This window comes from Paraliobacillus sp. JSM ZJ581, assembly GCF_044383835.1.
In the GTDB taxonomy this organism is placed as follows: Bacteria; Bacillota; Bacilli; order Bacillales; family Amphibacillaceae; genus Paraliobacillus.
In genome coordinates, this window is sequence record NZ_JBISEP010000001.1 from 1 (window position 1) to 115,343 (window position 115,343).

General features: G+C 34.1%; 124 protein-coding genes, 1 other RNA gene, 3 pseudogenes, 2 riboswitches and 1 other annotated feature. Of the genes and pseudogenes, 81 read left to right on the forward strand and 47 right to left on the reverse strand.

Annotation, left to right across the window (positions count from 1 at the left end):
• The first annotated feature begins 225 nt into the window (after positions 1–225).
• The 5 genes from ACH6CY_RS00005 to ACH6CY_RS00025 all read left to right on the forward strand — a co-directional run bounded on the left by ACH6CY_RS00005 (position 226) and on the right by ACH6CY_RS00025 (position 4,359).
• The gene (locus tag ACH6CY_RS00005; protein WP_374065139.1) at positions 226–1,497 is read left to right on the forward strand and encodes a tetratricopeptide repeat protein; all 1,272 of its coding nucleotides are present in this window, start codon (positions 226–228) and stop codon (positions 1,495–1,497) included.
• Between the two features lie 76 nt (positions 1,498–1,573).
• Positions 1,574–2,128, forward strand: a complete 555-nt coding sequence (locus ACH6CY_RS00010; RefSeq protein WP_374065140.1) for a ReoY family proteolytic degradation factor — start codon at positions 1,574–1,576, stop codon at positions 2,126–2,128.
• A 67-nt stretch (positions 2,129–2,195) separates the two neighbouring features.
• Positions 2,196–2,786, forward strand: a complete 591-nt coding sequence (gene lhaT, locus ACH6CY_RS00015; RefSeq protein WP_374065483.1) for a lipoprotein heptaprenylglyceryl N-acetyltransferase LhaT — start codon at positions 2,196–2,198, stop codon at positions 2,784–2,786.
• Positions 2,787–2,847: 61 nt separating this feature from the next.
• Positions 2,848–3,606, forward strand: a complete 759-nt coding sequence (locus ACH6CY_RS00020; RefSeq protein ID WP_374065141.1) for a sporulation protein YpjB — start codon at positions 2,848–2,850, stop codon at positions 3,604–3,606.
• 72 nt (positions 3,607–3,678) lie between these two features.
• A complete protein-coding gene (locus tag ACH6CY_RS00025) occupies positions 3,679–4,359 on the forward strand; it encodes a zinc metallopeptidase (RefSeq protein ID WP_374065142.1) in 681 nt (226 codons plus the stop codon).
• Positions 4,360–4,588: 229 nt separating this feature from the next.
• Here the strand turns inward: ACH6CY_RS00025 and ACH6CY_RS00030 are convergent, their stop codons facing one another.
• Complete coding sequence (locus tag ACH6CY_RS00030) at positions 4,589–5,464, reverse strand: YitT family protein (protein ID WP_374065143.1); 876 nt, start codon at positions 5,462–5,464, stop codon at positions 4,589–4,591.
• 190 nt (positions 5,465–5,654) lie between these two features.
• On the opposite strand from ACH6CY_RS00030, the gene ACH6CY_RS00035 reads away from it, so the two are divergent.
• The 18 genes from ACH6CY_RS00035 (at position 5,655) to ACH6CY_RS00120 (ending at position 21,888) form a co-directional block, all read left to right on the forward strand.
• A complete protein-coding gene (locus tag ACH6CY_RS00035; RefSeq protein WP_374065144.1) occupies positions 5,655–6,020 on the forward strand; it encodes a nucleotide pyrophosphohydrolase in 366 nt (121 codons plus the stop codon).
• A complete protein-coding gene (gene dapB / locus ACH6CY_RS00040; RefSeq protein ID WP_374065145.1) occupies positions 6,013–6,813 on the forward strand; it encodes a 4-hydroxy-tetrahydrodipicolinate reductase in 801 nt (266 codons plus the stop codon). Before ACH6CY_RS00035 ends, dapB begins: the two co-directional genes overlap by 8 nt.
• Before the next feature lie 42 nt (positions 6,814–6,855).
• On the forward strand, positions 6,856–7,275 hold the full coding sequence (gene mgsA, locus ACH6CY_RS00045) for a methylglyoxal synthase (RefSeq protein ID WP_374065146.1): 420 nt from the start codon (positions 6,856–6,858) through the stop codon (positions 7,273–7,275).
• Between the two features lies 1 nt (position 7,276).
• Positions 7,277–8,395 carry an N-acetyl-alpha-D-glucosaminyl L-malate synthase BshA gene (gene bshA / locus ACH6CY_RS00050; protein WP_374065147.1) on the forward strand — a complete coding sequence of 373 codons (1,119 nt, stop codon included), beginning with the start codon at positions 7,277–7,279 and terminating at the stop codon, positions 8,393–8,395.
• Positions 8,396–8,405: 10 nt separating this feature from the next.
• Positions 8,406–9,608, forward strand: a complete 1,203-nt coding sequence (locus tag ACH6CY_RS00055) for a CCA tRNA nucleotidyltransferase (RefSeq protein WP_374065148.1) — start codon at positions 8,406–8,408, stop codon at positions 9,606–9,608.
• The gene (locus ACH6CY_RS00060) at positions 9,584–10,558 is read left to right on the forward strand and encodes a biotin--[acetyl-CoA-carboxylase] ligase (protein ID WP_374065149.1); all 975 of its coding nucleotides are present in this window, start codon (positions 9,584–9,586) and stop codon (positions 10,556–10,558) included. The genes ACH6CY_RS00055 and ACH6CY_RS00060 overlap by 25 nt, the downstream gene beginning before the upstream one ends.
• A 16-nt stretch (positions 10,559–10,574) precedes the next feature.
• Complete coding sequence (gene panB / locus ACH6CY_RS00065; protein ID WP_374065150.1) at positions 10,575–11,414, forward strand: 3-methyl-2-oxobutanoate hydroxymethyltransferase; 840 nt, start codon at positions 10,575–10,577, stop codon at positions 11,412–11,414.
• The gene (panC, locus tag ACH6CY_RS00070) at positions 11,414–12,286 is read left to right on the forward strand and encodes a pantoate--beta-alanine ligase (protein ID WP_374065151.1); all 873 of its coding nucleotides are present in this window, start codon (positions 11,414–11,416) and stop codon (positions 12,284–12,286) included. The genes panB and panC overlap by 1 nt, the downstream gene beginning before the upstream one ends.
• A gap of 11 nt (positions 12,287–12,297) precedes the next feature.
• A complete protein-coding gene (gene panD / locus ACH6CY_RS00075) occupies positions 12,298–12,681 on the forward strand; it encodes an aspartate 1-decarboxylase (protein ID WP_374065152.1) in 384 nt (127 codons plus the stop codon).
• Between the two features lie 249 nt (positions 12,682–12,930).
• A complete protein-coding gene (dinG, locus tag ACH6CY_RS00080) occupies positions 12,931–15,729 on the forward strand; it encodes an ATP-dependent DNA helicase DinG (protein ID WP_374065153.1) in 2,799 nt (932 codons plus the stop codon).
• Between the two features lie 60 nt (positions 15,730–15,789).
• Positions 15,790–16,587, forward strand: a complete 798-nt coding sequence (locus ACH6CY_RS00085; protein WP_374065154.1) for a ComEC/Rec2 family competence protein — start codon at positions 15,790–15,792, stop codon at positions 16,585–16,587.
• Positions 16,588–16,820: 233 nt separating this feature from the next.
• The gene (locus ACH6CY_RS00090) at positions 16,821–16,991 is read left to right on the forward strand and encodes a YpmA family protein (RefSeq protein WP_374065155.1); all 171 of its coding nucleotides are present in this window, start codon (positions 16,821–16,823) and stop codon (positions 16,989–16,991) included.
• On the forward strand, positions 16,957–17,490 hold the full coding sequence (locus ACH6CY_RS00095; protein WP_374065156.1) for a cell wall elongation regulator TseB-like domain-containing protein: 534 nt from the start codon (positions 16,957–16,959) through the stop codon (positions 17,488–17,490). The genes ACH6CY_RS00090 and ACH6CY_RS00095 overlap by 35 nt, the downstream gene beginning before the upstream one ends.
• A 12-nt stretch (positions 17,491–17,502) precedes the next feature.
• On the forward strand, positions 17,503–18,684 hold the full coding sequence (locus ACH6CY_RS00100; RefSeq protein ID WP_374065157.1) for a pyridoxal phosphate-dependent aminotransferase: 1,182 nt from the start codon (positions 17,503–17,505) through the stop codon (positions 18,682–18,684).
• A gap of 27 nt (positions 18,685–18,711) precedes the next feature.
• Positions 18,712–20,004, forward strand: a complete 1,293-nt coding sequence (gene asnS, locus ACH6CY_RS00105) for an asparagine--tRNA ligase (protein ID WP_374065158.1) — start codon at positions 18,712–18,714, stop codon at positions 20,002–20,004.
• Between the two features lie 152 nt (positions 20,005–20,156).
• The gene (locus ACH6CY_RS00110; RefSeq protein ID WP_374065160.1) at positions 20,157–20,849 is read left to right on the forward strand and encodes a DnaD domain-containing protein; all 693 of its coding nucleotides are present in this window, start codon (positions 20,157–20,159) and stop codon (positions 20,847–20,849) included.
• An 18-nt stretch (positions 20,850–20,867) separates the two neighbouring features.
• Positions 20,868–21,539: an endonuclease III gene (nth, locus tag ACH6CY_RS00115; protein ID WP_374065161.1), complete on the forward strand. Its 672-nt coding sequence runs from the start codon at positions 20,868–20,870 to the stop codon at positions 21,537–21,539.
• Positions 21,526–21,888 (forward strand): YpoC family protein, encoded by a 363-nt coding sequence (locus tag ACH6CY_RS00120; RefSeq protein ID WP_374065162.1) that lies wholly within the window; start codon positions 21,526–21,528, stop codon positions 21,886–21,888. The genes nth and ACH6CY_RS00120 overlap by 14 nt, the downstream gene beginning before the upstream one ends.
• Before the next feature lie 37 nt (positions 21,889–21,925).
• Here ACH6CY_RS00120 and ACH6CY_RS00125 read toward each other — a convergent pair whose 3' ends face one another.
• Together ACH6CY_RS00125 and recU are read right to left on the reverse strand one after the other, a co-directional pair.
• The gene (locus ACH6CY_RS00125) at positions 21,926–24,460 is read right to left on the reverse strand and encodes a PBP1A family penicillin-binding protein (RefSeq protein WP_374065163.1); all 2,535 of its coding nucleotides are present in this window, start codon (positions 24,458–24,460) and stop codon (positions 21,926–21,928) included.
• 18 nt (positions 24,461–24,478) lie between these two features.
• On the reverse strand, positions 24,479–25,069 hold the full coding sequence (recU, locus tag ACH6CY_RS00130) for a Holliday junction resolvase RecU (RefSeq protein WP_374065164.1): 591 nt from the start codon (positions 25,067–25,069) through the stop codon (positions 24,479–24,481).
• A 341-nt stretch (positions 25,070–25,410) separates the two neighbouring features.
• On the opposite strand from recU, the gene ACH6CY_RS00135 reads away from it, so the two are divergent.
• From ACH6CY_RS00135 to ACH6CY_RS00175, 9 genes are all read left to right on the forward strand, one after another.
• On the forward strand, positions 25,411–25,701 hold the full coding sequence (locus ACH6CY_RS00135; protein WP_374065166.1) for a hypothetical protein: 291 nt from the start codon (positions 25,411–25,413) through the stop codon (positions 25,699–25,701).
• A gap of 29 nt (positions 25,702–25,730) precedes the next feature.
• The gene (locus tag ACH6CY_RS00140; protein WP_374065167.1) at positions 25,731–26,081 is read left to right on the forward strand and encodes a DUF1798 family protein; all 351 of its coding nucleotides are present in this window, start codon (positions 25,731–25,733) and stop codon (positions 26,079–26,081) included.
• A gap of 124 nt (positions 26,082–26,205) precedes the next feature.
• On the forward strand, positions 26,206–26,466 hold the full coding sequence (locus tag ACH6CY_RS00145) for a CotD family spore coat protein (protein WP_374065168.1): 261 nt from the start codon (positions 26,206–26,208) through the stop codon (positions 26,464–26,466).
• Between the two features lie 72 nt (positions 26,467–26,538).
• Positions 26,539–27,105 carry an SLOG family protein gene (locus ACH6CY_RS00150; RefSeq protein ID WP_374065169.1) on the forward strand — a complete coding sequence of 189 codons (567 nt, stop codon included), beginning with the start codon at positions 26,539–26,541 and terminating at the stop codon, positions 27,103–27,105.
• A 58-nt stretch (positions 27,106–27,163) separates the two neighbouring features.
• Positions 27,164–27,463 (forward strand): cell division regulator GpsB, encoded by a 300-nt coding sequence (gene gpsB / locus ACH6CY_RS00155; protein ID WP_374065170.1) that lies wholly within the window; start codon positions 27,164–27,166, stop codon positions 27,461–27,463.
• Positions 27,464–27,563: 100 nt separating this feature from the next.
• An RNA gene (gene rnpB / locus ACH6CY_RS00160) (RNase P RNA component class B) lies at positions 27,564–27,946 on the forward strand.
• A 92-nt stretch (positions 27,947–28,038) separates the two neighbouring features.
• Positions 28,039–29,172, forward strand: a complete 1,134-nt coding sequence (locus ACH6CY_RS00165) for a THUMP domain-containing class I SAM-dependent RNA methyltransferase (protein WP_374065171.1) — start codon at positions 28,039–28,041, stop codon at positions 29,170–29,172.
• Between the two features lie 33 nt (positions 29,173–29,205).
• Entirely contained in the window at positions 29,206–30,687 is a 1,482-nt protein-coding gene (locus ACH6CY_RS00170; protein WP_374065484.1) for a carboxypeptidase M32, read from the forward strand.
• A gap of 32 nt (positions 30,688–30,719) precedes the next feature.
• Positions 30,720–30,941: a DUF4318 domain-containing protein gene (locus ACH6CY_RS00175; protein WP_374065172.1), complete on the forward strand. Its 222-nt coding sequence runs from the start codon at positions 30,720–30,722 to the stop codon at positions 30,939–30,941.
• A gap of 53 nt (positions 30,942–30,994) precedes the next feature.
• Here ACH6CY_RS00175 and ACH6CY_RS00180 read toward each other — a convergent pair whose 3' ends face one another.
• Positions 30,995–31,528 (reverse strand): hypothetical protein, encoded by a 534-nt coding sequence (locus tag ACH6CY_RS00180; protein ID WP_374065173.1) that lies wholly within the window; start codon positions 31,526–31,528, stop codon positions 30,995–30,997.
• A 227-nt stretch (positions 31,529–31,755) separates the two neighbouring features.
• Here ACH6CY_RS00180 and ACH6CY_RS00185 point away from each other — a divergent pair, with 227 nt between their 5' ends.
• Complete coding sequence (locus ACH6CY_RS00185; protein ID WP_374065174.1) at positions 31,756–32,028, forward strand: DUF6123 family protein; 273 nt, start codon at positions 31,756–31,758, stop codon at positions 32,026–32,028.
• Between the two features lie 7 nt (positions 32,029–32,035).
• Here ACH6CY_RS00185 and ACH6CY_RS00190 read toward each other — a convergent pair whose 3' ends face one another.
• Positions 32,036–32,428, reverse strand: a complete 393-nt coding sequence (locus ACH6CY_RS00190) for a ribonuclease HI family protein (RefSeq protein ID WP_374065175.1) — start codon at positions 32,426–32,428, stop codon at positions 32,036–32,038.
• A gap of 116 nt (positions 32,429–32,544) precedes the next feature.
• Positions 32,545–32,667 (reverse strand): annotated as a pseudogene (locus ACH6CY_RS00195) (cold-shock protein); the annotation flags it as partial.
• A gap of 287 nt (positions 32,668–32,954) precedes the next feature.
• On the opposite strand from ACH6CY_RS00195, the gene ACH6CY_RS00200 reads away from it, so the two are divergent.
• Entirely contained in the window at positions 32,955–33,809 is an 855-nt protein-coding gene (locus tag ACH6CY_RS00200) for a DUF72 domain-containing protein (RefSeq protein WP_374065176.1), read from the forward strand.
• 50 nt (positions 33,810–33,859) lie between these two features.
• Positions 33,860–34,474: an HD domain-containing protein gene (locus ACH6CY_RS00205; RefSeq protein ID WP_374065177.1), complete on the forward strand. Its 615-nt coding sequence runs from the start codon at positions 33,860–33,862 to the stop codon at positions 34,472–34,474.
• A gap of 106 nt (positions 34,475–34,580) precedes the next feature.
• Here the strand turns inward: ACH6CY_RS00205 and ACH6CY_RS00210 are convergent, their stop codons facing one another.
• Positions 34,581–35,603: a C40 family peptidase gene (locus ACH6CY_RS00210; RefSeq protein ID WP_374065178.1), complete on the reverse strand. Its 1,023-nt coding sequence runs from the start codon at positions 35,601–35,603 to the stop codon at positions 34,581–34,583.
• A 142-nt stretch (positions 35,604–35,745) separates the two neighbouring features.
• Here ACH6CY_RS00210 and ACH6CY_RS00215 point away from each other — a divergent pair, with 142 nt between their 5' ends.
• The 12 genes from ACH6CY_RS00215 (at position 35,746) to ACH6CY_RS00270 (ending at position 45,966) form a co-directional block, all read left to right on the forward strand.
• Positions 35,746–36,702 (forward strand): thymidylate synthase, encoded by a 957-nt coding sequence (locus tag ACH6CY_RS00215; protein WP_374065179.1) that lies wholly within the window; start codon positions 35,746–35,748, stop codon positions 36,700–36,702.
• Between the two features lie 18 nt (positions 36,703–36,720).
• A complete protein-coding gene (locus ACH6CY_RS00220) occupies positions 36,721–37,215 on the forward strand; it encodes a dihydrofolate reductase (RefSeq protein WP_374065180.1) in 495 nt (164 codons plus the stop codon).
• 18 nt (positions 37,216–37,233) lie between these two features.
• Entirely contained in the window at positions 37,234–37,452 is a 219-nt protein-coding gene (locus tag ACH6CY_RS00225) for a YozE family protein (RefSeq protein WP_374065181.1), read from the forward strand.
• Positions 37,453–37,550: 98 nt separating this feature from the next.
• The gene (locus tag ACH6CY_RS00230) at positions 37,551–38,702 is read left to right on the forward strand and encodes an exonuclease SbcCD subunit D (protein ID WP_374065182.1); all 1,152 of its coding nucleotides are present in this window, start codon (positions 37,551–37,553) and stop codon (positions 38,700–38,702) included.
• A gap of 2 nt (positions 38,703–38,704) precedes the next feature.
• Positions 38,705–41,812, forward strand: coding sequence for an SbcC/MukB-like Walker B domain-containing protein (locus ACH6CY_RS00235; RefSeq protein WP_374065184.1), 3,108 nt, complete (start codon positions 38,705–38,707; stop codon positions 41,810–41,812).
• A gap of 35 nt (positions 41,813–41,847) precedes the next feature.
• Positions 41,848–42,096, forward strand: a complete 249-nt coding sequence (locus tag ACH6CY_RS00240; RefSeq protein WP_374065185.1) for a DUF2584 family protein — start codon at positions 41,848–41,850, stop codon at positions 42,094–42,096.
• Positions 42,097–42,365: 269 nt separating this feature from the next.
• Positions 42,366–42,902, forward strand: coding sequence for a VrrA/YqfQ family protein (gene vrrA / locus ACH6CY_RS00245; protein WP_374065186.1), 537 nt, complete (start codon positions 42,366–42,368; stop codon positions 42,900–42,902).
• Positions 42,903–42,971: 69 nt separating this feature from the next.
• Entirely contained in the window at positions 42,972–43,931 is a 960-nt protein-coding gene (gene msrA / locus ACH6CY_RS00250; protein ID WP_374065187.1) for a peptide-methionine (S)-S-oxide reductase MsrA, read from the forward strand.
• A gap of 192 nt (positions 43,932–44,123) precedes the next feature.
• Positions 44,124–44,327, forward strand: a complete 204-nt coding sequence (locus tag ACH6CY_RS00255; RefSeq protein WP_374065485.1) for a DUF6501 family protein — start codon at positions 44,124–44,126, stop codon at positions 44,325–44,327.
• 64 nt (positions 44,328–44,391) lie between these two features.
• Complete coding sequence (locus tag ACH6CY_RS00260; RefSeq protein ID WP_374065189.1) at positions 44,392–44,937, forward strand: histidine phosphatase family protein; 546 nt, start codon at positions 44,392–44,394, stop codon at positions 44,935–44,937.
• A 92-nt stretch (positions 44,938–45,029) separates the two neighbouring features.
• Positions 45,030–45,269, forward strand: a complete 240-nt coding sequence (locus ACH6CY_RS00265; protein WP_374065190.1) for a ferredoxin family protein — start codon at positions 45,030–45,032, stop codon at positions 45,267–45,269.
• A gap of 88 nt (positions 45,270–45,357) precedes the next feature.
• Positions 45,358–45,966 carry a transglutaminase-like domain-containing protein gene (locus ACH6CY_RS00270; RefSeq protein WP_374065191.1) on the forward strand — a complete coding sequence of 203 codons (609 nt, stop codon included), beginning with the start codon at positions 45,358–45,360 and terminating at the stop codon, positions 45,964–45,966.
• A gap of 114 nt (positions 45,967–46,080) precedes the next feature.
• On the opposite strand, the gene ACH6CY_RS00275 is transcribed toward ACH6CY_RS00270, so the two are convergent.
• Positions 46,081–46,359, reverse strand: a complete 279-nt coding sequence (locus ACH6CY_RS00275) for an acylphosphatase (protein ID WP_374065192.1) — start codon at positions 46,357–46,359, stop codon at positions 46,081–46,083.
• Between the two features lie 141 nt (positions 46,360–46,500).
• Here ACH6CY_RS00275 and ACH6CY_RS00280 point away from each other — a divergent pair, with 141 nt between their 5' ends.
• The 11 genes from ACH6CY_RS00280 to ACH6CY_RS00330 all read left to right on the forward strand — a co-directional run bounded on the left by ACH6CY_RS00280 (position 46,501) and on the right by ACH6CY_RS00330 (position 54,919).
• The gene (locus tag ACH6CY_RS00280; protein ID WP_374065194.1) at positions 46,501–47,478 is read left to right on the forward strand and encodes a P1 family peptidase; all 978 of its coding nucleotides are present in this window, start codon (positions 46,501–46,503) and stop codon (positions 47,476–47,478) included.
• Between the two features lie 88 nt (positions 47,479–47,566).
• The gene (locus ACH6CY_RS00285; RefSeq protein WP_374065195.1) at positions 47,567–48,493 is read left to right on the forward strand and encodes a peptidase U32 family protein; all 927 of its coding nucleotides are present in this window, start codon (positions 47,567–47,569) and stop codon (positions 48,491–48,493) included.
• A 16-nt stretch (positions 48,494–48,509) separates the two neighbouring features.
• Complete coding sequence (locus ACH6CY_RS00290) at positions 48,510–49,742, forward strand: peptidase U32 family protein (protein ID WP_374065196.1); 1,233 nt, start codon at positions 48,510–48,512, stop codon at positions 49,740–49,742.
• Positions 49,743–49,846: 104 nt separating this feature from the next.
• On the forward strand, positions 49,847–51,382 hold the full coding sequence (locus ACH6CY_RS00295) for an FAD-dependent oxidoreductase (RefSeq protein WP_374065197.1): 1,536 nt from the start codon (positions 49,847–49,849) through the stop codon (positions 51,380–51,382).
• A 1-nt stretch (position 51,383) separates the two neighbouring features.
• Positions 51,384–52,148, forward strand: a complete 765-nt coding sequence (locus ACH6CY_RS00300) for an alpha/beta fold hydrolase (RefSeq protein WP_374065198.1) — start codon at positions 51,384–51,386, stop codon at positions 52,146–52,148.
• A 97-nt stretch (positions 52,149–52,245) separates the two neighbouring features.
• Positions 52,246–52,596, forward strand: a complete 351-nt coding sequence (locus tag ACH6CY_RS00305; RefSeq protein WP_374065199.1) for a DUF2200 domain-containing protein — start codon at positions 52,246–52,248, stop codon at positions 52,594–52,596.
• Between the two features lie 155 nt (positions 52,597–52,751).
• Complete coding sequence (locus ACH6CY_RS00310) at positions 52,752–52,988, forward strand: DUF2316 family protein (RefSeq protein WP_374065200.1); 237 nt, start codon at positions 52,752–52,754, stop codon at positions 52,986–52,988.
• 237 nt (positions 52,989–53,225) lie between these two features.
• Positions 53,226–53,399, forward strand: a complete 174-nt coding sequence (locus ACH6CY_RS00315) for a hypothetical protein (RefSeq protein ID WP_374065201.1) — start codon at positions 53,226–53,228, stop codon at positions 53,397–53,399.
• A 185-nt stretch (positions 53,400–53,584) separates the two neighbouring features.
• Positions 53,585–54,217, forward strand: a complete 633-nt coding sequence (locus ACH6CY_RS00320; RefSeq protein WP_374065202.1) for an HAD family hydrolase — start codon at positions 53,585–53,587, stop codon at positions 54,215–54,217.
• Positions 54,218–54,345: 128 nt separating this feature from the next.
• Positions 54,346–54,555 (forward strand): hypothetical protein, encoded by a 210-nt coding sequence (locus ACH6CY_RS00325; protein WP_374065203.1) that lies wholly within the window; start codon positions 54,346–54,348, stop codon positions 54,553–54,555.
• Between the two features lie 220 nt (positions 54,556–54,775).
• Positions 54,776–54,919 carry a hypothetical protein gene (locus ACH6CY_RS00330; protein ID WP_374065204.1) on the forward strand — a complete coding sequence of 48 codons (144 nt, stop codon included), beginning with the start codon at positions 54,776–54,778 and terminating at the stop codon, positions 54,917–54,919.
• Between the two features lie 181 nt (positions 54,920–55,100).
• On the opposite strand, the pseudogene ACH6CY_RS00335 reads toward ACH6CY_RS00330, so the two are convergent.
• A pseudogene (locus ACH6CY_RS00335) lies at positions 55,101–56,677 on the reverse strand (DUF4158 domain-containing protein); the annotation flags it as partial.
• A gap of 145 nt (positions 56,678–56,822) precedes the next feature.
• On the opposite strand from ACH6CY_RS00335, the gene ACH6CY_RS00340 reads away from it, so the two are divergent.
• Positions 56,823–57,398: a recombinase family protein gene (locus tag ACH6CY_RS00340; protein WP_374065205.1), complete on the forward strand. Its 576-nt coding sequence runs from the start codon at positions 56,823–56,825 to the stop codon at positions 57,396–57,398.
• 484 nt (positions 57,399–57,882) lie between these two features.
• Here the strand turns inward: ACH6CY_RS00340 and ACH6CY_RS00345 are convergent, their stop codons facing one another.
• The 3 genes from ACH6CY_RS00345 to ACH6CY_RS00355 are packed head-to-tail and all read right to left on the reverse strand — an operon-like array spanning position 57,883 to position 59,763.
• Positions 57,883–58,524: an ABC-2 transporter permease gene (locus tag ACH6CY_RS00345; protein ID WP_374065206.1), complete on the reverse strand. Its 642-nt coding sequence runs from the start codon at positions 58,522–58,524 to the stop codon at positions 57,883–57,885.
• Positions 58,505–59,386 (reverse strand): ABC transporter ATP-binding protein, encoded by an 882-nt coding sequence (locus ACH6CY_RS00350; protein ID WP_374065207.1) that lies wholly within the window; start codon positions 59,384–59,386, stop codon positions 58,505–58,507. Before ACH6CY_RS00350 ends, ACH6CY_RS00345 begins: the two co-directional genes overlap by 20 nt.
• Entirely contained in the window at positions 59,383–59,763 is a 381-nt protein-coding gene (locus ACH6CY_RS00355) for a GntR family transcriptional regulator (protein ID WP_374065208.1), read from the reverse strand. The genes ACH6CY_RS00350 and ACH6CY_RS00355 overlap by 4 nt, the downstream gene beginning before the upstream one ends.
• Positions 59,764–60,333: 570 nt before the next feature.
• Here ACH6CY_RS00355 and ACH6CY_RS00360 point away from each other — a divergent pair.
• The 5 genes from ACH6CY_RS00360 to ACH6CY_RS00380 all read left to right on the forward strand — a co-directional run bounded on the left by ACH6CY_RS00360 (position 60,334) and on the right by ACH6CY_RS00380 (position 63,156).
• Positions 60,334–60,792 (forward strand): hypothetical protein, encoded by a 459-nt coding sequence (locus ACH6CY_RS00360; protein ID WP_374065209.1) that lies wholly within the window; start codon positions 60,334–60,336, stop codon positions 60,790–60,792.
• Positions 60,793–60,798: 6 nt separating this feature from the next.
• Positions 60,799–61,485 carry an AAA family ATPase gene (locus ACH6CY_RS00365; protein ID WP_374065486.1) on the forward strand — a complete coding sequence of 229 codons (687 nt, stop codon included), beginning with the start codon at positions 60,799–60,801 and terminating at the stop codon, positions 61,483–61,485.
• A 25-nt stretch (positions 61,486–61,510) separates the two neighbouring features.
• A complete protein-coding gene (locus tag ACH6CY_RS00370; protein ID WP_374065487.1) occupies positions 61,511–61,795 on the forward strand; it encodes a 5-methylcytosine restriction system specificity protein McrC in 285 nt (94 codons plus the stop codon).
• 62 nt (positions 61,796–61,857) lie between these two features.
• Positions 61,858–62,010 carry a PH domain-containing protein gene (locus tag ACH6CY_RS00375; RefSeq protein WP_374065488.1) on the forward strand — a complete coding sequence of 51 codons (153 nt, stop codon included), beginning with the start codon at positions 61,858–61,860 and terminating at the stop codon, positions 62,008–62,010.
• Between the two features lie 150 nt (positions 62,011–62,160).
• The gene (locus tag ACH6CY_RS00380) at positions 62,161–63,156 is read left to right on the forward strand and encodes a tetratricopeptide repeat protein (protein WP_374065210.1); all 996 of its coding nucleotides are present in this window, start codon (positions 62,161–62,163) and stop codon (positions 63,154–63,156) included.
• Between the two features lie 460 nt (positions 63,157–63,616).
• Here ACH6CY_RS00380 and ACH6CY_RS00385 read toward each other — a convergent pair whose 3' ends face one another.
• Complete coding sequence (locus tag ACH6CY_RS00385) at positions 63,617–63,772, reverse strand: hypothetical protein (protein ID WP_374065211.1); 156 nt, start codon at positions 63,770–63,772, stop codon at positions 63,617–63,619.
• 158 nt (positions 63,773–63,930) lie between these two features.
• On the opposite strand from ACH6CY_RS00385, the gene ACH6CY_RS00390 reads away from it, so the two are divergent.
• Both ACH6CY_RS00390 and ACH6CY_RS00395 read left to right on the forward strand, forming a co-directional pair.
• Positions 63,931–64,155: a hypothetical protein gene (locus ACH6CY_RS00390; RefSeq protein WP_374065212.1), complete on the forward strand. Its 225-nt coding sequence runs from the start codon at positions 63,931–63,933 to the stop codon at positions 64,153–64,155.
• Positions 64,152–65,060 (forward strand): glycosyltransferase, encoded by a 909-nt coding sequence (locus ACH6CY_RS00395; RefSeq protein WP_374065213.1) that lies wholly within the window; start codon positions 64,152–64,154, stop codon positions 65,058–65,060. The genes ACH6CY_RS00390 and ACH6CY_RS00395 overlap by 4 nt, the downstream gene beginning before the upstream one ends.
• Before the next feature lie 347 nt (positions 65,061–65,407).
• Here the strand turns inward: ACH6CY_RS00395 and ACH6CY_RS00400 are convergent, their stop codons facing one another.
• The 4 genes from ACH6CY_RS00400 to ACH6CY_RS00415 all read right to left on the reverse strand — a co-directional run bounded on the left by ACH6CY_RS00400 (position 65,408) and on the right by ACH6CY_RS00415 (position 68,890).
• Positions 65,408–66,601: an MFS transporter gene (locus tag ACH6CY_RS00400; protein WP_374065214.1), complete on the reverse strand. Its 1,194-nt coding sequence runs from the start codon at positions 66,599–66,601 to the stop codon at positions 65,408–65,410.
• On the reverse strand, positions 66,602–66,982 hold the full coding sequence (locus ACH6CY_RS00405) for a MerR family transcriptional regulator (protein ID WP_374065215.1): 381 nt from the start codon (positions 66,980–66,982) through the stop codon (positions 66,602–66,604).
• 236 nt (positions 66,983–67,218) lie between these two features.
• On the reverse strand, positions 67,219–67,677 hold the full coding sequence (locus ACH6CY_RS00410; protein WP_374065216.1) for a helix-hairpin-helix domain-containing protein: 459 nt from the start codon (positions 67,675–67,677) through the stop codon (positions 67,219–67,221).
• 637 nt (positions 67,678–68,314) lie between these two features.
• Positions 68,315–68,890 carry a biotin transporter BioY gene (locus ACH6CY_RS00415; protein ID WP_374065217.1) on the reverse strand — a complete coding sequence of 192 codons (576 nt, stop codon included), beginning with the start codon at positions 68,888–68,890 and terminating at the stop codon, positions 68,315–68,317.
• A 381-nt stretch (positions 68,891–69,271) separates the two neighbouring features.
• Here ACH6CY_RS00415 and ACH6CY_RS00420 point away from each other — a divergent pair, with 381 nt between their 5' ends.
• Both ACH6CY_RS00420 and ACH6CY_RS00425 read left to right on the forward strand, forming a co-directional pair.
• Entirely contained in the window at positions 69,272–69,829 is a 558-nt protein-coding gene (locus ACH6CY_RS00420; protein WP_374065218.1) for a PadR family transcriptional regulator, read from the forward strand.
• Positions 69,813–70,967 (forward strand): MFS transporter, encoded by a 1,155-nt coding sequence (locus ACH6CY_RS00425; RefSeq protein ID WP_374065219.1) that lies wholly within the window; start codon positions 69,813–69,815, stop codon positions 70,965–70,967. Before ACH6CY_RS00420 ends, ACH6CY_RS00425 begins: the two co-directional genes overlap by 17 nt.
• A gap of 216 nt (positions 70,968–71,183) precedes the next feature.
• Here ACH6CY_RS00425 and ACH6CY_RS00430 read toward each other — a convergent pair whose 3' ends face one another.
• The 7 genes and pseudogenes from ACH6CY_RS00430 to ACH6CY_RS00460 form a co-directional block, all read right to left on the reverse strand.
• Entirely contained in the window at positions 71,184–72,179 is a 996-nt protein-coding gene (locus ACH6CY_RS00430) for an alpha/beta fold hydrolase (protein ID WP_374065220.1), read from the reverse strand.
• 46 nt (positions 72,180–72,225) lie between these two features.
• Positions 72,226–72,691 (reverse strand): annotated as a pseudogene (locus tag ACH6CY_RS00435) (histidine phosphatase family protein).
• 9 nt (positions 72,692–72,700) lie between these two features.
• A complete protein-coding gene (locus tag ACH6CY_RS00440) occupies positions 72,701–73,219 on the reverse strand; it encodes a GrpB family protein (RefSeq protein ID WP_374065221.1) in 519 nt (172 codons plus the stop codon).
• An 86-nt stretch (positions 73,220–73,305) separates the two neighbouring features.
• A complete protein-coding gene (locus ACH6CY_RS00445) occupies positions 73,306–73,758 on the reverse strand; it encodes a GNAT family N-acetyltransferase (protein ID WP_374065222.1) in 453 nt (150 codons plus the stop codon).
• Between the two features lie 55 nt (positions 73,759–73,813).
• A complete protein-coding gene (locus ACH6CY_RS00450) occupies positions 73,814–74,131 on the reverse strand; it encodes a hypothetical protein (RefSeq protein WP_374065223.1) in 318 nt (105 codons plus the stop codon).
• 102 nt (positions 74,132–74,233) lie between these two features.
• Entirely contained in the window at positions 74,234–74,677 is a 444-nt protein-coding gene (locus tag ACH6CY_RS00455; protein ID WP_374065224.1) for a PH domain-containing protein, read from the reverse strand.
• A gap of 1,042 nt (positions 74,678–75,719) precedes the next feature.
• A complete protein-coding gene (locus ACH6CY_RS00460) occupies positions 75,720–77,816 on the reverse strand; it encodes a copper-translocating P-type ATPase (RefSeq protein WP_374065225.1) in 2,097 nt (698 codons plus the stop codon).
• A gap of 167 nt (positions 77,817–77,983) precedes the next feature.
• On the opposite strand from ACH6CY_RS00460, the gene brnQ reads away from it, so the two are divergent.
• Positions 77,984–79,336: a branched-chain amino acid transport system II carrier protein gene (brnQ, locus tag ACH6CY_RS00465; RefSeq protein WP_374065226.1), complete on the forward strand. Its 1,353-nt coding sequence runs from the start codon at positions 77,984–77,986 to the stop codon at positions 79,334–79,336.
• A 60-nt stretch (positions 79,337–79,396) separates the two neighbouring features.
• Here brnQ and ACH6CY_RS00470 read toward each other — a convergent pair whose 3' ends face one another.
• Positions 79,397–79,729 carry a hypothetical protein gene (locus ACH6CY_RS00470; protein ID WP_374065227.1) on the reverse strand — a complete coding sequence of 111 codons (333 nt, stop codon included), beginning with the start codon at positions 79,727–79,729 and terminating at the stop codon, positions 79,397–79,399.
• 194 nt (positions 79,730–79,923) lie between these two features.
• On the opposite strand from ACH6CY_RS00470, the gene ACH6CY_RS00475 reads away from it, so the two are divergent.
• Positions 79,924–81,213, forward strand: a complete 1,290-nt coding sequence (locus ACH6CY_RS00475; protein ID WP_374065228.1) for a hydroxymethylglutaryl-CoA reductase, degradative — start codon at positions 79,924–79,926, stop codon at positions 81,211–81,213.
• A 492-nt stretch (positions 81,214–81,705) separates the two neighbouring features.
• On the opposite strand, the gene ACH6CY_RS00480 is transcribed toward ACH6CY_RS00475, so the two are convergent.
• Positions 81,706–82,878 (reverse strand): hydroxymethylglutaryl-CoA synthase, encoded by a 1,173-nt coding sequence (locus ACH6CY_RS00480; RefSeq protein WP_374065229.1) that lies wholly within the window; start codon positions 82,876–82,878, stop codon positions 81,706–81,708.
• 216 nt (positions 82,879–83,094) lie between these two features.
• On the opposite strand from ACH6CY_RS00480, the gene ACH6CY_RS00485 reads away from it, so the two are divergent.
• A complete protein-coding gene (locus ACH6CY_RS00485) occupies positions 83,095–84,273 on the forward strand; it encodes an acetyl-CoA C-acetyltransferase (protein WP_374065230.1) in 1,179 nt (392 codons plus the stop codon).
• Positions 84,274–84,342: 69 nt separating this feature from the next.
• Here the strand turns inward: ACH6CY_RS00485 and ACH6CY_RS00490 are convergent, their stop codons facing one another.
• The 3 genes from ACH6CY_RS00490 to ACH6CY_RS00500 form a co-directional block, all read right to left on the reverse strand.
• Positions 84,343–84,480 carry a YpzI family protein gene (locus ACH6CY_RS00490; RefSeq protein WP_374065231.1) on the reverse strand — a complete coding sequence of 46 codons (138 nt, stop codon included), beginning with the start codon at positions 84,478–84,480 and terminating at the stop codon, positions 84,343–84,345.
• 85 nt (positions 84,481–84,565) lie between these two features.
• Positions 84,566–85,939: a Na+/H+ antiporter NhaC gene (gene nhaC, locus ACH6CY_RS00495; RefSeq protein ID WP_374065232.1), complete on the reverse strand. Its 1,374-nt coding sequence runs from the start codon at positions 85,937–85,939 to the stop codon at positions 84,566–84,568.
• Between the two features lie 39 nt (positions 85,940–85,978).
• The gene (locus ACH6CY_RS00500) at positions 85,979–86,785 is read right to left on the reverse strand and encodes a YitT family protein (RefSeq protein ID WP_374065234.1); all 807 of its coding nucleotides are present in this window, start codon (positions 86,783–86,785) and stop codon (positions 85,979–85,981) included.
• A 628-nt stretch (positions 86,786–87,413) separates the two neighbouring features.
• Here ACH6CY_RS00500 and ACH6CY_RS00505 point away from each other — a divergent pair.
• A complete protein-coding gene (locus tag ACH6CY_RS00505) occupies positions 87,414–87,956 on the forward strand; it encodes a site-specific integrase (protein WP_374065489.1) in 543 nt (180 codons plus the stop codon).
• 57 nt (positions 87,957–88,013) lie between these two features.
• On the opposite strand, the gene tenA is transcribed toward ACH6CY_RS00505, so the two are convergent.
• The 7 genes from tenA to ACH6CY_RS00540 form a co-directional block, all read right to left on the reverse strand.
• Positions 88,014–88,685 (reverse strand): thiaminase II, encoded by a 672-nt coding sequence (tenA, locus tag ACH6CY_RS00510; protein WP_374065237.1) that lies wholly within the window; start codon positions 88,683–88,685, stop codon positions 88,014–88,016.
• Positions 88,686–88,753: 68 nt separating this feature from the next.
• A riboswitch (TPP riboswitch) is annotated at positions 88,754–88,863 on the reverse strand.
• A gap of 56 nt (positions 88,864–88,919) precedes the next feature.
• Positions 88,920–90,635: a thiol reductant ABC exporter subunit CydC gene (gene cydC, locus ACH6CY_RS00515; RefSeq protein ID WP_374065238.1), complete on the reverse strand. Its 1,716-nt coding sequence runs from the start codon at positions 90,633–90,635 to the stop codon at positions 88,920–88,922.
• Positions 90,622–92,364 (reverse strand): thiol reductant ABC exporter subunit CydD, encoded by a 1,743-nt coding sequence (gene cydD, locus ACH6CY_RS00520; RefSeq protein ID WP_374065239.1) that lies wholly within the window; start codon positions 92,362–92,364, stop codon positions 90,622–90,624. Before cydD ends, cydC begins: the two co-directional genes overlap by 14 nt.
• Before the next feature lie 24 nt (positions 92,365–92,388).
• The gene (locus tag ACH6CY_RS00525; protein ID WP_374065241.1) at positions 92,389–93,402 is read right to left on the reverse strand and encodes a cytochrome d ubiquinol oxidase subunit II; all 1,014 of its coding nucleotides are present in this window, start codon (positions 93,400–93,402) and stop codon (positions 92,389–92,391) included.
• Positions 93,402–94,733, reverse strand: coding sequence for a cytochrome ubiquinol oxidase subunit I (locus tag ACH6CY_RS00530; RefSeq protein ID WP_374065490.1), 1,332 nt, complete (start codon positions 94,731–94,733; stop codon positions 93,402–93,404). Before ACH6CY_RS00530 ends, ACH6CY_RS00525 begins: the two co-directional genes overlap by 1 nt.
• Positions 94,734–95,000: 267 nt before the next feature.
• Positions 95,001–96,881 carry a molecular chaperone HtpG gene (gene htpG / locus ACH6CY_RS00535; protein WP_374065242.1) on the reverse strand — a complete coding sequence of 627 codons (1,881 nt, stop codon included), beginning with the start codon at positions 96,879–96,881 and terminating at the stop codon, positions 95,001–95,003.
• 112 nt (positions 96,882–96,993) lie between these two features.
• Complete coding sequence (locus ACH6CY_RS00540; RefSeq protein ID WP_374065243.1) at positions 96,994–97,377, reverse strand: IDEAL domain-containing protein; 384 nt, start codon at positions 97,375–97,377, stop codon at positions 96,994–96,996.
• 257 nt (positions 97,378–97,634) lie between these two features.
• Positions 97,635–97,820: riboswitch (Lysine riboswitch) on the forward strand.
• 121 nt (positions 97,821–97,941) lie between these two features.
• Here ACH6CY_RS00540 and dapA point away from each other — a divergent pair.
• Positions 97,942–98,829: a 4-hydroxy-tetrahydrodipicolinate synthase gene (gene dapA, locus ACH6CY_RS00545; RefSeq protein ID WP_374065491.1), complete on the forward strand. Its 888-nt coding sequence runs from the start codon at positions 97,942–97,944 to the stop codon at positions 98,827–98,829.
• A 54-nt stretch (positions 98,830–98,883) separates the two neighbouring features.
• Here the strand turns inward: dapA and ACH6CY_RS00550 are convergent, their stop codons facing one another.
• Positions 98,884–99,741: a CvfB family protein gene (locus tag ACH6CY_RS00550; RefSeq protein ID WP_374065244.1), complete on the reverse strand. Its 858-nt coding sequence runs from the start codon at positions 99,739–99,741 to the stop codon at positions 98,884–98,886.
• A 100-nt stretch (positions 99,742–99,841) separates the two neighbouring features.
• Here ACH6CY_RS00550 and ACH6CY_RS00555 point away from each other — a divergent pair, with 100 nt between their 5' ends.
• The 4 genes from ACH6CY_RS00555 to ACH6CY_RS00570 all read left to right on the forward strand — a co-directional run bounded on the left by ACH6CY_RS00555 (position 99,842) and on the right by ACH6CY_RS00570 (position 102,949).
• Complete coding sequence (locus ACH6CY_RS00555; RefSeq protein ID WP_374065245.1) at positions 99,842–100,288, forward strand: YaiI/YqxD family protein; 447 nt, start codon at positions 99,842–99,844, stop codon at positions 100,286–100,288.
• 110 nt (positions 100,289–100,398) lie between these two features.
• Entirely contained in the window at positions 100,399–101,169 is a 771-nt protein-coding gene (locus ACH6CY_RS00560) for an ABC transporter ATP-binding protein (protein ID WP_374065246.1), read from the forward strand.
• A 1-nt stretch (position 101,170) separates the two neighbouring features.
• Positions 101,171–101,923, forward strand: a complete 753-nt coding sequence (locus ACH6CY_RS00565; protein WP_374065247.1) for an ABC transporter permease — start codon at positions 101,171–101,173, stop codon at positions 101,921–101,923.
• A 27-nt stretch (positions 101,924–101,950) separates the two neighbouring features.
• Positions 101,951–102,949, forward strand: coding sequence for an aliphatic sulfonate ABC transporter substrate-binding protein (locus tag ACH6CY_RS00570; RefSeq protein WP_374065248.1), 999 nt, complete (start codon positions 101,951–101,953; stop codon positions 102,947–102,949).
• Positions 102,950–102,965: 16 nt separating this feature from the next.
• On the opposite strand, the gene ACH6CY_RS00575 is transcribed toward ACH6CY_RS00570, so the two are convergent.
• The 5 genes from ACH6CY_RS00575 to ilvA all read right to left on the reverse strand — a co-directional run bounded on the left by ACH6CY_RS00575 (position 102,966) and on the right by ilvA (position 106,517).
• Positions 102,966–103,124, reverse strand: a complete 159-nt coding sequence (locus ACH6CY_RS00575; RefSeq protein ID WP_374065249.1) for a hypothetical protein — start codon at positions 103,122–103,124, stop codon at positions 102,966–102,968.
• Positions 103,125–103,220: 96 nt separating this feature from the next.
• Complete coding sequence (locus ACH6CY_RS00580) at positions 103,221–103,757, reverse strand: hypothetical protein (protein WP_374065250.1); 537 nt, start codon at positions 103,755–103,757, stop codon at positions 103,221–103,223.
• Positions 103,750–104,067: a hypothetical protein gene (locus tag ACH6CY_RS00585; protein WP_374065251.1), complete on the reverse strand. Its 318-nt coding sequence runs from the start codon at positions 104,065–104,067 to the stop codon at positions 103,750–103,752. Before ACH6CY_RS00585 ends, ACH6CY_RS00580 begins: the two co-directional genes overlap by 8 nt.
• A gap of 143 nt (positions 104,068–104,210) precedes the next feature.
• Positions 104,211–105,131, reverse strand: a complete 921-nt coding sequence (cysK, locus tag ACH6CY_RS00590; protein WP_374065252.1) for a cysteine synthase A — start codon at positions 105,129–105,131, stop codon at positions 104,211–104,213.
• Positions 105,132–105,257: 126 nt separating this feature from the next.
• Positions 105,258–106,517 carry a threonine ammonia-lyase IlvA gene (gene ilvA / locus ACH6CY_RS00595; protein WP_374065254.1) on the reverse strand — a complete coding sequence of 420 codons (1,260 nt, stop codon included), beginning with the start codon at positions 106,515–106,517 and terminating at the stop codon, positions 105,258–105,260.
• 229 nt (positions 106,518–106,746) lie between these two features.
• Between ilvA and ACH6CY_RS00600 the strand changes: the two genes are divergently transcribed.
• From ACH6CY_RS00600 to ACH6CY_RS00610, 3 genes are all read left to right on the forward strand, one after another.
• The gene (locus tag ACH6CY_RS00600) at positions 106,747–107,208 is read left to right on the forward strand and encodes a GNAT family N-acetyltransferase (RefSeq protein ID WP_374065255.1); all 462 of its coding nucleotides are present in this window, start codon (positions 106,747–106,749) and stop codon (positions 107,206–107,208) included.
• A 360-nt stretch (positions 107,209–107,568) separates the two neighbouring features.
• Positions 107,569–108,531: a helix-turn-helix transcriptional regulator gene (locus tag ACH6CY_RS00605; protein WP_374065256.1), complete on the forward strand. Its 963-nt coding sequence runs from the start codon at positions 107,569–107,571 to the stop codon at positions 108,529–108,531.
• A 75-nt stretch (positions 108,532–108,606) separates the two neighbouring features.
• Complete coding sequence (locus ACH6CY_RS00610; protein ID WP_374065257.1) at positions 108,607–109,239, forward strand: type 1 glutamine amidotransferase family protein; 633 nt, start codon at positions 108,607–108,609, stop codon at positions 109,237–109,239.
• Between the two features lie 239 nt (positions 109,240–109,478).
• Here ACH6CY_RS00610 and ACH6CY_RS00615 read toward each other — a convergent pair whose 3' ends face one another.
• The 5 genes from ACH6CY_RS00615 to ACH6CY_RS00635 all read right to left on the reverse strand — a co-directional run bounded on the left by ACH6CY_RS00615 (position 109,479) and on the right by ACH6CY_RS00635 (position 114,632).
• The gene (locus ACH6CY_RS00615) at positions 109,479–110,405 is read right to left on the reverse strand and encodes a manganese-dependent inorganic pyrophosphatase (RefSeq protein WP_374065258.1); all 927 of its coding nucleotides are present in this window, start codon (positions 110,403–110,405) and stop codon (positions 109,479–109,481) included.
• Between the two features lie 89 nt (positions 110,406–110,494).
• Entirely contained in the window at positions 110,495–111,739 is a 1,245-nt protein-coding gene (locus ACH6CY_RS00620; protein WP_374065259.1) for a glutamate-5-semialdehyde dehydrogenase, read from the reverse strand.
• 3 nt (positions 111,740–111,742) lie between these two features.
• Positions 111,743–112,858, reverse strand: coding sequence for a glutamate 5-kinase (gene proB, locus ACH6CY_RS00625; RefSeq protein WP_374065261.1), 1,116 nt, complete (start codon positions 112,856–112,858; stop codon positions 111,743–111,745).
• Positions 112,859–112,929: 71 nt separating this feature from the next.
• Positions 112,930–113,144: a binding site (T-box leader), on the reverse strand.
• An 81-nt stretch (positions 113,145–113,225) separates the two neighbouring features.
• Positions 113,226–114,296 carry a branched-chain amino acid aminotransferase gene (locus ACH6CY_RS00630; RefSeq protein ID WP_374065262.1) on the reverse strand — a complete coding sequence of 357 codons (1,071 nt, stop codon included), beginning with the start codon at positions 114,294–114,296 and terminating at the stop codon, positions 113,226–113,228.
• A gap of 195 nt (positions 114,297–114,491) precedes the next feature.
• On the reverse strand, positions 114,492–114,632 hold the full coding sequence (locus ACH6CY_RS00635; RefSeq protein ID WP_374065263.1) for a small, acid-soluble spore protein L: 141 nt from the start codon (positions 114,630–114,632) through the stop codon (positions 114,492–114,494).
• A 119-nt stretch (positions 114,633–114,751) separates the two neighbouring features.
• Here ACH6CY_RS00635 and msrA (ACH6CY_RS00640) point away from each other — a divergent pair, with 119 nt between their 5' ends.
• Positions 114,752–115,318, forward strand: coding sequence for a peptide-methionine (S)-S-oxide reductase MsrA (msrA, locus tag ACH6CY_RS00640; protein ID WP_374065264.1), 567 nt, complete (start codon positions 114,752–114,754; stop codon positions 115,316–115,318).
• The last annotated feature ends 25 nt before the right edge of the window (positions 115,319–115,343 follow it).

The window sequence follows — 115,343 nt, forward strand, 5'->3', positions numbered from 1 at the left end:
ACATTATTCCTCGTCTTTGATAGATATTCAAATAAAAACTATATCATCACTTAGAACATGAATTTAAAAATGACGTTTGTGAGTTTTTTTACTCACAAACGTCATTTATTGTACAACCGTTTTTTCATTAAATCATTTATTAAAATTGAAGTATGAAAAAAAGTTAGATATGATAGAAATATTATATTAATTAGTGGAATGTATCTGGAAAGGATGTTTGAGTAGATGGAAGAAATATCTGTTGCTGTTACATTGATGGAACAAAAGAAAACAGAAGAAGCAATTGCCGTATTAGAGAATTACTTACCACTTGCTAACGAAGAAGAAAAGTATACAATTGCAGCATTATATCAACAATGGGGAATGTTAGAAGAAGCAAAAATGATACTGTTAGGATTGGTACAGCAATATCCAGAAGAATCAGAATTAAAATTAATGCTTGCTGATATCCATATTGATTTAGAAGAAGATCAAGAAGCGATTGAATTATTAAATCGTTTTAATTCCACGGATGAAGATTATTTAGCGGTACTTGTTCAACTTGCTGACTTATATCAAACACAGGGATTATTTGAAGTAGCAGAACAGAAATTATTAGAAGCCAAGCAATTAGATCCATCTGAAGTATTAATTGATTTTGCTTTAGGTGAATTGTCTTTATCAAACGGTGAATATCAAAAAGCTATACCGTATTATGAAAAAGTCTACCTACAACAAGAAGTGTATGCAGATGTTGAAATTCCTGTTCGGTTAGGTGAATGCTTAGCGGCAGTTGGTGAATTTGAACAAGCATTAGCATACTATGAAAAAGTTGAAACAGACAATGTGGAAGTATTGTTCCGCTATGGATTTATAGCTAAAAAAGCTGACCGCTCTGATATTGCAATTCAATCATGGGAACGAGTAATCGACATTGATCCCGATTATCAATCCGTTTACTTCTATTTAGCTGAAACATATAATGAAGAAGGAAGATTAAAGCAAGCTTATGAAACAGCTAAAAACGGTTTAGTAGTCGACGAACTAAATAAAGAATTGTTTTTGTTAGCTGGTTCATTAGCTAGAAAAGTTGGTCATACAGAAGAAGGCTATCAATTAGCCAAAGAAGCAGTTAGTATCGATCCGGGTTATAAAGAAGCAGTTCTATTCTTAGTTGAAAATTACAAACAAGATCAAAAATTTGAGTCAATAATTGATTTGCTAACACATATTATAGAACTAGGTGAGGAAGATGGTTATTACCGTTGGGAACTAGCTAAAGCGTATGAAGAAGAAGAATCATATGAACAAGCATTAGCATCTTATCAAGAAGCATATACTACATTTAAAGACGATCAAGACTTTTTGAAAGCGTATGGTTATTTCCTTGTAGAAGAAGGGAGGCAACGTGAAGCAATTGATGTATTAGATAGATATCTAATGATAGACCCTAGTGATATTGAATTAGAAGAATATGTTGGACGATTAAAAGAAACTGTCGACGATAAAATTATTTAGTGGAATACATTTATCGTGGGTTTACATGCTACCTCTTGTGTATTGCTTTCCTGTCGTTCGTTTAGGAGGGAACAATTTGAATACGTCTGTTTCGGTGCAAGATAAAAAAACATTTATTAAATGGTTTTTGCAACATTATCAATTAAAAAAGAGAGAAAGTGTTTGGATTTTAAATTATTTAACGAATCATGAAGCACTACTTGCTCAAGTTCATTTCATTCGTGAGGCTAGATATTGCCCACGAGGCATTGTCATATCTACACATTGCTCTAATGATGTTCCTTTTCGCTTTTATAAAAATCATATCGTCACAACCGACGCAGAAAAGTCTTTTCATGATATACGATTAAATCGAAGTGACCCAATCTATATTCAATTATGTTTTGAAAATGCACACCAAAACGTAAATTATGTCGCCGTTTTAGAAGATAATCCATATTTACCAGATGATTTTTTTATTACAAAGCAAGAAAAAAAATTAGCAAAAGATGTCTTGGAATACACTTTGTATGAAGCACAAAAAAAGTATTTGCGTAAAAAAATCAATCAGGCTTTAGACATGAAGGATGAGGATTTATTTAAGCAATATGCTCACCAATTAGAGAAACTAACATATCCTACAGAGGATTAAATACAGGCGATAGAGGATCCCTGCGATGTCAATATAGGGGATCCTTATTGTGAGTGGAGAGAATGAAATGATTGTAAACATTAAACAACTACTGCAAGATAGAACTTTTTTAATTTTATTATTTATTGTGAATTTGGCTGGAACGATATATGGTTATATATGGTACGAAAGTCAATTATCTGTTACACCGACCAAGTTTTTACTTTTTGTTCCCGATAGTCCTACCGCTAGCTTGTTTTTTACTGTTTTTTTAGCTTTCTATATTTTTGGTCGTCATGTCCCATATATTGAGTCACTCGCAATGGTAACGTTGTTTAAATATGGGACATGGGCAGTAGTGATGAACGTTTTACTATGGTTAATTGATGGAACGCTTTCTTGGCAGGGGTATATGTTGATTGCTTCACATGGAGCGATGGCGATTCAAGGCTTATTGTACGCTCCTTTTTATCGAATTAAAATGAGACACTTAGTTATAGCTTCTATTTGGACGTTACATAATGATGTAATTGATTATGTGTTTGAGATGATGCCGCATTATGGATCATTAAACATGTATATGGATCAGATTGGTTATTTCACTTTTTGGTTAAGCATCACTGCAATAGGTCTGACCTATTTTTTAAGTGTAAGAAAAAACACTTCTTTAAATTACTAGTTATAAGCTTGTCCTCTTTCTCATACATTTATTAGAGAACTGATGAGAGAAGGGGAGCTCTATGGATAGGAACGTAATTAGTAAACTGTATCATTTAATTATTATTACCATAATTATTGTGATTGGATTTGGATTTGTTCATTTTAATGTATTAAATGCAGTGGAGAGTTCTTCAGTTTCTTATTCCTATGAACGATATGTATCTGAAAAAAGATATGATCATGCAAAGCGTCGGTTGCAAAACCATGCTAGTGAGATACAAGAGCTTATGCAATCAATGGATTCAGAGAAACAGACAGCATTAAACGAATTGATTCGCCATAATTTGGAAATTGTAAGTCGTGATGATATTACACATCAATATAAATTAAATCATGCAAGATCATTAGTTATTGCTGTAGACGCAATAAAGCAGTCTGAACAACCACTATGGTTAAAAAGTAAACAAGCTTTAGACAAAAGCCTTGAAGCTGTTTTAGAATCAGGTGATTTTTCACAACAAAAGATAAATCATTTACTTACACATTGGGAGATGATAAGACCAGCTCTTCAGATTAGTTTAGATACTAATGATTTTTTGGAGCTAGATCGTTTATTTTCAAACTTAGGTAAAGAAACATTAAATATAAAAGAAGATACGGAAAGTGTATTTAAGTATTCACAATTAATTGGTATTGATTCTCCAACTGTGCAAAGCGACCCCCTCTCCTTTTATTGGATAATTTTGATGGTAGGTGGAATAATAATTGTTACATTGTCATACGTTGCTTGGAAAAAATATAAAGGGGAAAAAAAACGTAAGCAAAAACAACCATATTAGTTGACGAAAGCGTTGTTTTTGACTAAAATTGACCTTAAGTAAAGAAAGTAAGTTATTTATGGAGGTATGGAGATGGGGTTAGGTTCTTACCTAATTTATATTGCGTTATTAATGATTATTCCATTATGGGCGCAATCTAAAGTGAAAAGCACGTATAAAAAGTTTGCAAAAAAAGCAACATCATCATTGATGACTGGTGCACAAGTTGCTAGACAAATTTTAGATGATAATGGGTTATATCACGTAACAATTGAAGAAACTAGAGGGACATTGTCTGACCATTATGATCCTCGTAAGAAAGTGGTTCGACTTTCTCGTGATAATTACTATGGTCATTCAATGGCAGCATCAGCAATTGCAGCACACGAAGTTGGACATGCTATTCAAGATGAACAGGCCTATTCATTTTTGCGTTTTCGACACGCTTTGTTTCCAGTTGCAAGCTTAGGAGATAAAATGTCAATTTTCTTGATCATAGCTGGATTTATTCTTGATCAAAGTGGTTTAATTTTGGGAGGTATCGCATTTATGGGATTTGCAGTGTTATTCCAATTAGTTACCTTACCTGTAGAATTCGATGCTTCTAACCGAGCTATGGCGCAATTAGTATCATCTGGTGTGATTAAAAACAATGAAGAACGTGATACGAAGAAAGTTCTAAATGCAGCAGCACTAACTTATGTGGCAGCAGCAATGGTAGCTGTAGCTGAATTAATTCGATTTATTTTGATGTTTGTTCTAAGCGATGATTAATTACCTTACTACGGAGCTCACTCTAAATGAGCTCCGTTTCTAATTGCTTTAGCTAGCTTAAATGATGCTTCTTTAAGTGAGAACTAAAATTTACTGCATTTAGATCTAACGACTAACGATTAGTACGATTTTCTTTCTTTATATATGATACAACCTTTACTCTTTTTGGCCTTTTGTTTCCTTCATTTCCTCTGGTTCTCGTTCAACTGGTGCCTTGGGTTTTTGTTCTTTAATCAGAATAAGGTTTTTTATTTTCATCTAATGTAAAGCCTTCGCCAAGTACGTCATGCACTGCTGTTACAGCTACAAATGCATGCGGATCAATTTGATGAATAATCGCTTTCAAGCGAACAATTTCATTTCGCCCTACCACACAAAATAGCACTTCCTTATTCTCTCCAGAAAAACGTCCTTTTCCCTGTAATACGGTAACACCACGATCCATTTCTTTTAAAATTTTCTCAGATATCTCGTGACTTGCGTTTGATATGATTGTTGTCCCTTTTGCGGAATATGCGCCCTCTTGCATAAAATCAATCACACGAGCTGCTAAATATACTGCAACTAATGTGTACATCCCTTCAACTAATTCAAGATACGTTAGTATGGAAGTAGCAATAACAACCGCATCAAATAAAAACATTGTTTTTCCCATACTCCAACCAGCATATTTGAAAACAATACGTGCAATAATATCAACACCGCCAGTTGTGCCACCGTATCGAAAAATTATTCCTAATCCAACGCCAATAGTAACCCCTGCATATAAAGCTACTAATGTCATGTCTGATTCTAAATGTAGTTGATACGGATTTATCTGAAATAAATATAAAAATATCGAAACAGAGACTGTTCCTATAATGGTATAAAGAAATGTATTTCTCCCCAAAAGTTTCCACCCCAAAAGAAAGGTAGGGATGTTCAATATAATATTTAATATTGCTGGATCCCATTCCCATAGGAAATAAAACAGAAGTGTGATTCCAGTAAAACCACCTTCCCCTAAATTGTGTTGCATATTAAAATGAACAATACCGAAAGAAAAAATAGCTGCTCCTAATAAAATAAAAAAAATATTTTTGATTTTAAGTCCAAATACATTCATTGATACTACCACCCTCCAATAAACAAACGTCGATACTATTATAGTCAATCTATTGTTTAGAAACAATGCAATCGGAGGTTAAAAATAGTTCTTAAAAATAAATAGCTTAAAAATTTGTCAAATGCAGTAGTTTTCGCTAACATAAAAGTACGTTAATTATCCATTACTGTTTGATAAAAGGAGTAAATACATGCACGACAATGATAAGAATACGCACAATGATGTACAAGCAATGCAACAAAGAGTAGATAATTATATTTCTCAATTTAAAGAAGGATACTTTAACCCGCTTAGTATGCTTGCTCGGTTTACTGAAGAGATTGGGGAATTAGCTAGAGAAATTAACCATACATACGGTGAGAAACCAAAGAAATCAAATGAAGAAGAGAATACAATTGAAGCAGAGCTTGGAGATTTGTTCTTTGTCATGCTATCTTTCGCAAATTCATTAGACATTGATTTAGCTGAAGCATTTAATCAGTCAATGACAAAAATTGAAACGAGAGATAAAGACAGATGGACAAAAAAAGAACAGGAGTGTGGAAAGAATGACTAATATTAAAGTGATTGTGGCTGGACCAAGAGGGAAGATGGGTAGCGAAGCACTAAGAATGATTGACAAGCATGATGATCTTACATTGGTTGCTTGTTTAGATATGGAGAATGATGGGCTAAAGGTAAATCAGATTCCTGGACTACCTGACTTTGATGCTACAATATATACAGATATTGATACATGCTTTCAAGCAGTTGAAGCAGACGTCTTAATTGATTTAACGACACCAGAAGTTGGCTATCACCATACAAAGGCAGCAATTGAATATGGTATTCGGCCAGTTGTTGGTACAACAGGTTTTACAAAAAAACAATTGAATGAATTGACAGATCTCGCTGAAGAAAAACAGATTGGTGCAGTGATTGCACCGAACTTTGCAATTGGCGCAGTATTGATGATGGAATTTTCGAAATGGGCAGCAAAGTATTTCCCCGATGTCGAGATTATTGAAAAACACCATGATCAAAAGCTTGATGCTCCTTCAGGTACAGCTGTTAAAACAGCAGAATTAATTCAGCAAGAAAGAATTAGTAAAGTACAAGGACATCCAAATGAAAAAGAAACGATTGAAGGGGCAAGAGGCGCAGATATTGATGGCATGCGTATACATAGTGTTCGTTTGCCTGGTTTAGTAGCACACCAGGAAGTGATTTTTGGTGGGCCAGGAGAAAACCTCACAATAAAGCATGATTCATTTCATAGAGAATCATTTATGTCAGGAATTAAGTTCTCCATTGATCATGTAATGAAGTTAGATGTTTTAGTATATGGACTTGAAAATCTGTTAGAATAATATATTTTATCCAAAAATTAGTAGTGGAGGAGGCGAATTGTTTTGAATATCGCACTTATTGCTCATGATAAGAAGAAAGAAGCTATTATCGAATTTGCGTTATCATATAAACATATTTTGAACAAACACCAACTGTTTGCTACAGGAACAACAGGTGAAAAGATAAGTGGCGCAACAGGTTTAGATATTTTTCGATTTCAATCTGGTCCATTAGGTGGAGATCAGCAAATTGGTGCGAAAATTGCTGAGAATAAAATGGATTTAGTTATCTTTTTTAGAGATCCATTAACCGCTCAACCACATGAACCAGATATAAGTGCTTTAATGCGTTTATGTGATGTGTATAAAATTCCATTAGTAACGAATCTAGCAGGTGCCGAAATTTTAATTAGAGGGCTGGATGCAGGATTTTTTGAATGGAGAACGTTAATCAACCGTGATAATAATGAAGGATGTACTTGAAATGAAAAAAATTGGTATTACTTGCTACCCCTCTGTTGGAGGATCAGGTATTGTTGCTACTGAATTGGGTAAATTCTTAGCTAAGCAAGGACATCAAATATATTTCATTACATCAAGTATGCCTTTTCGCTTAAACAGCATCTATCCAAACATCAATTTTCATGAAGTGGAAGTAAATCATTATCCTGTTTTTCAATACCCACCGTATGATTTAGCGCTAGCTAATAAAATGGCTGAAGTAATTGATACAGAAGAATTAGATATCTTACATGTACATTATGCAATCCCACATGCGATTTGTGCTATATTAGCGAAAGAAATGGCCAGTAGAGAAGTGAAGATTGTTACTACATTACATGGTACAGATATAACAGTATTAGGTATCGATAATAGCTTGAAAAAAATGATAAAATACGGGATAGAAAAATCGGATGCAGTAACAGCAGTATCGAATAGTCTTGTTAACCAAACAAATGAAATGTTAGCAGTTGAAAAAGAAATGCATGTTGTCTATAATTTTGTTGATACAGAAGAATACTATCGACGATCAAACCGTGATTTACGAGAGCACTATGGTATTCACCCGAATGAAAAAGTGATTATTCACATTTCTAACTTTAGAAAGGTGAAACGTATTCAAGATGTTATTTATGCCTTTCAGATCATCAATAGCCAAGTTCCTAGTAAGCTCTTGTTAATTGGTGATGGTCCTGAGTATTCGGAAATGTACCAACTCGTTAAAAAACTAGGATTAGAAGATTCGATATTGTTCCTGGGTAAACAAAACAATATTGCAGATTTATTGTCCATTTCAGATTTGAAATTGTTATTATCTGAAAAAGAAAGTTTTGGACTTGTGATGATTGAGGCAATGGCTTGTGGTGTGCCTTGTATTGGTACAAATGTTGGTGGGATACCGGAAGTGATTGAAGATGGAAAGAACGGTTATATTATAGAGATTGGTGAAATAGAAACGCTTGCAAATAAAGCAATATCTCTATTAACTAACGATGAAAAATGGAACAGCTTTTCTAAATATGCTGTAACGTATGTACAGCAACATTTTAGTGCAGAAGAAATTGTCAAACAGTATGAAACCATTTATCAAGAGCTATTGTAGGTGGAAATGAATGTGGGATTCTAAATTTAAAGAAGCACTCCCGATATTAGAAAGAATTGAATCATTTGGCTATCAAGCTTTTTTTGTTGGGGGGGCTGTTCGAAATCAACTATTAGCTATACCAATCACTGATGTTGATATAGCTACATCAGCGCCACCAACGGCTATACAGGAAATCTTTCCTAAAGTAATTCCGGTTGGGATAGAACATGGTACAGTCATTGTTAGACATAACCATGAATCTTTTGAAGTTACTACTTTTCGATTAGAAGGTACGTATTCAGATAAACGTCATCCAGATCGGGTAACATTCATAGCAGATTTAGATCTTGACTTGAGTAGAAGAGATTTTACAATGAATGCATTAGCAATGGATCGATTGGGAAGTGTGTACGACCCTTTTAATGGACAGAATGATATTCGTAACAAGATGATACGAACAGTCGGTAATCCAAATGATCGCTTTATGGAAGATCCATTACGGATCATTCGAGCGTTTCGTTTTGTTAGTCAATTGGGTTTTTTTATTGAAGAAGAGACTTTATCCGCCGTGCTATCATCTATTGAATGGATTGATTCGCTTGCGGTAGAGCGACTAGCAAATGAATTAGAAAAATTATTTAGAGGTGATTATTGTAGGGTTGCAATTCGTTTATGTTCGGAACTAAATTTGTGGAGACGTCTTCCGGTTTTTAATAAAATAGACGATGTTTCTTCGCTTTTAGCAAATATTAATTCTCCATTGGTTGGTTTGTATGAAGTATTTGCATACATAAAACTTAACAATCCTGCTGTCCAAATAAAAGAAATAGTTAGAGAATGGAAGCAGTCAAATCATACGTTTCATACAACAAAACAATTAGTTGAAAGTGTTGAATTATACATGAAAAGTGGGCTTACACCATGGCTTGTTTATCAATTACCGAGCGAACTGTATCATTCCTTTATACGTTTAGTGGAAGTCACTTTAGGTGAACAAATAAACGAGAATCAGCTACAACAAACAGAAAAAGAACTACCAATTAAAAATAAAAAGATGATTGATTTCTCCGGACATGATTTGATTAAGCTGTACCCAAATCGAGTAAAAGGTCCTTGGGTGCAAAGGTATCTAAATGAAATAGAGTCTGCTATTGTGACAAAAAAGTTAACCAATAATTATATTGAAATAAAGGAGTGGGTTCATACATGTCATCCACCCGAGAACGCATAATAGCATTGTTAGCAGCTAACAATGAGTCTTATGTATCAGGACAGGCTATCTCTGATCAGTTAAAGATATCAAGGACGGCCGTTTGGAAGCAAATGAAGGTGCTAAAACAAGACGGGTATCTGATAGAAGCTATACCTAATAAAGGTTATCGTATTATATCTACGCCAAATAAATTGAGTGAAAACACGTTACAGTGGGGTTTACAAACAAAATGGTTAGGGAAATCAATTAATTTTTATGATGAAATTGACTCGACACAGACAAAGGCTAATCACTTAGCTCAACAAGGTTGTAAACATGGCACAGTTGTTATAGCTAATAGTCAACAAGCAGGAAGAGGGCGCATGAACAGGGCTTGGCATTCAAACAATGAGGATGGTATATGGATGAGTATGGTCTTACGTCCTACCATTTTACCTGCACATGCACCACAGTTTACTTTGCTAACTGGCACAGTTTTAGTTGATATTCTTTCTGAAAAAACAGGTATACCTATAAAAATAAAATGGCCAAATGACCTTTTCGTTGGTGACAAAAAAGTAGCTGGCATTTTAACAGAGATGCAAGCGGAGCAAGATCAAATTCATTATCTTGTTATAGGGATTGGAATTAATGTGAATCAGTACACTAAACAATTACCTGCTGAGATCAGGACTAAAGCGACCTCTTTAAGAGAGGCGACTGGGAATTGGTTTTCTAAAATAGAATTAATTCAATCTATCTTGTATGCCTTTGAAACTGCGTATGAACGACATCAAGAGATAGGTTTTTCAGAAATAAAAAGAAACTGGGAAAAACGTGGATATAAAATGAATCAAAACGTTACTTATCACAGTGGAAATATACAAAGTGAAGGAATAATAAAAGGTATTAACGAAAATGGTGCCTTATTGATCGAGAGTAATGACAATGAAATAATTACTTTGTATTCTGCTGAAATCGATTGGTAGCTGGGAGGATATACAAATGAAAAACAGAATAACTTTACAAGAAATGAAAGAAAATAATGACAAAATCACCATGATTACAGCTTATGATTATCCTTCAGCTAAAGCGGCTGAAGAAGCTGACATAGATATGATTTTAGTTGGTGATTCTTTAGGGATGGTTGTACTCGGATATGATTCTACAGTTCAAGTTACGATGGATGATATGATTCATCACGGAAGAGCGGTAACTAGAGGGGCTTCGAATACTTTTGTAGTGGTAGATATGCCTTTTATGTCTTATCATATCTCAATAGAAGAATCGATGAAAAATGCAAGAAATCTTTTTCAATCAACAAACGCACAAGCATTGAAAGTAGAAGGGGCAACTCCAGAAATATTAACATTAATTTCTAAGTTAACTCAGGCTGGAATACCAGTTGTCGGACATATTGGTTTAACGCCTCAATCTGTTAATGTATTAGGTGGATTTCGTGTACAAGGAAAAGACAAGCAAAGTGTTGAGAGGCTAATTAAAGATGCAAAAGCATTAGAAGCTAGTGGAGCAATTAGTGTTGTATTAGAGTGTATACCAGAAGAAGTGGCAAGCCATATTACACATCAATTAAAAATACCGACGATTGGTATTGGTGCTGGATCAATCTGTGATGGGCAAGTACTTGTGTATCATGATATTTTACAATACGGCGTGCAACGTCTACCAAAATTCGTTAAAACATATAACGATTTGAACACTACAATTCCAAAGGCCATTCGTCAATATATCTCAGATGTGAAGCAAGTATCATTTCCTAATGAAACACAAAGCTACTTTCTATCAGAAGATCTGAAGCAATCATTACGGATGGGGGATTTCTAATGAAAGTGATTAGAACCATTCAAGAAATGCAAGAAATAGTTAAACAACTAAAACAGAATCAAAAAAAGGTTGGTTTTGTACCAACGATGGGTTATTTGCATGAAGGACATACAGCATTAATCGATCAAGCTAGAAACAACAATGATATTGTGATTATGAGTATTTTTGTTAATCCATTACAATTTGGTCCAAATGAAGATTTTGACAAGTACCCTAGAGATGAAATGCATGATAAACAAATAGCAGAAGACCATGGTGTTGATTATTTGTTTTTACCAACAGTAGATGAGATGTATCCAGACCAAATGGGGATAAGCATGACGGCAACAGATCGCGTCAATGTACTTTGTGGTAAATCAAGACCAGGACACTTTTCAGGTGTTATCACTGTATTAACTAAGCTATTTCATATTACTCAAGCGGATGATGTTTATTTTGGTAACAAAGATGCCCAACAAGTTGCTGTAGTAGACCAGCTGATTAGTAATTTGAATTTCCCAGTAACGCTACATATGATCCCTACTGTGCGAGAAAGCGATGGGTTAGCTAAGAGTAGTAGAAATGTTTATTTAAATGGAAAAGAGAGAAGTGAAGCAGTTTACCTTTATCACAGTTTATGTTTAGCACAACAGAAAATATTTGACGGTGAAAAAAATCCTGCTATTATAGTGAATGAAGTAAAAAAATACATTCAATCGAATACAAGTGGTACAATAGATTATGTAGAAATCCTTACTTTTCCAACCTTGCAGCCAATAGAAGAAATAAATCAACAATTTATTATTGCAGTTGCTGTTCAGTTTGATAAAGCAAGGTTAATTGATAATTTTATGATGTCTGCTGATGGTAAGATTGATCATATAGCATTATAGGAGGGGTTATTATGTACCGTACCATGATGCATGCAAAAATACATCGTGCCAAGGTAACAGAAGCGAATCTAAATTATGTAGGTAGCATTACAATTGATCAAGATATTATTGATCAAGTAGGTATTTTACCACATGAAAAAGTACAAATTGTGAATAACAATAACGGAGCCAGGTTGGAAACATATGTGATCCCTGGTGAACGGGGTAGTAAGGTAGTGTGCTTAAATGGTGCTGCTGCGAGACTCGTTCAGCTTAATGATATCATTATCATTGTTGCGTATGCTTCGCTATCTGACGAAGAATTAAAAAATTTCAAACCGAAAGTCGCTATTATGAATGAAGATAATGAAGTCGTACAAATGATAGAACAGGAAGCTCCATCAACAGTGATGTGATTGTAAAACTCTTATCAATAATTTATTTGGTAGGAGTTTTATTTATTCCGCACTTACGGATCATGCCCCACTACTTCAAACTGGGGAGTGATCTAATGAATTTAGGGACGGGATAAGCGGATTACAGACTAAGAGCTCCACATCGTGTGGATATAAAATCCGATTCGTTCAACTAACAATTAGTGGGAGAAGAGCAAACCATCTCCATTGCATAGAAGTTTCACTTTATAGGATAGCTAGATATTAAGGATGAGAAGATTGAACAAATATATAATTGTTGATTTAGAAACAACTGGACATAAACCAAGAAATGGTGACAGAATCATTGAAATTGGTATAGCTGTACTAGAGGAAGGAAGCATTGTAAATCAATATACCACGCTAATCAATCCAAACATAGAAATTACACCATTTATTGAGAATTTAACAGGGATCACTAATTCAGATGTCCAACATGCTCCCATATTTGAGGAGGTAGCTTCAGACATTCAAGCTTATTTTCAAGAGGGATATTTCGTAGCACATAATGTTCCTTTTGATTTAGGTTTTTTAAATGATGAGCTTGATCGCGTGGGAATGAATACGATAGAACTTCCCATTTTGGATACAGTAGAATTATCCCGTATTTTATTGCCTCAAGCTTCAAGTTATAAATTAGAGCATTTGGGGAAACAATTAGCCCTTGCACACGACGCACCTCATCGTGCTTTATCTGATGCACTAGTTACTGCACAGTTACTAAATTTCTTATTAGACAAATTAGCTCAAAAGCCCTATGAATTGATTAATCAATTAAAAAAATTAGAACCAAAACTAAAAAGCGATCTATCTTCCATACTTGAACAATTAACCTTTCACTCAGTTATGTCAACAATTGATGAAGAACAAATAGAAATATTTCGTGGATTCGCATTAAAAAAACAATCACGCACCAAGGTAGATCAACAACAAGAACTTCCTTCATTTGGAGACATGATTGATCAATTATTTGACGCTCCATCGGGTTTTGAGAAACGAATCAATCACTATGAAAAACGCGCGGGGCAATATGAAATGGCAACGTTTGTCTATGATGCATTTCAATCAAAACAGCATGCAATGATTGAAGCAGCGACTGGAACAGGTAAAACGTTAGCTTATTTGATCCCAGCAATTTATCAAGCAGTGAAGAATCATGAAAGAGTTGTCATTAGTACACATTTAACACAACTTCAAACACAATTAGTAGAAAAAGAAATCCCATTATTGGAGCAATCGTTGCCTTTTCTATTTCATACTACTGTCATGAAAGGTAAACAACATTATGTAAGTTTAGTTAAATTTGAACAGTCCATGCAATCAAATGATTTAGATAACTATGATATTACATTAACTAAAGCGATTATTTTAGTTTGGCTTACAGAAACAGATACAGGAGATTTTGATGAACTTAGTTTACCTTCAAGTGGAGCACACTTTGCAAAATCAGTTTCTTCTGAAGCTGAAGGCACACTCGATTCAAACTCACCATGGTCTACTCGTTCATTTTTACTAAGAGCGAAGGATAAAGCTAAACGAGCAAATCTAATCATTACTAATCATGCTTTTGTCTGTACGAATTTAGCCAGCGATACAGATTTATTACCAGACTTCAGTAAATTAATTGTTGATGAAGCACATCACTTTGAAGCTATTGCCTCAAAGCAATTCGGTTTTCGATTGAACTATTTATCGATACAACAACTATTAAAAACTGTCGGATCGATTAATGATGGATTTATACATAGCTTGGCTAGTAAACATGATAGGATCAACAATCTACTATCTGACCTACAGTGGGAAGATGCTTGCCAAGCTACAAAAGAAGAATTAGATCTGTTATTTAGAAGCCTATTCCAATATGTTAATACTAAGAAGGTAAATCAAGTTGGAGTAAGCGATATTGGAAGGTATCAATATATACTTAAGGATGAGAGTGGCGAACAGTGGCAAGTTATCTTAAATATCACTGAACGATTACGTTTTTATTTTATAGATTTAATTCATATATTAGTAAAAATAAAAATGTTTCTTTCTCAACAAAATTATCCAATCGACGTAATGGAAACATTACAGCATCACGCTGCACAAATGCAAAAAGTCATCGATCAATTAACTTCATATTTTATACAGCCTGTAAAGAATTCAGAAGTGAAGTGGATAGAGATAGAAAGTAATGGTGCAAGAAATGCGGTCTATTTATATCAAGAACCAATAGATGTTGGAAGCATATTACAATCTAAGCTATTTAGCCATTTAGAAAGTGTTGTATTAACTAGCGCAACAATAACAATGAAAAGCTCTTTTGATATTTTTAAAAAACGTTTAGGATTTGATAGTGATACACTACTGGAAAAACAAATTGAGTCCCCATATGTTTACCAAGATCAAGTTCAATTATTGGTTCCAAATGATTTTCCTATCATGGAATACAACCAAACAGATGACTTTATTTACGCAATGTGTGAAGCAATTTTATCTCTTGCGCAAATAACTAAAGGTAGAATGCTGGTATTATTTACATCCTATGACATGTTGAGAAAATCATATCAATTATTATATGAGTGGATGGATCAAAAAGATTATATCCTTATTGCACAAGGTATTTCTAGTGGTAGTCGTACGCGATTGAAAAAAAACTTTCAATCATTTAGTCAAGCAATCCTGCTAGGCACAAATTCATTTTGGGAAGGGATTGATATTCCCGGAAGTGATCTATCATGTGTTGTAATTGCTCGATTACCATTTCAACCACCAAAACATCCTGCTTATCAAGCAAAGGCATTATTCTCAGAAAAAAAAGGAGATAATTCATTTATGTCTGTAGCATTACCAAATGCAGTACTGCGATTTAAACAAGGGTTCGGCCGATTAATTCGTTCTAGTACTGACCGAGGTATTGTATTTGTTTGCGATGAACGACTGCTTACAGCAAAATACGGAAAATATTTCATTGATTCCATTCCAACAATTGATGTACATTACGCGTCAACGAAAGAATTATTGGAAACCGCCGAAGAATGGTTATGAACAGGACAATCTGACGCATGCTAACATTATGTATTAATGTAAAGTAGGTGTCGTTAAGTGTTGGATAGGATTAAAAAAGCAACTGCTCGTTTTGTTTGTGTTATTTTATTTATCCCAATATTATTAACTCCTGAGAATCATCCATTTGCTTCAGATAAGGAGCAGTTAGTTATTTCATTTTTGAATATACCTGATGGAGAAGCAACATTAATTCAAACGTCTGAAGGAGATAACATCTTAATCAATACAGGATCTACCTATAGTCTAGACAATTTGATAAATCAGTTAAACCAATTACACGTCAAAAAAATTAACAGTATTATTCTTACAAACCAAACAGATGCCTACCAAGGGAATTTAAACCATTTATTAAATAATTATAATGTAGAAACTGTAATCACTGCTGTAAAAACCGAACATTTAATAGACTTAATTGATAAACAGATAGTGAAAGAATGGAAAAAAAGTAATGATTATTCATTATCGAAGCATTTAAATTGTTATGTACATGACACGACTGAGCAAGGTGAAATGACAATTTCAATTATGTACGGAAAGAATAGTATTTTATATATGGGTTTTTCGGAGAATCCAACATTGCAATCCATCATAGAGCAAACAGATCGAAAACCAGATATTATTAAAATCCCTAATTTTGCTCAAGGTGATTCTCCTAGTGAGCAACTCTTAAAAGATATAGATCCACATATCAGTATTATATTTCATATAAAGTCTGGGAAATTAAACCGATCATTAATTGAGAGACTAAATGAGTCATGGATTGATGTGTATCAATTAAAACGAGTAGGTACAACAATTATCCAGATGAACTTACAGGATTATCAGATTATTTCATAATAGTATGTCTATAATAAAAAGCTGTGTACACGTTCGTACACAGCGAAAAATGGGTAAGGATTAAATTTTGTTGAAAAAAATTCAAATGTCCATCAAAATTAATCATAAAAACTGTTATAATGGAAACATATTTGTTTTTCAACTCAATAGTAGTATATATTAATGCAACAAAATTATAATTAGTAATTAATGCAATCTAAAGTAAAAAAACAATTTGTAGGGGTATGAGTAAAATGGAAAATAAAATAGAAACACTTTCTACCGTTCGACTGGCTTATACGAATGATTTATATAAAATTGTAGATAGTTTAAATCGCACATTGAAAGAGGATGATTTAATGTTTGGTTTAGCACTAGATGAGGATGACGATGAAACGGCAATCTTTACTATCTATCGTACCTAGTTGGTTTAAGTGGGCGCTTGCAATTGTTTTCGTATGCTTGGTAGCAGTAGTTGTATATGCGGCTAATGTGTATCAAGATATTCAGGGCAATAAGCGGGAAGGTTTTGTGAAGTCAGAAGAGCGTGTTTTAAGTGAAACAAAGATAGTCGAGGTAGATAAAGTTTCACGTTTCCATGGACAAAAATATTATCATGTAGTAAGTGGAAGGACCAAAACGGATGAACAAATGCTTGCTTATGTTCATCAATCTAATGCAGAAAAAAAAATTGTTTCTTTTTCATTAAAAGACTTTGTTGATAAGGAACAAATTGAAAGCAAGTGGCAATCGGAATGTGGGAATTGTAGACTATTACAATCAAACTATGGCATTAGGGATAATATTCCTTTGTTGGAATTATCTTATTTTGATCATGATGATCGTTTAAGCTATCGCTATTATCGTTTAGATAATGGTGAGTTTGAAAGTGGTGTTTCTTTTTCTAATAATTATAAACAATAGAAAGGTGATTATATGGAGTTAGCAACCCGGGTACAAACATTGACGCCATCATCAACATTAGCAATTACAGCAAAAGCAAAAGCATTAAGAAATTCGGGGCATGATGTAATTGGACTAGGAGCAGGGGAACCTGATTTTAATACTCCGTCATACATATTAGATGCAGCAGCGGACGCAATGCGAGAAGGATTTACCAAATATACACCTTCTGGCGGTATTGTTGAATTAAAAGATGCTATTATTAATAAAATGAAAAAAGATCAAGGCTTAGATTATGAAAGAGAAGAAGTAATCGTTACAACTGGGGCAAAACATGCGCTATACACATTGTTTCAAGTGCTATTAAATCCAGGTGATGAAGTTGTAATTCCTACACCATACTGGGTAAGTTATCCAGAGCAAATAAAACTCGCTAAAGGTCAACCGGTTTTTGTCACAGCAAGTGAAGCGAATCATTTTAAATTAACACCAGAGCAACTGGAAAATAAGATTACTTCAAAAACGAAAGCTGTTATTATTAATTCACCTAGTAATCCAACTGGTATTATGTATTCAAAACAAGAATTACAAGCCTTAGGAGAAGTATGCTTAAAACATAATTTACTTATCATTTCTGATGAGATATACGAGAAGTTAATTTATACAGATGATCAGCATGTATCTATTGCAGAAATTTCACCAGAATTAAAACAACATACGATTATTATTAATGGTGTGTCAAAGTCACATGCGATGACAGGGTGGAGAATTGGATATGCGTTAGGTGATAATAAAATTATTCAAGCAATGACAAACTTAGCGTCTCATTCTACTTCTAACCCAACATCCATTGCACAAGTTGCTGCAATGCATGCATATAGTAAAACAGATGACAAACTAGAAGAAATGAAACAAGCTTTTTCAGAAAGATTAGAAAAAACATATCAATGGTTAATAAAAATACCAGGTGTCACTTGTGTTAAACCTGAAGGTGCATTTTATTTATTTCCTAATGTAAAAAAAGCAGTTGAAATGAATGGTTTTGTTTCAGTTGATGCGTGGGTAGAAGCAATTTTGGAAGAAGAAAAAGTAGCATTAGTTCCGGGCAGTGGTTTTGGTGCTCCAGAAAATGTAAGACTTTCTTATGCAACTAGTTTAGAAAATTTAGAAGAAGCAATGAAAAGACTTCAACGTTTTGTAAAGAATCATCAATGATATTTATAGTTTTTGGAGGAATTTAAATTGAAAACAACAATCGATCAAGTAAAACATTATGTAGGGAAAGAAGTTACAATAGGCAGTTGGTTAGCTAACAAACGTTCAAGTGGAAAAATAGCCTTTTTACAGTTAAGAGACGGTACAGGGTTTATACAAGGTGTTGTTGTAAAAGCTGAAGTAAGTGAAGATACATTTCAATTGGCAAAGAATATGACGCAAGAAACCTCTTTATATGTAACCGGAACAGTTGTTGAGGATAGTCGTTCTCCGTTTGGTTATGAATTACAAGTTTCCTCATTAGAAATTATCCATGAGGCGGTAGATTACCCGATCACACCAAAAGAACACGGAACAGAATTTTTAATGGATCACCGTCATTTATGGTTACGCTCAAAAAAACAACATGCGATCATGAAAATTCGAAATGAAATCATTCGAGCGACATATATGTTTTTTAATGAAAATGGATACATAAAAGTAGATCCACCGATTTTGACTGGATCAGCAGCAGAAGGAACAACAGAATTGTTTCATACACAATACTTTGATGAAGAAGCTTACTTGTCACAAAGTGGTCAATTGTATATGGAAGCAGCTGCAATGGCACTAGGTAAAGTATTTTCTTTTGGTCCCACTTTCCGTGCAGAAAAATCAAAAACAAGAAGACATTTAATTGAATTTTGGATGATTGAACCAGAGATGGCATTTATGGATCATGAAGATAGCCTACAAGTTCAAGAACAATATGTGTCATTCTTAGCCCAATCAGTTATTGATAACTGTTCACTTGAGCTAAAGACGCTTGAACGAGATGTTGCTAAGTTGCAAAAAATACAAGCACCATTTCCACGTATCACTTATGACGATGCAATTGAATTGTTGAAAGAAAAAGGATTCAACGATATAGAATGGGGAGAAGACTTTGGTGCTCCACATGAGACAGCAATAGCTGAAAATTTTGACAAACCAGTATTTATTACCAATTATCCGACTGAAATTAAAGCTTTTTATATGAAAACTGATCCGAATCGTCCTGAAGTAGTGCTTTGTGCGGATTTAATTGCTCCAGAAGGGTATGGAGAAATTATTGGAGGCTCCCAACGAATTGATGATCTAGATGTAATGAAAAAGCGCTATGAAGAGCATGGATTATCCGGTGACGCTTATCAATGGTATTTAGAATTACGCCAATATGGAAGTGTCCCGCATGCAGGATTTGGACTTGGTTTAGAAAGAACGGTTGCATGGCTTGCTGGTGTGGAACATGTAAGAGAAACAATTCCATTCCCGCGTCTCTTGAATCGTCTATATCCGTAATATAAGAAACCTTTGACAAAGCTGTCAAGGGTTTTTCTTACACTACTCGAATAGAGAAGTACGATCAAACAATCTGTGTTTGACAAGTTCAATCAAGTTAATCTATTTGTTTAAATATACGTATTATGTCACAATAAATCTGAGGTGTAACGATGAAGAGAAACTATACGATACAAACTATTTTGCAGGATCAACTAAGCATACCATCAAAATTATTGACTCAGTACCATCGTATTGGTTTAGAAGAAAAAGAACTAATTATTATTTTAAAAATATTTCATTATCAATCTGTTGGTGTGTTTTTTCCTACACCGGAGGAACTTGCGTTGGAAACAACATTTGACCAGCAAGAATGCTCAGGATTATTAAGAAAACTAATTCAAAAAGGTTTACTTTTAATCGAAGAATCTGTTGATGATGGATCACCTAGAAATGAACAATATTCCATCGAACCTTTGTGGGATATGCTATACAATCAAATTAACTACGAAAATGAACAAAAATTAAGCCAAGATCAAATGAACATTTTTGTTTTATTTGAACAAGAATTCGGTAGAGCGTTATCCCCAATTGAAATTGAGACAATAAACATTTGGATTGATGATGACAATCAGCAACCAGCCTTAATTAAAGCAGCATTGAGAGAAGCTGTTTTAATGAGTAAACTTAATTTTAAATATATTGATCGGATATTAAGAGAGTGGAAACGTAAAGGCATTCAATCTGTCGATGAAGCAAGAGCGCATAGTAAAGCATTTCACAGTCAACAGTCACAGCTAACAAGAAAACCACAATCAAACAAACGAGATACATCGCTATATTATAATTGGTTAGAAGAGGACTAACTTAAGAGGAGCGTAACGATGCTTACAAAAAAAGATATTCGATTTATTTTAGATACGATGGCATCTATGTTTCCAGATGCTGCTTGTGAACTAAAACATAAAAATGCATTTGAGCTATTGATTGCTGTTGTTTTATCTGCTCAATGCACAGACGCATTGGTAAATAAAGTGACCAAAGATTTATTTAAGAAATACAAAACACCAGAAGATTATTTAGCGGTACCGATTGAAGAATTACAACAAGATCTTCGATCGATCGGATTGTACAGAAATAAATCAAAGAACATTCAAAAATTGTGTCAATCATTGTTAGATGATTTTGATGGCGAAGTACCACAATCACAAGAGGAATTAGAAACATTAGCAGGCGTGGGGAGGAAGACGGCAAATGTAGTAGCATCCGTTGCATTTTCAGAACCTGCAATTGCAGTAGATACACATGTGGAGCGAGTCTCGAAACGTTTAGGTATTTGTAGATGGAAAGATTCAACACTAGAAGTAGAGAAAACATTAATGAAAAAAATCCCAAGAGAAGAATGGAGCGACACGCATCATCGCATGATTTTTTTTGGAAGATATCATTGTAAAGCAAGAAATCCACAATGTGATTCATGCTCATTATTATCTATTTGTCGAGAAGGACAAAAAAGAATGAAAAAAAGGGAGCGTGAACAAAGTGGAGAAAAGTGATGTAAAGGAATTAATCAATGATTGGAAAGAAAACCAACAAGTTATAGCAGATTTGTTTCATAAGCGGCGTTATCAAAAGGCAAAAAAGCCAATGAATCATTATACAGAACAATTGGTTCAAGCATTGTATGCTTTAAATAATAAAAGCTATCATGAGAGTGAAGGTCTAAATACTGTATTGGCTACTTTTACTTATGCACCATTTAACAGTCAAGAACGTATTCCTTTTATTCTTCAGCAACCAGAACAATATCACTCTTATATCCAATTAAATGAATTATATAAAGAAACAGAGAAGATATGTGCAAAAGCTGAAATCTTAGCACAAAGAAATAGAAGGCAAAATTAATTGCCTTCTTTTTTTTTAGTTTATATTTTTTTACTAATTAGCTGGAAGGTTTTTCGGGTTTCTCTGTTGGACCACCGGTATCATTTCCGTTGTCTCCACCAGTACCTCCTTGATCACTGCCGGAGTTATCATCATCTTCTTCAGTTCCACCTTCTGATCCTTCAGAACCGTCTGGAGGTGTGCCACCTTCATCAGTTTCGCCGTTTTCGCCAGTACCATCCTCAGGATTATTTGGATTTGGTTCTTCTTCTGGCTCTTCTTCCGGCACTTTTACTTTAACAGATTTCGCTTCACTAATATTTCCTTCATTACTTGTATCTACTGCTGTAACGCTAATCGTGTAAGTCTTGCCTTTTTCAACACTTGAAATTTCTATTTCAGTCTTATCTGTAGTAGTGGTATTATCTCCACCAGCATTAACGATGAAGTTTACATCTTGATCACCATCATAATCCCAAGAAACTGAAATGCTATTTGTTTCTTCATCATACTCAGCTTCTAAACCACTGACTGGGTCTAGCTGATCAAATTTTTCAGATGTTTTACTAGGTTCATGCCCTTTTTTGAATAATTCTGTGACAATTTCGCTTTCAGGTGTAAATTTGCTTGGTAGTTTCGCAGGGTTAGATCCTTTTTCGATAGCTACTTCAACAACAGAATTTGGTTTTTTAAAGTCTGGTGTATCCATTCCTTCAGAAATGTGACTCATGAGCTCTTTAAACAATCTTTGTGATATACTCGTGTCTGGAATTGCCTTTTTACTCGTATTGCCATAACCAGTCCATACTGCAATAGAATAATTTGTAGTATATCCAGCAAACCAAGCATCCGGACTACCTTCTCCTCCTTCAATGTTAGTTGTTCCTGTTTTTCCTGCTATTGGTAAGCCTGGTATACTTGCCTTTGTACCTGTTCCACTAGAGATAACATCTTTCAACATGTCAGTAATCATATATGCGGTAGCATCAGACATTGCTGCTTTTGGCTCTGACTTGAATTTCTCTGTTTGTCCATCACTATAAACAATTTCTGTTACGGCATACGGTTCGTTATAAACACCTTCATTACCGAATGCACTATAGGCTCCTGCCATTTCTAGTGAGGTAGCATTAGAACTTCCACCACCAATACCATCAGTAATAATTGGCTTTTCATGTAATGAAATACCTATACCATTAGCGAATTCTTCAGCTTTTGTTAAACCAACTTCTTCAAGTGCTTTTAATGCTGGAACGTTCAAGGATTTTTTTAATGCATAGCGAGCGCTAACCCAACCTTGATATTGATTATTCCAGTTTTTAACTTCTTTTCCGTCAGTTCCTTTTAGTGCATATGGTGCATCATCATTAATTTGATGGTAGGTTGACCAGTTTAAGTGTTCAATTGCTGGTCCGTAATCTAGAATTGGCTTAATTACAGAACCTGCTTGTCTACCATCACCTTGAAAAGCATAATTCCAGCCATTGTTATTTTCTCTATTACGTCCGCCACCGATTGCACGGATCGCTCCAGAAGTCGTGTCCAAAACAGTGACACCTGATTGAATTTCATCATCACTATATTTAATTGGGTTGTCCTCAGCATCAGACAATAGAAATTCAACTTTATCTTGTGCTTTTGGGTCAAGAGTCGTATAAACCTCTAATCCATCCGTGTAAATATTTGCTCCTGTTTTCCTTTCAACTTCTTCTGCTACTTTCTGAATAAATGCCTGATATTTAACATCTTGCTTGGAAGAAGGGTTTAACATATCTTCAATGTTAACTTGTTTCGCTTCTTCTGCTTCTGCTTCTGAAATCTTTTCGTGTCGTACCATTAGTTTTAATACAGTGTTCATTCTCTTTTTAGCTAAATCAGGATTAACCATTGGATCATACGCTGATGGTCGTTGTGGTAAACCTGCTAACAATGCCGATTCAGAAAGCGTTAGCTCATTTAAATCCGTTTTACCAAAGTATGTTTCTGCTGCTGTTGCTACGCCATATGCGCCAGAACCGTAGTAGATTTTATTTAAATACATTTCGAAAATTTCTTCTTTTGAATACTTTCGATCTAATTGAATCGCTAGCCATTGTTCTTGTACTTTTCGTTTAATCGTTTTGTCTGTTGATAAAAAGGAATCTTTTACTACTTGTTGCGTTATTGTACTTGCTCCTTCAGAACCAAAACCATCAGTAAAGTTTGCAATAACCGCACCACCAATACGGCGAAGGTCAATACCAGAATGATCAAAAAAACGAACATCTTCTGTTGCTAATACAGCATTTTTTAATGTTTCTGGTATGTCATTATACGTGATCTTTGTCCTTTTTTCTGTTCCTAAATCTGCATACAGCCCTTTGTTCATATCATACACTTTGGTTGATGCTGGATCTGAGAGTAAAGAGCTATCCAAGTCAGGTGCTGTGATAGCGTAGTATCCAAATAAAGCACCGACACTTATTGAAACAATTAGTAAGATAACGCCAATCGTTAAAAGTATCTTTTTCCATAGTGACCTTTTTTTCTTTTTTGATTGTTTACTTTGTTGTTGTTGTCTTCTAGCAGTACGAGATTGGCTTTCATTTGCCATAACTCATCTTCCTCCGTTCTAAAAATATAACTGATCTATTACTTTTAAATAATCTACTTGTGCAGGGTAATTCATTGGAACTTCTACACTGATTTCTTTAACATCCTGATAAGGAATAGATTTTCTTCCTCCTTTAAATTGACTGTCCCAGTATGAAAAAAGTTTCATTGCTGGGAGAAAAAATGTTTCATTATATGCAGCAAAACGAATTAAAAGAAAACAAATGCCATTGTGTTCTACAATGGAACGCATATGATTAATTTGATGCTCATGCACGTTATTTAAAGGAAAGGATGTTTTGTTTTTTGTTTCTTTTGCTTCAAAGTCTACATATGTTCCACGATAAATGCCATTGTAATCCGTTGTAGACGCTTGTTTAAAATAGCCTTCTGTAATTACTGCAGCACTTCGTTTCGGATAATTAACATTAACAATTTGAACAGGTGTTGGCTTTTTGTGTATAATCGCTACATTCGCAGTTCGGTAGTAAATGTTTGTGTTGTTAATGTCTTCTTCTAATGACATACCTCTGTTACTAAATGTCGTTGTTGGTTTACTAGTCCGAAGTTGTACTTGCGTAGCTGCTTTTTTCCCATTTGGGTAATTCATTATTTTCCCTCCCACTTGATAGTATCATATCAAATAATGGGTAAGTTTGAGAACATGTACATTAATATTCTATGATACATCAATGCAATTAGACGGTTGAACTAAAGTAATACAAATATATGTCATAGTATACGACGAATCATTCACTTTGACAAAAATAAAGTTCTTGAATGATTCGTTCACAATAAAGAAACGATTGCATCGACACATCACCATACATTTGTAAAAATATCGTTCATTTTCACTTTTGTTGTTATATTATTTCTAGTTTTGTCAGACGTGCAGGGAATTAATAACTGGCACAGAATAAAGAAATTAATAATTAATTAGGGAGTGTTACTATGAATAAAAAAGAAGCAATTGCTATGGATCAGATAAATAGAAAATTCGAACAATTATATAGAAAACTTCAAGTAGTGGAACAAAAACTTGCTACAAAAGCTGACGACATCGTATTAACAATGGTATTAAATCAAAGACATGATATGGAAGAATTACAAACAGAAATAAAACAATTAAAATCTGAAATCGGACAATTAAGTGTAGCACATAATTATAAACGTTATACCATAAAACGGACGAAAAATACAAAAAAACCACTAAAACTTCTGCCATTTCTTCAAAAATCATGATACAGTAGAAGAAGCAGGGGGCATGGATAATGACAGTGAAAAATGTAACAATAGAATTGAAAGAACACTTAAAACGATTAAAGCACAATTTTTTTTATCAAGATAAACCCAAAAACAAAAGGGATTTAAATTTTTTTTCTTATGTAAAAGAAGTTACTAACCCTGTATTTCATATAATTGAACAATGGGAACATAACACAGCTAATGCAGTAAAAAATCGAGAGTTAAGTATTCATCCCCAACAAGTTGTTTCTACTAGAGAGAATATCGAATTATTATTGCTTCATAGCTATTATATCGATGTGAAACAAGACAGATATATGAATCTTTATAATTCTGTCTTGTATGTGTTGGATATCATCCTAGAGGAAGCAGACTAAGTTTGATTCAATTTGTTAATAAAAATATCTTATATATAGGACGAACGCCAAAGCAACTTTCTTTTGCTAAACATAGGTTATAGTGTAGCAAGCCAATATGTTTATATAGAAAGGAGAATGTATGATGCGGCCTCGTCGTCATTGTTGTAAACAAGGACCAACGCATACGGTGGTTTGTCCAACGAAATGTAACGAAATGCACACGTGTAGTCAATCTAATATAAATTATATTCATCCATCACATACAAATATGGTAAATCATCACCTTGTTAAAAACACACATTTCTACCCACACACGACATCGTACCAAAACACGGTAGATACAGTGAATGTATATGGGGGTTCACCCCAAGTACCAAATCAGCAACAGCCATTTTTTCGTTAAACACTTACTTCATTAAGTACAGTAAAAAAAGCTGGTGAACACCAGCTTTTTTACATATAAAGGATGATGTTATTGAATGTACTAGCAGTTACGGGATACAAACCACACGAAATGAATATTTCATCAGTAAATGATCAAAGAATTCGATATATAAAAGAAACGATAAAGAGACGATTACTCCATCTGATTAATGAAGGTATTCAGTGGGTACTTGTATCTGGACAAATGGGTGTAGAAATATGGACATGTGAAGTAGTCATCGAATTAAAACGTGTTTATGCAATTAAATTAGCTATTGTCCCTCCTTTTGATGGACAAGAGACTAGGTGGCCAGAATCGATACAGCAACTATATCAAAATATCTTAATGGAAGCTGATTTTGTTCAGCTTTTATATGAGTCAACCTACAAAGGAGCTTATCAATTTAAAGCTAAAAATAAATTTATGGTAGATAAAAGTGATGCTTGCTTATTAATGATTGATGAAGAATTTCCTGGTTCTAATCGATTCTTTTTAGAAGAAGCGATGCATAAGCATAAACATGTAGCGTATCCAATATATTATATGACTCCCCTTGATTTAGAAGATACGATGCAAGCAATGATTGAAGAGGAGCAAATAAATACGGTCAATGATTGACAATTCCTTTTAAATTTGAAAAAATAGTTACAAGTATGTGAAACTTGAGGTGAAAAAAATGAGTGAAGAATTAAATCAATTAAGTGCTAAAGAGATCCTTGATAAAAATTTCAAAACGTCTATGAGAGGATATAATCAAGAAGAAGTTGATGCTTTTTTAGATATAATCATTCAAGATTATGAAAGGTTTATAAACCAAATTGATAAACTAGAACAAGACAACAGTCGTTTAAGAAAACAATCAGAAACAACGAGAACACGACCGACTACATCAAACCATCAGGTCAATTATGATATATTAAAACGTTTATCCAATTTAGAGAAGGCTGTGTTTGGTAAAAAATATGCAGATTCGTAGTTTGTCTTTATGTTAAACATTGCCATTGTGATTATGTTGAATGATATGATATAATTATACTATTGACCGTTTAACAAACTAAACGATGCATACGATATGAATGTTTGCTGTAATCGCTACGTATGATTCATATGTAGAGGAAAGTCCATGCTCACACAAACTGAGATGTTTGTAGTGTTCGTGCTTGATGAAATCATAAATCAAGGTAACCATAATGGTTAACGGCAGAGTACACACCTACGTCGTTAGATATGGTGTAACGCTCTTGAAAGTGCCACAGTGACGTAGTCAAATTGGAAACAATTTGAGTGGAACGCGGTAAACCCCATGAGTGAGCAACCCAAATTTAGGTAGGGGCATCTTGTATTAGGGAATTCAACCGAAACAAGGACAAGCTAGTTGCTTGTAGATAGATGATTACAACTTACGTACGAGGCTGACCACCGTTTGTAGTGCAACAGTAACAGAACATGGCTTACCAAACATTCATTGGTCTATTACACAAGTAAAGCACCCTTCTAATAACACTGTGTTATCAGAAGGGTGTTATTTTTTTATAAGGAAGGATATGGACTATGTCAGATAGAATAACGTTGTTAGCAACTGCAGCAATGGGGTTAGAATCAGTTGTTGCAAACGAAATAAAAGCTTTGGGCTATCATGATGTTCAAGTAGAGAATGGGAAGGTAATATTTGAAGCGGACATACAAGCAATTCCACGCTGTAATTTATGGCTTCGTACCGCAGATCGAGTGAAAGTCATCGTTGGAGAATTTCATGCAACCACTTTTGATGAACTATTCGAACAAACAAAATCGTTACCATGGGAACGATTTATCACAGAAGATGGTGTTTTCCCCGTGAATGGTAAATCTGTTAAATCAAAATTATTTAGCGTATCAGATTGTCAAGCAATCGTTAAAAAAGCCATCGTGGAGCGGTTGAAACAAAGATATGGTATTGCAAGTCGGATGCCAGAGTCTGGTGCTTTTTATCGGGTAGAAGTAGCCTTACTTAAAGATAAAGCTACTTTAACGATTGATACGTCAGGCTCTGGACTACATAAACGTGGATATCGAACGGCGCAAGGGGAAGCGCCACTTAAAGAAACACTTGCTGCAGCACTTGTGCAACTTACGAATTGGAAGCCAGACTATCCGTTAGTCGATTTATTTTGTGGCTCCGGTACAATAGTAATTGAAGCTGCACTTATTGGTCAAAATATTGCACCTGGTTTTAATCGTTCCTTTGCATCAGAGGAGTGGGTCTGGATTAGCCAAGATCAATGGACAGAGGCCTTTGACGAAGCAGAAGGATTAGCTAATTACGATCAACCGCTATCTATCACAGGTTCTGATATTGATCCTAAAATGATTGAAATTTCTAAGAATAATGCGATGGAAGCTGGATTAGCAGATTTAATTACATGGAAGCAAATGCAAGCAACAGACTTTTATCCAAGAGAAACGAATGGTTATTTAATTAGTAATCCACCTTACGGGGAGCGAATAGGGGATAAAAAAGAAGTAGAAGCAATCTATCAATCCTTAGGACAAATAATGAAAAATCATCCTTCTTGGAGTTCCTATTTATTAACTTCTAATGAGAAATTTGAAACACTTTACGGGACAAAAGCAACAAAAAGACGAAAACTATTTAATGGTTTTATTAAAGTCGATTATTACCAATATTTCGGAAAGAGGATTTAAAAGGAGGGTGTTTCTTTGTCGACTATAACAAAGATGGAACAACAGTTTAAAGAGCTACTCAAAGAACAAAATAGTTATCATGAAGCTTTAGCACTTGTGCAATGGGATCTAAGGACAAAAGCGCCAAAGAAAGGGGTAGAACAACGCGCCGAAGTAATCGGTTTATTGTCACAAAAACTACATCAGTTAACGACTTCAAATGAAATGAAAAAATGTATTGATGTTTTGAAAGATCAAACAGAAGATCCAATTTTACAACGTGCAGTAGAAGAATGTGAGAACGAGTATCTTCGAAGTAGCAAAATTCCAGATTATGAGTATAAAGCATATGTTACCATACGATCTAAATCTGAATCTGCATGGGAACAAGCTAGAGAAGAAGATAATTTTGAATTGTTACAACCTTACCTAGAAAAATTAGTTTCATATAACAAAAAGTTTGCAACCTATTGGGGTGCAACGACGAATAAATATGATGCATTATTAGATTTGTATGAGCCTGGGATTACGACAAAGGAGCTAGATCAAGTGTTTGGACAAGTAAGAGAACATTTAACCACACTTGTGGAGCAAATTAGGCAATCAAATATATATCCCAACACAAATTTTTTAACACATCATTTTCCGAAAAAAGATCAACGTTCATTTAGTTTAGCAATATTAAAACAAATGGGTTATGATTTTGATGCAGGTCGTTTAGATGAAACAGTACATCCGTTTGCGATAGGGATTAATTCAAATGATGTTCGAGTAACTACACGATACGATGAAACAGATTTTCGTACGTCGGTGTTTGGCACCATTCATGAAGGTGGACATGCATTATATGAACAAAATATTTCTCCAGACTTAGCCCAAACCCCATTAGCAACAGGGACATCTATGGGTATACATGAATCACAATCTTTGTTTTGGGAAAACTTCATTGGTAGAAGTGAAGCATTTTGGGAAACGCACTTTGAACTATTTAAGTCATTTGCTCCATCTGAATTTCATTCGATAGATTTTAATGATTTTTATCGTGCCATCAATGAAGTGAAGCCTTCATATATACGAATTGAAGCTGATGAGTTAACCTATTGTCTACATATTATCGTTCGCTATGAGTTAGAAAAAGCACTTATTGATGGAGATTTAAAAGTAAAGGATTTACCTGAAGCTTGGAATGATAAGATGGAAGCATATTTAGGTATTCGTCCTAGGTCGAATAAAGAGGGTGTTTTACAGGATATTCATTGGTCAGCAGGTGATTTTGGATACTTCCCGTCTTATGCACTGGGGTATATGTATGCAGCACAACTACATGATCAATTAAAGAAAGATGTCAATATAAATCAAGTTATTGCTTCTGGAGATTTTTCAAGCATCAAACAATGGTTAACTAAAAACATTCATCAACATGGAAAAATGAAAAAACCACTTGATTTGATTCAAGAGGTTACTGGTAAATCATTAGATGCAACGTATTTAGTTAATTATTTGTCAGATAAATACGCATATATTTATCAATTATAGTCTTTCTAATACACTGACGGGAGAGGGCGATATTGTTTAAAAAACTTTTCAGAAAAGCATTTCTTGTTGATTTAGATGATGCATTAACTTATCCAACTTCCAAAACAATTTGTCAAGCTATTCAAGAGCAAGAAAATGATGTAGTCTTCCTTAGTGAAGAGAAGCCAATAGTATTTCAGCTGCAAGAAACTGTTTATGCAGTTAGCATTAAATCGGCCAATGGAGGCTATATTATTCACTGTAAAGAAAAATAAAATAAGCTTTATTACATGAAAACAAGGACGCTAACCTAGCGTCCTTGTTTATTTTAACTTAATGCGTCTGCCATATCTGGTACCATTAAATCTGCTGCTTCATAAATTTCAGCAATTTGCTCTTGGAACTTTTCCCAAGTTGCTTCCGCCTCTTTTAAATCTGCTGCTTCACTATTTAACCCTGTTTCTACTTGTTGATAATAATTATTTAAAGTAGTAATTGCCTTTTGATATTGCTCTTTTTCTTGATCAGGTAATTCTACTTGAATTTCATAATCATTTAACAAGTTTTTAGCTTCTGTAGCTGCTGTTTTAGCTTCTTCTTCAGTAGTTTGAATCGTTTCTTCTGTTGATGACTCATCTTGCAACGCCAAGAGATAAGCATTAATCTTTTGTTGATGAGGTGAGACAGCTTTTGTTAAGTTAAGTTGTACATCTAATAATGCTACTTGTGTCTCTTTTTCATCTGTTGCTTGTTCCGCATCTTCTGTGTTATCATTACTGTTCTCTGTACTTTTCTCATCTTGGGAGCATCCAGTAATAACTAACGCTACAATTAAACCTAATGCAATTAATAATTGTTTCATTATTGTATCCCCTTTATGTATGTAGAATAGTTAGTAGTTTACTTCTTGTATCGTGAAAAGTAAAGATAACATTAAAATTTTTAAATTTTAATACTATTTAAAAAATAGTTTAATGTTGTATTTGTACTTTTACAATTCCCTAGCATAAATAAGAGAACTATATTATACTTACAGTAATCATACTTGAAATACTTCAAGTGAAGAAAGAAATAGTTAGAGGTGTTCAAATGCCAAAGGCTTCTTCTTTAGCAGATTTTATAGAAATATTATGGGAGAAAGGTTTTAAATTAACTGATGAGGAGGTTCATTTTATTTATTTTGGTAAGCGATACACAGAAGCAAGTGATGAAATTATTATTATTGCTTTAAAATACACATTACAAATACAACTCCATTTTAACCGCAGTTTCTATATCAGCTTATTAGAATTGTTAATGGAAAATAAAGTAATGAATGAAAAGCAAGCTTTAGCAGTGTTTAAGCAAAAAAGTATTTTGTGACATAACTTTATTGGTTTGATCGAAGGGCTATTCTCGCTAATCGATCTGCATGATTGTTTTGGTTATCAGGAATCCACTTAATAAAACAATATGGAAATTGCGGTATTAAACGTAAAATTTCATCTAGTAATGGATAGAACATCTTATTTTTAGTGTATGCTTTTTCAATCATATCAACGACAAGTTTGGAATCAGAGCGAATTGAAATAATTTCGTCTGGATACATGTCTTTACATAATTTTAGTCCTTTCATTACTGCTATCAATTCTGTTTCATGATTTGTATATGTTCCAACATAATAACTCTTTTCTATAAATACATTTTTCTTTTTCAATAAAACCCCAACACCACTAGGTCCAGGATTACCCATTGAGGCACCATCAACATAAACTTCTAACATTTTATTACTCCTCTTTTTTTATGGGAACTATAGTTACTCGTTATGTGCAAAAAAAATAGATAATCATGCTGTAGTAATTATCGCTCTGATATAAATAGTATTGCTTCTCTACATTTTTAGCCTATGCCGCGCTCACCTTCGACGATTTCAAGAGTAACCGTTTGGCCTTTTTCTAATGTCTTCAAACCTTCTTCTTGAATAGCGGAGTGATCTAGAAATATATCATTCCCTTTTTCTACATTAAATCATTTTACGATATTTGTTTGCCTGTAAGTAAACATCCTTAAAACTTTCACGTATCATGTGATAATACAAGCAAGAAGAATGGAAATGAAAAAGGTAACTTATAGAAGAGAAGGATCATTTTTGCATCCACTTCTATGAAGCTACCTAGTCATCTATGAATCTACTCTTCTTTGCCTCAAATATAGCTTATTTTAAATATTCAGTCAAGGCATGGATGGTTCTCTATTGTTATAGTTATGGTAAAATAAATTAGGTAATATTTTTTGGGGTGAATCTGATAATGTCTGTTTTTATAGGGTTAACAGGATGGGGAGATCATGATTCATTGTATCACCATCAAACGAAAATAAAAGATAAATTAGCTACTTACAGTGCTCATTTTCCAATTGTAGAAGTAGATTCTTCATTTTATGCAGTTCAATCTGTACAAAATTATGAAAAATGGTGTAATGAAACACCTGTTAATTTTAAATTTATAATTAAAGCACATCAGTCTATGACGGGGCATGATCGCAAAAAAATAACAAACGTTGAAGCGAAAAAACTTTTTCAATCTTTTTTAGAATCAATTGAACCGGTTAGACGCCATAATAAACTCTTATACATATTGTTCCAGTTCCCGCCTTGGTTTGATGTGCGTGATGTTCATGTGAAAAAATTACAAAAGATCAAACAGTTACTTCCTAATCTTCCTATTGCGATAGAATTTCGCCATCAATCATGGTTTTATCCGAAGAACAAACAACAGACGTTAGCCTTATTACGCGCGTGTGATTGGATCAACACCATTTGTGATGAACCTCAGGCAGGGGCGACATCTATACCGACCGTACTAGAGAAAACAAATGATTCCCATGCTTTCATTAGAATGCATGGACGAAATTTACATGGTTGGAATAGAAACGGCCGAGGGGATGAGTGGAGGAAAGTCCGTTTTTTATATCGTTATAATCAAAAGGAATTAATCGAATGGTGTGAGAACATTCGATATTTACAATCAAAGGTGAATGATGTAAGTATTGTGTTCAATAATAATTCAGGTGGCGACGCTGCTGACAATGCAAAACAGTTGATTGATTTATTAGGGGTCACGTATGATAACTTAAATTCGAAACAACTAGATTTATTTGAATAACATCATCTAACTGCTATTTATTTTATTTAACTTGAATGGGGGAACAACAGTTGGAAGAGGAAACCATTAAACAAACAAAAGCATTCATTTCAAAATGGTTCCAACATGATGCAACTGGACATGATTTTACACATATGGAACGGGTAGCTAAACTTGCTAATTATTTAGCGAGGAAAGAAAATGCCGATAACTTTTTAGCAGAAATGGCTGCTTGGTTACATGATGTAACAGATGCTAAATTAACAGATCAACCACAACAAGCAGAAAAAGATTTATTTTTATTTTTAGAAAGTCAGCCGTTGACTAAGACTCAAATAAATATTATTTTAACAGCAATCGATACCGTTTCATTTCGAAAAGGAAAACAACCAAATACGATCATTGGTCAAATAGTGCAAGATGCCGATCGTCTAGATGCAATTGGTGCTATTGGTATTGCTCGAGCTTTTAGCTTTGGAGGAAACAAAGATAGACCTATTTATAGTGAATCCCTTTTAGATCAACAAAGAAGTACAGTCCAACATTTTTATGATAAGTTACTGCTGTTAAAAGAACAGCTTCACACGGATACAGCTAAACAGATAGCGAAAGACAGACATGCGTATACGGAACAATTTTTAACTCAGTTTTTTAAAGAATGGTATTTTTTAGCTGACAATGAATAGTGTAAAATGAATGTAACTATGATTTTTATCAGTACTCGCTACGGGTTTCAACCCAAAAGGGTTAAACAAAAGCCCCCATGCATTTGCATATGAGGCTTGGCATTATTTATTGGACATGCACACGTTTTGAACCTAAATATCTTGGTTTCCAATACGTGTTGTCGACTGAAGATATTTGAACACCTTTAGATTCACTTGCATGGATAAACTGTCGATTACCTAGATAGATTCCCATGTGAGAGGGACCTTTTTTATATGTCTCAAAAAACACAAAATCACCCACTGAAGGACTATTGGTTGGCTGTGCCATGTTCCAAATATCTGAAACGGTTCGCGGTATTGTAACATTCATTTGTTTGAATACATAGTTAATGTACCCGCTACAATCAAATCCAGAGGGAGACGTTCCTCCCCATACATAGGGGACACCTACATATTGCTTTGCCACTTGCACTAATTGGGTTGTCTGAACCGATTGATTTGTCATATCTTTTGCAACGGTTATTTTTGACTTTGTCAATTGTTTTTGCTTGTTTATTTGAGTTTCGTTTTCGTTGCTTTCTTTTAAAGCTGTAACTACTTGAGGTGTGATCGCTTGTTTTATTTCCAATCCATTGTCAACTTGGAAATCATGTAAAGCTTGATTTGTCTTTGGACCAAAAATACCATCCAGTTTATCTTTATAATAACCAAAATAATATAATGCCTTTTGAATAACTTTAATTTTATCGCCAGTTTCACCTATATCGTACGTACGATCAATCGATTGTAAAGGCTCCAAATATTTCTTTCGCTCGGAACGAATAATTGAAGCTATTGTTTCTTTATTTGCTTCTCCAGAGATGGTTAATTGATGTTCTGCTTGATATCTTTTTAATGCATATTCAGTAAAAATTCCAAACTCACCATTTATATCTTTATTGTAATAGGATAAAACATTCAGTTTTTGTTGCAAGACACGAATTGCTTCACTGTGTTTCCCATAGGATAATTCCTGTTCAGCTTGTTGAAATATTTCGTTTTGTAAAGATGGGTATGCGTCAATGTAAAACGAAAATGGTTGACTAAGAATATAGCCATAAGCCATTGAATGCTTTACGACCTGTTGCATTTGTAATGATGCAAGCATAAATAACGCCTCCTTCCAAAATCATTCTGTATTTAAGTGTATGAATCATCAAAAAGAAACATGATCTATTGAATGAAACGAAATATTTTTGTAATATGGAACAATAAGCATTGTTAGAAAAAGAAAACTGAGGTGGATATAGATGTATGGTGAAAAAGGGTATTTACAATTATGTGAACATATTTTAACAAATGGAACTATAAAATCAGATCGAACAAATACTGGTACCTATTCGATATTTGGACAACAAATGCGTTTTTCATTACAAGAAGGTTTTCCTTTGTTAACGACAAAACGTGTTCCGTTTCGTCTAATCGCAAGTGAGTTAATTTGGTTCATTAAAGGAGATACAAATATTCGTTACTTACTACAGAATAACAATAATATTTGGAACGAATGGGCTTTTAAAAAATGGGTGGATAGTGATGAATATCAAGGGATAGACATGACTGATTTTGGTAACCGATCCCAAACAGATCAAGCATTTAATGAACAATATCAACAAGAAATGGACAACTTTAAGCAACGAATAATAGAAGATGATGCATTTGCTGAGAAGTATGGTGATCTAGGTTCTGTATATGGAAAGCAGTGGCGCAATTGGAAAACGTCTCGCGGGGATACAATTGATCAATTGAAGCAAGTAATTGAAGCGATAAAAACAAATCCGGATTCTAGAAGGCATATTGTTACAGCATGGAATCCTGAAGATGTTCCGAGTAACATGGCTTTACCACCTTGTCACACGATGTTTCAATTTTATGTAGCAGATGGAAAACTGTCTTGCCAATTATACCAACGTAGTGGTGATGTTTTTCTTGGTGTACCTTTTAATATCGCTAGCTATGCACTACTAACACATTTAATTGCTCATGAATGCAACTTGGAGGTAGGGGATTTTGTTCACACATTGGGTGATGCACATATCTATTCGAATCATATAACACAAGTGAAAACACAATTAGAGCGTCATATCTATGAACTGCCTACATTAAATATTAGTGACTCACTTACTTCCATTTTTGATATTGAAATGGACGATATAGCGATTGATAACTATAAGTCTCATCCTGCAATCAAAGCACCAGTAGCTGTTTAATACAAGGAGGAAGTAAAAGTGATATCATTTATGTTTGCAATGGATAAAAACCAAGTGATTGGTCATAAACAATGGATGCCTTGGCATTTACCACACGATTTGCAATTTTTTAAAAAGACAACATTGGATCATACCATTGTTATGGGAAGAAAAACATTTGAATCATTTAATAAACCTTTACCCAAAAGGGAAAATGTGATTATCACACGTGACGAATCATATGAACGTGAAGGCTGTACAGTTATCCATTCCATTGACACTTTATTAGAGTGGAATAAAAAGCACCCCGATAAAGAGTATTTTGTTATTGGTGGCGGAGAAATTTTCAAACAATTATTACCGTATGCAGATCGAATGTACATGACATATATTAATGAAACGTTTACAGGGGATACTTATTTTCCAAGCTTTGATGATAGAGATTGGAAAATAGTAAACAAGGAGCAAGGAATGCAAGATGAGAATAATCCTCATGAATATTATTTTCTTCAATATGAGCGTGTAAATCAATAGATAGCAGGGAGCGAGTAAATGCATTCTTTTTATCAATACATGATGCGTCACCGTGGTGTGAAGCATGTAACGAATGACAGTAAGTTAGCAGAATGGATGTTTCGTGATCACAATTTTCCTAAGCATAGTACATCATATGATGAGATTAGTAGTTACCTAGAATGGAATATTCCATTTACTGAAGCATTACAAGTTTTTGATCAATTATGGGAGCAATACCGGAACGACACAACTTAGACTCTAGTACTAGCTGGAGTCTTTTTTTCGCAATAATAAGCTTGGCTGATATTTATTATGATTTCATTTCATAAATTTTAAAATAAGGAAGGATAAACATGCGCATACTTCACACAGCTGATTGGCATTTAGGAAAGATCGTACATGGCGTTCATATGACGAATGATCAAGCCTATGTAATAGAGCAACTGCTAATCCTTTTAAAGGAAGAAAAGCCAGATTGCCTCATAATAGCAGGAGACATTTATGATCGTTCCATCCCACCAAAAGAAGCAGTACAATTACTCGATCAAGTCTTAACAGAAATTATCGTCGATTTGCAAATCCCAATTCTTATTATTTCAGGTAATCATGATAGCCCAGATCGTTTACAGTTTGGCAATCGTTTATTTAGAGAAAATCAGCTCGTTATTCAGACGAATATAAGTCAATGTGCTGAACCAATTACTTTGCATGATGAAGATGGACCTGTTCATTTTCATCTTATTCCTTATATTGAGCCAGCTGATGCACGTGCATATTTTGAAAATGAAGCAATTAACTCTCATGAGCAAGCAATGGCTAAAATTGTTGAAGAAATAAAACAACATACCGACATGAAAGCTCGTAATGTTATCGTAGGACATGCCTTTTTAGCAGGTGGCATGGAATCTGAATCAGAAGAACGATTGTCTATGATTGGTGGTAGTCCATATATAGATGGTCAGCTCTTCAAGGATTTTTCTTATGTAGCACTAGGGCATCTTCATCAACGACAAAAAGTTAATTTTGATCATATTCAATACAGTGGTTCGATTTTAAAATACTCTTTTTCCGAAGAGAAGCATATTAAGTCGGTTCAACTGGTTGAGTTAACAAAAGATGATCTACAAATAAAGCGAATTCCACTAAAACCGAAATATGATATGCGTGTGATAGAAGGTTACTTTCAAGAATTATTAAATTCAGATACGTACGCAGCATCAGATGATTACTTACATATTCGTTTATTAGATGATGGACAATTAATTGATCCTATTGGCAAATTGAGAAAAAAATTTCCTAACACGATGCGATTAGAACGAGCTGTTTTACAAGGGGCAAAAAAGTTAGATGATGTACAACGGATGAAGGAAAGACAGCAAATGAATCACGAGCAATTATTTGCATCTTTTTATGAAGAACTTAAGGGAGAAGCGTTACCACCAAACCGATCCACCTATATTAATCAAATCATTCATCAACTTACTAGTAAAGAAAGAGGGAAATAACGATGCGAGCAATGACACTAGAATTAGCTGCATTTGGCCCATATAAAGACAAGCAGATAATTGATTTTCGCTCATTAGGAAATGAAACAATATTTTTAGTTACTGGACCAACAGGGGCTGGTAAGACATCTATATTTGATGCCATTTGCTTTTCATTATATGGAAAAGCTAGTGGAAGTGATCGTGATCAAGATGGTTTTCGAAGTCAATTTGCTGCATCAGACGAAATTACTTATGTATCATTCACTTTTGAGTTAAGAGGAAAACAATATCTCGTTCACCGAAAGCCAAAGCAACCTCGTAAAAAAGAACGAGGAGAAGGGTTTCGTGAAGATCCTACACAAGCAGAACTGTATAAAGTGATAAACGGTAAAAAAGAACTCATGTATTCTAAAGTGAAAGATGTCAATGAGACAATTGAATCTCTACTTGGGCTGGATTATGATCAGTTTAGAAAGATGATTATGATTCCACAAGGAGAATTTCGTAAGCTTATTGCAGAAAATAGTAAGGCTCGTGAAGAAATTTTACAAAAAATCTTTCATACTTATTTTTATCAAGAGATAACGGAAGAATTAAAAAAACAAACGAAGGAAAAAGAGAAAATTCTAGAGCAACTCGAGTGGAAAATGGAACAAGAATTACAAACGATCGATTGGCTTGACTTTCAAGACAAAGTGAATATAAAACAAATCATTGATACGCTCGATAATCAACTGACATTAAACAAGGAAAAAGAGCAGGAATTAACGAAACAACAAAAAGATGCAGAGGCTACACTACAAGCCAAACAACAGGAATATTGGCAAGGTGTAGAATTAGCAAATAAATTCAAACAACAACAAGAGCTCATGCAGGAACAATATAATTTAGAACAGCAAAAAGATACTATTATACAAAAGCAGGGTCATTTAAAATGGGCAGAGAAAGCGAAACAGATTGAATTAGCAGAGAATCAATACAATGAACGAGCAGAAGAAGCTGTTGATCAAAAAGAGAAAGTTAACAATCAGAAGAATAGCATGTTGAATGAACAACAGCAGTTGGAAAATATAGCTAAAAAAGAAAAGCTATATTGTGAAAATCTAGAACAAAAAGAGAAAGAATTACAACTGGTTACTGAACAAAAACAAAAGTTAACTAAATTAAAAAGCTATCAAGCAATTAAACAAGAATTAACTGCAGTTAACAAAGAACTTACACAATTGAATCAATCATTGCTAATCAAGAAACAATCAAAAGCAGATAAACAACAACGTTTAGATGAAGTTGACCAAACGTCTAATGAAGAAAGCTATTGGACGAAACAATATTACGAAGAACAACAAATAAATGAAAATGCAAGAAACATGTACCAGAAATCACTTGAGTTTTCGCGTGAATTTGAAGCATTAAAGAAATTACGCCAGCATTTTTTAAAAATTAACGAACAATACAATCAATACGCCAGCCAGGTAAATGAATTGCGTTCTAGTTTAAAAGAAATAGAGGAAAACCAGAAACAAGCACATGCAGTGGCGCTTGCTGAGCAATTAAAGAATGGTGATCCTTGTCCAGTATGTGGTTCACAACATCATCCTAATGTAGCAACGCATGATAAACCGACGTATTCTTCAAAAGCTTATGAACAACAAAAGCAAGCACTCATACAAGTTGAAGAGCAACAAATGAGCTTTAATAACAAATATGTTCAAGCAAAGGCTGATGGAGAGGCAAAACGTCAGGTTGTTGATAACCTTGCTAAAGAACTTACAATCTCAGTAAATGATGTAGAAGAAAGAATGATTCAAGATGTAATTACGCATTGGAAAAATAAAGTAGAGGCATCAAATCAGGAATTACAACAAATAAGCAAACAACTGAACAAGATTTCCACTTTGAAAAGTGAGCGAAAACAACTCCAAGAAAACATCAGCGTATTAGATCAAGCAATCGAAAAAATAGAACAGCAAGTGCAGGATCAATATAAAACAATATGGACGTATGAATCCCAGCTTCAACAATTAAAAGAAGAGATGCCAGAAGAAGCATTCACAGTAAACAATTGGGAGGAAAATTTATTAAGACAAGAACAAACGTTAATTCAATGGTTTGATGAATGGGAAAAGATTGAAAAAAAGAAGAGCGAACAAAAAACAAAAGTAGATCAAGCTAAAACAACTTTAACTTCCCATGAATCATTTTACACCGAACTAAAACATAAAAAAGAAAAAGCGTTAAAGACATTTCAAGACCATTTGATAGCCAATGGATTTACGGATGAATCGGAATATCGGAAAGCAAAATTAACAGAGCATCAAATGGAAGTATTATCTAATGAAATTGACCTATTTAATCAATACGAAATAAAAGTAAAAGAACAGCTTGCTTTTTTATCGAATCAATTACATGATAAACATACTCCAAATATAGAAGCACTAAAAGAAAGTGTAAAAGAAGAAGAGGAGCAATTAGAGAAGCATCGAGTGGAATTGCAGCAATTAAAATCAAAAATGTCTAGATTAGCGGAAGTGACAACTTCTATTAATCATTTGCAACACCAAAAAGAAGAAGAAGAAACAGCATTTGCAGATGTTTCTGCGCTAGCAAGTCTTGCCCAAGGTCAAAATCATTTGCGCCTATCATTTGAGCGATATGTGTTAGCTTCGTTTTTAGACGAAATTTTATTACAAGCAAATATTCGATTAGATCAACTAACAGAACATCGCTACCAATTGCTAAGAAGTAATCAAGTCGCCAAAAAAGGTGCGCAAAGTGGTCTTGATTTAGAAGTGTTAGATCAATACACAGGACAACAACGTTCGGTTAAAACGTTATCTGGTGGAGAAGGATTTAAAACATCACTCAGTTTAGCATTAGGAATGGCAGATGTTGTTCAAGCACATGCTGGAGGCGTACAATTAGAAACATTGTTCATTGATGAAGGATTTGGAACATTAGATGATCTTTCTTTAGCACAAGCTATTGAATGCTTGAAAGGATTACAACAATCGAATCGAATGTTAGGTATTATTTCACACGTACCGCAATTAAAAGAGGAAATCTATGCCCAACTGCAGATAATACCTTCATCAAACGGTTCACATGCTAGCTTTACATTTAAAAAATGATATACTAATACTATATATAAGTTGGAGGGAAAACAATGACCGTACCTTTTTCAATCGAATGGAAGCTTGTAACTGGAGGCAAAGAACAGCGTGTGCAGGATAAAGAGAATTTTTTCTCGATTGTATTAGACGGCTATCAATTATTTCCTATGGAAGAGCGGATTGAAATTCAAAGAAGTCAGTCCACTGATCAGATTGGATTTGGAAAAGTTGTCGAATTAACATGGAAAAATAACCAAACGATTTGCACCTACCAACTTCTTTCGTTACATAGTGTCAATTAGTAACAAGTAGAAGTGCGAAGTGTGGCTTTTCCTGCGCTTGCCCGGGAAATAGTTAATTTGTATGAAAAACATATTCCATTAAACATTATCGGAATAACCTCATTTGATAATTAAGAATTATCTAGAGGTTATTCCGATTTTTTATGGTTGAATTCACGCATAATAAAAGAAATTTGATAGATATTTATTGGATTATCACATAGCCTACACTTTTTTTTGGGTCTTACGTACACTAACATAGAAGTATTTTTATGAAATGAGGGAGCGATATGTTTCCACCGTTACAAGGAAGACCACCAATACAACCAAATGTACCGCCGATGAACATGCAAGGCTTTCAACAGTGGGGAGCAATGCCCGCAACCTATCAACCTACTACTGTAGCACCAAGAGGTGGATTACAAGGTATCATTCAAAAATTGTTGCCTTCTCAATTAGGAAGTCAATTACCTGCAGCTACTACTGGTGGTGGAGGAATAACCAACACATTATCAAACATTCAACAAATTTTAAAAATGACGCAATCTGTTACACCGATTATTCAGCAATATGGCCCGATAGTGAAGAATCTCCCGACAATGTTATCCCTATTAAAAGCTTTTCAAGAAGTGGATGGCGAGGAAGAAGCGGAAGAAGATACTGCAAGTGAAACAGACGAAAGTAATGAGCAAATTAATGTAAATACAAACGAAGAAATAGAAAATAAATCTCCTGTTAAAACAAATAATGAAAATATCTATTTAATTGAGACAGATAAACCTGGAATGAATCAATCAAACGGATCAAAACCTAAGCTCTTTATTTGATATTGCAATTTAATCTAACTACAATAGACGTAATAGTTATAGACTATAATTTGTTAGGAGGAATCTATTTTGGATCAAGAATTTGCTTTAGCTACATTCGCCGGGGGATGTTTTTGGTGTATGGTTGAACCATTTGATGAGCAGCCTGGAATTGAAAAAGTTGTATCCGGATATACTGGTGGACATACTGAAAAGCCAACCTATGAAGAAGTATGCTCAAATACAACTGGACATGTCGAGGCTGTTCAAATTACTTACCAACCCGATATTTTTCCATATGAAAAGTTACTAGAACTTTTTTGGCAACAAATTGATCCAACTGATTCAGGTGGACAATTTAATGATCGTGGTGAATCTTATCAAACTGCGATTTTTTATCATGATGATACACAAAAACAGTTAGCTATGGCGTCTAAGGAATCACTAGCTCAATCTGCTAAATTCAATAAACCAATTGCTACAAAAATTTTACCAGCCAAAACTTTTTATCCCGCTGAAGAAAAGCATCAGGATTACTACAAGAAAAATGCGTTTCATTATCAATTATATAAAAAGGGATCGGGAAGAGAAGATTTTATTCAACGGCATTGGAAACAGAAGCATACAAAAGCAGAGCTGAAACAGATGCTTACTCCAATTCAATATCACGTTACCCAAGAAAATGGAACAGAACGCCCTTTTCAAAACGAGTATTATAATTTAAATGAAGATGGTATTTACGTTGACGTTGTTAGCGGTGAACCTTTATTTTCATCAAAAGAGAAATATGATGCGGGTTGTGGTTGGCCAAGCTTTACTAAACCACTCAATCGCATGCAATTAAAAGAGAATTTAGATACATCTCATGGTATGAGAAGAATTGAGATTCGAAGTAAAGATGCTGATTCTCATCTTGGCCATGTATTTGATGATGGCCCAATTGATCAAGGAGGCATGCGATATTGCATGAATTCAGCAGCAATGCGCTTTATTCCAAAAGATAAGCTTGAAGAAAAAGGATATGGACAATATCTATCACTATTTGATTAATACAAGAAGAGCTACCTGATAGGTGGCTTTTTGGATTAACTATAACCCAAAGCAACTAACCTAGTTTTTTAGCAAAAATATTAAATGAGGGTAAAAATTAGACGAATAATTAGAGTTTGACTTATTTTTTTATGTTTTTCGTGCTAAAATAGAAATGTACTAGTATGAGAGAGAGAAAGAGGGTGCATAATGGTGATACACCAAACTTGGGACAAGTCTAAAACAATTAAAAAAGTAACGTGTGTTCATGCGGATGCGAAAAAGTTTGTCGTTCATCATGTACTGACACCAGGAAAAGTATATGATGTAAAAAATGAAACAGACGAATTCTATTTTATTATAGATAATACGAATCGTATTGGCGGATTTAAAAAAGAATATTTTGTAGAACAATAGATAATAGAAAACCGATCAGGAACAGGTTAAATAATGATACCCTCTTCACATAGGAGATGATTTAGTGAAACAACTAATTTTGATTCGACATTGCCAAGCAGAAGGACAACATATGGATTCTCCTTTAACACAGCATGGCGTTAATCAAGCGCATCGTTTAGCATTATTTTTGGAAAACAATGATTGGAGAATTAATCGAATCATCTCTAGTCCATTTATGCGTGCAATTGAAACGATAAAACCTTATGCTGCAGCACAGCATATTCCTATTGAGAAAGATGTTCGTTTAGAAGAAAGAGTCTTGAGTAATGAACCAATAGACGATTGGTTAGATGTGTTAGAATTATCATTTCAAGATTTTGATTTTTCCTTATCAGGTGGGGAGTCATCCAACGATGCATTGCAAAGAGGGTTAGCAGTAATAGATGAATGCTTACAAGATCAATCAAATGATTGCGTAGCTATTGTTACACATGGAAATCTATTAAGTGTTATATTATCTCATTATTCCGATGATTTTGGTTTTAATGATTGGAAAACATTGATGAATCCAGATGTTTTTTCACTCGAATTTAAAGATGAGATGTGTCAGGTTCGTCATATTTGGTAATACAGATAATCAAAGTAACCAATTTTTATTTGGGTAGAATTACTTCGTTGTGGTAAGATATAAATTAGTTATTTTTGAAGGAGGTATTTTTCTTGGCTTTTGTAATTGCATCACCTTGTATTGAAGAAAAAGCAGGCGAATGTGTAGAAGTTTGCCCTGTCGATTGTATAGAAGAAGGAGAAGATATGTTTTATATCGATCCTGATATTTGTATTGACTGTGGCGCATGTGAAGCAGTTTGTCCAGTAGAGGCAATCTTTATGGAAGATGAAGTTCCAGAAGATGAGCATGAATATATTGCACTTAATCGTAAATTCTTTGAAGAAAAATAAACTGATCTATCAAAAAGTCGCGTATGTATTAACGCGACTTTTTTTCAAATAGAAAAGTTATTATAATTCATTTAAATGGAGGGTACTAATGAAGTTAGTTTGCGAATCTAATTTGATCAAAGATTATTTAGAAGAAACAAAAGAAATTAATTACTCTAACTTTAAAATACAAGAAATAATCAATGAATTATTTCAGCCATCTCAATCAGAAATTGAAAAGGCTGAGACAGCTTTTCAATTCGTAAGAGATCAAGTCAATCACTCTTGGGATGTTAAAGGGGAACGGGTAACGTGTAATGCTTCTGATACTCTAAATTATAGAGAGGGTATTTGTTATGCCAAATCAAACTTGTTAGCTGCTTTATTACGTTCACAAAATATACCTACAGGTTTTTGTTACCAACGTTTAATGTTATTTGATAAACCAGAGAAAGGTTACTGTATTCACGCTTTAAATGCCGTTTTCTTGAGCTCAAGAAAAAAATGGATTCGAATAGATGCGCGGGGAAACAAAAAGGGAATTGATGCACAATTTTCAATTGACAAAGAAAAGTTAGCTTTTGTTGTCAATGAAGATATGGATGAAAAAAATTATCCATTAATTTATGTCAATCCTCATCCCAAAACAATTTCTACCCTTAAGAACCATACAAATGCAATTGAAATGTATAGATATCACTTACCGACATATTTATAGCTAGCTGGCGGTTAGAGAAATTGTTAACCCTTACTATGCTTAACAATTAAATTACTAAATACTATTGTTTCAATTTTAGAACTAAGAATGGTTCATTAGTTATAAAATGTATTACTATCGAACTTCAAACGACGTATAACCTTTTAAGTCATCATAAGAATTTACATCTACATGATCAACGTGAATAAACCGTCTGGGCCCTTTTTTTATCAAATCAACAAATTGATCAACAATTTTTGATTCACCTTCTGCTTCTATTTCAACTGTTCCATCGGATAAGTTTCTGACCCAACCAGTTAACCCCATTTCGGTTGCTTTCATTTGCGTCGTATATCGAAAACCAACCCCCTGAACCATTCCGCTTACAATCATATGTGCTCGGATTGTGCTCATTTAATCACCTCAAAAATATTGTTATTATTCTATTTACCATATAAGATGAAATCAAACTAGTAAATTTAATATTTGTGTCCATTTTAATTATATTAAAATTAAAAGTAAATGACCATAAAAACTGGAAGGAGTAGTTGAGCGATGCTACAAGAGATTTCAATCAATAAAATTAAAGGGTTCTCTATTGGTCATGCGCAATATCAAGAAGCTGCAACTGGATGCACGGTGATCATTAACAAAAATGGGGCAGTAACTGGTGTTGATGTGAGAGGTGGATCTCCAGGTACACGAGAAACAGACTTATTAAAGTCAGAGAATCTTGTTCAGGAAACACATGCCGTTTTTTTAAGTGGTGGTAGCGCATTTGGTTTGGGTGTAGCAGATGGTATTATGCGATATTTAGAAGAGAGAGAAATAGGTTTTGATGTTGGTGTTGCACGTGTTCCAATTGTACCTGGTGCTATTTTATTTGATCTAACATTAGCTGATGCTTCGATTCGACCAGATGCCAGTTTAGGTTATCAAGCATGTCTTAATGCGGAAACAATGAAGGAAGTAACGAATGGTTCGATTGGCGCTGGGACAGGAGCAACGGTAGGGAAGTGTTTAGGTCCTACTTTTTCCATGAAAGGCGGCTTAGGTACATTTGCAATAAAAATTGGTGAGCTCCAAGTCGGTGCTGTGGTTGCTGTTAATAGCTTTGGAGATATTTTTGATCCGAAAGAAAATCAAATAATTGCAGGTACTTATGATCGAGAAAATGATCAATTACTACATACGGAAGAACAATTATTGTCACAATTAGATAAACAGACAAATCGTTTTTCTACAAATACATCAATTGGTACGATTATTACCAATGCAAAAGCAACAAAATCTGAAATGAATAAGCTTGCAAGTATGGCACACGATGGATTCGCTAGAACGATGCGTCCTTCCCACACTCTTGTGGATGGTGACACTATTTTTGCAATGACATCAAACGAAGTCTCGGTTGATCTCAACATTGTAGGTATGCTTGCCGTACAAGCAATTGAGCGAGCAGTTATTAATGGAATCAAACATGCACATGCTGTAGATGGGCAACCAAGCTATAAAGATATTATCAAAAACAAATAAAAAAGTATGTTTAATTGTGATATTTGTCACGGAAAAAATTTAATTTTAATTCATAATAAACAGTAGACTGCAATTTTGAGGTGAATTTATGGGAAGTCTTTATCAACCAGAGTTAATCGCTACCGCTAGAGATATGAATGAAGTACAAAAATTAATTGATGTTGGTGTAGATGCGATTACGATTGGTCATCAAAACTACGGATTACGTGTCACTGGTGATTTTTCAATCGAAGAAATAAAAACAGCAACGATGTATTGTCATCAAAATGATACGAAAATATATATTTTGACCAATGCTATCTTTCACAATGATATATTAGAAATCTTACCAACGTATTTAAAGGAATTAGAATCTGTTAAAGTCGACGGGATTATTTGTGGCGATCCATCCATTTTTATGATTGTCTCAGCATATGAGATTAACATACCTATTATCTGGAATCCTGAAACATTAGCAACAAATTATGAAACATTAAATTATTGGCATCAAAAAGGGATTAGTCGTGCTATTCTATCAAATGAATTAGCGATGGATGCAATTAAAGAAATAAATGAACAGGTTACATTTCCTGTTGATATTCAAGTGCACGGAATGACTTGTATTTTTCAATCAAAACGAAAATTAGTAACAAATTATTATAATCATATTGATAAATCGTACAACAAACAACAACTCATGCATATTACCCAAGGAAAAGAAGAAGATACACATTATCCGATTTTTGAGGATGTTAATGGTACGCATATTATGAGTAATGAAGATTTATGTATGATTGAGCATTTACCTTTATTATTAGAGGCTAAAATCCAAGGTTTCCGTATTAGTGGCATATTGAAGTCTGTTGATTATCACGTGCAAATTACTCAATTATACAGAGAAGCAATTGATACGTATTTACATGATCCAGCTCAATTTGAGTTAAAAAAAGCAGGGTTTAAACAACGTATTTATAGTATACAACCAGAAGATCGAAAATTAGGAACTGGATTCTATTTCAAGGAACAGATCTATTAGCTAGAGGAGTATTATCATGACTGACTTACAAACAAAAACAAAGCCAGAGCTACTTGCTCCAGCAGGGAATTTAGAAAAACTAAAATTTGCAATTCATTACGGTGCAGATGCAGTATATATCGGTGGTAAGCAATTTGGTCTTCGTTCCAAGGCAGGAAATTTTTCGTATGAGGATATGAAAGAAGGCATCGCTTTTGCTAGAAAATATGGAGCAAAAGTGTATGTAGCGGCTAATATCATCGCGCATAATGAAAATTTATCAGGAGCAAAAGATTATTTTAAAAAGTTATACGAGGTCGGGATTGATGCAGTAATTGTTGCTGATCCAGCTTTAATTGCAGCTTGTAAAGAAGCTGCACCTAATCTTGAGATTCATATTAGTACGCAAGCATCCATTGCGAATTGGCGTACAGTAGAATTTTGGAAAAGTGAGGGTATTCCTCGTGTCGTATTAGCTAGAGAAGTTTCCTTAGAAGAAATAAAGGAAATGAAAGAAAAAGTTGATATTGAATTAGAAGCCTTTATTCACGGAGCAATGTGTATATCCTATTCGGGACGTTGTGTATTATCTAATCATATGACAGCACGCGATGCGAACAGAGGTGGCTGTGCCCAATCTTGTCGATGGAAATATGATTTATTTGAAGACGGAACAGATGGATCAGAAAACATTTCCGAACAATCAGATGAGTCCTATACAATGAGCTCACAAGACTTAAGCATGGTTGAACATATGCCAGATTTACTAGCTGCAGGTGTAGATAGCTTAAAAATTGAAGGTAGAATGAAAAGTGTTCACTATGTTGCTACAGTGGTCAACGTGTATCGTAAAGTTATAGACACATATTTTGAAGACCCTGATCATTTCGAAATGGATCCAGAATGGGTTGATGAAATATGGAAAGCTGCACAACGTTCATTAACGACTGCATTTTACTATAATGAGCCAACGGAAAAAGATCAATTATTCGGTAGACCAGCGCGTATTCCGAAATACGATTTTGCAGGGCTTGTATTAGATTATGATGAGACAACACAGATCGCAACGATTCAACAACGAAATAGTTTTGGGGTTGGTGATGAAGTAGAATTTTTCGGACCTAACTTTTATCATTTCAAACAAACAATTAAAGAAGTTTGGGATGAAAATGGTGAACCGATAGATCGAGCGAAACATGCCATGATGATTACTAAAGTAAAAGTAGACCAACCATTAAAATATTATGATATGATGCGGAAGCGTAAATAGTAAATCATGAAAAACTCTTTTTATACTACGGTGTAAAAAGAGTTTTTTGTATGCCTATGTACCAGTACGTTCATAATAAATAAAAAGATGGAGGTTTTCATGAAATGACAATGAAAAAAGAGTCATACTGGTACAATACACATATCGCATCATTTCCACCTATTTCAAAAGATATGCAAGCGGATGTTACAATCGTTGGAGGCGGTATTTCTGGCATAACAACAGCCTATTTGTTAGCGAAAGAAAACATAAATGTTGTACTAATCGAAGCTGATCAGTTAATTAGTGGAACAACAGGACATACAACAGCTAAGATCACCGCACAACATGGACTGATTTATGATGAGCTAATCCAGCATTTTGGAAAAGAAAAAGCAAAACAATATTACACCGCACAAGTTCAGGCACTACAACAGATAAAAAAACTAATCAACGAACATCAAATTTCCTGTGATTTTTCTGAAGAAGATGCATACATCTACACAAATGATGATAATTATGTAAGTAAACTAAAAAGTGAAGCAAATGCCTATCAGGAATTAGATATACCTGGATCATTAGTTACACACATGCCGTTAGATATTCCAATGAAGCTTGGATTGAAAATGGATAAACAAGCACAATTTCACCCAGTTAAGTATCTTGCTTCACTTGTTAATGAATTATCAAAAAATAATAACATACGTATTTTTGAACAAAGCCCTGCTACGGATATACAAAATAGTGAATCCGATCAACCTATCGTGATAACAAAACAAGGGAATGTTATACAATCCAGACATGTTGTAATTGCTTCACACTTTCCTTTCTATGATATGAAAGGATTATATTTCGCTAGAATGTATCCTGAACGCTCCCATTTGATTGCTGCAAAAACAAAACAGAAGTACCCAGGCGGTATGTATATTAGCGCTGAACAGCCTATAAGATCCGTTCGAGCAACAAATTCACATGATGATCAAGAAATCTGGCTTTTTGGTGGAGAAAGATATCGTACAGGTCATGCGAAACAACAAAAAGAAGCTTTTCATAAATTAGAGGCATTCGCAAACCAACATGTAGTTATTGACACATTTATCAACCAATGGGCAGCACAGGACCTAACAACAACGGATAAGGTACCTTATATCGGTAAACTATGCAAATCAACACCGAATGTGTATATTGCTACAGGTTATCGAAAATGGGGAATGACAAACGGCGCTATTGCCGCTCAATTAATTACTGATGACATTTTAAATAAACAAAACCCAATGAGCGATCTTTTCTCACCGCAACGTTTTCATAGTGACCCAGATATTAAGAAGCTTATTTCTATGAATGCTACTACAGCAAAGCACCTTATTGCCAGCAAACTAGCCATACCAATGAATAAAATTGACGAACTCAAAGCAAATCAAGCTACCACAATATTAGCTGGTATAAATAAAATAGGTGTTTATCGCGATGAGGCAAGTGACTTACATGCAATTGATACTACCTGCACCCATATGGGATGTGAAGTAACATGGAACGGAAATGAACAGACATGGGATTGTCCTTGTCATGGATCGCGTTTTTCTGTAACTGGAGAAGTACTAGAGGGTCCAGCCACTAAGCCTTTAAATCCATATGACACATCGGAATTAGAGGATCACTAATATGCCATTCGTTAATTTAAAGCATGCACATCTATTTTATGATAAATGGGGCAACGGGGAACCAATATTGTTTGTCCATCCACCTGGTTTAGGAAGGCTAGTTTTTCAATACCAAGTAGAATTAGCAGATCATTTTCAGTTAATTATGCCTGATCTTAGTGGGCATGGTGAATCGGTTTCTAAGTTGAGTCAGGAATCTACACTTATTGATCAGTATGTAGAAGAGATCAAGCACATAATGGAAGCGGAAAATTTAAAAAAAATCATTCTTTGCGCTTATTCAGCTGGTGGTGTCATAGCACAATCCTTCACGATAAAATATCCGGATATGGTAAAAGCATTAATTATTTCTGGAGCTTACCCCAAAGTAGATACGTTGGGGTTAGAGTGGATGTATCGAATAGGTGAAGGGGTTATTATAAAAAACCCAAACAGATTAGCAGAGATTTTAGCATATAGTAATGCAAACAATGAAGAAGATGAAGAAAAATTATATCAACATATGTTAAAGACTGATCCAGTAATATGGCTGCGTTTTTATTTAGATACCCAACATTATAATCAAGTGAACCAAATTCCGTCAATCCAATGTCCAACATTACTAATATACGGCGAACGTACGTTTTGGATTCATCACCATAAACTATTTTATAAAGAACAAACTAATATGTATATCGCATTTGTAGACGATGCATTTCACCAAGTACCTAGCAAAAATTATATCGCATTTAATCATTTAGTAAAGCAATTTATTAACAACCTTTAATTTACTGGATTTAAGTATTGCATTAACAATTATGTCTAAGGTTATCTTCAACATCTATGTGTGATAGAATGAAGAAAAACAATTGAGGATGTGTATCATGGCAAAACACAAGATTTATACAATGAGTTTCGCTAGTGTGTATCCCCATTATATTAAAAAAGCAGAGAGAAAAAGACGTTCAAAAACCGAAGTCGATGAGATCATTCGTTGGTTGACAGGATACAGTCAGGAAGGTTTAGAGACACAGTTGGATAGACAGACAGATTTTGAGACATTCTTTTCCGAGGCTCCTCGTTTAAATCCTTCACGAACGCTGATAAAAGGTGTGATCTGTGGCGTTCGAGTAGAAGAAATCGAAGAGCAAACGATGAAGGAAATTCGCTATTTAGATAAACTAATTGATGAATTAGCAAAAGGAAAAGCAATGGAGAAAATTTTACGAAAATAAATAGTTGAAATAATGAAGGATCAGACTCTTATCGCCGACACTCGTCGACATCAAAGGTCTGATCTATTTATTATGTTTTTGAACCGAGCGACACACTATTAGTAAAAAATAAATAGTTGGGAAAAATGAATATAACTAAATGTGGAGGTGAAAAAATGAGTTTAGATCCTAAGCAAAAAAAGCATGTCGCAAAAGAGCTAAGAGAAAATTTTAAGCATGCTGGACTAACACCAGAAGTCATTCAGGCTGATTTAGCCTTTGGTCATGAGAAATATGAAGAGACGATAAAACTAGGTCCTACCTCTGATGAAGAAGCGGTAGAGCGTCTACGTAATTATCTGGAAGAGAAGTTAGAGGAGCAGGGCAAGAAACCATATAGTAGTTCTCATTAAGACTAGGAAATAGTGATATTATTTAGTTATGCGCTTGATACCTCAAACAGACAACAATGTCTTTTGCATGTATCAGGTGCTTTTTGTATATACTTTTGTCTCATAATTAGCTGACCTTCATTTTATAGGCAGGAAGAGGAAGCTATTTTTTTACATACAAAACATTTTGTGATTGTAAGCGTTTCCTTAATGTGGTATTATGTAATAGTAAACTATAATTTATAGGTGGATTGTAATATGAAGCAGTATATTTTCTTGTTAAATACACATCTTAATCCAATAGAGGTTAAATTTGAAGCAGAAGGAATGCTTGATGCACTTACACAAGCAAAAGAATTCGTGAAAAAAACAATGAAAAATCATTCTTCCGAGATAGATATTCAATTTAAAGGGACGGTATATTTAAATTAGATGATGTAATCAAGCAAAATAAAGGTGTCTAATACTTTCTTTTTGAAGGAGTTAGGTACCTTTTTTCGTTTTTATTCGATTCATTTAGATTTTTTATAGTAAAATGTAGATGAACAAATAATCTTATAATCATTACATGCGCATTATCGGAAAAAATCAACGCCTATTGATAAAGGAGAATTTTAATGGATAGTATTATTTTTGATTTAGATGGTACTCTATGGGATTCAAGGGAAACTATAGTTACTGCATGGAACGACGTACTAAATCAATATCAAATTGACAAAGAAATAACAAAAGAGGATTTAAAGCAAGTATTGGGTCTACCATTTGATGAAGTTAGTAAAAGACTGTTACCGGATGTAGATAAGGAAGTAGCAGAAAAAGTCTTAAATGATAGCTGCGAAGTTGAAAATGCTTATTTAATTAAGCAAGGTGGCCAATTATACGATGATGTAGCGTCCGTATTAAAAGCACTATCAAAGAGGTACAAGCTCTACATTGTAAGCAATTGTCAAATAGGTTATATCGAAGCTTTTTATCAGTACCACGATTTAGGAAAGTATTTCTGCGATTATGAAAATCCCGGAAGAACGGGACTTTCAAAAGGAGATAACATTAAACTAATTGTCGAAAGAAATCAGTTAAAAAACCCTGTTTATGTAGGAGATACAGATGGTGATCAAAAATCATCAGAATATGCTGGAATTCCTTTTATTTATGCAAGATATGGATTTGGAGAAGTAAATCGGTATGATTATGCTATTGATAAGTTTAAAGAACTATTAGATGTCATTACGTATATAAAAGATAAATAAATTGATGTAACGAATGGTCTTGGATCATGTTATAATAAACCGGTTAGGATACTCACAATTTTAACCTAATATGAAACGGATGCAATTAACAGCCTCCGCCTAGTAATAAAATATGGAGGTGTAAGAGAATGAATAAACGCTGGACCATTGATAAAATTAAAGCATTTGTTGAAAACAATTCAGAAAGTAAGCTATTAACAACGGAATATCACGGTTTTTCTCAAAAGTTACTATTTAAATGTTCTTGTGGTAACAATTTTGAAAAAAGCTTTACGAAGTTCAAAAATAATAACCAAAGAAAATGCGATGTATGCCAACCACCTAAAGCATCACGTTAAATGTATATCAAAATTTAAAAAAACTAACTTCAACCATTAGAAGTTAGTTTTTTTAAGTCCAACTGCTCCTTCTAATTGTCAAACGAAACAACTGATGAAATACGATGTCGTTGGCATTTTCACCTTACTCATTTTTATAAAGTTCCAAAAATACTAGCTAATAACCTATACGAATGATAATTTATTTCATAAACTATGACAAGTAAGGGAGGGGAGATTAATGCCGTTTTTTGGACCCCGTATTGTTCGCCCAATACCAGTATATCGACGTGGTTTTAGACGTGGATTTGGAGTTGGATTTGTACCGGGATATGCACGTGGTTTTCGGCGAGGATTTAGACGCGGTACATTTGGACCGTTCTAAAGAAATTGAATCAATGGTCAGCCCCTTTTTATCGACATTTGTCCATATGAAGGGGCTGACTTTTCATTTTATTAATACTTATACAAAAAGTGCATCCCAATTGATTGCTTCAATTATCACGCATTGGGGCACCTTATGCACCTCATTCATTTCCGGAATTTAAGAATGGAAAAGAGTTAAGGTTAAGGCTGTTGGTTCTCTCCGTCATATAATCTTCGAATGATAAACTAACTGACAATCTCGTATTCTCCTTCGTTTGGTTCCATGTATCTTCTGAAAACAAATATTCCTCAAAATCTCTATACTGTCTGCTGCCAACAATGGAAACATTTCCTGCCCGAACATGCTCCCGAAGTTCTGTTAATACAGCCATTTCGTAGTAATGACGATTGATTGTTGTACCATCATCTTCGTATAAATGCTTTTTCCAGCGTTTTGAAATAAAATCAATAGGTGAGTCATCAGGCACTTTTCGCTTTCCAGATTCGTTCATTCCTCGGATAATCTCTACAGCTTGTAAAAGTGACTCATTTGCCTTTGTAGAATGAAATTCCAATATCCTTAATAGTGTTGGCGTATATTTTCTAAGTGAATAAAATCGTTTTTGCAGTAAGTCTAAATAATCATAGTCGGCAGGACGTGCAAGCTCTTGGGCTTCTTCCACCGAAGAGCCAAAAAATTCCATTCAATAACAGATTCTAAAACCTCAAAAACGTCTAATTTTTCCTGTTTTTCTTTAATTAAGTCTTGTCCGATGTTAGTAAAGTGTATAACCTTCTCATTCAGCTTCTTACCGTTTTGTTTCTGAATTTCTTCTTGAGCCTTACGGCCTTTTGATAACAGACTAAGTATTTGTCTGTCATGAATTTCAAAAGCTTTATCCGTTAATTCCTGTGTAAGATGTAATAAATAGACGGTTAATATCGAATATCGTTTATTGTCACGGAATGCATAAGGCTCATATCTTGAACCCAAGCGAGAAAGTTGTAACAGGCGATTGCGATGCAAATGACTAATTTGTACCGTTTCTAATTCCATTCCCCGTATGTATTCGAGTCGTTCTATTACTTTTAGAAATGTTTCGGGTGAAGGGTGACCGGGTGGTTCCTTTAACCAACCCAATATTGTTTTATTGGATTCTGATGGATGCTGAGAAGTAATAATCTCTTCAAGTTTTTCCTTTTGCTCATTTGTAAGAGATTGACTCACCGTATTAAATAGCTTCTTTTCAGCCATTGTCCTTGCCTCCCACACCATTCTCTCAAGTGTAGTGAAAGCAGGCAGAATGATTTTGTTTTTTCTTAGAAAATCTATGCATTCATGTAGCAGATGCATGGTATCGCCATTTTCCAAAGCTAATTGATGAAGATGCTTAAATGTCGATCGATATTCTTTTAGAGTAAAGGTTACAAAGGCGTATTCACTTCGAATTTCTTTCAAATGATCCCAAAGTGTATTTTCTCTTTGTGGATAAAGACTAAACGAAGATGGAGTGGCACCAATTTGTTTCGATATATAATGTATGACCGAATCTGGGATGTTTTTGATATGAGTGTATGGCCAACCGGGATACCGGAGAACAGCTAATTGAACGGAAAACCCTAAACGGTTTTCTTCTCTCTTTCGTTTATTTATGATTTCTAAATCTCGTTTGGCAAAAGTGTAGTAAGTTCCCAGTACCCAATCATCTTCAGGAATTTGCATTAGGGTCTGTCGCTGTTCCGGTGTAAGCAATTCCCTACCTCTTGCAATTTTCATACAGTATCAACTCATTTCTGTAATTATTCGGTTAATCAGTTTAATTATATATCAATAGAGTACCCTATTGATACAAGAGTAATAGACTGGTAAAATCATTGTTAGGGGTGTCTCACAAGACTTGTCTCAAAAATGAGGTGATATTTTGCGAAAAATCGGTTATATACGTGTCAGTTCAACTAGTCAAAATCCTTCAAGGCAATTTCAGCAGCTGAACGAAATTGGAATGGATATTATATATAAAGAAAAAGTCTCAGGAGCAACAAAAGAACGGAAACATCTTCAAGAAATGTTAGAGGATTTACAAGACGGTGACACCATATATGTTACAGACTTAACCCGAATCACACGCAGTACACAAGATTTATTTGAATTGATCGATGAAATTCGGGAGAAAAAAGCAAGCCTAAAGTCATTAAAGGATACATGGCTAGATTTATCAGAAAACAACCCATACAGCCAATTCTTAATTACGGTAATGGCTGGTGTTAACCAATTAGAGCGAGATCTTATTCGAATGCGACAACGTGAAGGGATTGATTTGGCTAAGAAAGAGGGAAAGTTTAAAGGACGTTTAAAGAAGTATCATAAAAATCACGCAGGTATGAATTATGCGGTAAAGCTATATAAAGAGGGAGAAATGACTGTAAATCAAATTTGTGAAATTACAAATGTATCTAGGGCTTCGTTATATAGAAAGCTATCGGAAGAGAACAAATAACGATTCCTTATTCCATTAAAGGACCATAGTATAAAGTAACCCTTTTAATGAAAAATAGATTTCTATGTTAAATTTTAAAGGAGATTGTAAAAATGTGTATTTATAACAATGGCCAGAATAATCAAAAATGAGCAACGTCTATTCAACGTTGCTTTAGTTATGAAGCGTATTTTGATAGAATTCCAGTCCAAGTTTATGACTTTGTAGTACCTAGATACGATAGCTTTACTCTTTTCAAGTCACTTTATCTAGCTAATCTGTGTTGTTTTCGATTCCTTTACAAAGAAAAAGGTAGAAGTCATAAATCTTGTAGCTTCCTATTCTAATGTAGTACCTTTGATTTCTCAAGTTTACTATTTTCTATGATTTCTATAATACTTATATCCAAAATATACAAAGGGAAATAATACAAAAAGTATTACTATTGGTGTTGGTATAGTGGGCATATTCTTTTTCCTCCTATTTTGATAATATTTCTATGCAGTTATAATAAATCTTTTTTTGAATAAATCTTAATGGATGCAATCAAGGAAATACAAAAAATAGCGATTACAGCCACAATCAGTATCAAACATTTGGCTAACATAGACATTGCAGATAGTTCACTAAAATCGAGTTTGATATCTAAGTTTGATAGTGCCGGCAAGATAAATGGCGTTGCTACTATAACAATTGAGAAGAAATACTTTGTTCTTTCATAACCTAATTTATACTGTATGGGTGTATATACGCCAAATAATATTGTCGAAATCAGCAGAGCAGTAAGTATGCTTATTGGGGTAAGATATTCAATTTTAGACACGACCATTGCTAGTAGGGTATATGCTACATAGCAGTAGGCAAAAATCAAAAGAAGAAAAGCATATCTTGCCTTTATGAGCATGCTGCGAGGATATGGCGTACCACATAGTAACGCGGTAGCTTTAGGGTATTTCATTTCTACCATCGATACATACTGATAGAGCATAAATTCTGCAAAAATCACTGAAATTAGGAAGGCATTAAAACCTAAAAATTCAGGAATGCGAGCCATAATAAATAGTGGGATCGCACTTACTGCAAGCAACGTAAATAGTAAGTATTTCTTGATAAGGAGAATATCCTTTTTAACGAGATGTAGTAACATTATTTTTTGCCTCCTTTTCTATGTATCCAAGCATAATATCTTCAATTGTAGGTCTTTCAATCAGAATGTCGTGCATGTTTTTTTGAATCTTCGACAATTGATTGGTGATACCCGAAAAACCAAATTCTGTTTCTTGAATATTTAAGAACAAGTTTCTAGTTTCATCACTCAAATCCTTTATATCGCCTTTTACCAAACGGTGAGTGTCAATCAGCATATCCTTTTCTTCCCCAAATAAAATCCTGCCATTGTTGATGAGAATTAACATATCTGCAACTTTATCTAAATCAGAAGTGATATGCGTCGAAAAGAAAACCCCTTTTCCTCCTTGTTTCATATAATCTTTCAAGATTTCCATAAGCTGACTTCGGATTAAAGGGTCTAATCCACTTGTAGGTTCGTCCATTATCAATAAGTCTGCTTGATGGGAAATTGCTAAAGTCAATGAATATTTCATACGCATCCCCTTTGATAAGGTGGCAATCTTTTGGCGTGGGTTTAGGGAAAAGCGTTCCATAAAAGTTTTATAATCATGTTCACTCCATCTTGAATATGCAGGGGAAATAATGCTTGTCATTTCTGCCATTGACAATTCATCATAAAAGCCTCCATCATCCAAAACAATTCCGATACGATCCTTTAATTCCTTTTCATATTTGTTCATATCCTTACCAAATAATTTAATAGTGCCTGATGCTCTTGTTACAAGTCCAAGTATTGTCCGTATTGTGGTTGTTTTCCCTGCTCCATTGATACCGATAAACCCTGTAATGCAATCCTCCTCTAAGGAAAAGCTAATATCAGAAAGAGAAAAATCCCCATAAGATTTATTTAGCCCTGTTACTTCTAAAATGCTACTCATTGTCCATCCCCCTCATATAGAATATTCATCATTTCATTTAACTCTTCTTTAGTAATTTTCAATGTCTTTGCGGTTTGAATTAACTCCTGCATTATTTGCTCAACATGATGGCGTCTAGAGTCTCGAATCAGCTCAAGATTACCTGTAGAGACAAAAGTACCAATGCCCACTTGACTTGTGATAAAACCTTCTTCTTCTAATTCATCATAAACACGACGAATAGTAAGAACACTTACCTTTAAATCATGGGCAAAATTTCGAATAGACGGGAGAGGATCACCCTCACTAATTTCACCTTTGAAAATAGAATCTTTTATTTGATCTTTGATTTGCTGGTACAAAGGTTTATCGGATGTGTTTGAAATCAATATCTTCATTTTATTATTTTGCCTACCTTAAAATTGTAATGTGTATCTCCACAATGCACACTATATACTTAATTCACTCATTTGTCAATGTGAACTAATGCACTTAATAGGTGCGTTAATATAGTAAGAATTAATTAATATTAAATTTTAGATCTTCCGGAAAAGAATGCTTTAATGGAGTAACGAAAAAAGCCTAATTTCTCAGCATTTTTGAGAAATTAGGCTTTTAATATGAGAATTTCCTTAACGTTGTAAATCCGCATTTTCCTGACGCTACCCCTATTTACAAGGGATTCAAAACAGTATTGTACCAACAATAATCAATGTATGTAATATTAGTATCAATGACCATGAGAGAGCAGAATTATTAATTGAGTGTGTTATTCATGTTGCAAATAAATATAAGGAAAAGGAAAGATACAACGATTTATGGAAAGGGATAAAAGAAATTTTTGAATTTGTGCGTAATCCGAATGAGAACCCTTTAAAAGAGAAATTACTGAAAAACTAAAAGAAATTCATAACTTAGACTATTCACCAACAAATGATGCACTTGCAAATGAACAATTTCTGAGAGAAATGAACGTAGGCGACTATATTTTTATTAAACGTGGTAAAGAGGAATTAATTGCATATGGACTAGTTATTTCTGAGTATAAATATGATGTAGAAAACGGAGAACACCATTCGTTTAGAAATGTAGAATGGTTAAAAACGGGGAGATGGAAGACATCCGATTTGCCTATTAACACAAAGACATTAACAAATGTTAGTCCCTATGAAGAATTTGTTGAGCAGTTATTTAACCGATTACAAGTTAATGAAACGAAATCACCTTACACTTCAGAAGGGAATACAGTTATCCCTTATAACATTGATGACATTAAGGTTGACTTGTTTATTGATATAGAGAAAGTAGAAGATGCTATTGAGTCATTGTTTTATAAGAAAAACATTATATTACAAGGACCTCCTGGTGTTGGTAAAACATTTGTTGAAAAGCGATTAGCTTATCTTCATATGGGGAAGAAAGATTAGGAACGCATTGAAACTGTACAGTTCCATCAATCTTATTCATATGAAGAATTTATTTGCGGCTTCAAACCAAATGAGAATGGTAATTTTCAGCTTCAAGATGGTTTATTCTACTCTTTTTGTAAAAAAGCACAGAAGAAGCCAAATGAAAATTTCTATTTCATTATTGATGAAATTAATCGTGGTAATTTATCTAAAATATTTGGAGAAGTCATGATGTTAATGGAAGCTGATAAACGAGGAAAAGAACATGAAATTAAACCTGCTTATGGTTCAGAGGGAGAGAAGTTTTATATTCCAGAAAATGTTTATATCATTGCTACAATGAATACTGCTGACCGATCACTTGCTATGGTTGACTATGCATTACGTAGGCGATTTGCTTTTATTAATTTGGTTCCTGGTTTTCATACAGAATCATTTGCAACGTTTTTAAGAGGAAAAGGTATCAGCAATGGCTTTATAGAAAAAGTAATCACCTTTATGAAAGAAGTTAATAACGAAATTATCAATGATAATGTGAATCTAGGTAAAGGATTTGAAATAGGACATAGCTACTTTTGTCCAGATGGTGAAATAAAAGATGAGCAAGAGTGGTTTGATAGAGTTGTTCGGTTGGAAGTTGAACCATTACTAAGAGAATATTGGTTTGATCAGGAGGAGAAAGTTGATGATCTCATCCAACGACATCAATAGAATTCCCGTCAAAAACTTGTATTACATGTTAGTGTATGCTTGCGATCACCCTTACGAGAAGGATATTATTAGTGTGTATGATGAAGATGAGAAAGATTTATTAAACCTGTTAAGTAAGGTACTTTTAATAAAGGTAAAGGCATTAATTAAAAGAGGACTTTATAAAGAGTATGTGGAGAACAAAGAAAAGTCTAGTATTATTCGCGGGAAAATCCTTTTTAAAGAATCAATTCAGACTTTTTCACATAAAAGAGGAAAGATACACATTCTTGAAGAAGATATGTCCATGATATTCTCCATAATCAATTAATAAAAACAACGTTGTATTATTTATCTAGAAATAAAGAAGTAGAAAAGCAATATCGCATTGAAATGGGATTCAAGTTAGTTCGAGATACATTTATATTCACGGAGAAACGGTTAATCTTACTTGATCATCAGGGGGTAACGGGAAAGAAAACACGAATACATTCTATTAGCATGGATTCTATTTTTGATGTTACTATAGAAACTGCGGGAACATGAAAACAGAACTAAGATTAATAAATAAGAACAAGAACATTATATTTAAATTATAATCTATAAAAGCATTGTGAGCGCCTGTCACTACCCGTAATTTATCTGTTTCGACAAATTACGGGTGGTGACAGTGAACGTTAGAAGGGTGTCTTTAAAGTGGATTTGCAACAAGAATTAACTAAAAAGGGTTATACGATAGCTGCTGAACTTTTAGTAAATCTAACCTCAAGTGATCATTTTCTAGAAGATGTTTCTTTGATTTTAAAAGAATGTATTTCTTCAAAAAGTAATCTTCCTGATGATATTCTTATTTTGTACTCACAGTTAGTGCGCGTAACTACCTTTCAAGAGGAATACAAATCTATTTTATTACGTGATTTGGAAATTATATTATCTGAAATGATAAAACCAACAAGTGATCAAGCAGTAATCTATATCGATGAACAGGAAGAAGAGGAAGTTAATACCCTGTATCAAAAAGGTTTAGTAGGTAACGCAGATGCCCAGCTAGAACTGGGTCATTTTTATAAATCGATCGAGCGTGATGAATGGGCCTTTGACTGGTTCAAAGCAGCAGCTGATATCGGGAGTGCGGATGCTCTTTATTGGCTAGGTAATGATTATTTTGTTGGAACAATTGTGGAACATCATTTGGAAAAAGCTTATTTTTATTATAAAGAAGCTTCGAAAAAAGGACATGGGGATGCCCTAAACAATTATGCAGATATGTATTTGCGTGGGGAGTATGTGGATAAGGATGAAAAAAGAGCTTTAGAACTTTTTAAGGCAGCCGCCGATAAAGGCGTGCCAGAAGCAATGTACACTCTTGGCTATATGTATGAGAATGGTGTTGGGGCAGAAGCAGACATGGCAGAATCCAAACGATGGTTTACCGAATCCGCTATTTTTGGTGATGTGTTTGCAGCAAATCGCCTAGGACATGAGGCGGTGGAAAATGGTCTAGGGGATGAAGCGATATCTTGGTATCAAATGGCTGCTGATCGGGGTGACTCTTATGGAGAGTTTAATCTTGGTCTTTGTTATGAGAATGGGATTGGGACCCAAGTTAATATAAAAAAAGCTAAATATTGGTATCAAAAAGCAGCTTTAAAAGGTGATGATCAAGCAAAGCAGAGGTTGAAAGAGTTTTAAAGTTTACCTGCAGTGCCTGTCACTTACCGGTTTTTGTTAATTTAAACGGACAGATTAGTATATATAAGCAAAAAATGGGAGAGAACTGAGCTCTTCCATTTTTTCTTCCATTTATAACTTTCGAAATAAATCAATGAAGAAGCATTCCAATGTGTTATTGATCGAGAAGATGCAAATGAAGGGGAAACATTTGAGGTTGTTGGATATGCTCTATTATGTAAAGGTAAATCTAAATTGCAAAACAGAGGCAGTCGTCCATCGTTATCGACGTCACAACCTGAAGATGTTTATTGAAGACTTGTTGAAAAAGCTATTATAAAGGTGTGCATTAGAAAATCTGATTCAACAAATTGTGATAACTGTTAATGACGCATTGCTCATATATGATTTGAAACAGTGATTGTTATGAATCCTAATCATAAAGGGGAGTAGTATTGAACTGCACCCCTTTATGAAATTTTCACAAATTATCGGTATTTATTCTTGGATAATGCTGTTCAAGCATTGATGTAGCTCTTGCGTTTTTAGTGTGTCTATCGTTCTCTATTTCCTTATATGCGATCTCTGCCTTGTCCGTGTTCGAGTGCTCTGTTCTGTTTACATGCTTATCATTCATTTTTACACCTCCTATGAATAATATGTACAAGTTGGAGTAAAAAAATGAGCGAAACGAAGATACAACAATAGCTATTAGCCTTTTATTGTATTTTTCCTTTTAATTACTTTATAATGGTATCGATTAATAAAGTAGTCTGAAAAAGGGGAAATTGTACTTTGAAAACACTTATTATTACAGAAACATTTTTACCATCTATTGATGGAGTTGTGACACGTCTAACAGCAGCCATTAAACATTTTCGAAAATTAAATCATGAAGTCGTAGTAGTTGCTCCTGATTCAGGAGAGGTTTCATTGGATGATGTGACAGTGGAGAAGGTCAAAGCAAAAAAATATTTTTTTATCGTTATCGTCCGTTTGCTTTTCCATAAAGAAAAGTGAAAGATCTAATTTTAAAACATAACCCAGATCTAGTACATGTATTTAATCCAGCACTTCTTGTGGCTACAGGCGTATATTATGCAAAAAAACTAAGGTATCCTTTAATCGCTTCTTATCATACACATGCACCTAAATACTTGGATTATTATCCGTGGTATAAGCCCTTCAAACCACTTCTTTGGAGTTATTTTAGGAAACTACATAATATGGCATCGATTAACTTATGTACATCCAAAGCAGTTCAAGAAGAATTGGTGGAAAAGGATTTTAATAATGTACATTTATGGAAACGTGGCGTTGATGTTGATAAATTTAATCCGGATCATGCAATAGAAGAAATGAGACTCAAGTTGTCAATTGGTAATCCAAATAAGAAATTATTGTTGTGTGTTGGGAGATTGGCAGCTGAAAAGGAAATTCACAAACTTAAACCATTATTAGAAAAAAGTGAAGATGTACAGTTAGCAATTGTTGGGGATGGGCCAGCAAGAGAAGAATTAGAAGAAGTATTTATGGACGCAAACACAGTGTTTACAGGTTTTTTGCAAGGTAACAATTTAGCAGAAGCATTCGCGTCAAGTGATGCGCTGATTTTTCCGTCAGTTACAGAGACACTAGGATTAGTAATATTAGAAGCCATGGCTGCAGGATTGCCAGTAATTGCAGCAAAAAGTGGTCCAACAAAGGAAACAGGGGTTTATAAGCGAAAGGATTTTGGAGAAAAAGAAACGATTAATGGATTTACAGTCGGTAACGCTAATACACTTATTTTAGAATTATCTTTATTAGATGTTGAGTCAAATAATAATCGAGCTATGCGCATCAAATATATTCAAAACGGAGAAAAGAAAGAACAAATTTTAAAATCTAGTTTACTTGAAAATTTAAATACTAGTAACGATTAAGTTAGATAAATTTAAATCTTATCTCACTATCAAGAGTAAACTCATAAATGAGACAGAATTCATATTATTTCTTTATAACTTCCTATAATATATATTATGTAAACTAGAATATTTTAAAGTGTCGGTTCGATAATAGCTGATGAGTTTCTGTTCTTTCTACAGGCGGTTAATTATCTCCTTCATAATAAGCAGATCTTAATGATAGATTTTATTCCTCTCTTTTCATGTTCTGTCTTGTAAACCAACTCTATCGCAATAAAAAATTATGGCAATCAAATAAAAAGACTTGCAAATCATATATGATTTGCAAGTCTTTTGTGAAGAAGCTTATCTATATAAAGTTTTATTCATATCCGATACGTTATGAATTCGTTTTTTAGCGATCTTGCTTTTTTATTAGCAGTCCTATTAATAAAAGTAAACAGCATTAAAGCAATAAGAACTAATACTCCGCTTCCTATTCCAACAAAATTTACGGAACTTACGTTTATAACAACGCCTCCTATAAATGCACCTAATCCAATCCCTATATATAGAGCTGATGCACTAAATGATAAAACCATTTGAGCCTGTTTAGGATTTAAAGATATTAGAAATGAGTTAAGAGCCGGGTTCATACCAAATCCAGGGATTCCCCATAGTATCGCTATAATCGATACCATAATAATTGCAAATGTTGATGGACTTAGTAATGATAAAAGTGAGAATGCTGCTAATAATATTGCGAAGGTCCCAAGTGATAATTTTAAAGTTTTTGGTGCACCAATTTTATCAGTAAAGTAACCACCAACTAAATTCCCAAAAAGTGCTCCTATCCCAAATAACATGAGGAAAACACTGATGTTTTCTATATTCGTAATATCTGTAATGATTGGAGCTATATACGTATAAGTCATGAAGCCCCCAGTCGTGCCAATAACATTTACACATAATGTTAATAAAATAATTTTATTGAAGCCTTTTAACCGCTCTCTAATTGTTAATTCTGCTTCTCTTTCTATTTTAGGTAAGAATATTAAAACCCCTATAACAGTAACGAAAGATATCACCGCTACAAAAACAAAAGAATAACGCCAAGTGGAAAAATTGCCAATCCATGTACCAATAGGTGCTCCTACAACTAACCCGATAGTTATTCCTGCTAATATAAATGATAAAGCCTTGCCTCTTATTTTCTCAGATACTAAACTAGCAGAAGCTGTCATTGCTAAAGGAGTAAAGATTGCAGCAGATAAAGCAGCTAAGATTCTTGTAAAGAAAAGCATCTCAAAAGAAGTTACAACCGCGGAGAGTGAATTAGCAATTGCAAATATCAACATAGATATAATCAAAAGCGATTTTAAAGGTAAATTCATCATCAAAGTTCCAAAAAGAGGAGCTCCTATAGCATATGCAACAGCAAAAGCCGTTACCAGTTGCCCTGCTGCAGCAATTGTAACATTCAAATCGTCAGAAATATGAGGCAACAATCCAGCAATAACAAAATCATCAGTCCCAATGATAAATGTTCCAAGTACTAGTATAAGAAGCCGATAATTCACCTAATACCTACTTTCTATTTTATCTTTTTCTGTTTCCCAATAGTTTAAAAGTTTTTCTAATTGTTTTTCAATTTGTTGAAAGCGATGAAGCTGCTTGCGGACATTTTCTAATTTACTTGAGTAGAGTTCTACCGCTGAATGTGCACATCCATGATTTTCTGCAGTCTCAAAATAATCGCATGATATAACACGATATATTTCATCTGTATTCATTCCTAATCTTAAGAATAATTGAACAGCTTTTACTTTCTCAATGTCAGATTCATCAAATTCCCGATAGCCATTTTTTAAGCGATAAGGATGAATCAATTTTTTCTGCTCGTAATAACGTAACGAGCGGATACTTGTTCCCGTTTTCTTTGCCAATTCACTTATCTTCATCTTTTCCCCCCCTTTAATCATTTATTCAATACCATCATAAGGTATGACACGATGTCAGGGTCAACCATTTTTAATTACAGTGATAAAACAATTCAAATTAAAGGTGAAGAAATACTTCTTCATTATAGACTGCTAACATAATCTAAACCAAAATAATCTTTTAAACCCACCTTTATTTCCATGTCAGTTAATGGAGTTTCCTCTTAAGAAACATACTTTATAATTGCCTCCCAATTTTATTCGTGCCAAGGAGTTATTGGTCTGTTTTTAGGAAAACCGATCTTATTACGATAAGTCTTCCGTTCCTCTGTAAAATCAAACCACTGTTTACTACTCTTAGGATTGTTAGCAAAGTAAATTACACAACGTATTTGGTCTTCAACACAACTATCAGTCCATACACCCAACTGTTGCTCTAATTCATCAAAAAGTTTGGCACCATTTTTTTCTTTAATTTCCGATAATGAAAAAAGCTTAAGTTCAAAAACCAGTTTCTCAGCCAATTTAAGACCAATAGAAGGCACACTCTGAAAATCGGCTAATCCCTTTAAAATATTTGCTCTTTCATATGAAACATCTAACAATACTGCTATATGTTCTTTGTTAAAAGTATGTAATTCCCTAATTTTCACTTTAGCTTTTCTAAGTTTATCTTTTTCGCCGTCAGTTAGAGGCAATTTAGTATAGGAACTCAAAATAATACCCCCTCTTTTAATTTTTGAAACTTACATATAAACTATTTATTCTTTAATTATTCTACCTGGTTATGAGGATTTTTCACAATCTTATTTATAACATTCATATTTATTAATCAATATTCCTCATAATATGGACTTAAGTAATGTTCAGCGAAGTCTTTTTTAGAACATCTTTTTCCATCATATGGTGTTACTTTTAATTTAACTTCAAGATCAAGTAAAGTTCAACAACTTCCATTTGTTTGACTCTATAATCCAACACTTCCCGCAATAATTATACGTTTATAATCGACAATGGGATCAAACTGTATGTGATTATAACTACATTCAATAATATCTTGTTAAACAATTCCATCGTGATCTAGTATCGTTAACGATGTACAAATAAGACTTGTCCAAATCCTTCAACGGTCAATCTCTATATTTAATACTAATAGTCTAATTTCTATTCTGTATTATTTTTTAAATTTAATTGCATACAAAAACTACGTGGCACTTCAAAGAAATATTACTCGATGAAAAATGCTACGTAGTTTCATTCTGAATCACTCAATGTCTTCTTTCGTTTTCCTTCTTAATCATCTGTTCTATTAGACAACAACTTCCCTCATATATAGTGAAAGAATTTTCAGTTTTATGAAGTGATTGTTTTTGTTAGGTTAGGGTGAATTAACTTAGCTTGAATTAACCTTTTTCTTATTGTAATTCCGAGCCAACTAGCTAAATACGCTTTTATAAGTCCGACTACAATAAATGGATAAACTCCTGAAATTAGCGCCTGATTCCATGTTAAATCTAATACTATTTTCAACTGAATTGATCCAAAAATAAGTGTTATAATCATTCCAACAGTGTTGGCTACCATTGCCATCGTTATATTATATTTTGTTTTTTCTAAAATATATCCTGTTACTAACGCTGTGACAACAAAACCAAATATGTACCCTCCGGTTGGGCCAACTAATATTTGTACGCCACCAGAAAATCCCGCAAAAACCGGTAAACCCACTGCACCTAATAAAATATAACAAATCATTGCTATCGTACTGTACCTACTACCAATAATCGTTGCTGCTAACCCTACCGCTAACGTTTGTCCGCTAATAGGAACAACCGGAATTGGAATCTCTATTTGAGCCAGTACCGCTGTTACAGCTGCAAAAACACCACATAAAATAATTGCTCTTAGTCTTGATTTACTCCTATTCAAAGAATCATCTCCCTATACACACTATTGTCAACCTTTTTATTTTTACGTTAACAATGGTATATTAACATATTTTTTTTAGCAAGCATAGTATTTTTCTTAGGAAATACACATAACGGGATCAAACTCTTCAAATGTTGCTAATTAATTTAGCATGTCACCTTCCTCAAAATGCTTATTTAATGTATTTTTATATTTTTTCTGCCCCTTCCCTACTGCTTTATCCTGTATCTTCATAAAAACTACGGGATTCAAATTTTGGATTCTAAAAATTTTGTACTTATATTATTATATTTGTCTTTTCTAAATTATTTTATAATATCTTGACAATAATACTAAACGTTTAGTATTATAAGTTTAGTATTATGGTGGAGGGATTAATATATGACACGTACTATGGTTCTGGGACTTCTAAAAGCAAATGGCTCGATGTCAGGATATGAAATTCAACAAATGATGGAATCATCACAAACAGATATGTGGGCTTATGTAAAACCAGCATCTATATATCACGCTTTAAAGAAAATGCAAGTCGAGGGAAAAGTCGCATTGGAAAAAGTTGAAAGTACTGGGTTAAGAACCAGGTCAATATTTAAAATAACAGAAAAAGGAGAGTACGAACTAAATCAGTTACTTATAGATTCGTTTACTAACTCATCTGTAGTATTTCCCGCGTCTCTTTATACTGCATTAACATTTATGGAAAACTTAAATGATGATCAAATATTAAGTAGTTTAGAGAAACAAAAGCAAGAGATTACAAGACTTTATAACAGTATGAAGGCGGGGTACGAGCTAAAACAGAAAGCTTTAGGAGAATTACCTAATAATATCAATGTTATTTTTAACAATATGTATGAGCAATGTGAACTGCAGCTGAAAACTATTGAAGAAATAATTACGTTTATTAAAGGAGGAAAATATAATGAACAGAAACATTAAATCATCTGTTTTAATTGTAGTAATTCTAGCAATTTTTACAGATATGCTTATGTATGGATTAGTAGTACCATTCTTACCAGTTCACGCTGAATCATTAGGAGCCTCACAATCAGAAATAGGTTTATTATTTGCCAGTTATGCCCTTGCTTTATTTTTGACGACCCCATTTTTTGGAGCTTTAGCAGATAAAGTCGGTAGAAAAAAGCTTTTAGTGTTAGGTCTTTTTGCACTTGCAGTAACAACTTTAATATATGCTTTCGCAACAAGTTTCTGGATCCTTGTATTGGCACGTTTATTACAGGGACTCGCTGCGGCGATACCATGGACAGCTGGATTGGCATTATTAGCAGAAGTGTTTCAAAAAGAAGAGAGAGGAAAGGCTATGGGCATGGCTATGTCTGGTCAGGCAGGCGGAGTGTTATTAGGACCTCCAATTGGAGGTTGGCTTTATGAATTTGGTGGATACCACTTACCTTTTTTCATTGCAACAGGAATTGCACTTATTACCGCGATACTATGTTTAGTCTTGCTTCGGAAAATCCCTGAAACAAAGACAGAAAATTTTACGTCCCCTTTTAAAATCCTACGAAATAGAAATGTTTTAATCATTGCAGGAGTTGCAGTTGTTGGTGCATCTGTTTTTTCCAGTATTGAGCCGACATTACCAATTCATTTTAATGAAAAATTAGAAATATCAACCGGGGTTATTGGAGTTTTATTCTTAGTGGTTACGCTTGGTTATGGGGTAACGTCCCCTCTCATCGGGTCTATTTCAACTAAGATTGGGCATGTCAAAACAATAAGGATTGGTATTATAATGGCAGCAATCGTACTCCCACTAAACACTTTGCCTACTTTAGTATGGTTACAAGTAGTTACTCTTGTACTTTTAGGAATCACTCTTGGAATGATTTTAACTCCTGCACTCCCTAAGTTAGCAGATATTTCTCAAGAAGCCGGTGCTGTATCTCAAGGTCTAACTTATGCTGTTTATAATACATCCTATTCATTTGGTATGATGGTTGGTCCAGTGGTAGCGAGTATATTAACAGGTAGATTAGGACTAATAATAGCATATTCAGTGATGGGGATTCTTTTCATTTTATACTTATTTCCTCTAGCAAAATTAAAATCTTAAATCAATATTGAAAGCAGCCTAAGAACTGAAAGAAGAGTTATACACCAACCCATTTTGATCACTTTCAAACCGGGTTGGTCAGGTTCCCATTCTTCTCTTACCGATGGATTTTTAAGGACAAAAGAAATTCTTGGCTTTAAATTTTCATGTGAATGATACTGTTGTTACACCTTATATTTTGTCAGCTTTTCATTGGGATTTTCTCAAACACAGCTGTTAGTAATCACCTTTAATTACATCTAAAACTTCAGACTCCATAATTTCACAAAAACGTTCTTGTTCCTCAATAAAGGGTGCATGAGCGGAATTTTCAAAAGTGTGCATTTTCTTGAATGGAGCTTCAATGGATTCATAGTAGCGTTTAGCTTGAGTATATGTTGTTTGATAATCATGTTGACCGTGTAGTATAAATACTGGAAGGTTAAATGTTGGAGCAAGTTCTACTAAATCAGTAGTTGCAAGTGCATGACCTAATGATTGCCAGCTAGAAACACTTCTAGGGAAAATATTTAATCGTTCTTTGAAAGTATAGTTTGGACAAGCGAAAACATGTCTAAGGATTTCAAAATTTGAATATCCTTTTCGTTTAAAACCACCTCCATATTTGTTTGTGTATTTTGACTTAAATGTACCGAATGAACGATTCTGATAGTAATTTTCATCGAAATCCATCTTTTCTATTTGCTTCAATGCGCGTTTATCGTTCATACGGTTTGCGGCTTTTAAAATAAAGTCATAGATTTCATTTTCTGACTCTCTTGATGATGCGATTTGACCTATACCAATATATGCATGAATGAGGCTTGGGTTTTGACTTGCTACAAGACTTCCTAAGTAAGATCCCCATGAATGACCAAGCAAAAACACCTTGTCTCGTGAATAGTTGTGTTTCAAATATTTTATTACTTCAATGGTATCATCAACTAATTGCTCCACTGTTAACGACGTGGATTTTCCAGCATTATAAGACATTCCCGTGCCTCTTTGATCCCAATAACAGACATCGAAAAACTGCTCTAACCTTAAACCATGAGCTTTAACAATAGGATAAACAGGAAAACCTGGACCTCCGTGCAAAAATAATAACAATGGTTTGTTTTGGTTTAGAGACTCCATAATTAATCCTTGTCTTGTTCCATTAATTTCAATGTATTGTTTTGTTATTGTTCCACCTTCATTATTCAAAGGTTTTTCAATCGAATCTAAAAGCATTTTATCCCCCTCCCACTTATTGACGTACCCTCATAGTTTAAAAAATTTATAACCTTAACAACTCACTATCAATTTCTGTGATAGAAGTATTATCATTTGCGAATTTTCTCACCTCTTCAAATGGAGTGTCTGTTAAATAGCATTGCAAGCACATAATTACAGCACTGTGTGTAACAATTCCAATTATTGTCTAATATTTTCTTTAGTGCTATTAAAGTACGTTCTAATATATCTTGGTACGACTCTCCATTGGGCGTTCTAGTGTATGTTCGATGATTAAACCAGACATCAAATTCTCTAGGATACAATAAGGGTATTTCATCCCACGACAATCCTTCCCATTCACCTAGATTCATTTCCTCTAATCCTTGTCTAACCATATATTCAGTCTGAATAATCTCACTTATTATTTTAGCTGTTTCGATTGCTCTTTTTTGTTTGCTCGAAAATATCTTTGTGATTTTATAATTAGAAGCTATAATTTCTTTACTTAATTGCTTGGCTTGTATAATTTCATTGTTTTACGCCTTTTCTTTACTAGCTTTTTCTATGATGTTTTTAATGAATGGTCTCTTTGCCTTTGTATATGTTGATCTATCGAAGTGATATTTAGTTGCAAGTTCCTTTTTTAGAGAATAATATTCTTTTGATGCTTCAGGATGTGACCTTAAGTAATCACGAAACAACAATTTTTCATTCCATTCAACATTATTAAATTCACAAATATGTAAATGATATGTACTACGACCTGATATTCGTGATCTGAAGAATTTTCTATCCGTTATCTCTGGCTTAGGAACAAACTCAAAATCAATTTTATTTAGAGCATTTACAAGTGCTTCTACATCGTTTAAATTATTCACTCCCACCATAATATCGATTATTGGTTTTGATCCTAAACCTTTTATGGATGTACTCCCGATATGTTCAATTCCAATAATTTCATTACCTATAGCCTCATTAATTCTATTTTTCTCATTTTCAAATTGTAATGGCCAATTAGGGTCGTACTCACTGAGATTAACAACAGGATTTATCAAAACAGTTACCACCCATCTTGTTTTATTTTGAAGGAATTTTCTCCAAATCTAGTAAGATAATAGGCTTGTTCTTTGTGAATACTATTTTATATATCTTGAGCTAATCGAATCATATCTTTACACTGAATGCCATTTTCAAAAATCTCTTCTGAATAATGTCTAGTGAAAAATTCTATATCAATACTAACAATTCGAAATCCGCACTTTTGATAAAGAGCCAATTGGCTGAGACTTGAATTACCAGTACCAACCTCCATTGTTTTATAACCCTTTGCTTTTGCCGCTTTTATTGCTTCTTTTACTAATCTCTTCCCTATTCCTTTACCTTGTTTTTCTTCAGTCACTGCTATATTAATTAATTCCAATGTTCCAGGTCTTGTAGGGAGAAGTACAAATACGCCAATCATTTCTCCTTTTTCTTCTGCTATATAACACATTCCTCTGTCTACATAGTCATTTACAATATCTTTAGATGGATCAGCTAATAACAGTAATTCTTTAGGTGGATTTTCATTTGATTTAAGTTTTCTAATATTCATAATGATCACCAGCTTTTACTTGATTTGATTTCTGTTTTTAAATGTTTGGAGAACATCAATGGCTTTTTTCTTGAAACAAAATCAAGTTAACTATGTTTAATAAAATAGTAACAACTACAAGAACTGATGAGGCTAACGCAACAGCACCTATCGTATCCATAAGCGCAGCCCAATCTTCAATCTTCACCAAATAATAGTTATATAAAATTTGAAAACATATTGATATAGTACAAGCACTAAGACTGAAAACAGCAAGAATATGCCAACTTTTATATTCTTGCTTCTTGCCTTGTATCAAACTAAGTACAGGTAGTATCCAAGCAATTAAACCAAGTATTAGACTTCCAACATTAAGCAAACCATAATCTAACATGTATTATGCTCCTTTGTTCGTGGTTTTTAAGTGTTTTTTAATTTGAATAATCTTTCCTCTTTATCAAGAAATCTAATTTCAAATATAGGAACGTTCCCTAATTTATTGATAATATTGTAAGTTAGGACAGCGTTGCTTTAACTCGGCTATAAATTCTTCTTTATTTTTAGGTGATATTTTTACGCTTCCTAGAGTTGCATTTTCATAAAAAATTTCAATCCCATCTCTTGCTGACATTATTCTATATCCTATAAAGATTGATGTTGTAGGTAAAACTTTTTTTATATTTTCATATAGAATTCGACTTCTAAATGGCCCGCCTTTTACTAATAAATAATCTTGACTAAATACATACTTAATTGAAAAAACAGTCCATAAAATTAACCCCATTATAATAAGGTATATCGTGGTTAATATTAGAAATACCACAAATTCATTTCGAATTTCTTCAAAAAATAGTGGCAGAAATGTCGCAACACCAATTATCAAACCAACTATCAATATGAAATTTGCATAGAATCTATCCACTTTTGAACGAAAAGTCATCAATCAACTCTACCTCCTTTTTGCTATCTGACATGTACTCATGTACTGTAGAATTTTTGGAAACACATTCATTAACTGACATTTGTAAATGAAATTTAAAGCCTATCATTGTTTTACCAACTCTGAAATTTCACTACCTTATTTATCCGAATTATAATAACTTACTATTGCTTCTAAGTATTTGGTTAGTCCATTACTTGCTATGTGTATGGAACAATTCCTCTCTTTTAATAGCTTAAAATTTCCTTTGCATTGGGATATAAAGCACCCTATCCATTTATTGTATTCTTGAGTAAACTTTCCAATAAAGAGGAATCAGTGTACGCTTTTTCTTCATGGGACTAATTAGATGACAAAGCTTCTCGTACTTTTTAAAGACACGCCCATAAATTCACGGTATTTATCGATAGGATTTTATATTGTGTTTATTCATAGCCTGTAACTGTTCGCAAATATCATCAAGTGAGTATTTTAAAATTTTATTAGTTTAAAAGAATATATAATCCATCTATATTTGATGATCTAGGCTAATAAATAAAATAGGAGCAATACGTCAAGGGCAAACAGAGCTATACCAAAACCTATAATTAATATGTACGATATTTATCATTTCATTAAATATGCCCCTCCTTCTTTTTTGAGCATTATACAAATAATTTTATTACATTATAATCCTTAGTCACTTATAATCAATTATCTGACCTATCGAACAATCAATAGACTAACTACAGAACAAGATCTGATTGCCAAAAAAGTCAAAATATAGGCATAATAAGAAACCAAGAAATTTATCATAATAAAGTTTTATTTTAGAAAGCAACATCTACTAAGATGCTCAATATAATCCAGTTGTTTCACTAATCGTTAATGTAATTAAAATCAATTAACACACTTAATTATAACAAGATTTCACCAAATAATCACTATGGTTTTCCGTAATTTTAACAAAAAAACCAGTTTCCTGTGAACAAAAATAGAAGCACATCATTGCTGTAAAAAACAATGACATACTTCTAAATGTTTCTATCTTACTTATGCTATGCTACCCCTTAAACATTCGAGCATTAATCGCCACAATCACGGTACTTAGTGACATCAATACCGCACCTACAGCTGGACTTAACACAATACCGATTGGTGAGAGTATACCTGCTGCAAGTGGAATGGTAACGATGTTATAGCCTGCAGCCCACCATAAGTTTTGAATCATTTTCTTATATGTGGATCTAGACAAATCAACAATAGAAACGACATCTTCTGGGTTACTTCTAACTAAAACAACATCGGCTGTTTCCATTGCAACATCAGTACCAGCGCCAATTGCTATACCTAAATCTGCATTTGCAAGTGCAGGTGCGTCATTGACACCATCTCCGGTCATAGCAATTTTTTTACCGTTTTTCTTAATCTCCTTTATCTTGTCTGCTTTTTCATGTGGTAATACTTCAGCAACGACTTGATCTACATTTAATTGTTTTGCGACCCATTGAGCAACCTTATAATTATCACCAGTTAACATTTGGGACTCAATATTTAATTCTTTCAAACGAGAAATGGCTTGTGCAGCACTTTCTCTAACTTTATCAGCTAATGCGATCATACCTGCTAATTTATCGTTGATTATCACAAAGACAACTGTTTTCCCTTGCTCTGACCATTCATTGAAGTTTTCTTCATTATAATTTAACTCCTGCTCCTGTACATATCCAGGACTGACTACTAATATTTCGTTGTCATTAATAGTTCCTCTCAATCCTTTACCAGTCATGGACTCGAATGCTTTTGGTTCAATAAAGGAAATTTTTTGTTCTTTTGCTTTTTCTACTATCCCTCTTGCAATAGGATGTTCGGATTGTACTTCCAATGATGCTGCCATTTGTAACATTTTATCTTGATCATAATTCTCTTCTGTCAAAATATTAGTGACACCGAACTCACCTTCAGTTAACGTTCCAGTTTTATCAAAAACAACCGCTTCTATATTTCTTGCTTCTTCAAAGTTGGTTCGATTCCTAATTAACAATCCTTGCTTAGCTGCTAGTGCTGTTGAGCGCGCAACTACTAATGGAGCCGCTAAGCCAAGCGCATGTGGACAGGCAATTACCATTACGGTTACCATTCGTTCTAAAGCATAAGAAAAGGAATAGCCTAATCCTAACCAAACAGTCAGTGTGATCGCCCCTGCTCCTAAAGCAATATAGAATAACCATTTAGCTGCGCGATTAGATAAATCCTGAGTCTTAGACCTTGATTCCTGTGCTTCTTTGACCATAGTAACCACTTGAGATAGATAGCTATCTTCCCCTGTTTTTTCTACTTGAATCGTTAGTGAACCTTCACCATTAATCGATCCACCAATGACATCATCGTCTTTTTCTTTGTCTATTGGCACGGACTCCCCTGTTAGTAAGGATTCATTTACAGCAGAGTGTCCTTTGAGAATACTACCATCTACGGGTATTTTTTCTCCTGGCTTTACTAGCACTTTATCGCCATGCTGCAAACTAGAAACACTTACATCTTTTATTTCATCGTTCTCATCAATAATATGTGCTTCTGATGGCATCATTTTCACAAGCTCTTCTAAAGCATTTGATGCACCCATTACAGATCGCATTTCAATCCAGTGCCCTAACAACATGATATCGATTAATGTTGCAAGCTCCCAGAAAAAATTATTTCCTGATAGTCCAAATACAGTCAATGAACTATAGACATACGCAACGACAATCGCTAACGCAATTAATGTCATCATACCTGGATTCTTTTGTTTTAATTCATCAATTGATCCTGTCAAGAATGGTTTACCACCGTAAAAGAAAATAAATGTAGCTAATACGAATAAAACATATTTAGCTCCCGGAAAGGTAAGCTCAAAATTAAAAAATTCCTGAATCATAGGTGATAAAAGTAATATTGGAATAGTTACTACTATTGAAATATAAAATCTCTTTTTGAAATCTGCAATCATATGTCCGTGATCATGACCATGAGCATTGTGTTCATGATCTTCCTGATCGGGATGTGTATGGTTGTCATGATTTTCATTATGATGTGGCTCATGCGACTGTTCTTGATGATGTTTTTTATCATGCTCATTCTTATGTTGTTCATAATGATCGTGTTCATTTTTAAACATATGACGATCCTCCTTAAAAAATATTCATCAATAAGCTATACCCGAGTATGGTATATCAAAACACGACATATTAAAACGATTTGAACACACGAAAAATATAAATCTATTGTGCCTTTTCTCAAATACTGTTATTATTTCTATTGTCTTTAGTGGAGGGAGCAATAAACATGCAACAAAAAAAAATACCATTTTCAACATATGTGATTATTGGGACAATGCTATTTGGATTATACTTTGGTGCTGGTAATTTAATTTTTCCAATTCAACTTGGCCAGTTAGTTGGATCTAACTTTTGGCCAGCGTTAATTGGTTTCTTAGTAACAACGATCGGTTTACCTTTTTTAGGAATATTAGCCATTGGTTTATCGAAAAGTAATGGTTTACTTGATTTAGCAAATCGTGTACATCCTGCCTTTGGATTAGTTTTTAGTATGGCGATTTATTTGACAATTGGTCCTTTTTTTGCAATTCCAAGAACAGCTACTGTTCCATTTGTTGTTGGTTTTGAACCTTTTATTAACAAAGCGCAGATTAGTATATCACTAGGTATTTTCAGTTTTTTATTTTTTGCAATAGTTTTTTATTGTTCATTAAACCCCGCAAAAATAATTGATTATGTTGGTAAATATTTAACACCCGCTTTTCTATTGTTCTTATCCCTTTTAATTATTGTTACGATAGTCAAACCAATGGGGAGTTTTGGCTTACCAGTAGGTGATTATTCCAATAATCCATTTATGACTGGATTTAGAGAAGGATATAATACAATGGATGCAATTGCTTCTCTAGCATTCGGTATTGTTGTCATTAATACAATTAAATACAGAGGAATAACAGCTACAAAAATGATTGCAAGCGTAACTTGGAAATCAGGTGTATTTGCTATGGGGTTAATGACACTTATTTATGGCCTGATCACATACATGGGAGCATCCAGTGTAGATGCAATAGGAACGCTTGAAAATGGTGGTATCATTTTCGCTGAAGTAGCTCAATATTATTTTGGTCCTCTTGGTGCGATTTTATTAGCAATTATTATTGTACTAGCTTGTTTGAAGACAAGTATTGGATTAATAACAGCATGTAGTGAATTTTTTCATGATGTCTTTCCCAAAATTAGTTATAAAATGTTCGTGTTTATGCTATCTTTTGTATCTTTTATCATTGCAAACTTTGGATTAAATAATATTATTCAATTTGCCGTACCAGTTTTAATGTTTTTATATCCATTAGCTATTGTTCTAATATTATTAGGTATTAGTTCTATCCTTTTTCATCACAAGAGATCTGTTTATGTCTCGGCCATGACACTAACCTTATTCATTAGTGTCATTGACGGGTATAATGCACTAGTAACTACCCTACCACAGGTTGCAAATTCTTTTTTTGAATTGATAAACAAATACTATTTAACTTATATACCATTTTTTGATATCGGACTTGGTTGGTTTTTCCCTGCCTTAATTGGTGCGATACTAGGTTTCTTTTGGCCAATACAACAATCTAATTTGAAACACTAAGATAGATTAAACAGCCTTCTTCATTGATAGAAGAAGGCTGTTTCTTATAAAAATAGTTATTTATTTTCTGAAAATAACTCGATCAATCAGAATCGATAAGATGGAAATTGCTACAATAATAGTGGTGTTTCGTAAAATCTTTATATAAGTCCTCTCTTTTTGGATAATATAACGCTTTATTTCCTCCCAAGTATACGTATTATCTTTGATAAATGATAATTCATTCTCTGTAAGCGTTGTATCATTACTAACAAACACGTCATTGTTTTCTAAATTATAATTGGTGAAGAACGGAACATTACCGTAAGCTATACTAATCGTTAACGGTATAGCAACGAAAATGACAAATAATAATACGAAAAAAAATAGGATTGGTTTGTTATTTCGATGCATTCTCCCACTCCTCCCTTCTTTTATCTTATTCAATTAAACGTAAGGAATATGTATGAGATAGATAGGAAAAATCTTTTGTCACTTAACTTTGCTCCGTTATCTTTCTATGGTAAAATTACGTTGCATTTATACAATATTGTAAACAATATGGAGTCTAATCATAAGTCTTTCATTAATTAGCAGGAGGAAGAAGAATGAAACAAGCATTTTTAAGCAAATTTTATCAAAAATCAATAAAAGAAAGGTTTGAAGCATTAGTTGCAGCTGAAGTTATCTCTGAGGATGATACGGTGAATTTCAATGATAAATTCCAATTACCTAACGAGATAGCTAACCATATGATTGAGAATCAAATTGCTATTTATGGTGTCCCACTTGGACTAGGATTAAATTTTTTAATTAATGATAACGATTATGTTATTCCAATGGCAACGGAGGAACCATCTGTTATTGCAGCAGCTAGTTATGCCGCAAAAACGATTCGTCAGGCTAGTGGTTTTTCAACAACAGTGCACAATCGTTCGATGATTGGTCAAATTCCGTTGAAAAATGTACCAGATATGGTGTATGCCGAGCGAGTTCTTTCAGAAAAAGCAAATCACATTATAGAAAAGGCGAATGCCGCTCACCCTTCTATCGTTAAACGTGGTGGCGGTGCGAAGTCTATTAAAACAAGAATTATAGAAGCAAATGATATGTATGATTCTCCTGCATTTCTAGTCGTACATATTCATGTAGACACATTAGAAGCCATGGGTGCTAATATAATTAATACAATGGTTGAAGCAATTAAGCCTTATATAGAAAATGTAACAGGTGGATCAGCTATCATGGGGATTCTTTCAAATTATGCTACTGAATGCTTAGTGACTTCAACTTGTCGTATTCCTGTTCACCTCTTAAAACGAACCGGATACACTGGTGAAGAAGTACGTGACAGCATCATAGAAGCTTGTCAATTTGCTTTAGTAGATCCTTACCGTGCTGTGACACATAATAAAGGGATAATGAATGGTATTAATGCTGTAGTACTAGCTTCTGGCAATGATACCCGCGCAATAGAGGCAGGTGTTCATGCCTATGCAGCAAAGTCTGGCCAATATCGTTCGTTAACAAACTGGACAAAGGCGGAAAATGGAGATTTACTGGGTGAGATAACAGTTCCTTTACCTATAGGGACAGTTGGTGGTTCGATCAGTATTCATCCTGCAGCTAAATTTACTAGTCAAGTGCTAGGGTCTCCCTCTGCAAAAGAATTAGAATCTATTATTGCATCAGTTGGGTTAGCACAGAACTTCTCTGCAATTCGAGCACTTGTTACAGAAGGAATTCAAAAAGGACATATGGGCTTACAAGCAAAGTCTCTTGCTATTAGTGCAGGTGCTAAGGGAGATCAAATTGAGAAAGTTACAGAACAATTAAAACAAGCAAAGAATATGAACTTAGCAACTGCAAAAAGTTTGTTAAGAAAGCTAACCAACTAATGTTTAAAAGGATTAAATTCACACATTCTAATCCTTTTTCTGTTTGGTTTTTAATAAGTAATGTATTAGCGTTTTTGCATAGCAAAGCAATGAACTTACTGTAGATAAAATGGATTTAATTGTAAGTGTAATTCTAGCATCTAAATCAAAACTACCTGAAAAAATAAATCTAAAAATATTATAAGTGATAATACTTAATACAGATAATCGTAAAGCACCTTAACATATCGTTTCATAAGCAAACATCTCCTTTTAATTGTTTTCATTATGCTATTTATAGTATCTTTTTTATGCAATATAATAAAATTTTCGTCTAATTAAAATATGAATAGAACCCTAAGTGCCATGGCATAAGTTTTTTATTCCAACCTACTATTCTTTCATTTGTCTATAATTTGTTAACAATCACGGATAATTTTTAAAAAACACCACCAAGTGTCTTATAACACTTTGGTAGTGTTTCTCTTATAAGTAATATATAATTTTGTATCCTTACTTATTCTTACGCACATATTGACGCATATGGTCTTTAATTCCTGCAAAGCAAATAGTTGCAGGGTCTTTTTCAGTTGGTAAATCAATATTCTCAACACCAACTGGTAACGTATCATTGAATTGTGCTTCGTATTCCGCCACAGTTAATACGGTTCGATTTGTTAACATTTGTTCATGCTGTTCTTTAAAAAGGCTTTTACGATAATTTGGTTGCAATATTCCAGTGAAAAATTCTCCAACGGCACCTGATCCATAGCTGAATAGACCAACCCTCTCACCTGGTTCAATAGTTGTATTTCTTTCTAGTAAAGATAATAAGCTCAAGTATAGCGAGCCAGTATAAATGTTTCCAACAGTTGCATTGTATTTTTTGCTTATATCGAAGTTAGCTAATAATCGTGTTTTATCAGCTTCATTCACATCTTCGAGAATAGATTTTAACGCTTTTAATCCCATTTTTGTGTACGGGAGGTGAAAAAGAATTGCTTCAAGGTCAGATAAACCGATACCTGTTTTTTTCGTATACTCGGTAAATAGATCTTGGAAAAAACCAATATATTTATCAACTGAATACTTTCCTTGTACAAATGCGGTATCTGAATAAAGCGGACGCCAAAAGTCCATTACATCCTCTGTTTGATAAGCACTTGGGCTTTCTACTGTCATAATTTTTGGATCAGCACTCATTACAATTGCTACAGCACCTGCGCCTTGAGTTACTTCACCAGAAGTTTGTAGCCCATAACGAGATATATCTGCACCTAATACTAACGCTTTGCTTTCTGGATTCAAAGCAATATGTCCTTTTGCCATCTGAATGCCAGCTGTTGCACTGTAACATGCTTGCTTCACTTCAATTGAACGTGTGTTTCGGTTTAAACCTAATAATTGGTGAATGTAAATAGAAGCTGCTTTCGAATGGTCAATTCCAGACTCTGTTGCAAAGATAACATAATCAATTGCGTCTCTATCCTCATCAGTTAATATTTCTAATGCTGCATTTGCTGCTAATGAAACAGCATCTTGAGTAATCGGAGGAACAGCTATTTTTTCTTGCCCAATTCCAATGGTGAACTTACCAGGTTCAATATTACGAGCAATTGCTAAATCTTCTGTTTCTACATACATGTGTGGCGTGTAGAAGCCAATCTTATCAATTCCAATTTTCAATATCTCTCACACCTTTTAAAAGTATATATGTTTGCTGTTCCTATTTTAGATGATTTTGAAACTTTTTTCTATTAAAAAGTCAATATTCCATCTATTTTATTTGTTTTGAAATGAAATAGATAATAATTTCTTTATAGATATATCATGTTATACTATAATCAACTTGTGTTATTAGATACTCGTACAATCATTTTGTTATAAAGGAGTGCTATCTGAATGGAAGATGTCGTAATTGTAAGTGCAATTCGCACCCCAATCGGTAAATTTGGTGGTAGTCTAAAAGATACATCTGCAAAAAAACTTGGGTCACTAACCGTAAACGAGGCGCTCAAGCAAGCTAATATAAAATCTGATGAAGTTGACTCAGTTATATTCGGAAACGTCCTTCAAGCTGGTTTAGGGCAAAACATCGCCCGTCAAATTTCAATACATGCTGGAATCCCACACGAAGTACCTGCAATGACAATTAATGAAGTTTGTGGTTCGGGAATGAAGTCCGTCATTCTTGGTGCACAATCGATTAAATTAGGTGAAGCAAATATCGTTGTCGTCGGTGGTTCAGAAAATATGAGCCAAGCCCCTCACCTTGTTCGTAATTATCGTTGGGATAAAAGTATAGAAGGAAAAAAAATAATTGATAGTATGATTCATGACGGTTTAACAGATGCTTTTGACCAAACTCATATGGGTGTAACCGCTGAAAATGTTGCTGAAAAATATGGGGTTACCCGTGAAGATCAAGATCAATTCGCATTAGATTCACAGAGAAAAGCGCAAGCCGCTGTGGAACAAAATAAATTTGCAGATGAAATCGTGCCAGTCCTTATTGAGGACAGCAATGGTAATGAACAGTTTTTTGATACAGATGAACATATAAGACACAATTTACAACTAGCAGATTTACAAAAATTAAAAACACCATTCATTGAAAACGGTTCAGTAACGGCCGGCAATGCATCTGGTATTAATGATTGTGCTGCGTCCATCGTTTTAATGAAAAAATCATTAGCAGAAGAACGAAATATTCCTTATTTAGCAACAATTAAAGGATATGCAGAAATAGGAACAGATCCATCGTTAATGGGTTACGCCCCCTACCATGCAACAAAAAAAATAATTAAAAAAGCAGATTTGACTATAGAAGACATTGACCTTTTCGAATTTAATGAAGCATTTGCTGCACAAAGTGTGGCTGTATTGCGGGACTTACAGTTAGATGCGGCTAAAGTCAATGTAAATGGTGGTGCTATTGCATTGGGTCATCCAATCGGTGCATCCGGTACAAGAATTTTGGTCACATTGTTACACGAAATGAAGAAAAGAGATGCTAAGCTAGGATTAGGTTCGCTCTGTGTAGGTGGTGGCATCGGTCTTTCCTTATTAGTTGAACGTTAATATCTAAAGTCAAGCCACTACTAAATGGGTAGTGGCTTTTAAAGTTTCAAATTTGATAAATGACTGTCTTTACTTCCCATCTGGATATTCTCTTACTTCATCAGGACTTGCCATTTTTGTTGCTCCGCTATTACTTAATGCTTGATCTCGATCCGATTCGACACGTCTACTGCGTTTCAACTTTTTCTCTTGTCTATCTTTTCCCACAAGCAACACCTCCTCTTTTTTAGTTTCGTTAATAATTAATAAAATATGCATTGGACAATAATAAGCGAGTTTTTTTCCATACGGTTTATTCTTTTGTAATCATTTTTTCTGTTAGTCCATAGATGATTGTAATGATCGGACTTAGTAAACAAAAGAATGCAAAAGGTAAATAATCAATTACTGGCACATCTAACACATCAGCTAGAAAAACCCCACATACACTCCAAGGAACTAGTGGATTGATCACTGTTCCAGCATCTTCTAACGTTCTTGATAAGTTCTTTCTTGCTAATCGCGCACGGTCATACAAATCTTGATAAGCCTCGCCTGTTAAAAGAATCGATAAATATTGCTCTCCAACAAATACATTAATACCAATAGCGGTTGACGCTGTAGCTAATGTTAAAGATCGAGCTGTCTGTAAGCGGTGTTGTATATTTGCAATAACAGAAGGAATGACTCCAGTAGCAAAAAATAAACCTCCAAGTGCTAAAGCTAGAATAACTAATGAAATGGTAAAAAACATGCTATTTATTCCGCCTCTAGTAAGCATCGCATCAATTATTTCATTATTTGTTTCCGAAACGTAACCACCGAACCATATTTCAGGGATTTCTTTCCATGCTACCGATTCTCTTACACCAGCAATGAATGTTGCAATCATACTGCTAACTGCGATAGATACAAATGCAGGTTGTTTCGTTAGTGTCATAATAACTAATACTATAATTGGGATCCACGCGCTCCAATGAACGAGCGAAGATTGGTTTAATGCTGACTGAATTAGTTCTAAATTCGCCATGTTTTGTGTCTGTTCAGGTGATAATATAGCGAACAAAACAAAAGAGATAAGAAATGCAGGCAATGTCGTCCAAGCCATGTGTCTTATATGTTCAAACAAATCGACTTTCACTATAGAAGAAGCTAGATTTGTTGTATCAGATAATGGTGACATTTTATCACCAAAAAAAGCACCGGATACAATAGCGCCAGCTGTTATTGCCAGAGACGCATCGATCGACTGAGCAACTCCAAGAAATGCTACTCCTAATGTTGCACTTGTTGTAAATGAGCTACCTAGGGCCACACCAGAAACAGCTGTTATAGTAAAAACAATAGCAAAGAACCAAGAACCTTCGGCTAATCCAAAGGCGGCATGCATCAATATGGGAATCGTACCACTAACCATCCAACTACTAATAAGTATACCAATGAGAAAAAACAGAAGAACTGCTCCCATTCCAGTCTGTGCGCCTTGGATCATCCCGTTTTGTAATTCTGCAAAAGAAAACTTCTTACAAAGACCGTAAGTAAGCATAAGTAAAAGTGCTAATAGTATAGGTACATGTGGTTTACTATCTAATTTAATAATAAAGTAACTAATTATAGTAATGAGAAAACTTAAAACAATAAGTGATTCAATTAAGCTTGGTAATTTTTTTGGTTGTAAATGTAACATCTCGCTGCCCCCAACTCTTTGCTAGAGAAATATATCTGTTTAATTTCTAGCAAATTCTCCATCAACTTCTATTGTCTCATATATGTTTATAAATGCTTGTTTATCATGCTTTCGGACAATTTTTTTGATTTGAATTGTCTCGTAACGTGTTACTACCATCATTAATATTTGTTTTCTTTCTTCTGTATACCCTCCATACCCATCCATAACCGTAATGCCGCGATAAATGGATTGGATTAAATCTTTGCGAATGTTATCACCGTTTGATGTAACAATTTGCATCGTTAATTTTATATGATTCGTATGTATGGTATCAATAACTTTTCCTGTCAAATAAATGGATAACATCGTGTATAGTGCCAAATTCCAATCAAATACAGCACCTGAGATAAGAACGATTAATCCATTCATTCCAGTTAAAAGCATGCCAACACTAACATTACTTGCTCTAGATATAATAATTGCAACGATATCTAATCCACCTGAAGTACCAGAGTACTTTAGAATTAATCCAATTCCCGCTCCTCCAAACACACCACCGAAAATACTGGATAATAAAATATTGTCTGTCACGGGAACAATTGGAATGATATACAAAAATACTGATAGGGAAGTAACACATACAATGGTATTAATAATGATTGTTCTACCTAGCTTATAATACCCCCATATTAATAATGGAATGTTTAACAAAAAATTTATAACTCCTATATTAATTGGCGTTAAAATACCAAATAATATTGCAATTCCACTTAGTCCGCTACTTAGTATTTCATACGGAACTAAAAAAAGATTAAATGCTATTGCTACGATTAGTGATCCGATAATTACAACTAAATTTTTCAATGGCTACCTCTTACCTTTCTCATCTTATAAAGCATTACTTTTCATTTGATTACGCTAAAGTTAGCAAAAGAATCCATAGCCTGTCAATAGCATTCATTATTCACACTAAATTCAAACTATTCATATTTACACATCGCACGGATTCGAATTTGTCTTCCTTGCATTCATAATGAAACATAATAGATATTATGTTTCATTATGAAAATAAATGAAAGCTTGATATAATAACGGATAATCGATATAATGTAATTCTGGTTGTTTTTTCAAGGATACATATTGATCTATTGCGTTCATGAATATATTACCATATAGCATCTAATTTTAATTGTATTGATTTACGCAGAGAAAGATTCTGAGAAAGATAAACCAAGTTCCTTAAGTGATAACAAATCTAAATTCAACTGAATGAATTTTGACGTGTGAAATGGTTTGGAGGTTTGACATAATGGAAAAAAAAGAATATATCGATCATGTTTTTTTAACTAAAGGGGAGTATATTTATTTGTTAAAAAAATATGGCGAGTATGAATTACAGAAGAAAATGCACGAACTAAGTTTATCGAAACAAAAAAGTATGAAACGGAGATACATGATTAAATCGGATTATCATGCAATTATTAGTAAAGGGATGCAAACAGTACAGCCGATTCGAGATAAATATTTAATTGAAGCAATGAAACAAGAGCTAAAGAAAGGGTCGTACCGTAATTATTTTTTATTTGTTATGGGTATTAACACTGGATTACGTATCAGCGACCTCTTACCTCTTCGTGTTGCAGACGTAAAAGATCAAACGCATATTGTGATTAAAGAAACAAAAACAAGAAAAATGAAACGATTTCTAATTAACTTAGAACTTAGGAACCTTATACATGATTATACAATACAGATGCGAATGGGAGACTACTTGTTCCCATCGCATAAAACTGATTTACCGATTAAGCGTGTGCAAGCGTATAAAATTTTGAATGAAGCTGCGAATAACATAGGCATTCAAGACTTTGGAACCCATAGCTTACGAAAAACGTTTGGGTTTTGGCATTACACGATGCATAAAAATGTTGCCTTGCTTCAAGATATTTTTAATCATTCGTCTCCAGATATTACTTTACGGTATATTGGAATCAACCAAGACATTGTTGATAAAAGCTTGGAGCATTTTAGCTTATAAAAATAGCCCTCCAAATGTTACTCATACTTTGTAACTTTGGAAGGCTATTTCGATTGTTTATAATGTTTGAACCGGCCATTTTTCCAGCTTATATGCCATATCCCAAAACATATATTCATATTGAACACTTATAAAAAAATGATTTTTCATTCTATTTCGCTCTTGTTCTGTTACCGTCTTAGCTATGTTATCTAATCGATTAATTTGTTCGTCAACTAATGTACGAAACCACTCTGAACCATACGCATTAATCCATTCTTCATAAATAGATTGGTTTGGTGTTTTATCTTTTAAATTCTCACCAACATCATAGTAAATCCAATAACAAGGTAATATACTTGCAATGATATCACCTAAATGACCTTGATAAGCTGCTTGATATAAATGAGAAGTATAGCCATATGCAGTAGGCGCTGGCTTAAAATCCTTTATTTCTTCTTCACTTATATTTAACTGTTTGGCAAATGTTCGATGTAAAGCTAATTCAGCCTCATACGTCCCTTGTGCATGTTTGTTCATATTATTTGTTGTTTCTAGATCGCTCGCTTTGGCCCCACCTAAGGATTGTACTCTTGCAAAATGACTTAAATAGTAAGAATCTTGCAAGACATAATAGCGAAAGTTCTCCAATGGCAATGTTCCGTTCCCAATCGCTTGTACAAATGGGTGCTCCACGCTTGCTTTCCAAACAACATCAATTTCTTTTCGTATTTCTTGAGTAAAAGACATACATAACCTCCTAAAGACATAACAAAAAACCACTTACTATCATTAAGGAATAGAAAAGTGGCTAATAAAATAACCCTTTTCCACTTCCCTACGCTAGTTTAAACGAGATCAGGTTCGAAGGGTCTTGAAGTCATACTTCAATCTCAGTCTTTTATAAAAGACTCCCCTAGTGGTGAAAAGTTTTGTCATTATTTAATTACTTTCATCATAACATTTGTCAGAAAGTTGTCAATCTTATATTAACAAGGATTGTTCCAGTTGTTTCATTTCATATAAGTAACCTTTTTGTTTCATTAATGTGTCATAGCTACCTAGTTCAATAATTTCCCCATGCTCCATCACGATAATTTGATCCATTTTTTCAAGACCGTTGATACGATGACTAACTAATAATAATGTATCATTCTTTGCTAATTGATCTATTTCACTCATTATGATTTGTTCTGATTTAGCGTCCAGTGAAGAAGTTGGTTCATCTAACACCCAGAGATTTCCCTTTTTCAGTATTGCTCTAGCAATAGCCAAGCGTTGCTTTTCCCCACCAGATAGGTTTTGTCCTCGCTCAGCAACAGAATCAGTCAACGAAAAATCGGCAAGTAACACACGTTGAAGTGTCCTATTTAATTCTTCATCTGTTGCTTGTGTGTTTGCAATTAATAAGTTATCTTTCACCGTTCCATAAAAAAAGTGATTTTCTTGAAGCACTACTCTTGATTGTTGCCAAATTGCTTCAGCAGCTATCTCTTCATAGTTTTGATTATTCCATGTTATATATCCATCATGTGCAAATTGTAGCTTGATCATTAGTTGTAATAAGGTAGATTTACCTGAACCACTAGCTCCTACAATAGCTGTTTTCGTACCACTTTCTATTGTTAGTGATATATCTGATAAAGTCATGCGCCAATCTGAGAAATAATTAAAGTTTACATGATCAAACACAATAGTTGGAACAGCAGTTGTGTTTACTTGAGCTTCACCTAAATCTGTCTCTATATCAGTGTCCTCTACAACTTCATTTAACCTTGAAACAGCTGATTGACTCTCTTGGTAATAGATAGGAAAAACCCCCATTGGAGTAATTGGTTCAAACACCGTTAGCGAGATCATTACAAGCATTGCTAAGAAAAGACCATCCAGCTGACCATCAGCTACTGCATATGACCCAACTGCTAGAACAACCCAGCTAGTGACAAATGTGACAAAACTAGTTACTGATTGGTTGAATACCTTATTCATATTCTCTTTATTTTGAGCTGTAATGTATACATTTGATTTTTGCAGTAAATCTTGTTTTTTTGTCTCTGCTTGTTGAAACAATTTTAATTCATTATACCCATACATATAATCAGTTACCTCAGTAGATAATTGACCACGATCTGTACGCACTTGTTGTTTGATTTTCATTTGTTTTAAAGAAAATAGTAACGGAATGACAAATGTCGTTATAAGATAACCAACAAGTAAAATCATTGCTACTGAAAAAGAGTAAAAACTAGTAAAGAAGATCGTACTGACAAACACTAATAATAAAACAATTGGTGGATAAAAAACTCGCAAAAAGAAATTTTGTAGGCTCTCTACATCACCAACGACTCTACCTAAAAGATCTCCACTTCTATATTTACGAAAAACCTGTGGTACAAGTGGCTCTAATTTTTCAAAGAAACGAACACGTAAATTACTCAAAATCGTAAATGTTGCGCGGTGTGAAACTAAACGTTCACCATATTTTGCTCCTGCTTTGATAAACCCTAATAGTTTAACTGTCGAAGTTACTACAATCAGTGCATAAAGTGGTGTTTCTAGTGCAGCTTTAGAGATCAGATAACCACTGGCTGCAAACAGACCAACACTTGAAATCCCAGCTATAAAACCAAACAAAACAGCATAAAAAATATCTTTTTTTTCCATTAACAGTACATGAATGAGTTGTTTAATTGGAGTCATTATCTACTCCTCCTTGCTGGATCGTTACCATCTCTCGATATGCTGGTAGTGTATCAATTAATTCCTGATGTGTTCCAATACCAGCTATTTGACCGTTCTGTAGGAATACAATCTTATCTGCATCCTTGATTGTATGTAAACGGTGAGCAATCGTAATGATTGTTCCAAATGATTGCAATTCCTTCGTTGATTGTTGTAAAATTCCTTCCGTTTGTAAATCTAATCCCCGTGTTGGTTCATCTAATAAGACAATATTTGGCTTTTTAATAAATGCCCGAGCAATAGCAACACGTTGTTTTTCTCCGCTTGATAATCCTCTTGCACCTTCCCCAATATAAGTTTGATACTTATCAGGAAGTGATTCGATTAGTTCAGAAATGCCTGCTTTTTGTGCAGCTAATTTAATTTCTGTCATATCAATATTCTCGTCAGACCCTAAAGCAATATTTTCAGCGATTGTTCCAGAGAAAATATATGGATCTTGAGAAATATAACTTACCTGGCGTAACCAACTATTTTCCGTGTAATTTTCAATCGGCTCCCTATTTATCTGAATCGTTCCTTGCTCCGTTCTGATCATACCAGCTAGCAAATGAAGCAAAGTCGATTTACCAGATCCACTTGGACCAACAATAGCTACCCTCTCATTAGGGTGACAATAAAAGCTTATATCCTCCAAAGAAAACCCTGAGCTTTCGTAATGAAATGAAACATGAACGAATTCAATTGTAGGCGTTTGTTCAGTAAGTGGCAATTCGATCTCTCCCCACTTCACAGGAGAAACAATTTCTTCAAATGTTTCAAATACTTTTTTTGTCGCGCCCATACTACTACGACCATTGTGAAACGTCGTACCTAGTTCTCTTAATGCAGTGAAAAATTCGGGAACTAAGATAAGTATAAAGAAAGCGGTGTGAAAAGAAATTCCATCATACAGTACTAGTTGAAAGGCTATTTCTAATGCGACTATGCCGATACTTAACATAGAAATTACTTCTAGCATGAATGATTGTGTAAAAGCAATTTTAAGAATTTCCATCGTCGTATCACGAAACCCTAAACTGCTTTTTTCTAATTCATCCTTCTTTTGATTCGTTTGATTGAATATTTTTAAGGTGACTAATCCTTTCAATATATCTAAAAAGGATCCAGAGAAAGCTGCCATTTGTTCTAGTTTTTCTTCGGATTTTTTTTGTGTCTTTATCCCGATCACGATCATAAAGATCGGAATAAACGGTGCAGTGACCATCAAGATAATTCCAGAATTAATATGTTGTGTAAAAATAATAATTAATGTTAATAAAGGTACAAAAGCACTTTGCATCACTTGTGGAATGAATTGGCTGTAAAAGCTGTCCATCTCATCTACTCCATCAAGTAACATACTCACTTTCTCTCCAACTCGTCCTTGCTTTTCACTATTAGTAATTTGGTGCTTATATCTATCTAACAATTTTGTTCTTGTTTCTTCCTTAACTGCACTTGCAATCTGAACACCAATTTTTTTACTATAATAGTCTGCAATAGACCGAGCCATTAAAGCTAGCAATAGAAGAGCAAGCCACTCTAATATAGATGAGAAGCTAGCTCTTTTTAAAAATATATCATTAACAATCCATGTAATAGAATAAGCCTGCACAATGATAGCTACCCCTAATAACAGTGTTAATAATAGTAGCAAAAATAGGCTAGTCTTATGTGCGCGTAATGAATGTTTTATTCGTTGCATCATTGATCGTTCCTTTAAATAAGGTTATTTTTTTCCTTTGGCATAGTCTGCATTAAATAAGAAAAGGCGCATTAATAAAATTAATGATGGAATAAGTAATAATAGACCACCGATAAATGCGATAATTAATGCAATAGCCATCGACTCACTTGTTACACTGTCCTCAATATGAATATACGGATCAAGCAGGTATGGGAATTTAGCAATGCCGTAACCAAAAAACGCAAAGAAAAACTGCAACATGATTGCAATAAATGCAATGCCATAATTTCTTCCTATATAGAGTAGCCCTAACCCAATTAAGAAACAAGCAATTGAAATACCGAATACCCACCACAAATCAAGCATATTATCAAAATGCCTCTCATTACGTTGACTTAAAGCAATCATTGTAGTTAATGCCATAATAATGGTAGGTGTCGCCCAAAATAGCGCCCATTTACGAACCAGATTTAGTGCTTTTTGGTCATTCGCTCGTGAAGCATAATAGGTTAAAAAACTAGCACTAATAAATAATATAGCTGTAATGGCGAGTGCTACAATACTCCAAGATAGAGGACTTGTAAATAATTCTGCATATTTTAACGATACTACACCATTCTCTTCTGTAATAAATCCACCTTCTGATATGGTAAGCGCAGTAGATAAAGAAGCTGGGATAAATAGTCCAGTCGCACCATATAAAAACATGTATACATTACTTTGTTTAGAACCATAATTTTCAAAAGCGTAGAAAGATCCTCTAATTGCCAACAATATAATCGCAAAACTAATTGGTACTAATAGCGCTGAACCAAAGTAATATGCGGAATTCGGAAAAAAACCTACAATTCCTACAAAAAAGAATACTAAAAACACATTTGTTACTTCCCACACTGGAGATAAGTAACGCGAAATGATTTGATTAATAATATGATCTCTTTTGGTAACTTTCGCATAGTATGCAAAAAATCCGGCACCAAAGTCAATGGAGGCAATGATCAAATAGCCATAAAGAAACAACCAAAGTACGGTAATGCCAATTACTTCATAACTCATTACTCTGACACTCCCTTCTCAATCACTGGGTAACGCTTTTCAAGTTCTACCTCTGCCGGGTTGTTTTTAAAAAGCTTGCGTAAAGTAATCACGCACAATGTACCTAACACAATATAAAGTAATAAGAATAAAAAGAACATGTGCGTGATATAAGGAGAGCTAGTTGCTGCTTCCTCCACTGTCATATACCCACGGAGAATCCAAGGTTGTCTTCCTTCCTCTGCATAGATCCAACCAAATTCGACAGCTAACATCGCTAATGGCCCACTTAAGGTGATCAACCATAAAAATAATTTATTATTGGCATTCCATTTTTTTATGAACGTAAATAGAAGATAAACAAATGAAATAGCTAATAAAAAGAAACCAATGGTTACCATCAGATCAAACATGTAATGAATCCATAGTGGTGGGTGTTCATTCTCTGGAAATTCCTCCAATCCAGTAACTTCGCTCATAAAATTACCGTGAGCGAGAAAGCTTAAAAATCCAGGTAAACGTATTTCTCCAACTACTTCATTATCTTCATTCAGCCAACCAAATAATATCAAATCAGCATTTTCTTCTGTCTCAAAATGCCATTCTGCTGCTGCTAGTTTTTCTGGCTGATGCGTAGCTAAAAATTTCGCAGAAACATCACCGGCAACTGCAGTTAAGATAGAAAAGATAAACATAGAAATAACAGTTAATTTTAATGCTTTCTTATGATATGTTTTTGCTCCTTTTTTGCGCAATAAAGCAAATGCTGCAATTGCTGCTAAAATAGCTGCAACTGTCACATATGATCCACCTAGAACGTGAGCCACCCTAGTTGGTGTAGAAGGATTCAACATTGCAGCTATTGGATTTACTGCTGTAAACTCACCGTTCTGCATTAAAAATCCGTCAGGTGTATTCATAAATGAATTCACTGTTGTGATAAATACAGCTGAAATTCCTGCCCCGATTAAAACTGGTATAGAAAATAACCAATGGATATATTGATTTTTAAAACGATCCCAAGTATATAAATAAATCCCTAAGAAAATCGCTTCAAAAAAGAAAGCGAATACTTCCATAAATAATGGCAATGCGATCACATTACCGGCCAGTTGCATAAACTGAGGCCAAACTAAAGACAGTTGCAATCCAATAGCAGTACCAGTCACAACACCAATTGCCACTGTGATTACAAATCCACGTGCCCAACGCTGTGCTAATAAAATATAATGCTCGTCCTTCTTTTTAATTCCGATAAATTCTGCAATTGAAATAAATAATGGCACACCTACGCCTAAGGTGGCGAAAATAATATGAAATCCTAAAGTCATTGCTGTAATTAATCGACTCATGATGACTGGATCAAATTCCACTTCTATCCCTCCATTTTCTCTTTGTGAAATTCATAACTTTTTCATTATAGCATTTATTAGGTTAGAATGTTTTTCTTTAGTACATTTTAAACTTAATCGTTTATAAAGTTGTGTACTATCCGTGACTTTTTTATGACATGTTTGTGACAAATTCAAAATAAACAATAGGATTGCGTAATAGAAAAAGACATCACACTTGATTAATTAGTGTATGCCTTTTCTATCTTTACTTATTCATTTGAATGTCTATTCAGCAATTGCTTTCCAAATATTATTTGTAAATGTAACTGGATCGTCGATAGAAAGTCCTTCAATCAACAAAGCTTGGTGATATAATATATTTGTCAACAAATCCGTTTTTTGGATATCCTCTTTTTCATAAGCCGTTTGCATTGTTTTAAATACATCGTGATGCATGTTAATTTCTAAAATTTTATCTGCTTTTAGCTGAGGATTATCAGGCATCATATTTAATACCTTTTCCATCTCAATGGATATCTCACCATCATTACTTAAACAAACAGGATGTGATTTCAGCCGTTTAGAAATGCGTACATCTTTCACTTTATCTGCCAATACAGATTTCATATGATCTAACAATGCTTTATTTTCTTTCATTTCTTCTTCTGTATTCTCTTCTTCATCTGGTTCAAACCCTAAGTCACCGCTTGAAACAGATTTAAAATCTTTTTCTTGATAGGTTGCTAGCATTTTTATGGCAAATTCATCAATATCATCGGTTAAATAAAGAATTTCATATCCTTTGTCTAAGACAACTTCCGTTTGTGGTAGGCGTTCTATTCTTTCATTCGTTTCTCCAGTCGCATAATAAATGTATGGTTGATCTTCAGGCATACGTTCTACATATTCAGCAAGAGAAACTAACTTGTTTTCTTTTGATGAATAAAAAAGTAATAAATCTTGCAATGTTTCTTTGTTTTGCCCAAAATCACTGTAGACACCATATTTTAGCTGGCGTCCAAATGAAGCATAAAACGTTTCGTATTTGTCACGGTCATTCTTTAGTAACTTTTGTAATTCAGTCTTAATTTTCTTGTTAATATTTTTCGCTATTAATTTTAACTGACGGTCATGCTGTAACATTTCACGAGAGATGTTAAGTGAAAGATCTTCTGAATCAACCAATCCTTTAACAAAACTAAAGTAATCAGGTAATAGATCTGCACATTTGTTCATAATGAGCACACCATTAGAATATAATTCTAGACCTTTTTCATATTCAGCAGAGTAGTAATTGTATGGCGTGCTTTCAGGTATATACAAAATCGCATCGTAACGAATATTTCCGTCCACACTTAAATGAATATGTTGAAGAGGCTGATCAAAACCGTAATGCTTTTCTGTGTAAAATTGATTATAATCTTCATCACTTAATTCATTTTTATTCTTTTTCCAAATCGGGATCATACTATTGACTGTTTTTTCTTCAATAACTTCAACAGGATCCTGATCTTCTCCTTGAGGTTCTTTAGTGACAATGTCCATTTTAATAGGGTAACGAATAAAATCGGAATATTTAACAATAATTGACTTTAATTGATCAACATCTAAAAATTGGTCAAAATCATCTTCATCTGTACTCTTTTTTATTGTTAACGCAATTTCGGTCCCTGTATCTGTTTTATTTACAGGTTCAATACTATAGCCCTCAACGCCTTCTGATCTCCATAAATAACCTTGATCACTATTTAGTGCTTTCGTTTTAACAGTTACTGCATCAGCTACCATAAACGCTGCATAAAATCCTACACCAAATTGGCCGATAATATCATGACCATCTTTAATGTCATTTTCTTTTTTAAATGATAATGAACCACTTCTTGCTATAACACCTAAATTGTTAATCAGCTCTTCTTCGGTCATCCCAATTCCTGTATCAGTGATTGTTAAGGTCCGAGATTCTTTATCAGCACTTACTTTTATGTAATAATCTTTTGAGTTGAATGTAAGAGACTCATCTGTTAGCGCCTTATAATATAGCTTATCAATGGCATCACTAGCATTTGAGATTAATTCTCGAAGGAAAACTTCTCGTTGTGAATAAATGGAGTTAATCATCATTTCTAATAGTCTTTTTGACTCTGCTTCAAATTGTTTCGTTGGCATGTTTATGCTCCTCTCTTATTTTCAGATAATTAGATTTAGCAGTCAGTTAAAAAGAGTGCTAACATTAATTATTTACCATAGATAAGAGTAGCTGTCAATCCAAGCTAATTTATTACAAACGATAATCTGTACTATAATTGTTTCTTTCATAATCTACATGATATATATTTTGTTCTTTGCGTTTCTTAATTTTGTTCCATTGTGAAACTAATTCATGAAACCAATCTTCATCACGAGTCTCAAGTGCCATGTTAATTAATATATATAATTGATTCTCCGTTTTTGCGAAATCACTAGTTAAACGATTAACTTTTGATGGGTTAATTTGAATACTTTGTCCCGTCAACATCTTATTATCACAAGCAACAACGTGAATTTGGACAACATTATGATTGAATTCAGTTTTTTCAACAAATCCGTGCATTAAAATCCCTTTACTTGACTTCGCCCTAACCCAATCACCAATTTGAATTGTCGAATCTTTATTTATCCTCATATAACGCCACCACCTTTTATAATAATCACTATCCATGCCAATAAATATAGCTTTAAATAATTTGACTAAAAATTATGAATAGTTACGCTATATTTTATTTAGAAACAAATAGATTGTCAATCTATTTGCACTTGATTAGTTATAGTTGGACAAATATAATAAATTTTCTTGTGAATAAACCCAATGAAGCTATTGCAACTATCTTAAATATTTGATAAAGTATGACTAATATTTCTATAACTTCAATTGAACATTGAAGTGAGTATAGAGGAGCAAAGACCAATAGTAAGCTTTATGAAGCGGATGAACGCTAATGATTGAAGCTCAAAGGGGAATTTGCCGAAGTGAATAAACGTTCATCATTTTATTCACTGGTACTGTTATTGAATAAATACAGTACTGTCATATAGTAATTACATGCTATATGGAGGGCTATCTCACGCATCATAAAAATACTAATTGATGCAGCGCCGAGTCCTTCGTCGCTGTTTTTTTATGATGAGATACGCTCTATTCAATCGCATCGCAGATTACTTTTAAATTATGAGTAGAGGTGAATTTTACATGCAATTTGGTCGTTTATTAACCGCTATGGTTACTCCATTTGATGATGAGAGAAACATTGATTATGAAAAAACAAAGGAGGTCATTAATCATTTACTATTGAATGGAACAGAGGGAATTGTTATAACAGGAACGACTGGAGAATCTCCAACTTTAACAGAAGACGATAAAGTCGATTTTATTCGTTTTGTTGTTCAGCATGTTGATAAACGTATTCCAGTAATAGCAGGAACAGGATCAAATAATACACAAGCATCAATCGTTCTTACTAAGAAAGCAGAAACTATAGGGGTTGATGGTGTCATGTTAGTAACTCCTTATTACAACAAACCGTCTCAGGAGGGAATGTATCAACATTTCAAAACAATTGCTGAAGCAACTAGTTTACCTGTTATGCTTTATAATATTCCTGGAAGAAGTGTTGTTGGACTCTCGGTAGAAACAATCATTCGGTTATCTAAAATTAAGAATATAACCTCAATGAAAGAAGCAAGCGGAAATTTAGATATGATGACAACAATTATAAATGAAACAAAAGAGAATTTTGATTTATACAGTGGTGATGATAGTTTAACATTACCTGTATTATCTATTGGTGGTAGAGGTGTTGTGTCCGTTTCTTCACATATTATAGGGAATGAAATGCAACAAATGATCACTAATTATATGAATGGTGAACAAAGACAAGCAAGCCTTTTACATCAACAGTTATTACCAACAATGAAAGCTTTATTCTTAGCTCCTAATCCAACGCCAGTAAAAGAAGCATTATGTATGATTGGTTTAGACGTAGGCAGTGTTCGTTTACCTTTAATTCCATTAACTGAAGAGGAACGTGTGAGATTAAGAGGAGCGTTGCAAATAACAAAACAAGAACAAGTTGTATAAAAAACAAGGATGGTTCACTTTTTTTGCAGTAAACCATCCTTGTTTTTTAATTACTTATTCTTTTAATAAACGTGTTTTTCCATCTATTTGCTCAATTTTTTTCTCTTTCATTAGTTTGCCTAATGCTCGTTTAAAAGCAGATTTACTAATTTGAAATACTTGATAGATCATTTCTGGATCTGTCTTATCATTAAAAGGCATTTCACCGTTATGATCGACTAAATATTGCAGTATGATCGCTGCATCTGTTTGCCTAGCCTCTTTTTTTCGAGGCCGTAATGAAATGTTTAATGTACCATCTTCTTTTACTGCAATTACTCGACCATTTATCCACTGGCCTAATCTTGGTTCTTCTTTTCGCTCTGTACGATGGATAAATCCTCTATATCCTTCTTCTGTAATTAATACAGCACCTTCTCTATCCGTTCTGAAAACCCTACCTTCGATATCTTTGTCTAATAATGATTCTGGTGCATGATCCCACGTCCCCTCAAAATCACTCTCAGCTACCGGTTTCGCAAGTAACCTCCCCTTCTTATCCAAGTCTAAAATAACATATAGTTCATCGCCGACTTCAGGCCAGGCCGTTGTGAAAACAGGTAAATCATCACTAGAAACTAAGATGCTTACACAAGTGCCAATATCGACAAACACGCCTAAATCTAACTGTACTTTTGTTACAACTGCCCAATCAAATACATCCGTGCGAGCACTGGGAAGATCTGTTGTTGCATACAATTGCTTTTTTTCCTGATAAAGAAAAACCTCATAGCTTTGATCGAATGCTAAATTCTTTTTGTTACGTTTTTTATTATAAAACACTTGTTCGTCTCCGTTAGATAGTATAAAAGAAGATTCATCTTCACTTACGACATCTAATGTAACAATTTGACCTGCTGCTAATTTTTTCATCTGTCTCCTTCTTTCTATTCCAACATCTAAATGTTATTATAACCGAAGCTATACTCTGATAAAATAGTAAATAACAATTATCTAGTAAAGGTTGAGTAAAATGAAGATATATGTCGATGCAGATGCCTGTCCCGTAAAAGAAATAATTATTCAAGTAGCGATACCTAAAAACATCCTTGTATATTTAGTTAAAAGTTATGCACACTTCTCAACACATCCTGATCCAGAGGGTGTCATTTCTATTTATGTTGATTCTGAGCGTGAAGCAGTTGATTATCGCATACTTTCCATGTTGCGTGCGGGTGATTTAGTAATTACACAAGATTATGGCCTAGCCTCATTAGCTTTAGAAAAGAAAGCTTTTGCATTACACCATAAAGGATTGATCTATACAGCAGATAATATAGATTATTTATTAGAAGTAAGATATCAACACGCACAAGCTAGAAAGAAAAAAATAAGAACAAAAGGACCAAAACGTTTAACGCAAGAAGATAAAGATAAATTTAAAGCAACACTAATAGGTATTTTAACTAATTTTCAGTAAATACTGCATTTTCTATTGACAACGTTTTATGTAATAAGTTAAAGTTTATTTAAATTCCTATTAAACAAATCGGAATAATTAACTAGTGTTGTTGATGAGGTGTCGGTTTTATGTTTTTAACTATTGATAAACTAAATAAGCAATTTTACCATCCAGGTAAACAATGTAGTACGGTATTAAAAGATATCCATTTGTCTGTCGAAGAAGGAGAGTTTATTTCTATTCTCGGCCCGTCTGGCTGTGGCAAATCTACCTTACTTTCCATTATAGCAGGATTAACATCATCAACTTCTGGAATGATTAAGGTACAAGGTAAATCAATTACCCAACCTGGCAAAGATCGAGGCATGGTTTTTCAAGAACCAGCGCTGTTTCCGTGGCTATCTGTCATAGAAAATGTCATATTCCCTATAAAAAAAGAACATAACAAAACAACTGCCAACGAGATAGCCAATAAATATTTAAAAATGGTTCAATTATCTAAGTATGCACATCATTACCCACATGAAATTTCTGGCGGAATGCAGCAAAGAGTCGCTATAGCTAGAGCATTAGTTATGAATCCTAGTTTATTATTAATGGATGAACCATTCGGTGCTTTAGATGAACAAACTCGTTCTAGATTACATGTGCAACTTGAACATATTTGGCGCGATACAAAGAAGACGATTATCTTTATTACACATAGCATTACTGAGTCAATAAAATTGTCTGATCGAGTGATTGTTATGGGTACACAGCCTGGGATAATCTTAACTGATATCAAAATAGATATTCCACGGCCTAGAGAAAAATATAAAGAACAGATGATAAAACTTGAATCACAGATTATGGGATATTTAAAAAGCGAGATTGACAAAGTCATAAGCGAGGAAACGTAATATGAAAACGATCAGTAAACGTATCTTGTTTTTTACTATATTAATAGGTTTTTGGAGTCTTGGATCAGGATTAAATTGGTGGTCAGAAGTGCTATTCCCTTCCCCATTAAGCGTTTTTCATGCACTGTTTAATGGTGTCAAAGATATGACATTAGTTTACGATTTAATTGCTAGCTTTCGTCGTCTAGCGATTGGGCTTAGTATTGCACTTCTATTAGGGACAACGATTGGCGTAATCATTGCTAAATCAAAAACAGCAGATGATACAGTTGGAGCTATGCTACTTGCCCTGCAAAGTGTGCCAAGCATCGTCTGGTTACCACTTGCTATTATGTGGTTTGGACTAAATGAAAAAGCCGTGATCTTTATTGTCATTTTAGGTGGAACATTTGTCATGGCGCTAAACATCCGAACAGGTATTAAAAATGTGCAACCACTCTTTATAAAAGCTGCGCGGACAATGGGTTCTAATGGATTAGATTTATTTAGAAGAGTCATCTTCCCTGCTTCAGTTCCGTATATTGTTACTGGCTCGCGCCTAGCATGGGCATTTTCCTGGAGAGCACTTATGGCTGGCGAATTACTAAGTACAGGTCCCGGATTAGGATATACGCTTCGTTATGCATCTGACTTCGGTGACATGAGTCTAGTAATTGGGGTAATGATAATCATTGGAATTATTGGCTCAATTGTTGATCAACTCATTTTCCAACGTATTGAAAAAAATGTAGCCAAACGTTGGGGATTAGTATAACTAAAAAAATTTAAAGGGGGAAAAATAATGAAAAAAGCAATGTTAAGTATCTTACTTGTCGTATTATTAGGTGGGCTCGTAGCTTGCGGTACATCCTCTTCATCAGCTACCAATAATAATGACACACAAACGGTAACACTTGGGTATTTCCCAAATATTAACCACGTACCTGCTATGGTTGCCAAAGCAGAAGGTTTTTATCAAGAGCATCTTGGAGATAACATAACGATTAAATACAAAACATTTCCAGATGGTGCTTCCTTTATGACCGCATTAAAAACTGGGGAAATTGACGCTGGGCTTGTTGGGCCAGGACCAGCAATGAACAATTATACAACAGGTACTGACGTAAAAATACTTGCAGGTGGTTCTACTGGTGGAACGGTTGTATTAGCAAGGAAGGATAGTGGTATTCAAACCCTAGAGGATATTGAAGGAAAAACATTTATCACCCCTCGTGTAGGTTGCACGCACAATGTACAATTTGAAACCTATATGAAGGATAAAGGTATTACATCAGAACGAATTGGCGGATCTATGGTGCATTCAACTGGTAAGCCTGCACAATATCAATCCATGTTTGAATCTGGTAAAGTTGATATCGCAGTTGCTCCTGAACCTTGGGCTTCTGTTCTAGTGCAAGAAGCAAATGCTAATGTCGTTATTCCTGCTGATGAAATTTCTTTCGGTCAAACATTACCTGCATCTGTACTAGTAAGTTCTGGTGAATCAGTAAAAAATGACCTTGATACCATTCAAAAAATTGTTGATGCACATAAACAAGCAATTACTTTTATTAATGATAATCCTGAAAAATCAAAAGAAATTACGATAAAAGATATTAAAGAAGAAACTGGTCAAGAATTAAGCAAGCAGGTAATTGATGGTGCGTGGGAGAATATTGGTTTCACCTATGAATTAAATGCAGATGAAGTTCAGGCATTTGGCGATGCTTCATTTGATTTGAAGTTTTTAAAAGAAAAACCTGATTTTACTGATTTGATCGACACGCAATTTATAAAATAAACAAGAAAACAAGGCGTTAATTAGACGCCTTGTTTTCTTGTTTTTCATCTACAATTACCGCTAGCCTGCTTTGATCCCAGCGCTTTGCTGTTTCATCAGGTACCTCATATTCTTTATCTGCTCGTAATAACTGATCATTGTATTTTGTTTGAACTAACATTTTCACTTTGGTCATTTTTCCCTCATCCTCAACCTTTAAACTGGAAAAGATAGTCGTGTAACGCACTACTACCTTTTTATATTTATTATAACATAGAGAGGCTTAGATTGATTATTTAATATCTCTATTTATACCTGTTACTAAGATGCCAATTACATCACTATCCAATGAAAATTCAATATTTATTTGATTGCTTTTGTCAAAATAGCCGATTATATTTGCACCTGTATCCGTTGTTTCATAATAGCTATCTCCATATGCTTCTATCACATCTTCTTTTGAACTACCGATGTATATTCCTTTATCAGTTTGGTATTTTCTATTTGTGAAAGAATATCTTTCAACAATGCCTTCGACTATTTTGAATTCCAAAGCGTTTCCATAAATAAGGTAAGTGGATTTTGTGTTTTTTGATTTTTTCGTTAAATCTGGCTTTTCGAATGCACTTATTACTTCCTTTTCTTTTGAACCAATCGATACCGTTTCTATTGCTTCTTTAGATAGATCCGTATTTTCCGTTTCCTTATAGAAATCTATTTTATTTTTTGTTCCACACCCACTTAAGTATAAATAAAACAATAGAAAACTTATAATAAACGTATCTTTATGCTTGATATAAGCACTTCCCTTTACATATGATTTATTCATCTACAACATGTTCTTCTCCATCTTCCGTATAAGATTCCATTATTATTTTATTATCTTCATTTTGATAATAGTAATATGTTTTAGCATCATTTTTTAATTTGATACTAACCATAAAGTTTTTATTACCACTCAAGTTAGCGATAAAGGGTTTACTAGATACTATTTCATCCTCGGACATGTTTTTCTCTGTTGTTAAATACTCAACTACGTTATTTTCTACACTATTTTTTTTGAATTCTACAAACGCAAAGAAACTGCCAACTAAAATAATTACGACTAATATCGCAATCCATAATTTTTTTCTTTTCATTTTAACCAACCTTTCTACGTTTCTATATTATATTAAATAATAAATTTAGCAGAATTAATAGTAAAATATTTCATCAATAGAAAAATACCACCAAAATAGCTAATGCTAATTTAGTGGTATCTGTTCTAACGTCATATCTATTTTTACTCATCAAATAAATTCATACTCAAATATCGTTCTCCTGTATCTGGTGCGATACAAACGACACGTTTTCCTTTTCCTAATCGTTTGGCAAGATCAATTGCTGCGAAAACGGCTGCAGCTCCAGAAGGACCAATAAAAATCCCTTCTTTCTCCCCTAGTTGCTTAAACATATTTATTGCCTCATCATCTTGAATTGGCATGATCTCATTGTATATCAATGTATTCAAAATTTCTGGAATAAAACCAGGACTAGTGCCGACTAGTTTATGCTTACCTGGTTTTCCTCCAGAAAGCACAGGAGATCCTTTAGGTTCAACTACCATAATATAAATATCCGGTAAAAGTTCTTTTAATGTTTCTCCTGTTCCAGTAATTGTACCACCAGTACCAGCAGTAGCAACAAATGCATCAATTTTTTTGTCCATTTGCTGATAAATTTCTTGTGCAGTTGTTGTTCGGTGAATGTCTGGGTTTGCGGAATTTTCGAACTGTTGTGGCATGAAGCTATTCGATATTTCTGAAACTAACTGCTTTGCTTTTTTAATTGCACCTGGCATTTTTTCATCACTTGGTGTTAGTACAACATCAGCACCGTATGCTTTTAAAATATTTATTCGTTCCTTTGTCATATTATCAGGCATAACCAAAATGGCTTTGTAGCCTTTGGCAGCTGCTGTCATTGCTAATCCGATTCCTGTATTTCCACTTGTTGGTTCAATAATTGTTGCACCGGGTTTTAACACCCCTTTTTCTTCTGCAACTTTGATCATATTATAAGCTGCTCTATCCTTAACGCTTTTAGAAGGATTAAACATTTCTAATTTAACATAAACATCGGCCGCATCTTCTGGCACTAATCGATTTAATTTAACAATAGGTGTTTCTCCTATTAACTCAGTCATATTATTAACTACTCGCATCATTGTTCCAACCTTTCATTGTTAATCATAACAAAACATATCATTTTACTCTGCTATAATTATAACAATTTCTCATTTGCAACGCTATTATTTCATAGAAAGAAGACAAAGGAAAAAATTCCTTTGTCAAATGAGTAAATGAAATAAATCTTCATCTTTATTTATTTCAATATAAGTGAAACCGTTTTGCTCCATTCGTGCAATTAATGGCTGGTAATCACTTTGATGTTTTAATTCAATACCAACTAAAACCGGACCTTTATCTCTATTATTCTTCTTCGTATATTCAAACCGTGTAATATCATCTGTCTCACCTAATACTTCACTTAGAAACTCTCGCAAAGCTCCTGCTCTTTGGGGAAAATTCACAATAAAATAATGCTTATACCCTTCATAGATTAAGGAGCGCTCTTTAATGTCTTGCATCCGATCAATATCATTATTTCCACCACTTACTACACAGACTACATTCTTTCCTTTAATTTGATCTTTGTATTGATCTAATGCTGCAACTGGCATAGCTCCAGCTGGTTCAGCAACAATAGCATTTTCATTATATAAATTTAATAATGTACTACATACCTTCCCCTCAGGCACAATGGCAATGTCATCAATCACTTCTTTGGCAATTTCATAGGTTAAATGCCCAACTTGCTGTACACTTGCTCCATCTACAAATTTATCCACTTGCTCAAGCTTTACTACCTTTTTATGCATGAGAGATTGTTGCATAGATGGTGCTCCTGCAGGCTCTACCCCAACTACTTGCGTCGAAGGACTAATATTTTTAATATACGAGCCTACACCTGAGATTAGTCCACCTCCACCAACCGACATGAAAATATGTGATATCGGCTCTTCCATCCCATTTAACACTTCTAAGCCTATCGTTCCTTGACCAACAATCGTTCGATAGTCATCAAACGGATGTATGAATGACATATCATGTTCGTCACAATAAGATTTCGACTCATGGTAAGCATCATCAAAGGTGTCACCAATCAAAATAATTTCAACAAACTCTCCACCGAAGAAACTAACGCGCTTTACTTTCTGTCTTGGAGTCGTAGTCGGCATAAAAATTTTACCCTTTACCTTCAATGCTTTACAAGAATATGCAACACCTTGTGCATGATTTCCTGCACTCGCACAAACTACCCCATTTTTCAATTCTTCTTGAGATAAACTTTGCATTAGGTTATAAGCGCCTCTTATCTTAAATGAACGAACCACTTGTTGATCTTCTCTTTTCAAATAAACATTACATTGATATTTTTCAGACAATATTGGATCTCTTTGTAGAGGTGTTTTTTGAACGACATCTTTTAAATTTTGGTGCGCAATAATAATATCTTTAATTTGGATCGTATTTGCTTTTGTGCTCATCATTCATTAGAATCCTTCCTGCAAAAAAATAGTTAGATTAATACTATCATATTCAGATAAATTAGAAAACTAGCACAACTAACTTTTTTCAGAAAATGAGAAAAGACAACTAAGTAAAATAACCCTTATATGGTGATAACACATTAAAGTTTTTGGACGTTTTAAATCTACAAAGTCATTGTATGTTAAAATTCAATTGTGGGAATATTTTCATATAGGGGAAAAGAATATGAAAGTTAGCAGAACAAACGATTTTGAATTAGTCGCTAAATTGAACAAATATGTTCACGATGTACACGAAAATCTATATCCTGAATACATCAAAAAATATAATTATGATGGAATTAAGACATTCTTTCAAAAAATCATTAATAAAGAAGAATTCATTTTCCTTCTGTTGGAGGACGACAACCTACCTCTAGGCTATGCTTGGATAGAATTTAAGAATTATCCAGACAACACCTTTAAAAAAGCCTATAAATCGGTATATGTGCATCAAATAAGTATCTCTGAAAGTGAAAAAAATAAAGGCTACGGTACTGTTTTGATTAACGAAATTACTGAAATTGCGAAAGAAAATGGTATTAACAAGATTGAATTAGATTATTGGTTCAATAACGAAATAGCAAAGAATTTTTACAAAAGGAATGGTTTTATTAAATATCGAGAATTTGTTTACAAAGACGTTTAGATCTAATACTGGATGAAGAACGCATAACTATAGCAATCTGCGTAAGGATACCTTCAGGAAAATGCGGATTTACAAGCTAAGCCCATTTCCCTAAAGGCACCACTGTTTTTAAAAACGTTAAGAAAATTTTAATTGTCTTAAAAAGTCTAATGAGACCACTTTCTACGAGTAAGAATGGTATTCTCCTAGCAAATTAATATGTTCCCAGTCTAAATGTGACATATGGTGAAATAAGTCTTCATTAAAACTACCTGTCCTTTTTTATATTCAACTTCTTTTGTTAAAGGAACAGTTGATGAGTTACACCAAAAACAGAAAATATATATCAGAATAATAAATTTTATACAGGGGAGGAATTATATGCCTAAAATTGACAATGTGTTAGCGATTCTATGGATGCTTCGTTCAGGTCAAAAAATTACTGCAAAACAAATTTCAGAAAAGTTAGAGATAAATATCAGGACTGTGTATCGTTATGTTGATACACTTTCAACAAGTGGCGTACCTATAATTTCAGAACCAGGACATAACGGTGGATACACTTTATTAAACAATTTTATTGAGGCACCTCTTTTTTTTGATTTTGAAGAGCAAACGTCACTATTTCACGCTGCTGTTTTTGCAGAAGAAGCCGGATATTATGGAGGTGAAGCATTAAATAGGGCCATTTCAAAACTAAGTAAATACTCAAATCAAGAGCAAGAAACAAAGGTAAACCAACAATTAACTAGCCTTGAAGTAATAAGTCGATTACGTTCACTCTCTATGGAACCTTTTTTGAAGGAGTTTAAGCAAGCCATAGCTGATGGCTACTCAGTAAAAATGCGTTACCATAGAAGTGACGAAAAGCAATTAAACTATAGATTGGTCAATCCATATAGAATTATTTATTGGAATAATAAGTGGTATGTGATTGGATTTTGTCATCTTAGAAATGATATCCGTAGTTTTAGAGTAGATCGAATGGAAAGTCTAGTGCCAACCGAAAATAAGTTTAACCGGCCAGAAAACTTTTCAGCTCGTGACTTTTTTATGAAAAATCTTCTTCCAACTATAGAAGATAAGGAAGGGATTATTTCTTTAGTTATTAATGGGGACAAAAGTGTATTAGCTGATATTTGCCAACATTGGTTTTTAGGACATTATTTACAAGAACGTAATTCAAATCAAGCAGTTTTTCTTCTTAAAAAAGATATAATACATACATATGTACCTTATTTACTTTTACCGTATAATAAATCTATTAAAGTTATTGAGCCAATAAGTCTTAAGAAAAGACTTGTTGAAGTTCTGTCGGAATTAATAAAATTTCATCAAGTTTGATAACTTCCCTGACGTTAACTGTCAGGGAAGTTATATTATAATAGCAATATCAATTGTGATTGGAGTGTTATTTGGATGCAAACGAAAAAAGTTTTTCTATATGTATTTAATTCAATGTCGGACTGGGAATATGGTTATTTAATTGCTGAACTAAACTCAGGAAGATATTTCAAAAAAGATTTAGCGGCTTTAAAAGTAATTACAGTAGGAGCTAATAAAGAAACGATTACTACTATGGGAGGACTGAGCATAAAACCAGATATTTCCCTTGATGAATGTACGCTTAAAAGTAAAGATCTTTTAATTTTACCAGGAGGGACTACTTGGAGTGAAGAAATTCACCAACCTATCTTGGAAAGAATTGGACAAGCTTTAAGGATTGGCACTATTGTTGCCGCAATTTGTGGAGCAACTGAGGGGCTCGCGAATATGGGATACTTGGATACTAGAAAGCATACAAGTAATAACTTGGAATATACTAAAATGGTATGTCCTAATTATAAAGGAGAAAAGTTCTATGAGATGGGATCTGTGGTATCTGATGCGAATTTAATTACTGCACCAGGAATAGCTCCTCTGGAATTTGCAATGGAGGTACTAAAAAAAATAGAGGTATTAACACCAGATGCGTTACATTCATGGTATAACCTAAATAAGACTCATAAACCTGAATACTTCTTCCAGTTAATGAATGCAATAAATAAATGAAGTAAGTGAAAAGCTCAATTTCTCTATTTTAATTCGTAGAAAACTTGGGCTTTTTAATTTGGAATTTCCTTATCGTTGTAAAACGGCATTTTCCTGACGCTACCACTAATAATTATTAAAAGACGAACCTTAAATTCAAAAAAGAAAAATTAAGGTTCGTCTACTTTGTAAAAATTGAAACTATAACTGTGCAAATATACGAACTTCTCGAAAATAAAAATTCATTTGTGTTTCTCAAATTATGCTAATACTTCTTGGATATTCGGAACAATCTGTTTCTTACGTGAAACCACACCTTTTAATAGTGCTTGATTGTTATTTAATGACACATTAAACGCCTTTTCTACTTCTTCTTGTTTATCTCCTAATGCGAGAATAACAGAATCGTTATTTAAAATATCCGTTACAACAAACGCGAATAAGGAAAGGTCCTTTTTAGCGATTACTTCTTGTATTGCTAACTCAAGTTCTGTTTGTTTTGCTAATACTTCATTCGTATCGACAGTATTGACTTGAGCAACTTCGACTACATGTCCAGCCATGTTAAATTCTTTTGCATCTAATGAAATTAATTCTTTAATCGTTTTATCGCTTAAATCAGCTCCTGCTTTAAGCATATCTAAACCGTACACTTGAGCATCAACCTCTGCGATAGCAGCTAATTCTTTTGCAGCTTGAATATCTTCTTCTGTACAAGTTGGCGATTTAAATAATAGAGAGTCTGAAATAATCGCTGATAACATTAATCCTGCAATTTCTTTCGGAACAGTAACCTGATGCTCTTTAAATAATTTATTTAAAATAGTAGCCGTACATCCAACAGGCTCAGCACGGTAATATACCGGATCATTCGTTTCAAAGTTTGCAATTCGATGATGGTCAATTACTTCTTTTACTTGAACTTTTTCAATATCATCTACGCTTTGTTGACGTTCATTGTGGTCAACTAAAATAACTGTATCTACTTCATTTGCAACAGTTTCTACATATCTAGGTGCTTCCACGTTGAAATAATCTAGAGCAAACTGTGTTTCATTGTTTACTTCACCTAGTCGTACAGCTTCTACATCTTCACCTAGTTGTTTTTTTAAATAAGCATAAGCAAGTGCTGCTGTAATCGTATCTGTATCTGGATTTTTGTGCCCGAATATTAGTGTTTTGTTCAATGTGTTTCTCTCCTTTATTTATTACATTGCATTTAGAATGAAAAATCCATATCTATTGTAACGTAAATGATTCATTCTTTCATCTAGAATTATTTAATTTGTCCATTTCCGTGTAGGGTGTATTTTGTTGAAGTTAGTGCTTGCAGCCCCATTGGTCCTCTCGCATGTAATTTTTGCGTGCTAATACCAATTTCTGCCCCGAAACCAAATTCGAAACCATCCGTAAATCGAGTAGAAGCATTATGATAGACACATGCAGCATCGACCTCATTCAAAAACTGAACGACATGTTGATTGGTTTCAGAAATAATTGCTTCTGAATGCTTGGTTCCGTAACGGTTGATGTGGCTGATTGCCTCGTCTACATTTTCTACAGTTTTAATGGCTACAGTTGTGTCTAAATACTCTGTATGCCAATCTTCTTCCGTAGCTAATGGTAACTCCTCATGATGAGATGCAACCGTTTCATCTACATGCATTGTCACATCATGCTCTTCTAGCTCATGAATCAATTGATCACCGTACTGCTTATACCATTGTTTAGCCACCAAAATCGTTTCAATTGCATTACATACAGATGGTCTTTGTGTTTTTGCATTAATGGCAATCTCGATAGCCATCTTTACATCAGCCGTTTGATCAATAAAAAGATGACAATTACCAGCACCTGTTTCTAACACAGGGACAGAAGATTTTTCAACAACCGTGTCTATTAATTTTTTACTTCCTCTTGGGATTAACACATCCAAATAGGTGTTTAAACGAAACATCTTCTCTGCGGTAGCACGACTCGTATCTTCGACTAATTGAACAGCGTCAACGGGTAGTTCAGAATGAGATAATGCTTCTTGAATCACATGAACTAAGGCAATATTTGAATGAATAGCAGAAGAACTACCTCGTAATAGTACGGCATTTCCTGTTTTCAAACAAAGGCTAGCAGCATCTACGGTAACATTTGGCCTAGCTTCATAGATGATACCAATAACACCAATAGGAACCGTTACTTTTTTGATTGCTAAACCATTTGGTCGTTCCCAGTCTTCTTGAATCTTACCAATCGGATCATCTAATTGAATCAGTTGCTGCAATGATTCAGTCATTCCTTCAATCCTTTGTTCATCTAAGCGAATTCGATCAATAATTGCTTCAGAAATGCCTTTTTCTTTTGCTACGATAATATCTTTTTCATTTTCTTTCATGATGTACGTTTGCTGATTCAATAATGCATCAGCAATCAACTGAATTGCTTTGTTTTTTTGTTCTGTTGTTGTCTTACTTAACTGAATTGTTGTGCCTTTTGCCTTTTCCGCAATAGTAAAAAGATCATTCATTTTTCATACCCCCTGTAAAGTTAATACTAAATGATCGCGATGAATTACTTCAGATTTCTGCTGGTTTGTCATATGCATTGCGTTTAAACTACGCATTCCTTTAATTTGATCAATTTCTGAAGCGCTATAATTGACCTTTCCTTTTGCAATAACATTTTCTTGAAATAATATTTCTACTACATCATTTAAGTTAAACTCACCAATAACCGAAACAATGCCTGCTGGAAGTAAGCTCTTTCCCTTGTTTAGCAAAGCCTCTTTCGCACCTTGATCAATCACTATCTGGCCTTTAACATTCGAGTGAAAAGCAATCCACTGCTTTTCTTTTCTAACGTGCCGTGTTTGATGATTCCCAATGTAAGTACCGTCACCACTTCCATTTAAAATGTCGATAAATTTATTTTCCCCCTGCCCAACACCAACAAAAGCATGAACACCCAATGATAGAGCCGTTTGTGCAGCTAATAATTTTGATTTCATCCCGCCAGTGCCAACTTTTGAGCTAGACTTCTGACTTGTTTGACTAATTAAATCATCGGAAACATGCTCCAATTGATTGTAACGAATTGCATCTGGGTTATCAGTTGGATTCTCACTATACAAGCCATTAATATCCGTTATCATAATTAAATAATCAGCATTAACTAAGCCACTGATGAGTGCTGATAACATGTCATTATCCCCAAATGTTAATTCCTCAATGGCAACCGAATCATTTTCATTAATAATTGGAATAACGGAGCGCTTTAATAACTCATTAATCGTTTGATATACATTAGTAAACTGCTGGTGATGAACAAACACATCTCTAGTCACAAGTAATTGTGCACTAACGATACCATATGTTTTGAATGCTTCAGCATATGCTTCAATTAGTAACCCTTGACCGACAGCAGCCGCAGCTTGCTTACCAGATACAGTAACAGGACGACTGGAATAACCGAGATCTCTAAACCCAGCTGATATTGCACCAGATGATATTAAAATCACTTCTTCCCCTTGTTTCATTAATGCAGCAATCGCGCTTGTATGCTCTTGCAGTTTGTTTAAACTTAAACTACCATCTTGCTCTGTCAGTGAACTACTCCCAATTTTAATTACTACTCGCTTGTTTGCCATGTCGTTCGCCTCTTCTTACTTCTATTTATATTTATGTATAAAAAAATCTTTTCCACCCAATACAAGTTACTGTAAAGGACGAAAAAGATTTGATCCGCGGTACCACCTTTGTTTGACAAGTATCACTTGCCCACCTCACCCATAACGCTGGGGTAGCGAATGAAGTTTATGCTTCTTAGCTCTGAGGCAGGTTCAATAAAAAGACGTACATGTAGGATCTTTCAGCCTATGGATCCCATTCTCTGTCATCGCTTAATTATTTACTAATCCTCATCACAGCTTTTAATGATATATAATTACTTAATAGTATGCTTTAGAATGATAAAAAAGTCAATGAAATTGATAGAAAACTCAGTATATTTATAACTTACAGTTGAATCACCCAATCAAAGACATCTTCTTGTTTCCCATATTGAATTCCTGTTAATGTATCATAAAGTTTTTTAGAAATGTCACCTGTTTTATTGTTGTTGATCTCTAGTATTTCTTTATTCCATGCTAGCGTACCAATTGGAGAAATTACAGCTGCTGTACCAGTTCCAAATGCTTCTTCTAATTTTCCAGCTCGATGCGCTTGATAAATCTCATCCATTGCTATTGCCCGTTCTATGACTGGCACATTCCAATATTTAAGCAATTGAATCACAGAGTTACGTGTTACCCCTTCAAGAATACTTCCGTTTAAAGCTGGAGTGATAATTTCTCCATCAATCTTGAAAAAGACATTCATACTGCCGACTTCTTCAATATATTTTTTCTCTAAGCCATCTAACCACAGGACCTGTGAGAATCCTTGCGCTTCTACAATTTCGTGTGCTTTTAAGCTAGATGCATAATTCCCAGCTGTTTTTGCTTCGCCAGTACCACCTTTAACAGCTCGGACATATTCATTCTCAACAGCAATTTTAACAGGGTTTATACCTTCCTTATAGTAAGCGCCTACTGGTGAAAGAATAATAATGAACTTGTATTGTTTAGAAGGTGCAATACCTAGATAAGGTTCTGTCGCAATAACAAATGGTCTAATGTATAGTGATGTACCTGATAGATTTGGTACCCATTCAGCATCCAGTGCAACCAATTGTTTAATTGCTTGTAGTGCAAGATTTTCATCAATAGCAGGAATACACATGCGTGCATTAGAACGATTCAATCGGTTAATGTTTTTTTCTGGACGAAACAAGTTCACATCGCCACCATCTGTTAAATAGGCTTTTAATCCTTCAAAAACGGTTTGACCATAATGATAAACCATTGCTGCTGGATCAACAGATATTGGTTGATATGGAACGATTCTAGGATCATACCATCCCTTGTCCTGGTCATAGTCTAAAATAAACATGTGATCTGTAAATTTTTCTCCAAACGTTAACTCAGCTGGATTTGGCTTTTCTTTTTTTGACGTAGTTTTCGATAATGCTATACTATGTTCTGTCATATTGGATGTCCCCTTGCTTTTTTAATTCTCAAAATAGTAATTTATTATTACTATTCTATTACTAATCGCTAAGATTGTACAACCTATTTCAATCAGAATAATTTTGAAATGTGAAAAGATCACTAAAAATTCACTTAGTGATCTCTTTGTAGCATAACTTATAATTAGCTTATTCATCTAAAAAATATATACTTGTTATCGTTTTGTGTTATCTTTTTTTGCTTTTGCTTCTAATTGGGAGAATGGTTGTTGATCTGCTTTTTCTTCCGTTAGACCTTGAGGATTAACTCCAGCCTTCTTTTGGCGAATGTTTCGATTATTTTTTTGTTGTGTCAAATGGTTCACCACCTTTTTCGTTAGATTTCGTTTTAAAGGGGAAATCTATTCATTGAAATGGACAAAATTACGGTTTTTCGGTACATTAAACATTACAGTAATAAAGGGGGAGTCTTTTAATGACAAAAGCGATAGCAACATTTGCTGGTGGATGTTTTTGGTGTATGGTGAAGCCATTTGATCAATGGGATGGCGTGCATGAGGTAGTTTCAGGATATACCGGTGGACATATAGAAAACCCGACTTATGAACAAGTCAAATCTGGTGAATCAGGTCATTATGAAGCAGTTCAAATCACGTATAATTCGGAAATAATAAATTACCAGCAAATACTTGATCTATATTGGCCACAAATTGATCCAACTGATCCAGACGGCCAATTTCATGATCGTGGTAAACAATATCGAACTGCAATTTTTTATCATAACGACGAACAAAAACAATTAGCAATGTTATCGAAAGAGGCATTACATAAATCGAATAAATTTAAACAAGCGATCGTTACAGAGGTGTTGCCAGCTTCTACGTTCTATCCTGCAGAAACGTATCATCAGGATTTTTATAAAAAGAATGAGGAAGAATATTTAAAAGATCGTGCGAGATCAGGCAGAGATGAATTTATTAAAGACTATTGGTCTGCTACCAACAAAACGTGTAAAACATACGCTAAGCAAAATTCGACATAAAGGAATCCTATTCCCTACGTTAAGG

What these genes read in the sequence shown, in the direction of transcription:
- ACH6CY_RS00005 (WP_374065139.1), top strand. Translation starts at nt 226, where the DNA reads ATGGAAGAAATATCTGTTGCTGTTACATTGATGGAACAAAAGAAAACA.
- lhaT (WP_374065483.1), top strand. Translation starts at nt 2,196, where the DNA reads ATGATTGTAAACATTAAACAACTACTGCAAGATAGAACTTTTTTAATT.
- ACH6CY_RS00020 (WP_374065141.1), top strand. Translation starts at nt 2,848, where the DNA reads ATGGATAGGAACGTAATTAGTAAACTGTATCATTTAATTATTATTACC.
- ACH6CY_RS00025 (WP_374065142.1), top strand. Translation starts at nt 3,679, where the DNA reads ATGGGGTTAGGTTCTTACCTAATTTATATTGCGTTATTAATGATTATT.
- ACH6CY_RS00030 (WP_374065143.1), bottom strand. Translation starts at nt 5,464, where the DNA reads ATGAATGTATTTGGACTTAAAATCAAAAATATTTTTTTTATTTTATTA.
- ACH6CY_RS00035 (WP_374065144.1), top strand. Translation starts at nt 5,655, where the DNA reads ATGCACGACAATGATAAGAATACGCACAATGATGTACAAGCAATGCAA.
- dapB (WP_374065145.1), top strand. Translation starts at nt 6,013, where the DNA reads ATGACTAATATTAAAGTGATTGTGGCTGGACCAAGAGGGAAGATGGGT.
- bshA (WP_374065147.1), top strand. Translation starts at nt 7,277, where the DNA reads ATGAAAAAAATTGGTATTACTTGCTACCCCTCTGTTGGAGGATCAGGT.
- ACH6CY_RS00055 (WP_374065148.1), top strand. Translation starts at nt 8,406, where the DNA reads ATGTGGGATTCTAAATTTAAAGAAGCACTCCCGATATTAGAAAGAATT.
- ACH6CY_RS00060 (WP_374065149.1), top strand. Translation starts at nt 9,584, where the DNA reads ATGTCATCCACCCGAGAACGCATAATAGCATTGTTAGCAGCTAACAAT.
- panB (WP_374065150.1), top strand. Translation starts at nt 10,575, where the DNA reads ATGAAAAACAGAATAACTTTACAAGAAATGAAAGAAAATAATGACAAA.
- panC (WP_374065151.1), top strand. Translation starts at nt 11,414, where the DNA reads ATGAAAGTGATTAGAACCATTCAAGAAATGCAAGAAATAGTTAAACAA.
- panD (WP_374065152.1), top strand. Translation starts at nt 12,298, where the DNA reads ATGTACCGTACCATGATGCATGCAAAAATACATCGTGCCAAGGTAACA.
- dinG (WP_374065153.1), top strand. Translation starts at nt 12,931, where the DNA reads ATGAGAAGATTGAACAAATATATAATTGTTGATTTAGAAACAACTGGA.
- ACH6CY_RS00090 (WP_374065155.1), top strand. Translation starts at nt 16,821, where the DNA reads ATGGAAAATAAAATAGAAACACTTTCTACCGTTCGACTGGCTTATACG.
- ACH6CY_RS00095 (WP_374065156.1), top strand. Translation starts at nt 16,957, where the DNA reads ATGAAACGGCAATCTTTACTATCTATCGTACCTAGTTGGTTTAAGTGG.
- ACH6CY_RS00100 (WP_374065157.1), top strand. Translation starts at nt 17,503, where the DNA reads ATGGAGTTAGCAACCCGGGTACAAACATTGACGCCATCATCAACATTA.
- ACH6CY_RS00110 (WP_374065160.1), top strand. Translation starts at nt 20,157, where the DNA reads ATGAAGAGAAACTATACGATACAAACTATTTTGCAGGATCAACTAAGC.
- nth (WP_374065161.1), top strand. Translation starts at nt 20,868, where the DNA reads ATGCTTACAAAAAAAGATATTCGATTTATTTTAGATACGATGGCATCT.
- ACH6CY_RS00125 (WP_374065163.1), bottom strand. Translation starts at nt 24,460, where the DNA reads ATGGCAAATGAAAGCCAATCTCGTACTGCTAGAAGACAACAACAACAA.
- recU (WP_374065164.1), bottom strand. Translation starts at nt 25,069, where the DNA reads ATGAATTACCCAAATGGGAAAAAAGCAGCTACGCAAGTACAACTTCGG.
- ACH6CY_RS00135 (WP_374065166.1), top strand. Translation starts at nt 25,411, where the DNA reads ATGAATAAAAAAGAAGCAATTGCTATGGATCAGATAAATAGAAAATTC.
- ACH6CY_RS00140 (WP_374065167.1), top strand. Translation starts at nt 25,731, where the DNA reads ATGACAGTGAAAAATGTAACAATAGAATTGAAAGAACACTTAAAACGA.
- ACH6CY_RS00145 (WP_374065168.1), top strand. Translation starts at nt 26,206, where the DNA reads ATGCGGCCTCGTCGTCATTGTTGTAAACAAGGACCAACGCATACGGTG.
- gpsB (WP_374065170.1), top strand. Translation starts at nt 27,164, where the DNA reads ATGAGTGAAGAATTAAATCAATTAAGTGCTAAAGAGATCCTTGATAAA.
- ACH6CY_RS00165 (WP_374065171.1), top strand. Translation starts at nt 28,039, where the DNA reads ATGTCAGATAGAATAACGTTGTTAGCAACTGCAGCAATGGGGTTAGAA.
- ACH6CY_RS00170 (WP_374065484.1), top strand. Translation starts at nt 29,206, where the DNA reads ATGGAACAACAGTTTAAAGAGCTACTCAAAGAACAAAATAGTTATCAT.
- ACH6CY_RS00180 (WP_374065173.1), bottom strand. Translation starts at nt 31,528, where the DNA reads ATGAAACAATTATTAATTGCATTAGGTTTAATTGTAGCGTTAGTTATT.
- ACH6CY_RS00185 (WP_374065174.1), top strand. Translation starts at nt 31,756, where the DNA reads ATGCCAAAGGCTTCTTCTTTAGCAGATTTTATAGAAATATTATGGGAG.
- ACH6CY_RS00190 (WP_374065175.1), bottom strand. Translation starts at nt 32,428, where the DNA reads ATGTTAGAAGTTTATGTTGATGGTGCCTCAATGGGTAATCCTGGACCT.
- ACH6CY_RS00200 (WP_374065176.1), top strand. Translation starts at nt 32,955, where the DNA reads ATGTCTGTTTTTATAGGGTTAACAGGATGGGGAGATCATGATTCATTG.
- ACH6CY_RS00210 (WP_374065178.1), bottom strand. Translation starts at nt 35,603, where the DNA reads ATGCTTGCATCATTACAAATGCAACAGGTCGTAAAGCATTCAATGGCT.
- ACH6CY_RS00215 (WP_374065179.1), top strand. Translation starts at nt 35,746, where the DNA reads ATGTATGGTGAAAAAGGGTATTTACAATTATGTGAACATATTTTAACA.
- ACH6CY_RS00225 (WP_374065181.1), top strand. Translation starts at nt 37,234, where the DNA reads ATGCATTCTTTTTATCAATACATGATGCGTCACCGTGGTGTGAAGCAT.
- ACH6CY_RS00230 (WP_374065182.1), top strand. Translation starts at nt 37,551, where the DNA reads ATGCGCATACTTCACACAGCTGATTGGCATTTAGGAAAGATCGTACAT.
- ACH6CY_RS00235 (WP_374065184.1), top strand. Translation starts at nt 38,705, where the DNA reads ATGCGAGCAATGACACTAGAATTAGCTGCATTTGGCCCATATAAAGAC.
- ACH6CY_RS00240 (WP_374065185.1), top strand. Translation starts at nt 41,848, where the DNA reads ATGACCGTACCTTTTTCAATCGAATGGAAGCTTGTAACTGGAGGCAAA.
- vrrA (WP_374065186.1), top strand. Translation starts at nt 42,366, where the DNA reads ATGTTTCCACCGTTACAAGGAAGACCACCAATACAACCAAATGTACCG.
- ACH6CY_RS00270 (WP_374065191.1), top strand. Translation starts at nt 45,358, where the DNA reads ATGAAGTTAGTTTGCGAATCTAATTTGATCAAAGATTATTTAGAAGAA.
- ACH6CY_RS00275 (WP_374065192.1), bottom strand. Translation starts at nt 46,359, where the DNA reads ATGAGCACAATCCGAGCACATATGATTGTAAGCGGAATGGTTCAGGGG.
- ACH6CY_RS00280 (WP_374065194.1), top strand. Translation starts at nt 46,501, where the DNA reads ATGCTACAAGAGATTTCAATCAATAAAATTAAAGGGTTCTCTATTGGT.
- ACH6CY_RS00285 (WP_374065195.1), top strand. Translation starts at nt 47,567, where the DNA reads ATGGGAAGTCTTTATCAACCAGAGTTAATCGCTACCGCTAGAGATATG.
- ACH6CY_RS00290 (WP_374065196.1), top strand. Translation starts at nt 48,510, where the DNA reads ATGACTGACTTACAAACAAAAACAAAGCCAGAGCTACTTGCTCCAGCA.
- ACH6CY_RS00295 (WP_374065197.1), top strand. Translation starts at nt 49,847, where the DNA reads ATGACAATGAAAAAAGAGTCATACTGGTACAATACACATATCGCATCA.
- ACH6CY_RS00300 (WP_374065198.1), top strand. Translation starts at nt 51,384, where the DNA reads ATGCCATTCGTTAATTTAAAGCATGCACATCTATTTTATGATAAATGG.
- ACH6CY_RS00305 (WP_374065199.1), top strand. Translation starts at nt 52,246, where the DNA reads ATGGCAAAACACAAGATTTATACAATGAGTTTCGCTAGTGTGTATCCC.
- ACH6CY_RS00310 (WP_374065200.1), top strand. Translation starts at nt 52,752, where the DNA reads ATGAGTTTAGATCCTAAGCAAAAAAAGCATGTCGCAAAAGAGCTAAGA.
- ACH6CY_RS00315 (WP_374065201.1), top strand. Translation starts at nt 53,226, where the DNA reads ATGAAGCAGTATATTTTCTTGTTAAATACACATCTTAATCCAATAGAG.
- ACH6CY_RS00320 (WP_374065202.1), top strand. Translation starts at nt 53,585, where the DNA reads ATGGATAGTATTATTTTTGATTTAGATGGTACTCTATGGGATTCAAGG.
- ACH6CY_RS00325 (WP_374065203.1), top strand. Translation starts at nt 54,346, where the DNA reads ATGAATAAACGCTGGACCATTGATAAAATTAAAGCATTTGTTGAAAAC.
- ACH6CY_RS00330 (WP_374065204.1), top strand. Translation starts at nt 54,776, where the DNA reads ATGCCGTTTTTTGGACCCCGTATTGTTCGCCCAATACCAGTATATCGA.
- ACH6CY_RS00345 (WP_374065206.1), bottom strand. Translation starts at nt 58,524, where the DNA reads ATGTTACTACATCTCGTTAAAAAGGATATTCTCCTTATCAAGAAATAC.
- ACH6CY_RS00350 (WP_374065207.1), bottom strand. Translation starts at nt 59,386, where the DNA reads ATGAGTAGCATTTTAGAAGTAACAGGGCTAAATAAATCTTATGGGGAT.
- ACH6CY_RS00355 (WP_374065208.1), bottom strand. Translation starts at nt 59,763, where the DNA reads ATGAAGATATTGATTTCAAACACATCCGATAAACCTTTGTACCAGCAA.
- ACH6CY_RS00360 (WP_374065209.1), top strand. Translation starts at nt 60,334, where the DNA reads ATGAACGTAGGCGACTATATTTTTATTAAACGTGGTAAAGAGGAATTA.
- ACH6CY_RS00370 (WP_374065487.1), top strand. Translation starts at nt 61,511, where the DNA reads ATGTTAGTGTATGCTTGCGATCACCCTTACGAGAAGGATATTATTAGT.
- ACH6CY_RS00375 (WP_374065488.1), top strand. Translation starts at nt 61,858, where the DNA reads ATGGGATTCAAGTTAGTTCGAGATACATTTATATTCACGGAGAAACGG.
- ACH6CY_RS00385 (WP_374065211.1), bottom strand. Translation starts at nt 63,772, where the DNA reads ATGAATGATAAGCATGTAAACAGAACAGAGCACTCGAACACGGACAAG.
- ACH6CY_RS00405 (WP_374065215.1), bottom strand. Translation starts at nt 66,982, where the DNA reads ATGAAGATAAGTGAATTGGCAAAGAAAACGGGAACAAGTATCCGCTCG.
- ACH6CY_RS00420 (WP_374065218.1), top strand. Translation starts at nt 69,272, where the DNA reads ATGACACGTACTATGGTTCTGGGACTTCTAAAAGCAAATGGCTCGATG.
- ACH6CY_RS00425 (WP_374065219.1), top strand. Translation starts at nt 69,813, where the DNA reads ATGAACAGAAACATTAAATCATCTGTTTTAATTGTAGTAATTCTAGCA.
- ACH6CY_RS00430 (WP_374065220.1), bottom strand. Translation starts at nt 72,179, where the DNA reads ATGCTTTTAGATTCGATTGAAAAACCTTTGAATAATGAAGGTGGAACA.
- ACH6CY_RS00445 (WP_374065222.1), bottom strand. Translation starts at nt 73,758, where the DNA reads ATGAATATTAGAAAACTTAAATCAAATGAAAATCCACCTAAAGAATTA.
- ACH6CY_RS00450 (WP_374065223.1), bottom strand. Translation starts at nt 74,131, where the DNA reads ATGTTAGATTATGGTTTGCTTAATGTTGGAAGTCTAATACTTGGTTTA.
- ACH6CY_RS00455 (WP_374065224.1), bottom strand. Translation starts at nt 74,677, where the DNA reads ATGACTTTTCGTTCAAAAGTGGATAGATTCTATGCAAATTTCATATTG.
- ACH6CY_RS00460 (WP_374065225.1), bottom strand. Translation starts at nt 77,816, where the DNA reads ATGTTTAAAAATGAACACGATCATTATGAACAACATAAGAATGAGCAT.
- brnQ (WP_374065226.1), top strand. Translation starts at nt 77,984, where the DNA reads ATGCAACAAAAAAAAATACCATTTTCAACATATGTGATTATTGGGACA.
- ACH6CY_RS00470 (WP_374065227.1), bottom strand. Translation starts at nt 79,729, where the DNA reads ATGCATCGAAATAACAAACCAATCCTATTTTTTTTCGTATTATTATTT.
- ACH6CY_RS00475 (WP_374065228.1), top strand. Translation starts at nt 79,924, where the DNA reads ATGAAACAAGCATTTTTAAGCAAATTTTATCAAAAATCAATAAAAGAA.
- ACH6CY_RS00485 (WP_374065230.1), top strand. Translation starts at nt 83,095, where the DNA reads ATGGAAGATGTCGTAATTGTAAGTGCAATTCGCACCCCAATCGGTAAA.
- nhaC (WP_374065232.1), bottom strand. Translation starts at nt 85,939, where the DNA reads ATGTTACATTTACAACCAAAAAAATTACCAAGCTTAATTGAATCACTT.
- ACH6CY_RS00505 (WP_374065489.1), top strand. Translation starts at nt 87,414, where the DNA reads ATGCAAACAGTACAGCCGATTCGAGATAAATATTTAATTGAAGCAATG.
- tenA (WP_374065237.1), bottom strand. Translation starts at nt 88,685, where the DNA reads ATGTCTTTTACTCAAGAAATACGAAAAGAAATTGATGTTGTTTGGAAA.
- cydC (WP_374065238.1), bottom strand. Translation starts at nt 90,635, where the DNA reads ATGACTCCAATTAAACAACTCATTCATGTACTGTTAATGGAAAAAAAA.
- cydD (WP_374065239.1), bottom strand. Translation starts at nt 92,364, where the DNA reads ATGCAACGAATAAAACATTCATTACGCGCACATAAGACTAGCCTATTT.
- ACH6CY_RS00525 (WP_374065241.1), bottom strand. Translation starts at nt 93,402, where the DNA reads ATGAGTTATGAAGTAATTGGCATTACCGTACTTTGGTTGTTTCTTTAT.
- ACH6CY_RS00530 (WP_374065490.1), bottom strand. Translation starts at nt 94,733, where the DNA reads ATGAGTCGATTAATTACAGCAATGACTTTAGGATTTCATATTATTTTC.
- htpG (WP_374065242.1), bottom strand. Translation starts at nt 96,881, where the DNA reads ATGCCAACGAAACAATTTGAAGCAGAGTCAAAAAGACTATTAGAAATG.
- ACH6CY_RS00540 (WP_374065243.1), bottom strand. Translation starts at nt 97,377, where the DNA reads ATGAGGATAAATAAAGATTCGACAATTCAAATTGGTGATTGGGTTAGG.
- dapA (WP_374065491.1), top strand. Translation starts at nt 97,942, where the DNA reads ATGCAATTTGGTCGTTTATTAACCGCTATGGTTACTCCATTTGATGAT.
- ACH6CY_RS00550 (WP_374065244.1), bottom strand. Translation starts at nt 99,741, where the DNA reads ATGAAAAAATTAGCAGCAGGTCAAATTGTTACATTAGATGTCGTAAGT.
- ACH6CY_RS00555 (WP_374065245.1), top strand. Translation starts at nt 99,842, where the DNA reads ATGAAGATATATGTCGATGCAGATGCCTGTCCCGTAAAAGAAATAATT.
- ACH6CY_RS00560 (WP_374065246.1), top strand. Translation starts at nt 100,399, where the DNA reads ATGTTTTTAACTATTGATAAACTAAATAAGCAATTTTACCATCCAGGT.
- ACH6CY_RS00565 (WP_374065247.1), top strand. Translation starts at nt 101,171, where the DNA reads ATGAAAACGATCAGTAAACGTATCTTGTTTTTTACTATATTAATAGGT.
- ACH6CY_RS00570 (WP_374065248.1), top strand. Translation starts at nt 101,951, where the DNA reads ATGAAAAAAGCAATGTTAAGTATCTTACTTGTCGTATTATTAGGTGGG.
- ACH6CY_RS00575 (WP_374065249.1), bottom strand. Translation starts at nt 103,124, where the DNA reads ATGACCAAAGTGAAAATGTTAGTTCAAACAAAATACAATGATCAGTTA.
- ACH6CY_RS00580 (WP_374065250.1), bottom strand. Translation starts at nt 103,757, where the DNA reads ATGAATAAATCATATGTAAAGGGAAGTGCTTATATCAAGCATAAAGAT.
- ACH6CY_RS00585 (WP_374065251.1), bottom strand. Translation starts at nt 104,067, where the DNA reads ATGAAAAGAAAAAAATTATGGATTGCGATATTAGTCGTAATTATTTTA.
- cysK (WP_374065252.1), bottom strand. Translation starts at nt 105,131, where the DNA reads ATGCGAGTAGTTAATAATATGACTGAGTTAATAGGAGAAACACCTATT.
- ilvA (WP_374065254.1), bottom strand. Translation starts at nt 106,517, where the DNA reads ATGAGCACAAAAGCAAATACGATCCAAATTAAAGATATTATTATTGCG.
- ACH6CY_RS00600 (WP_374065255.1), top strand. Translation starts at nt 106,747, where the DNA reads ATGAAAGTTAGCAGAACAAACGATTTTGAATTAGTCGCTAAATTGAAC.
- ACH6CY_RS00605 (WP_374065256.1), top strand. Translation starts at nt 107,569, where the DNA reads ATGCCTAAAATTGACAATGTGTTAGCGATTCTATGGATGCTTCGTTCA.
- ACH6CY_RS00610 (WP_374065257.1), top strand. Translation starts at nt 108,607, where the DNA reads ATGCAAACGAAAAAAGTTTTTCTATATGTATTTAATTCAATGTCGGAC.
- ACH6CY_RS00620 (WP_374065259.1), bottom strand. Translation starts at nt 111,739, where the DNA reads ATGAATGATCTTTTTACTATTGCGGAAAAGGCAAAAGGCACAACAATT.
- proB (WP_374065261.1), bottom strand. Translation starts at nt 112,858, where the DNA reads ATGGCAAACAAGCGAGTAGTAATTAAAATTGGGAGTAGTTCACTGACA.
- ACH6CY_RS00630 (WP_374065262.1), bottom strand. Translation starts at nt 114,296, where the DNA reads ATGACAGAACATAGTATAGCATTATCGAAAACTACGTCAAAAAAAGAA.
- msrA (WP_374065264.1), top strand. Translation starts at nt 114,752, where the DNA reads ATGACAAAAGCGATAGCAACATTTGCTGGTGGATGTTTTTGGTGTATG.